Below are 115,024 nucleotides of genomic sequence, written 5' to 3' on the forward strand. Positions count from 1 at the left end.
CGCAAGCCCGCGTTGGCCGGCGGGCACGACCCATTGACGTTCGGCAGAGAAGCGGTGCGCGGGTTGGCGCGCCACGGGTATCCGTTCGCACCGCTGCTCCGCTTGGTCGGGAGCCAGCAGCCGCTCGAGGCACGGGAGGACGACCCTCACTGGGAAGAACTCCGTGCGCTCTCGGTCGAGCAACTGCAGGCCCGCTGGCGGAGCTTACGCCGAGAGGCCGAAGAGCTCGTGCACCGCTTGGCTCCGCCCCAGTGAGCGAGGGGATGCGGGGCGCGTTCTCGCGAGCCGCTCGCGCAGCGTGCCGTCCCGAGCGTGCGCTCGCACGGTCCGGCAACGCGTCGCCGGGCCGAGCCCCACGCTCCGTGCATGCAGCCGAAGCGACCCAGTCGCAGCCTCGGCGCGCGGACGGTGCGCCGCTGGGTCGGGCAGCTCCCGAGTCTTTCAGCGAGCGGACGAAACGAGCCCGCCGTGATTCCTCGGCTTCCGGCGGGCCCGCTCGATGCGTCGCTGGCGCGGACGAGATGACCCGTCCGCGGTACCTGCGCCCCTACATCGCCTCGCGCCACATGGCCCAGAAGTTGTAGCTGTTGATGTAGATCGGGTTGGGCACGTAGCCACGGATGTCCTTCTGCAGCACCGTCGCCTTCTTGATCTGCGCGTAGAAGATCGCTGCCGGGTCGTCCCAGGTCAGGATCTTGACGATCTGTCCGGTGAGACGACGGATCTCGTCTTCAGTCGCGGCATCCTTGAGCTGGTTCATCAACCGGTCGACTTCCGGGTTCCGGTAGAACATCGCGTTCGATCCCTTGGATCCGACCGAATCGGAGTGGTAGTTCGGATAGATCTGGTTCCAGGAGTCGTTGTAGTCCGGCCACCAGCCACCCGACATGAAGTGCGGGCGTTGCTCCGGTGGCGTATCACCGTAGGCGAGCTCGAGCAGCGCTGCCCGCTCGACCTGCTGGAGTTCCAGGCGGATGCCGATCTGGGCCAGGTTGGCCTGGAAGAGTTGCGCCATCGCGGCATCCGTCTGGTCACCGCTCGAGTACATGTAGGTGAAGGTATCGCCTTCCTTGATCCCAGCCTCAGTGAGGAGTTGCTTGGCTTTCTGGAGGTCGGTCGTGTAGGTGGGAATCGACGGGTCATAGCCGATGACCGTGTCGGCGATCGGTCCGTTGATCGGCTTGGCATAGCCGCGCAGGACCTTCTCGATGACTTCCTGGTACGGCCAGGCGTAGCAGAAACCCTGCCGCGCCTTGGCGTTCAGGAGCGCGTAGTTCATCCGGATCCAGTCGACCTCGGTCGTGTCGTACTCGACGACCTGGAGGTTCGGATTCTGCTTCATCGCCAGCAGGTCTTCCGGGTTGATGTAGGCGCAGCCGTGCGCCTCGCCGGATTCCATCAGTTGGCGGCGGGTCGCATCCTCCGGGACGACCCGCATGATGATCCGGTCGAAGAAGGGTGCCTCGCTGTGGTAGTTCTCGAAGCGCTCGAAGACGAACCGTTCCTGCTGCAAGAGTTCGACCGGCTTGTAGGGGCCCGTGCCGACGATGTTCTGGCTGAACCAGTCGTGCGCGAACTCGTCGTCGGCCGTCTTGTGCTCGTCCCACGCCTTCGGCGAGACCACCAGCGGGCCGTACTCGGACGCCATGGCAGCGAGGAACAGGGGCTGCGGCTTGGTCATGACGAACTTGATCGTCGTGGAATCGACGACCTGGATCTGCTGGTCCGGATCTTCCACGAAGCGAGAGATGACGTTGACCGGCCCGCGGCCCATCTTCAGGAAGCGCGTGAAGGAGCGCTTGACGGCATCGGCATCGCAGGGCGATCCGTCGTGGAACACGGCATTTGCTGGGAGCTTGAAGGTGAACTCGGTGAAGTCCTCGTTGTGCGACCACTCGCGGGCCAGCATCGGCTGGTAGTCGAACGTCGATTCGCCCTTGAGCCGGATGAGCATCTCGTAACAGGCGAGGAACAGTGCCGAGGCCTGGTTGTCATAGGCCGACTGTGGGTCGAGGTCGGGAACGCCGCCGAAGAAGAGCGCAACGAACTCCCGGTTCTGCGATTCGCGCCGTTCACCGGTCGGCGTCTGGCCAGGCTGGGGCGTTGCGGCTGGAGCTGCGGTCGGGGTGGCCTCGCCACCACCGCCACCACAAGCGGAGAGGAGCGCCATGATCGTCGACGTGGAGAGTCCCAGGGCGAGTCCCCGGCTGAGGACCTGCCGACGGGTGAGCCGGCCGCTCCGAGCGGCCAGGAGCAGTCCGAGCGCATCTTCCGGTCGTCGTGGGTCCATCGTCCTCCTCCTCTCGGTTCCTACCGTCGTCGCGTGCGCGGATCGAGAAAGTCACGCAGTCCGTCGCCGAGCAGGTTGAAGCCCAGCACCGTCAAGGTGAGCGCGAGCCCAGGGAACGTGATGTACCACCAGGCTTCGCGGAAGAACGTGCGAGCACCAGCGATCATGGTACCCCATTCCGGGGTCGGCGGCTGGGCGCCGAGGCCGAGAAAGGAGAGGCCGGAGGTCGCTAGCACGGCGTAGCCGATGTCGAGCGTCACTTGGACGATGATCACCGCGAGCGTGTTCGGCAAAATGTGCCGCCAGAGAATCCGGAGCGGTGTCGCCCCGATCGCCCTTGCCGCTTCGACGAACTCGCGTTCCTTGAGCCAGAGGACTTGTCCGCGGACCAAACGCGCGTACCACGGCCAGTAGACGGCAGTGAGCGCGATCACCGTGTTCTGCAGGTTTCGTCCGAGCGTCGCAGCGATCGCCATGGCGAGTACCAGAGCCGGAAAGGCCAGGAAGAGATCGGTGAGGCGCATCAGGAGCTCGTCGACGAGGCCACCGACATAGCCCGCGATCAGTCCCACCACGGTGCCGACGACGACCGCGATGGAGAGGATGATGAAGGCGACGCCGAGCGAGTATTTGGCGCCGCTCATCACCCGGCTCAAGACGTCGCGGCCGAGTTCGTCGGTACCGAACCAGTAGGTGGACGAAGGCGGCTGCAGCTTCACCACAATGTTCGGTTGCACCGGGTCATGCGGAGCGAGCGCACTACCGAAGACGACGAGGAAAAGGAAGATGCCGATCAACACGACACCGATGACGTTCAATGGACTCTGAGCCAGGAACTCCCGAACGGCACCGAACGCGGTCCGGCGCCGCGCGGGGCGCTCGCCAGCGATCCTGATCGTTCGGGTCGGTGCGACCGTCGTCCGCTCCATTTCAGGTCACCCGGATCCGTGGATCGAGCAGGACATACACGATATCGACGAGGAGGTTGACGAAGACGTAGGCGGCACCGATGACGAGCGTGACCGAGATGACAGCGTTGTAGTCGAAATTCTGGATCGCCTGGAAGGCGTAGCGACCGATCCCTGGCCAGGAGAAGATGATCTCCACGAGGACCGCTCCACCCATCAAGAGGCCGAACTGCAGTCCGATGACGGTGACGGCCGGCAGCAGGGCGTTCTTGAGGGCGTGGCGGAGGATGACCGTGTGGGACTGGAGCCCCTTGGCCCGCGCGGTGCGGATGTAATCCTGACCGAGCACCTCCAACATGCCGGATCGGACCATGCGGGTGACGATGGCCACCGCGGCGAGCCCCAGGACGACGGAGGGCATCAGCAGGTGCTTGAGGGCGAGGAGAAAGAGGCCGACGTTGCCGTGGAGCAGCGCGTCGACGGTGTAGAGTCCCGTGATGCGCGGGGGCTCGCGGACCCCGACCGGGAGTCGTTGGCCGTCAGGTAGCAGGCCGAGTTGCGCGAAGAGGAAGAACTGCAAGACGAGCGCCAGCCAAAACGAGGGTACCGAAAGACCGAGGATCGAGATGGTGCGGCCGACGAGATCGAGAAGCGAGTTTCGCCGCACGGCCGAGAGCACACCGAGCGGGATGCCGAGGACGACCGCGAAGGCCATCGAATAGAGCGCCAGCTCGATCGTGGCCGGGAGGTAGCGAGCGAGGTCTTCGGAAACAGGCCGCCGCGAGGTCAAGGACTTACCGAAATCGAAGTGGACAAGCCCGCTGAGGTAGCGGACGTACTGTCGCCAGAGCGGCTGGTCCAGCCCGTATTCCTGGCGGATCTTCTCGACCGCTTCGGGACTCGCCCGCGGGCCAGCGATGATCCGTGCTGGATCGCGCGGGACGACATGCGAGAGGGTGAAGGTGATCAGCGAGAGTCCCAGCAGCACGAAGACGAGAAAGAAGAGTCGCCGCAGGATCAGACGAACGACCATCCTCAATTATCCATTCGCCGTTCTCTTCGCTCCCCTGCCTTCGAAGACACGGAGCGAGCACGATGGCAGCGCTGTAATGCCGAAGGGGCTACGCTGGCTTCGCTCCGTTGCCTGATCGTGCCAACCGAGCCCACTCTACCGGTTTTGCCTCGTCCCGTCAAGAGCGTACCGTGTGCAGAGTGACTTCGGTCACAGTGCATCGCGCTCGAACGTTTCGCTCCAGCGGCGTGCTGCGACCAGCTGGCTGTTCCAGGATGCCTCGAGTTCGACGACGAGAGACAGTCGGTCGGCCGAACTCGTGAGCGAGAGTCTGGCAACGGTCTCGGCTGTTCCGGTTCGCCAATCGATCCGGAACCGTTGTTGACCGGATGCAAAACAGCGAGCAGGCTCGTCGATATCGGCCCACAGTTCGAGATCGGTGCGCTCGCTGGCTGTGATCGCTCGGCCGACAGGACGAACGATACTCTCCGTAGATCGCCGAATGCCAGTGCGATGCGCGATATGGTCGGTGAACGTTTCGAGCGTCGGACGGTCCGACTGCGTCTCCGCGGTTGTGGGAAGCACTGTCGGTGGCTCGAAGGAGACCGTTGCAAGCTGGCTGAGATCGGTGAGGACGGGAAGACGCAGCTCCAGTGCTCGACCGCCGACGCGAACCCACTGCGCGGTGCGAAAGGGTGCCGGCCAGAGTGTCGGGAAGTCCGCGCCGCTCAGCGAGAGGCGGAGGCGGTGTCCGGCTGGGATACGGTACGCGCATGCCTTGAGCGGTACCGTGACCGTCATCCACTCGCCAGGTACCAGACGGTCGCAGCGGTCGAGACCATTGCGTCGCGTCAGGTTGAGTGCCCCACGGGTGACGAGGGTGGCAGCTCCGTCCGGCCAGAGATGGCTCAACCGGACACAGAGGAAGGCTACCGGGCTTGCGGCGGTCGTTTCGGCACGCAGGACCGGTATACCGAGGATCGTGAGCGGCTCGGGTAACGGCTCGCTCTCGAAGGTAAGGGCGAAGAGGTCGTCGAGTCGCTGGTCGTCGGCCAGGGAGTCGGGAGGCTCGGTCGGACACCAGGTAGGACCGGCTGCGCCGACTCGGACATCGTTGAAGAATGGCAAGACCGTGCTCCCGAACTGCGGTGACGGACTGAGGGATCGGCGACTCGTCGCATACCACGTGCGTTCCTCGATACCCGGTGGCGGCCAGCGATCACTGGCGAGCCACTGCCCCGGTATGGAACGGGGGAACCGTTCGGGGCGGTAGGCGTCCTGCAGGTAGAAACGTACCAGAGGCACGTCTTCGGGTGTGTCTCCGGCGAACCACTGTTGCCACCAGGTGACGAGTTCGTGCAGGAAGTCGATGCGAGGGCCGATCGGGCTGGCATCAGGGCGCTGGTGCGTCCACGGACCGATGAGCCCGCGTCGTGGCACTGCGAGATGCTCCAACATGCGCCAGGCAGCATCGGTGTACCCGTCGTGCCAGCTACTGATGACGAAAACCGGGCAGGCGATCGCGTCGTAGTCGGCGGCGACCGAGCCGCGTAGCCAGTACCTGTCGCGGCGTTGGTGGCGGAGCCAGTGGAAGAGCCAGGGTTCAGTCGCTTCGAGTCTTCGCCGCCACTGTCCCAGCCAGTCGAGGCCGGGTATCTCGGGATCTGGTGGCAGCCCATTCATCGCGATCATCCACAGCGGATAACTCAGGAGTTCGAGTGCCTGCAGGCAGCCACCCCAGTAGTGGACATCGGTCGCGTAGCGGTCGTCGCTTCCAGCGTGTGCGACGATCGCTGCGAGCGGGGCAGGACGGCGCATCGCGATCTGTAACGCATTGAAGGCACCGTACGACGTGCCCCAGAGTCCGAGCTGACCGTTGCACCACGGTTGCCCGGCGAGCCAGGCGAGCGCCTCGCATCCGTCAGCGATTTCCGCTTCGCTGTACTCGTCGCTCGCGAGTCCTTCCGACGAGCCGGTGCCGCGCACGTCGAGGCGGACTGCCGCGATGCCTCGCTGGGCCAGCGCCACCGGGACGTTCCATCGCGCTGCAGTCAGGTCGTCCTTGCGATAGGGAAGGTATTCGACGACGACGGGCCACGGTCCACGGCCGTCGGCGGGAAGGTAGACGTCGGCACGGAGTGTCGTGCCGTCCCGCACAGGAATCGCAAGGTGGCGGAGCACGTGTACTCCAGGCCAGGGCGAAGAGGCACCGCCTCGGTGCGACATGTCATACCTCGCGGGCGAGCTTGCGCGCAGCGACGACGACCGGATCCCAGACGGGCGAGAAGGGTGGCGCGTAGGCGAGGTCGAGATAGATGAATTCCTCGAGCGTCATGCCGGCCGTCAGTGCCGTCGCGACGGTGTCGATCCGTTTCCCAGCACCCGGGCCACCGACGATCTGGGCACCGAGCAGGCGTCCGGTTCCCTCTTCGGCGACCATTTTGACCGTCATCCAGCTGGCACCGGGGAAGTAGCCCGAGCGGGTCGTCGAGCGTGCGTTGCCGACGACGATCGAAAAACCGCTTTCGCGTGCCTCGCGCTCGCTGAGGCCGGTGCGTGCGATCTCGGTCTCACCGAAGCGCGTGATCGCGGTGCCCACGATACCCGGGAAACGGGCCGGGCGTCCGCCGAGATTCAGTCCGCAGATGCGCCCCTGCTTGTTCGCGGTCGTCCCCAGCGGGAAGTACACGGAGCGACCGAGCAGGCGGTGATACGCATCCGCACAGTCCCCGGCTGCCCACACACCGGGCACGGAAGTGCGGCAGTGCTGGTCGACGTGGATCGCGTTGCGGTCGCCGAGCGCGATACCAGCATCGCGGGCGAGGTCGCTGTTGGGCTCGACACCGATCCCGATGACGACGACGTCGGCTGGAACCTCGCCATGCGGGGTCAGAACGCCCGTCACGCGGCCATTCCTGGTCGCGAAGGCTTCGACCGGTGTTCCGGTGAGGACGGTGACCTGGTCGGCACGAAGGGCCTGCTCGACGAGTTCGGCCATGTCCGGATCGAGCAGCGGCATGACATGTGGAGCGGCCTCGATGAGTGTCGTTTCGAGCCCGCGAGCTCGGAAGGCCTCGGCTGCTTCGATACCGATGTAGCCTCCACCGACCACCACGGCCCGTCGGGGTCGCTCCTGCTGGAGCCAAGTGGCGAGCGCCTCCGCGTCTTCGAGGCTGTGCAGGGTGAAGATGCCAGCAGCGTCCCGTCCCGGCAGCGCCAGCCGGCGGGGGCGGGCACCGGTCGCCAGAACCAGCTGGTCGAACGGCTCGCGATACTCCCGATGTCGTTCGTGATCGTAGGCGACGACTTCGCGACGCTCGAGATCGAGCGCCACGACTTCGGTGCGCAGCCGGACATCGATGCCGTTGCGACGGTGCGCCTCGGGTGTCCGCGCGACGAGCTGCGCCGTGTCGTCCACGTAACCAGCCACGTAGTAGGGGAGACCGCAGAGGGCGTATGACGTGTGATGACCGCGCTCGAACGCGACGATCTCGACCTCCGGGCGCATCCGGCGCAGTTGTGCGGCGGCGCTCATACCGGCCGCATCACCACCGACGATGACGATGCGTTCGGGTCGAATGGCCATCGGTTCGCTCCCTCGTTCTCTCCGTTACTGTAGTGGGCGTTTGGCCGGAATCCCGGGACGTCGGGGGAATCGTGGCGGACACGCCCGGGCGGCTCGCACGACGACGATGGTACTCGCTGTGCCGCCGAGGTCGGCGAGGGGTAACGAGTCGACCGCCAGCAGCTCGCCCCCCAGCTGGTCGAGCGCTGAGCGACTCTCGGCGAGTTCCTGCTCGATCTCGGTACCCTTCGGAAAGAGGGCCAGCCCACCCGGTCGCAGGAATGGGAGCGTGAGTTCGAGCGCCGTCGCGAGGTGCGCGAGTGCCCGGGCTGTCGCGAGATCGTAGCGTCCCCGGTGGTCAGGGCGGTGGGCGAGCGTTTCGGCGCGCTCGTGGATCGGTCGCACGTGCTGGAGCCTGAGTTCCTGAACGACGTGCTCGAGGAACCGCACCTTTTTGGCAGTCGCATCGAGCAGCGTGACCGCGAGCTGCGGACGCACCAGCGCGAGCGGGATGCCAGGAACTCCGGCACCGCTGCCGACGTCGATCATCCGACAGGTCGGAACGCCGTTGCAAGCCCGATCCACCCACGGGAGCAACGCGAGCGATTCGACGATGAGTCGTCGCTCGATCGATGGCCAGTCCTCCAGCCCGGTGAGGTTGACGCGCTGGTTCCACTCGAGGAGGAGCTCCGCGTACCGGCAAAAAGCGCGCTCGCGCTCCGGCGAGAACGGCTCTCCGAGCCGCTCGAGGGCTCGCCGCACCAGATCGAGTTCGATCGTCGTCCCGCTCACTGCTCGTGCGTCGTAGCGGTACCGATGCGACCGTGCGTGGCCAGGAAAGCGAGTGTCCGGCTGGCGATCGATTCCGCGTCGATGCCAGCTTGCCGCCGGAGCGATGCCTGCGATGCGTGGTCGAAGAACCGGTCGGGTAGCCCGATGCGCAGCACTGGTAGGCGCAGATCGGCGTCGTTGAGTGTCTCGAGCACCGCGCTACCGAAGCCACCGGCGAGCTGCGCTTCCTCGACAGTGACCAGGCAACCGCATTCCCGCGCGGCATCGAGGATGAGCGAGCGGTCGAGCGGCTTGACGAAGCGGGCGTTGATCACGGTCGCCCGGATGCCCTGTTCGGCGAGGATGTCGGCTGCACGTTCGGCCGGAAGTACCGTCGCGCCGAGGGCCACGATCGCGACGTCAGGTCCCTCGCGGAGGAGCTCGGCCCGGCCGATCGGCAGGATGCGTGGTTCGCCGAGCAACGGCACACCCACGCCACTTCCCCGCGGGTAGCGGAGGGCGATCGGCCCGTCCTCGTAGGCGATGGCAGTGGCCAACATGTGGCGGAGTTCGTCTTCGTCCTTGGGGGCCATGAGGACCATGTTCGGGACACACCGGAGATAGGCGACGTCGAAGACGCCATGGTGGGTGCGCCCGTCCTCGCCGACGAGACCGGCACGGTCCATCACGAAGACGACCGGGAGCTTCTGGATGCAGACGTCGTGGATGACTTGGTCGTAGGCACGCTGGAGGAACGTCGAATAGATCGCACAGACCGGCCGCAAGCCCTGCGTCGCCAGCCCAGCAGCGAAGGTCACGGCATGTTGCTCGGCGATCCCCACGTCGACGAAGCGGTCAGGGTAGGCGGCGGCGAAGGGGAGGAGGCCGGTGCCGTCCGGCATCGCGGCGGTGATCGCCACGATACGCTCGTCCTTGGCAGCTAGCTGGACGAGCGTCTCGCCGAAGACGTCCTGGTAGCGGGGCGGACTCGGCGGTGCACCCGGGACCTTGACTGCTGCACTATGGTGCTTGAACGGATCGTGTTCCGCAGGCTGGTAGCCCTTGCCTTTTACCGTGAGGACGTGCACGAAGACCGGACCGGGTATCGTCTTGACGAGCTGGAAGGTTTCGATCAGCTCGCGGAGATTGTGCCCATCGATCGGGCCGATGTAGGTGAACCCGAGTTCCTCCCAGATCATCGTCCGGTAGACGACTTCCTTGAGACCGTCGAGGAACCGGTGCGACAGTTCGACCAATCGCTCGCCTTGGGGAAGCCGGCGCAGCAGGCGCTCGACCTCGGCTTTGGCATGGCGGTAGCGCGCGTCGGTCCTGATGCGCGTGAGGTACTTGGCGAGCGCACCGACGTTGGGCGCGATCGACATTTCGTTGTCATTGAGGACGACGATGAGCGGGACCTGGAGCGCCCCAGCATGGTTGAGCGCCTCGTAGGCCATCCCGCCGGTCAGCGCACCGTCGCCGATGACTGCGACCGTGTGATAGCGCTCGCCGCGGAGTTTCCCGGCGACCGCCATGCCGAGTGCTGCGGAGATCGACGTCGAGGCGTGCCCGGCGCCGAACTGGTCGTGCGGGCTTTCCTCGCGTTGCAGAAATCCGCTCAGTCCACCTTCCTGGCGAATGGTATGGAACCGGTCACGACGACCGGTCACCAGCTTGTGCGGGTAGGCCTGGTGGCCGACGTCCCAAACGACCTTGTCGTGCGGAGAATCGAATACGTAGTGGAGAGCCAGCGTCAGTTCGACCGTACCGAGATTCGGAGCGAAGTGGCCGCCGGTCTTGCCGAGGACGACCTCGATGATCGCCTCACGGATCTCCTCAGCGAGCTTCTCGAGTTCCGGGAGCGTCAGGCGCTTGAGATCCTGCGGACTGTCGATCCGCTCCAGGTACATGGTCTTCCCCCTCGCCGTCAGCACCGGCGCAAGTCAGACGCCGGGCGATGCAGGACAGGCTGATCGTAACAAGTCGCCGGATCGGCGTCAAAGTGCCGACCAACTCTCGGCCGGCACCGGTTCCGTGCAGGAGTCGTTGTGCGGCCGATTCCGGTCAGGAATCGGCCGAAGCGAGAGCGGAAGGGCGTATTCCCTTCCCCTCGTTACGGAGTGAGGAGCCTCGATGCCTGCACTACTGGCTGGAGACGTGCAGCCCAGGAGCCAGACGCAGGCCACTCTGGCTGGACTTCTGCTGTCGCTGGTTTTGCTCCTCGTCCCAGCCACGACCGAACCCGTGGTGCCAGCCGCGCCCCCAGCCGAAACCGCGCTTGAAGCCACGGAGGCCGGTCTGGTCGAGTAGGGTGTCGAGATTGCTCTGGACGGCCTGGAGTGCCTGGTTCGCTTCCTCCTGCGTCAGAATGCCCTGCTGGACGAGCGCATTCGCGTTGCTCTGGGCTGCCTGGAGCAACGCATTCTTCAGGTCATCGCGCGAGACGTTGTGCTCGGCGGCGATCTGCGCCAGGCTCTTGCCCTGCCGGAGTTCCAGCGCCAGCTGGCTGGTCGTGATGCCGAGCTTGTTGGCCGCCGTACTCAGGATGTCAGCGGCCGGCAAGACCTGTGCCTGATAGCAGCGCGTCTGTGCCTGGGAGGCGAGATACTGGCGGATACGGTCCGCCTGCTCCTGACTGACGATCCCCTCGTTGACCAGCGCGCTGAGCAGGTCGTCGAGCTTGCCGCCCTGTTTCGTGCCGATCGCACTGCAGGGGTTCGTCGCGTTCCCGGACGAGGGCGTGGGCGTGGCTGTCTGCGCCGCGACCAGCCCTGCTGTGACGAGCAAGCCAGCCATCGCCGCGACCGCCAGTGCCACCGCCAGCGTGCGTCGCAGTGTGACGATCCGTTGCAGCATCGGTACACCCTCCTGTCTACGCTCGATCGGCATATGTCGGGAGCGTCAGCGTGACGGCCGTCCCACGACCCGGCTCGCTCGCGATCTCGACCGTGCCCCCGTGCAGCTGCATGATTTCGCGGACGATAGCCAGGCCGAGGCCGAATCCGTTCCGTCGTTCGCTCGTCCCCCGGTAGAACCGGTCGAACACGTGCGGCAGGACTTCCGGTGGGATTCCTGGCCCGGCATCCCGGACCGTGAGGAGGACGCGGGGCGGCTCGCCACCGACCGGACGCGCTTCGATGGTGACCTGAATCTCCTCGCCACCGTGGACGAGCGCGTTCTGCACGACGTTCTCGATCGCGTGTTCCAGGAGGTCCGGGTCGCCTGCCGCGGTCAGGGACTCCGGCACCTCGATGCGGAGTGCGATACGGCGTTGCTGGAACTCCAGTCGACGTCGTGCGACGACCCGCTCGACGAGCGTGGCGAGCGAGACCGGCTGGAGCTCGAGCGAAGCCTGGCCAGACTCGAGGCGCGTGAGGTGGAGGAGCTGCGTGAGCAACCGCGCTGCGCGTTCGCTCTCCTCGGCGATGAGCCGGAGAACCTCCTCGCGCTGCTCCGGCTCCTCGACGAGTCCCTCGCGCATGGCCTGGGCGTAGCCCTGGATGACCGTCAGCGGTGTCCGGAGTTCGTGGGCCACATTGGTGAGGAGGTTCCGCTGGCTCTCCAAGAGTCGCCGGAGATTCCGCACCATCGTGTTGAAGCTCCGGACGAGCCGCGACACTTCCTCCGGACCCGTCCCTTGCGCTTCCCGGTTCAGGTCACCCGCTGCGATCGCGTCGGCGACGCTCGCCAGTTGGGCGATCGGCCGGGCGATCGAGCGGGCGAGGAACCAGGTGACGACCAGCGACACGCTGAGTCCAGCCAGGACGGCGATGCCGAGGCCGGGCAGCAACGCGCGGACCAGCGCCCGTGTCGGTGCCGGGGCGAGCACGACCAGCGTCGCATCCGGCACGCTCGCCAGCGGTGCCGTGGCCACCGCATACCCAGCGACCGAGCCAGCGAACCGCGCGGCTGCACGGCCCCGGCGACCCGGTTCCAGCTCTCCATCGTCGCCTCGCACGGAGAACCTGAGCATGATCCGCGTCGCTTCCGGCAGCGGCTCTTCGCCCGAGTCGGCGAGGATCGCCCCGCGCGAGTCCATGATCACGAGCCGCGTGCCGGTACGCTCGCCGAGTTCGTGGAGGAACTCGTCACCCAGGAGCGGCCGCAGTCCCGGGCGACGGTAGACAGTGTCCACTCCTGCAGCCAGCTGCGCAGTCAGTTCCTCCAGCTGGCGTCGCTGGAGCGTCTGCTGCGCATGGGCGATCGGCCAGATGGCCGCCATTGCAGCCGTGGTCACCATCACGAGTACCACCAGAACGAAACTCGCGAACAGCCTGGCACGCAAGCTCCTGATCACGGCTCACCCTAACCGGCAACCGGGATGGTCACCACCCCGCCTGCCAAGGCCCAGTCTGCTCGGCGGACGTAAACGCAACGTAACACGGGGCTCAAGATTCGCTGAGTGTGAGACGATAGCCGACGCCACGGACGCTCTCGAGACGTACCTGACTGCTAGCGAGTTTCTGGCGCAGCCGGTTCACGTGGACGTCGAGTGTCCGGGATTCCTCGTCCAGATACTCGTCCGACCACACGAGCTGCAAGAGTCGCCGGCGCGGCACGACCCGGCCTGCGTGCGTCGCGAGCACGACGAGAAGATCGAACTCGCGGGGACGCAACGCGATCGGCTGGTCACCGATGAAGGCTTGTCGTCCGTCGCGGTCGATCCGGAGGTCACCGACGACCAGTTCGCGCACCGGTGGGCCGCTGGCGCGTCGAAGCAACGCACGGACGCGAGCCAGGAGTTCGTTCGGCTTGAACGGTTTGGTCACGTAGTCGTCGGCGCCGAGGTCGAGCCCCTCGACGATGTCGCGCTCGTCGTCCAGCGCGGTCAACATCAAGATCGGCGTCGCATGACGTGTGCGGATGGCCCGGCAGACGTCCCGGCCGTGTGTCCCTGGCAGCAGGAGATCGAGAATGACGAGATCCGGTCGCTCGCGCTCGAAGACGGCGAGCGCTTCCGTTCCATCGGTGACGGTGACGACTGCATGCCCGTCACGCCGGAGATACAGTTCGAGGAGCTTCGCGATCCGGACGTCGTCCTCGACGACGAGAATCCGTGCCATTTCACCCTCAGGGCACCGCTGGATAGCCAGCGAGCGCAGCGACATCCGGTGAGAATCCTACGAGAACGGACTCCGGTTGTGCCGGCACGGCGACCCGACGGTAGAGGAGGAACGAGAGGTACTCCCGCCAGGCTCGCGGATCGATGAGGCCGATGGCGAGCCGTCCCCAATCCGGCTGGGCGAGCGACCCGGGTAGTGCGAGCCGGTACGGTACCGGCTGCCAGATCAGGTCGGGGCGCGTCGCAGCGACTGCTGCCTGCTCGCTGGGCGACACGATGACGACCTGCGCGCTCGCTGCAGCACTCGCCAACATCGTTCCCTCGGTTATGGTGAGGTGCGGAAAGTCGCGCAGGTACCACACGAACGGTTGGGCGACGTTAGTGCCGAGGGTGATGGCTAGGCCATGCCCACCCGTCGGATCGCGCGGATCGAACTGGAACATGGTGAGGTCAGTGCTCGCCCGGCGAATCCGATCGATCGCTTCGACCAGCCCGGGCGACGCATCACCGGCGTGCAGCACCGTGCCGGGCCGGTAGCTGGTAACGGCATTCGCCAGCATCGCGTCGCGCACGGCCAGAGTGAGGAGCGCGAGGAGCACCAAGACGATCGGCGTCGATCGAGCGGCGCTCGCCAGCAGCCAAATGTTCCGCAGAATCCAGAGCGCGACGAGCAGGAGCAAAACGAGACTGATCGTCCCGGCGAGCCAGACGAAGAAGCTCCCCTGCGGGCCAGCCAAAAGGCGTCCGGCGAGACTCGCCCCGATGAAGACGACGATGGCCAGCATGCCGAGTGTGGCCGCGTTCCAGCGGTTGCCGAAGGCCCGCCAGGGAATGCGTGTCGAGATGGCCGCTAGGCCGAACGCTCCGAGCATTCCTGAGGCAGCGGCCACGAGTGCCAGCACTGCCCGCGAACCGTTCCCAAAGAGGACCGCAAAAAGCACCATGGCAGTAGCCAGCCCGACCAGCGAGCGGGGGCGCCCGCTGCGCCACAGCACGACGGTGCCAGTGAGTGCGGCGACGAGGATCGGAAACTCGTCGCTCGCGAGGAGGACGAGCGGTACTGACCAGCGTGCACCAGGCTCGGCCAAGAAGTCGTGCCACAACGCCGACCAGCTGGCCGTGACGAAGGTCGCCAAACCGGACGGTCGAGTGAACAGGAGCGTGCTCGTCGCCGCGAGCATGACGAGCCCACTCGTGACCAGATATGCGGTACCCTGCAGGCGCGCCCGCGTGCGGACGACGGCGAGGCCGAGGAACACGAGGGCGAGGATCCACCCGATCGGATGCGCGAGGGGCAAGGCAGCCAGCACGGCACCGAGCACCGTCGCGCTCGTCCTGCCCGGCCAGCGGACGAGGACGATGCTGGCGAGCAGTCCCAGCGTCACGAGCAGGGCCGCTCCGTCGAGCCGCGTGCTGGCGAGCGTGAGCGTGGGCGAGAGGATCAGGAGAACCGCAGCAGCGAGCGCGACGGTCCGTCCGACTCCCCGGGCGAGCACGGCGAGTGCCGGAACGATGGCGAGCCCGGCCAACATGCTGGGAAGCCGGGCGGCACCATCGCCGGGGCCGAACAGGAAGAACGACAGCGCAGCCAGGATGGTCGGTAACGGCTGGGCCCAACCCTCTGCCGAGAGGTCACTGCCGCTGACGACAGCGAGCGCATCGCTCGCCAGAGTCGCCTCGTGCGGGTCGAGCGGGTAGGAGCGGAAACCGTAGAGGCGTGTCACCGCGGCGACGAGCACCAGTGCCAGCCAGGGTGCCGCGTCGCGGAGCCAGTTTCCGAGCGGCACGTGGCGGTCGAGCAGACTCGTCGTGTCGCGCGTCGGTGAGGTGTCGGCAGCGTTCATCGTATCGTCTCCCCTCCGGTCGGAACCGGTGGCACCGCGAGGACCGCCTCGAGCCGCGGCTGATCGATCCGTGCCTCGCGGAAGGCTGGTACGAGGTCGTTGCGCACGTAGACGCGGAAACGGTAGGAACCGATCGGTGACGGAAGCTCGCGCATCGTGACGAGCCGGAACAGTTTGGCTTGCTGTTCGGGTTCCCGAGCGGTCGCGATGCTGCGCCAGACGCTGCGCAAGACGTCCAGAAGCGAGTACGGAGGCGGTTCGTTGGTCTGCAGGTTTTGCCGCGACGGTGTCTTGAGTTCCGGCGCGATCGCGAAGGCGCGGTACGTCGTCTCCTCCGGATACCACCAGCGCATCGGGTAGTCGAAGGCGGTGTACGTGCCGCGCAGGAGCGTGTCGGTTTCGGGCCGGAGGTATTCCAGCGAGTACAGAATGATCGGCGGCGGATGCTCGGGCAGCGCCGAGATCGTGGTGCCGAAGTAGCGCCGATTCGGAAATTCGCGGAGATACCAGTTCATCGGCCACTGCGTGCCCGAGTCGTACCACACCTCCAGCCCCATGCCACCGGTCAGCTCGAGCGACAGGCGCTCGAGGTCACGCGTGAGCTGGACGACGTGCGGTGAGGTCTGGACGTAGATCAACATGTCCCGCGGGACATCGCCTTCCCGATACGTTACGCGCCAACCAGCGTGGACCTGGAAGAGCATGAGAGCCGCTATCCAGGCCAGGGCGAGCGTGCGCCCGTACGGCCGCCAACCGCGATCGACCGCAGTGGCCAGGAGCAGGATCACGGCGACGAGAAGCGGGATCCATGCCAGACGCAGCCACTCCGCGCTGCCTGCTCGGACGGTGCGCAGAGGAACACCGGTCGTGCTGTCGTATGGGCCAGCGGTGAGCCAGCTCATGGCGAGGTACCACTGGGCGAGCAGGAGCACGGTGAGGAGCGCGAGCGCAAGGGCGACGTGGCGCTGGGAGAGACGCCAGATGCGCCACGCGTCCTCCAGACGCTCGAGGAGCTGGCCAGCCAGGAGTCCGGCCAGCAGGCACATCGGCACGCTGATATGGATGACCAGCCAGGGCATTTTTTCGCCAGCCCAGGAGAGGACGGCGAGCATGAGAGCGCTCCAGTAGACGAGGAAGGCCCCGGTCTGCCAGCGGCGCGGAAACGGTGCGCCACCCAGGACAGTGCGGAGGCCACCCCAAACGGCGGCTGCGACACCGATCGGGAAGGCGAGCACCGCCACCGGCTCGTACTGCGGCATCATGACGAGATAATAGAACCAGGGCTGCTCACCGCGCTGGACGCCATGCTGGCCGAGCCAGTAGCCGAGCGCGCCGAACGTGCCGCTGGCGAGACCACCGAGGTTCGTGAAGAGACTGGTGTAGAGCGTGACGAAGAGGGCGAGGCCGATGCTCGCGCCCCAGGCGAGTCCTGCGCGGTCGCTCCACGCATTCCCGAGTGCTCGTGCGATCGAGCCTGGCGGTGCAGCCTGGCTGAGCCAGTCGTTCCAGGACTGGCCGGCTGGCTTCGAGCGAGCCACGAGACGCCAGCTCCACAGTATCCAGAGGAGGCCGATCCCGATCGCCGCGAGCGTGATGGGATGGGTCAGGAGGCGGATCGTGAAGGTGGCGATCGCTTCGCGCGTCGGATTCTCCCATGGTATGGGTGGTGGACCAGGCACACCGAGCCGGTCGAAGAGGACGAGGAGGAGGCCGAAGGCTGTGAGGGCCATGCCACTGGTGGCGAGGACGATCGGTGCGACACGCGCGGCGAAGGCCAGCGCGACGAACGTGACCAGGATGAATGCCGAAACGAACGTGACCTCGTGCGTCGTGAGCATGAAGGCACCGGTGATCAGGAACAGCACGATCCAGCGTCGTTCTGGACGTTCCACGTAACGCAAGAAGCAGACGAACCAGAGAACTGTGGCGGTCACAGCGAAGATGTCGTGTCGGATGAATCGACTGAAGTAGAGTACCGAGGGAGAAACCAGGAGGAAGACACTGGCCGCGAGTGCGCCCCAGCGTCCGAGGAACCGGTCACCACGCAGCAGGACAGGCAAGAGGACGAGGACGACACCGAACAGGGCAGCCGGCACGCGCGAGGCCCAGTCGCTACTGCCCAAGAGGAGGTAAGCGAGCGCGTCGAGGTGGAAGAGGGCCGGCCCGTGCATCATCGGGTGATGGATATACCCGTTTCCCTGCTCGTAGACCCAGGAAAAGTAGGTGTGCAGTGACTCGTCGTGGTGGAGCGTGCGCGATCCGAGATCCCAGAAGCGGGTCACGAAGGCAAGGGCAGCGATCAGCAGGTAGGCCAGCTGTTCGACTGTTGGCCGAGCGAGCTGTGCGCCGAGCCGGAGTCGGATGGTCGGTCTCGCAGCGGGTGACGGTACTGGTGTGCTCATCCGTCTCGCTTGCCCCTCGGATCGGACAGGCCTCTCGTCGCGGGGATTCTACCAGTCGAGTATGCTCGGGAAGAGGCCAGAGCGGACTGTTGGGAGTCGAACGATGGCGGAATCGTCACGGCCACGCTGTACCGTCTTTCTGGTATCCGACGGAGTCGGTACGACTGCCCAAGCGGTTCTCGACGCGGCGATGGCGCAGTTCCCCCATGTCGATTTCGAAGTGAGACGGTTCCCAGGGGTGCGGACACTCGATCAAGTGAAGGAGGTTGTCGAAGAGGCGGAGCGTGCGAATGGGATCATCGTCCATACCGTCGTCATCGTGGAGATTCGTCGCCTCCTCGTGCGGGAGTGCCATGCCCGCCTTATCGACCATGTCGATCTGTTGGGACCGCTGTTGGGTCAGATCTCGCAAAAAGTGGGTGTGGAACCACTGCTCAGGCCGGGTGCTGCGCGTGGTGTGGGGCCTGAGTACTTCCAGCGGATCGAGGCGATCCAATATACGGTGCGCCACGACGATGGCCAGGGACTCGAGACGCTCGGTGAAGCTGATATCGTCCTCGTTGGGGTCTCCCGCACGTCCAAGACACCGTTGTCAGTGTACCTGTCGATGTCGGGTTGGAAGGTTGCGAACGTCCCGATCATCCTGAACGTTCCGCCACCACCGCAGCTCCGACAGATCGATCAGCGCAAGATCGTTGGCCTTACCATCGATAAGGACGAGCTCGTCCGTATCCGTCAGCACCGCTTGCAAGCACTCGGCGGTTCCTTACCCGGCGAATATGCCGACCCAGAGAAGATTGCTGAGGAGCTGATTTACTTCCGGCGAGTCGCGCGCAGCGGCTATCCCTGGCCGCTCGTGAACATCACCGGGAAATCGATCGAAGAGATCGCTAAAGAAGTGGTGTCGATCATCCAGCGGCAGCGCTTGCGCGGGCTGATCGGCGCCGGCGAGGGAAACGCTGACTGACACGGGAAAGGACGTTCGATCGGTGGGACGACGGACACGACGTGTCTGGTGGATCGTCGGGGTATCGCTGCTCCTCGTGGTGAGCTGCGTGGCCACGACTGCGGGCTTCGCTTGGCTGGTTTCGGGAGGGGTGAACAGCTGGTTCGAGCAGCCGCACGTGGCGGAGATCCGTGTGCGCGGCACGATCGTCTTACGCGGCAGTGGCGGCCTCCTGACCGGTGAGGCGGCGAGTGCCGAGCGGATCGTCGAGCAGCTCGACCGAGCCAGGGAGAATCCGAAGGCCAAAGTCATACTGCTCCGGGTCGATAGCCCGGGCGGTGGCGTGAATGCCGCCCGCGAGATCTGGGCGGCAGTCCGGCGGGTGCAGGATGCGGGGAAACCGGTCGTCGCGTTCTTCGAGGACACCGCAGCGTCCGGAGGCTACTATATCAGTGCCTCGGCTGACCGTATCGTGGCGATGCCCGACACCATAACCGGCAGTATCGGTGTGATTGCAATCGTTCCGGATCTTTCCGGTCTGTACGAGAAGGTGGGGATCCGGTACCAGGTCGTCAAGAGTGGCGAATTCAAGGATATGCTCTCGAGCGATCGGCCGATGACTCCTGAAGAGCGAGCGATTCTCGAACGCCTCATCCAGGAAGCGTACGATGAGTTCGTGCGGGTTGTTGCCGAGGGACGAGGCCTCCCGGAGGAACAGGTGCGCGAGCTTGCCGACGGCCGGATCTATACGGGGCGCCAGGCAGCCGAGCTGGGTTTGGTCGACGAGCTGGGTGGCTACCGCGATGCGCGAGCAGTCGCTGGCCAACTCGCTGGCTTGGGGAGCGAGCCCCCTGTTCGGGTCTACAGTGCCCCGCCCAGTTTCTGGGAAACGTTGAGCGGGACGGCTGCGTCATTGCTCTTCGGCACCGAACAAGGGCCGGCCGTCGTCGTGCCGACCGGCCCCATCGACGTGCGGTACGAACTCGGCTGGTAGGGATACCTGCGGTCAATCGTCGGCACTCGGCTGAGCGACGGGTGCTACGCGTGCGCGCCGATCCTCCAGGAAGGGCGTGATCAGGTCGATCGGGACCGGGAAGATGATCGTGCTGTTCCGCTCGGTCGCGATCTCGGTCAGGGTCTGGAGGAAGCGCAGTTGGAGTGCTCCCGGTACGCTCAAGAGCGTCCGTGCGGCTTCGGCGAGCTGACCTGCCGCGGCGAGTTCGCCCTCGGCGTGAATGATCTTGGCGCGCTTTTCGCGTTCGGCTTCGGCCTGACGAGCCATCGCGCGCTGCATCGACTCGGGGAGTTCGACGTCCTTGATCTCGACGATGCTGACCTTGACGCCCCACGGCTCGGTTTGCTCGTCGATGATTTCCTGCAACTTCTGATTGATCTTCTCGCGCTCGGCCAGCAGCTCGTCGAGCTCGACTTGCCCGAGGACGCTCCGCAGGGTGGTCTGCGCGATTTGGGACGTCGCACGGATGAAGTCGGCGACATTGACGACGGCCGCGTTCGGATCGACGACGCGGAAATAGGCGACGGCATTCACCCGGACGGTGACGTTATCGCGCGTGATGACCTCCTGGACAGGGATGTCCATGGTCACGACGCGGAGGTCGACCTTGACCATGCGCTCGATGATCGGGATGAGCAGGATCAGCCCTGGCCCGCGGGGTCCGACGAGTCGCCCGAGCCGGAAAACGACGCCCCGCTCGTACTCCTGAACCACCTTGATCATCGAGCTCAGGAACATCAGGACGAGGACGACAACGACCGCGCCGGTAATCAGTGACGTGAGACCCATCGGATCGTTCTCCTCTCGGGTTCCTGCACGACGCTACGTCCGCCGGAACAAGGCGGCGAGTGCTCCCCTTCGCCGCGCGGGCGCTGTCTTCGCCTGCGCCGGCTCCGTCGCTGCCTCTTCCGTCAGCGGTTCGACGAGCAGAACCAGCCCTTCGACTCCGACTACTCGAACGGCTTGGCCGGCCGGGATCGGTCCGGATAGGCTGCGGGCTCGCCAGAGTTCTCCCTCGACGAAGACCATGCCTTCCGGCTCGAGCGCACGCCGGGCCACGGCGCGAGCGCCGATCAGCGCTTCCTTGCCGGTCGCTGGCCGCCGGGCATGGGCACGGGCCACGAGGTAGACGAGAACGAGGAACACAGCAGCGACCGTTCCGGTGACCGCAATGACTACTGCACGGGAGAGCTGGAAGGCGGGGTTGGCTGGCGACTGCAAGAGCAAGAGCGACCCGAGCGCGAAGGAGACGATGCCGCCGAGCGTTAGGACACCATGTGTGGGTACATACAGGTCGATGAGGAAGAGAAGAAATGCAAAGGCCATGAGCAACACACCGGTCCAGTTCACGTCGAGGGTACCGAGCGCATAGAGTCCCAGAAGCAGGAGGATTCCTCCCAGAACGCCCGGCAGGATACTGCCGGGATTGGCGAGTTCGAAAAAGATGCCGAGCATACCGAGGCTTAGCAAGATGTAGGCGATGTTCGGGTCGCTGAGTATCTGGAAGAAACGCTCCAGAACGGTCATGTCGACCGTGACGATTTCGGCGTCACGCGTACGGAGCGTCACGCTACCGGCGCTGGTGCTGACCGTACGACCGTCCACCGCGTCGAGCAGGGCATCGAGCGAGGGAGCGACGAGGTCGACGACTCCCAGCGCTGCTGCCTCGTCGGCCGTGATGTTCACGGCCTCGCGGACCGCTTGCTCGGCCCAGTCGGCGTTCCGCCCGTGGCGCTCCGCCAGGCTGCGGATCTTGGCGACCGCGTCGTTCACCAGCTTGCGCTGCATGGTGTCATCGGTTTGGGTGGGCTGGCCGTCCTGACCGATCAGAACCGGGCTCGCCGATCCGATGTTCGTCGCCGGTGCCATGGCAGCGATGTGCGCGGCATAGGTGATGAAGACCCCAGCCGAAGCAGCCCGCGCCCCTTGCGGTGCAACATAGACGATAACGGGGATGGGACTTTGCAGAATATCCTGGACGATATCGTCCATCGCGGAACTCAGACCGCCTGGTGTGTCCAGCCGGATGACCACTGCTTCCGCGCCGTTGGCTACCGCCGCGTCGATGCCGCGTGCGACATAGTCGGCCATCACGGGTGTGATGGCCCCATCGACTTCGAGGAGGTAGACACGTTCTCCTGCAGCCGCTGTCTGCTGCGCCAGCAGGCTGAGCCCGAACAACCATATTGCCAGTGCCACGATGCCCTGGCGCAGGTTCCGCACAGTGCCTACTCCAAAACGTCTCACGGCGCACCGACCGTCAGCGTGACATCGACGCTCGACACGTTCAGTATAGATGAGCGCAGGTCATTCAGACGACCACGGTAACCTGCGATCCGCTCGGTGTCTTCGTGACTTCGATGCGTTGTGGGAACTGGTCTTTCAGCTCCTCGAGATGGGTGACCACGAGGATCAGCGCGAAGCGGTCACGCACAGCCTGTAGAGCCTGGACGAGCCCCTCACGGCCTTTCGTGTCTTGTGTCCCGAACCCTTCGTCGATCACCAGCGTTTCCAGGCGACGGCCGGCCCGTTGCGCGAGGAGCAAGCTCAACGCCACGCGCAGCGCGAAGTTGATACGGAACGCTTCACCGCCGCTGTACAGCTCATATGGACGCTGACCGAACTCGTCGCTGATGAGGATGTCGAGCGTCTCGATCGCCCCATCGCCGCTGACGCGCTCGCGTTGTGTCGCGAAATCGAGCCGGAGCGTGTTCCCGGGAAGGCGATCGAGGATGTCATTGGCGGTCTCGGCGAGTTCGGGGAGCACGTTCTCGAGGATCAGCGTCTGGATCCCGTGTTTCCCGAAAGCATGTTCCAGTTCTTCCAGGACAGCCTGCTCGCGTGCGAGATGGTCGAGCCGCGCGGCTAGGGCCGCTGCCTCCTCAGCGGCACGTTCCGCGTCGCGCAGCTGTTGTCCCACCGCGCCGATCTCGGCTTGCGTCGCGTGGAGTGCCGTCTCAGCATCGGCGAGCGCGGCCCCGGCCTCCTCCAAATCCCGCGTCGCTGCAGCCAGTTCCTCCTCAGGAGGCTTCGTTCCGCTGAGCTCCTGCTCGAGTGCTGTCAGTTCATCGACGACCGCCTGGTAGCGTTGCTCGGACTGCTCGATCTGCTGCCGTACGAAGCGGAGGGCGACGCGGGCCTGATCGAGTGCCCGCATTTCCTCGTCGACCGCGGCGAGGGCTGCAACGCGTTGTTCGAGCTGGCGGTGGTGCGCTTCGTCGTAGGGCAGTGCAGCCAGCTGCTCCTTGAGCTCGCGGATCTGCTGCTCGAGCGCCGCCAGCTGGGGATCGGTGGAGTACGCGTCCCGCAGTTGCTGCAGTTCCTGCTCGACGCGCACCCGTTCACGCTCCAGCTGCGCGAAACGCTCGAGCTCGGCCGCGATCCGACCGAGCTGTGCCTGTAGGGTACTTTCGCCAGAGAGCCGCTCGTTCAGTTCGTCGCGACGTTGCTGCAGGCTGGCGATCTGCTCTTGCACCTCGAGCGCTGCCTGGCGGTAGGCCGCGCAGCGTTCCGCGAGGGTTCCGATCGGTCGAGCCATGAACTCGCCGAGTCGATGCTCGAGGGTAAGGATGTCCCGTTCCAGTGCGAGTAACTGTGCATCGCTGCGCTCGGCTTGGCGGAGTTGTCGGATCTGCTGCTCGAGTACCTCGAGCTGCTGCGTTACCTGGCCGAGTCGATCCAGTTCAGCGTCGATGCGTCCGAGTCGAGCCTGAAGTGCCCCTTCCTCCTGCAAGCGCTGTGCGATCTCCTTCAGCTTGCGATCGAGAGCAGCAGAGTGTTCACGGATCGCCCGCACCTCCTGGTGGCGCGCCTCGAACTCTTCGCGCAGTGCCGTGAGCTTCGTTTGCCGTTCCGCGATCTGGCGCGCCCGTTCCTCCGGTGAGAGGGGCCGCAGGCACACCGGACAGATGGCATCGAGTCGCTCCAGTTGCTGGAGTTGTTCGTTGAGTTCGGCCATCTGTGCCCGCAGTTGCTTGCCGAGAGCCGTGAGTTCCGCGTCCTGGGTGCGCAGAGAGGCCAGCTCGCGTTCGATGGCCTCTCGCTCGACTCGGACGGTCGACAGGCGGGCGAGGTCGGTCTGGAGCTGCTGCCGCTCTTGTTCGAGTCGCCCCCGCTGCGCAACGTCCTTCGCCAGCTGTTGGCGCTGACTGTCCAGCGAGCGGAGTTCAGCGAGGATCTCGCGTTGACGAGCCTCGTAGGCAGCGTACGCCTGGAGAATGGCCTGGAGATCGGCAGTGCGCTCACGGAGAGTCTGAAGCTGCGTTTCGATACCGTCACGTTCAGTCCGTAGCTCTTCCAGGCGCACGAGTTCTGCCCGGAGTCGTCGCTGCTCGAGCTCTCGTTCCGCTCGGTGCGCGAGCTCGTTCGCATAGCGCGCGAGCTGCTCCTCGCGTGCCCGTATCTCCAGAAGGAGGTGCTGCTCGCGCGTTGCCCGTTCTGCTGCGAGTCGTCCGATCCGCTCGGTCAGCTGCTGACGCACGCTGCTGATACGTATGACTTCTTGGAGTTCCTGCTGCAGTCGCTGCCGTTCCGCAGCCCGCTCTCGGATCTCCGCCTCGCGAGCGAGCAGCGCGGCGTGCTGGCGTTCGTCCGCAGCGAGTCGCTCGAGTTCGGCCAGAATCTGCTCTCGCTGGGATCGGAGCGTCTGGGCCCGACGCTGGCGCTCACGGTAGCGGTCGATTTCGATCGTGAGCCGGTGCACGCGCTCCTGCCAGGCGGTAACGTGGTCGCGGAGGCGTCGGAGCTCGTCGTACTGAACCGAGGCGATTCGCTCGAGTGTGGTGAGTCGTTCACGGAGAGACGGGATTTCTGCTGTCCGGGCAGCGAGAATCTCGCGCTCGTGTTCGAGGCGGAGTCGTTCCTCGCGGAGGCGCCGCCCTTCCTCCCGGGCGAGTTCACGGTATCGTTCGTAACGGTCGAGTTCGAGGAGCTCGGCGAGGATGCGCTTGCGTTCGCTCGGTGTCCGGCGCGTGAATTCGTCGGCCTTGCCCTGCAGGAGAAAGACCGAGTTCACGAACGTCGTGTAACTGATCCCGAGCAGTCGATCGATCTCGCGCTGGACGGCGTGCTTGTTACCAGTCGCGACCGGCACCCAACCCTCTTCGGTGCGTACGTGGAGTTCGAGGAGCGAACGGGTGCGCCCGCTCGCGGTGTAACCTCGGGTGACGCGATATTCCCGCCCGTCGAGCAGAAAGGAGAATTCGACGCGTGTGTCGCTTTCACCGAGGCTGACCAGGTGCTGGTTGCCGGCGCGAGCCTGCTCCCAGAGTGCCCAGGTCATCGCATCGAGGAGTGCCGACTTGCCAGCTCCGTTCTCGCCAGAAAGGCACGCGAGGTGCAAGCCACTGAAGTCGACCTCGACCGGATCGCGGTAACAGAGAAAGCGCTCCAGGAAGAGACGAGTCGGTATCATGCGAGACCTTTCACCGTTGCGTCGTGCCGAACCAGAGTATACTCAGACCGTACGATGCGGCCGCTTTGCCCGCGACGTCGGTCTCGCATCGCCGGGTTGCGGATGTGAGGCGTTCGGCGTCGATGCGGAAGAGTCGAAGGTTCCCACGCCCGAGTTCGACGGGTTCGCTCGGTTGCCCAGCAGGGTGGTTTCGGGTACGGGGTGGAGGGGTAGGAATGACTCCGAAACGTTCCGATCGTCAACCGGGAGGGAAGCGGAACGAGAAACCGAGAAAGCAGGCAACGTTCGAGAGCGAGGCCACCGAGGAAGCGACCCCACCGACCGGAGAGGTGGTCGAGCCGGAGCGTGCGCTCGAGCCGGTCGAGGGTGAGGTGATCGAGGCGGAGCCGCTCCTCAGCGACGAGGAATTAGAGGATCTCTTCCGGAACGATCCGGCGCTGGCCAGCGATCCGCTCCGGCTCTACCTGCGCGAGATCGCCGAAGCACCGTTATTGACGCCGGAGGAGGAGGTGGAGCTGGCGAAGCGGATCAAGGAAGGCGATACCGAAGCGTTGCAGCGCTTCGTCCGCTCCAACCTGCGTCTGGTCGTGAGTATCGCCAAGCGGTACGTCGGGCGTGGGCTCTCGCTCCTGGACTTGATCCAGGAGGGGAACATCGGACTCATGCGTGCAGTCGAGAAATTCGACTGGCGGCGAGGTTACCGTTTCAGCACCTATGCGACCTGGTGGATCCGCCAGGCGATTACCCGGGCCATTGCTGACCAGGGGCGAACGATCCGGCTTCCGGTGCACATGACCGATTCGATCACCCGTTACCACCGTGCGATGACCCAACTCGCACAAGAGTTGGGCCGGCAGCCGACGCCGGAGGAAATCGCGGAAGCGATGAGTGTTCAGCCCGAGAAGATCGCCCAGATCGTTCGGGCTGCCCAACGTGCTGTCTCGTTAGATCAACCCCTGAGTGACGAGGACGAAACGAGTCTGGGTGATCTCATCGCTGACGAGCTGACGCAGTCCCCCGAAGAACTCGCCGAAGAGTCCCTGATGCGGCGCGATATCGCCGAAGTCCTCGAGATGCTTTCTCCGCGGGAACGGCTCGTCCTCCAGCTCCGCTACGGTCTCTCCGACGGTGAGCCTCGGACGTTGGCCGAGGTGGGTGACCTGCTCGGAATCAGTCGCGAGCGCGTGCGGCAAATCGAGAACGAAGCCTTGCGCAAGCTGCGTCGCATCGCCCGTGAGCGACTGGCCGAGTACTCCGCTGGTATCTGACCTGAAAAGGGAAATAGTGGGGCCCGCCCGTAGGTGGGCGGGACAGCAGTTGGCCGACGAGGGTGCGGATCAGGCGTGCCGGTGACCGTTCGTCGAGAGCATTCCGACCGGGTGTGGTGCGAGCACCCACTCGATCAGCGCCATGCGGAGCGGTACACCGTTCCGGGCCTGACGGAAGTAGGCAGCACGGGGATCCGAATCGATCGCAGGATCGATCTCCCCGACACGGGGCAGCGGGTGCAGGACGATCGCGTGCCGAGCCAGTGCCTGCATGAGTCGCTCATCGATGACGAAACGGCCACACGCTGCAGCGTATTCTTCGGGATCGCTGAAGCGCTCGCGTTGGATGCGCGTTTGGTAGAGAACGTCGAGCTCTGGAGCGATCGCCTCGAGATCGCCCGTTTCCTCGACCTGGAGGCCAGCTGACCGCAATTCTTCAACTAGAAGCGCGTCCATCCGTGTCACTGGCGGAGCGACCAGATAGAGCTTCGTCCCGACTGTCTGGGTCAGGAGGCGGGCGAGCGAACGAGCAGCACGGCCGAAGCGCAAGTCACCGACGAGCGCGATCGTCAGCCCATCGATCCGGCCGCACTCGCGCCAGATGGTGTACAGGTCGATCAAGGCTTGCGTCGGATGCTCGTTCGCACCGTCACCAGCGTTGATGACGGGTATATCGACCACGGAGGCTGCCCGGGCAACCGATCCCGCGACTGGGTGACGGATCACGACGAGATCGGCATAGCCAGCTACGACACGAGCCGTGTCTTCGATCGATTCACCCTTTGCGGCAGACGAGGTGGAAGCGGCGTATTCCGCTGAGATGACCGAGCCGCCCAGTCGGGTCATCGCCGCCTCGAAGCTGAGGCGCGTTCGGGTACTGGGCTCGTAGAAGAGCGTTGCCATGATCGCCCCGCGGGCGACCGGTGCGATTTCCCTCGGCGGGAGTGCGGCGAATTCATCAGCCCGGTCGAAGAGAGCGAGCAGGAACCGTCGATCGAACTGGGCGACACTGAGGACATGCTTCGTCTCGAGTCTCACGCGCAACCTCCTTCTCGGCACACTGATAGGCGCGCACGCTCGACTGCGGCGCGAACGCCCTTCTTCTCGGGGGGAGGTTGCCTGTTCGGTGGAACCCATAGCCGATGATACTCCACTGTCACTGCCCGTGCAAGGAGTGTCCGGCGGGCACAGCGCATCCGTACGCGGTCCGTGAGAAGCTCAGGACGATGTCGCTCTGGCGCGTGGCGATCGTGACCGTTTCCCGGTACAATCGCGCGAAGAGCGACTGGGCTCCAGAGCAGCACCTATCGTACCGATACAACGAGTAGGACACCGATGAGCGCGGGCGATTCGTACGACAGCTGGGGATCCGGGTTGAGTCGATCGGTACACATCGCGACCGTCCGTGGTGTAGCTGTGCGGGTGCACCCGACATTGTTGTTGATCGTGCCGTGGGTGCTCTGGCACTGGGGCGATCGGAGCAGCGATCCGCTGCGTGGTGCGCTTTTCGGGGTCTTCGTTTTGGTCGCGGTCTTCGTGAGCGTCGCTGGCCACGAGTTGGCTCACGCCCTGGTCGCCCATCGATACGGTCTAGCTGTGTGCGACATTACCCTGTTGCCGATCGGCGGGCTGACCCGCATCGAGCAGGGGCCGCTCCCGCCGCGCCGAGAAGCAGCCATCGCCCTGGCTGGCCCGGTGCTCAATGGCCTCTTGGCACTGGGCTTGTTCCCGTTCGTCGCGAGTATGGTCATGCTGCGCGATCTCACCACTGTGGAGAAGATCGCCGGTCTGCTCTCCGAGACGAGTATGACGAGCCTCCTCGTCTTTACCATGATCAGTAACCTGTTGTTGGCGGTGCTGAATCTTCTGCCGGCTTTCCCGATGGATGGTGGACGAGTGCTGAGGGCATGGCTCTCCACCGTCTCCGAACGTTCACGTGCGACCCGTGTCTCCGTCGCGGCCGGTTATGTCGTCGCACTGGCCTCGCTGACACTCGGTGTGTGGTTCCGCGATCCGACACTGCCGGTGGCCGGGTTGTTTCTCGCGGTGGCGGCCTTCCTGGAGCAACGGACGCTCGACCTGGAGCAGGCGATGCAGCGCCTACCGGTCGGCCAGTTCGCTGTCTGGGACAGCGGTGGTGTCCTGCCAACGGAACCGCTCGCTCATGCGCTGCAAGGGGGCCCGCGCGATGTCGCGGTCGTCGAGGGAGGAGTGGTCGTTGGTATGCTCTGGCGCGAGACGGTCTTGCGCCATGCACATATCGCGCATCTCTTGCGAGTGAGTGACGTGATGGACCGGTCGTTCGTCACTGTGAGCCCGGAAACGTCCGTCTACGAAGCGCACCGGCGTATGCTCGCGAGCGGGCGTCCGGCGGTTCCTGTCGTCGATCCAGGGAACCGGTACCGAGGTATCTTCACGAGTGACCGGCTGGCGCACGTCTATCGCTACCTGCAAGCGCCGCGCCGGGCACTGACACCCTGGGTGCTGGTAGCCCGGGCATTGGGTTTGCTCAGCCGGTAGGAAATGGTGAGGACACGAGGTGCGGGAGTGAGCGGCGGGCGAACGTTCGATCCCTGGTTCGAAGGATCGCCGTGGCGTGAGTTCGTCGAGCAGTTCTTCGGTGTTCCGGCGCATCGGCCAGCACCGACGGTCAGCGGTATCGGCGTACCGGTCGATATCGCTGAACTCGGTGATGCGTACGTCGTGTATGCTGTGATCCCCGGAATCGACCCGACCAGCGTGGATCTCCAGGTCGAAGACGACCGCCTCGTGTTGCGCGGCGAGATCGAGGAGCCCGAGATCGAAGGCCAATGGGTCAGTCGAGAGCGACGGTATGGGCGATTCCAACGGACGGTCGTCCTCCCTGGCCCAGTCGATCCCGAGGGGGCTGAGGCCCGGTACGAACGTGGTGTGCTCATCGTCCGTCTGCCGAAAGCGTCACGAGCGCGGGCCCGTCGGATACCAGTGCGTGGCGGCTAGCCGCTCGGCTCGCTGATCGCTTCTTCCGACCACACCCCAATCGCGCGATAGCGTGCCCATCGCAGGCGCCGCAGGTGCTCCGGACCGCGCTCTTGCCAGAGTCGCAGGAGTTCCGACAGGTGCCGCTCGAGCACCGATCCGACGCGCCGGATGACCCCCATCGCATCGAGGTGAGCTGGTACCGGCTCCGGTATGACCTCGTCGGCGATACCGAAGTGGTAGAGATCTTCCGCAGTGATCCGCATCGTTTCCGCAGCGTCGGGGGCGCGGGCTGCCTCGCGCCACAGGATGGCCGCACACGCCTCCGGAGAGGCGACTGCAAAGATTGCATTTTCCAGCATGAGCAACCGGTCACAGACCGCGAGCGCGAGTGCTCCACCGCTGCCCCCCTCGCCGATGACGATACCGAGCGTGGGAACTCGGAGACGGAGCAGCGTTTGCAAGCAGGAGCTGATCGCCCAGGCCTGACCGCGTTCCTCCGATTCGAGTCCGGGATCCGCTGCAGGAGTGTCGATGAACGTGATCACTGGTAGCTCGAACTTTTCTGCGAGTTGCAGGATACGGATCGCCTTGCGGTAGCCTTCCGGTTTCGGCATCCCGAAGTTCCGGGAAACGTTCTCAGCGGTGCTCGCCCCTTTCTGGTGACCGAGGACGACAACTGGTTCTGACGCAAAGCGTCCGATCGCAGCGACGATCGCTGGATCATCGCGGAAGAGCCGATCGCCATGGAGTTCGCGCGGTTCGTCGAGCAGCTCCGCGATGTAATCGAGCGTGTGCGGGCGGGCGAGGTGGCGGGCGAGCTGCACGCGTTCCCAGGCGGTTCGCTTCGTCATCCAGCCAACTCCTGTCGCTTGACTGGCAGAGGCGAGGACTCACTACGGCGACCGGACAACAGCTCGACGAAGTAGGCAAGATCTTCGCGGAGGCGGTGGCGTGGGACGATCGCGTCGATCATGCCGTGTTCCAGGAGGAACTCCGCACTCTGGAATCCGGTCGGAAGCTTTTGCCTCGTCACCTGCTCGATGACCCGCGGGCCGGCAAAACCGATCATCGCGCCTGGTTCAGCCAGGATGAGATCAGCGATCGTGGCGAAGCTCGCTGTCACCCCGCCATAGCACGGATCGACCAACACCGTGATGAAGGGAAGCTTCGCTTCGCCCAGCGCTTGCACGGCAACGATCGTCTTCGGCATTTGGAAGAGCGAAAAGACCCCCTCGTGCATCCGGGCGCCACCGGAACTGGCGAAGACAATGAAGGCTCGTCCCTGCTCGGCTGCTCGCTCAGCAGCACGCGCGAACTTCTCGCCGAAGACTGAGCCCATGCTGGCGCCCAAAAAGCCGAACTCGGCGACGGCCAGCGCGACCGGAACGCCGCAGATCGTCGCGGCACCGGTCACGAGTGCCTCGCGTTCTCCCGAGCGCTGGCGAGCCTCCCGGACCTTTTCCGGATACGGCTCGTCGAGGGCGACGAAGCCGAGCGGATCGGCTGTCACCAGGCTCGTGTCCCACTCGACGAAACTGCCGGGATCCGCGGTGAGCGCGATCCGTTGACGCGCGGAGAGTCGCGCGTGATAGTTGCAGCGTGGACAGACCGAGCGATTGCGTTCGAATTCGCGGGCATAGATGAGTTCACGGCAACGTGGACACTTGATCCAAAGACCGTCAGGCACAGTCGGTCCGAAGTAGTCGCGCTCTTTGTTGGCCGTGTTCCGTCTGCGGAGGCGGGGCCGCACGCTCGCTCCTCTCGGTAGGCCTGCCTGAGAGGCTATGATACACGGGGAAACGGTCAAGTACGGGCGGGGGAACACGATGAGCGATGTCGCCGTCATGATCCTGGCTGGTGGTCAGGGCGAGCGGCTCTCGATCCTTTCGCGCCAACGTGCCAAGCCCGCGGTACCGTTCGCCGGGAAGTACCGGATCATCGACTTCGCGCTGAGCAACTGTGTCAATTCCGGGCTCTACGATGTCGCGGTGTTGACACAGTACCGACCGCATTCGTTGAACGAGCACATCGGGCACGGTCGGCCTTGGGACCTCGATCGAGAGCGAGGCGGTGTCGTCATTCTGCAACCGTACCTCGGCCGCTCGACCTCGGGCTGGTACCGTGGAACAGCCGACGCGGTCTACCATAACCTCTTTTACATTACCCGCCGCCCATACCGTGACGTGCTGATCCTCGCCGGCGACCACGTGTACGCGATGGACTATCGGCCGATGATCGCGTGGCACCGCGAGCGGGGTGCAGCGGTGACGATCGCCGTGCAGCCGGTTCCGTGGAACGAGGCCTCGCGCTTCGGTGTCCTGGTGACGGACGAAGACGGCTGGGTCATCGACTTCGAGGAAAAACCGGAACGTCCACGGTCGAATCTCGCATCGATGGGAATCTACCTCTTCCGTCGCGATGTATTGCTGGATCTCTTTACGCGCGAGCATCCGGACGCGCCGGAGTTCATCGACTTCGGACGCGACGTCATTCCGTATCTGATCCGGACGGACACAGTCGCGGCGTACCGCTTCGAGGGCTACTGGCAAGATGTCGGTACGATCCAGTCGTACTGGGAAGCGAACATGGCCTTACTCGATGATGAACCCAAGTTGAACCTCTACGACCCGAACTGGCGGATCCACACGCGCAGCGAGGAACGGCCGCCAGCGAAGATCCTCGAGGGCGCACAGATCGTCCGGAGTTTGGTCTCGCACGGCTGCATCATCCGTCAAGCGACAGTGATTCGTTCTGTACTTTCACCAGGGGTGATCGTCGAGGATGGGGCGATCGTACGCGACTCGATCGTCATGACCGATTCCGTGATCGGTCGTGGTGCTATCGTGGATCGATGCATTATCGACAAGCACGTCCGGATCGGCGCGGACGCTTACCTGGGTTGGGGTGACGACAACACCCCGAATTGGTTAGAACCGACGCGACTCAACACGGGGATCACGTTGGTCGGGCGAAACGCGGTCATTCCACCGGGTATTCGAATTGGCCGGAATGTCCTGATCGGACCAGACGTGAAGGAAAGCGACTTCGCGAGTCCCGTGGTCTCCAGTGGCGAAACGGTCAACCCGGTCGCGACCGTGGTATGGTCGTGAGCGGTGAGCCGGGGGCAACCCTGGTCCATGGGGCGTTACTCGTGTGCGTACCGTGCTGGAGAGCGAAAACGTCGTTCGCACCGGTCGTGAGTCGGTTCGCTCGCACGGGCAGCAACCTTTTCGTCCGTTTGAACGGAAGGTCAGCGTCTGGTTGACGCATGTCTCTCGTGTGCTCGCCCTGCATCGCCCGTTCCGGCTTGGACGGAGAGTGGCCGAAGGCGAGTGACGCGTATGGCGGAGCGGTAAGGAGGAGACCAGGATGCCCTGTTCTTACGATGGTGTGCCGAGTAGCATCGAGCAACGGTCGATCGTCTGGCTTCCCGATGCTGTCGGTGCACTGGACCCAGAGACACAGCGTGCGTTCTTCGATCTATACGATCTGGATGTCACGGTGGGTGAACTCGTCTTGCCGAATCACATGCGGACGTGGGTCGAGCGTTACTTCGGTTCGACGGAAGCTGTCGTCCGCCAGCGGATCGTCAAGGTAACGAATCGCTGGACGCTCGATGCGACGCTGTTCAATGAGCTCAGAGCAAGGCGTCCGTTGGAGGCTCGCATACCGGCGGAACTCGCCGACGAGCTGGCACGGACGGCGCCCGATCCGTTCTGCGAGCCGGAGTACAACACGCCGGAGGATGTGTTCGGGCGTATTCGGGGTCATCATGTCATCACGGCGAGTAACATCGCCAAGTACGATGGTCTGCATGGGGTCATCGTCTTTCGCGAACACGATCCGCTCGCATTCGACAGCGAAGTCGTGAGCGAGATGGTGGCGGTCGCGCGGGAGTGGTTCGCGCGTGCGCACGCAGTCGACACGAACGCAGTCTACCCGCTGTTCATGTGGAACTGTCTCTGGAAGAGCGGTGCATCGATTCCCCACGGGCACGCGCAGGTCAGCCTGACCCGGCGGATGCATTATGGGAAGGTCGAGCGCGAGCGTCGAGCCGCGGAGGCGTATCGGCAACAGACGGACCGGGGGTACTTCGACGATATCTTCCGTATCCACGAACGGCTCGGGCTCGGTCGGTGGGTCAACGGGGTGCGTGTCTACGCGAGCCTCACACCGCTCAAAGAGAAGGAAACCGTGCTCCTGGCTCCGGCCTTCGATGAGGAACTGGCTCAGGTGATGGGCCAGGTGGTGCGCTGCCTGGTGGACGAATTGAACGTCACCTCGTTCAACCTGGTGGCTTGGCTGACGCCCCTGGCAGCGACACCGGAAGACTGGTCGGACATGCCAGTGGTCGTGCGGGTGGTCGATCGCGGCGATCCGCTGTCGCGCACCTCGGATTTCGGAGCGATGGAGCTGTATGCAGCGAGCGTCGTCGCGAGCGATCCGTTCCGAGTTGCCGAAGTGCTCTGGCGGTGTCTGGCACGGTGAGGCTGCGGGACGTACGGAACAGAATGTCGTTGTCTGGGCTCCGTGCTGCAGAGGAGGGCTGGAAGGTGCGGCGATACTGCTGGACGACCGGGAGTGTGGTGGGCGGCCACCACGTGTAACCTGGTGGATGCCTGAAAGCGGAGAAGGGATTGACGACGACGGTCGACGCAGTACAATGGTGCCGTTCTCGGAGCGTCGGTCGAGTCGGAACAGCCAGATCGTGTCATCGTTCGGAGGAGGAACTGAGCGAGGGGGTGAGGCAAATGTTAGAGGAAGTGCGGAACAGTGCGGCGGTCGGTGCGACGAGTGAGGAGGGGACGGTCATGGATGAGCTGCGACAGCTGGAACAGGCGGCTCGATCGGGGAAGCTCAATCGGCGCGAGGTGCTCAAACGGGCGGCAGCGCTCGGGCTGAGTGCGCCAGTGATTGCATCGCTTTTGGCAGCATGCGCCCGAGGCGAAGCGACGCCGACAACCGCTCCGGCTGCGCAGACGCCCGCGGCCCAGACACCGGCAGCTGGAGCCAGCCCGACACCTGCTGCCCAGGCATCACCCACGCCTGCACCAGCTGCGCGCCGTGGTGAGGGTGGCCTCGTGAAGCTGCTCTGGTGGCAGGCACCGACGATTCTGAACCCGCACCTCGCGCAGGGTACGAAGGACTTTGATGCGTCACGCGTTGTCCTGGAACCCTTGGCGGACGTGAACGACAAAGGTGAACTGGTGCCGATTCTGGCAGCGGAGATTCCATCGGTCGAGAACGGCGGTGTGAGCAAGGATGCCAAGACCGTTACCTGGAAGCTCAAGCAAGGCGTGAAATGGTCGGACGGTCAACCCTTCACGTCGAAGGACGTGAAGTTCACCTATGAGTACGTCATCAATGAAGCGACGACGGCCACCACGATTTCCAACTACACGGTTATCGAGTCAATCGAGACACCGGATGACTACACGGTCGTGATTCACTTCAAGAACCCGAACCCTGCCTGGATGAACGTCTTCGTCGGACCGTACGGCATGATCTTGCCGGAGCATGTGCTTCGCGACTACGTGGGCGAGAAGGCGCGGAACGCGCCGTTCAACCTGAACCCCGTCGGCACGGGGCCCTACAAGGTCAAGGAGTTCAAGCCGGGTGATGTCGTCGTTTACGAGATGAACGAGAACTACCGTGAGCCGGACAAACCGTACTTCGCCCAGGTGGAGCTGAAGGGTGGCGGTGATGCCACGACTGCTGCCCGGGCCGTCCTGCAGACGGGCGAAGTGGACTACGCCTGGAACCTCCAGGTCGAGGCACAAGTACTGGACCAGCTGGAAAAGGCCGGCGTCGGTGTCGTCGAGGTCATCGAGGGGGTGAACGTCGAGCGGATCCTCATCAACATGACCGATCCGCGGAAGGAGGTCGACGGCGAGCGCTCGAAGCTCGGGGTGCCGCATCCCTGGCAGTCGGATCTCCGCGTGCGCCAGGCCTATGCACTGGCCTGTCAGCGTGACGTGATCGCCAACACGTTGTACGGTCGGGCAGGCAAGGCGACCTCCAACATCCTCGTGGCTCCCGCGCGGTTCGTTTCCAAGAACACCTCGTGGAAGTTCGACCTCGACCAGGCCGCCAAGCTGCTCGACGAGGCTGGTTGGACGAAAGGGCCGGACGGTATTCGGCAGAAGGACGGCGTCCGGATGGAGATTCTGTATCAGACGTCCATCAATCCGGTGCGCCAGAAGACGCAGGAAATCATCAAGAATGCGTTCGAGCAGCTCGGCATCAAGGTCGAACTGAAGTCGATCGAAGCCTCAGTCTTCTTTTCTTCTGATCCGGGTAACCCGGATACCTATGCGCACTTCTATGCAGATATCGAGATGTTCACGAACGGACCGTCTTCGACCTATCCGTTGGACTACATGGTTTCCTGGTATGGGAAGGAAGACAACATCGCGCAGAAGGCGAATAACTGGTCTGGGAACAATATCGAGCGTTGGCAGAACGAGGAGTACGATAAGGCCTACGAGCAAGCGCAGGTCGAGCTCGATCCCAAGAAGCAGGAAGAGTTGTTCATCAAGATGAACGATCTGGTCGTCAACAATGTCGTCGTGATTCCACTGGTGCACCGGAACAGTGTGAGCGGCCGAGCCAAGAACCTGACCGGGCTCGAGCTCTCGCGTTGGACAGACGAAACGTGGAACATTGCCAGCTGGAGACGCTCGAGCTAGTGGTACCGCGGCGGGGGCGGGGCAACTGCTCCGCCCCTGAACCATGTGGTATGGGGTGAGGAGCGCGGGGGATGACACAATATCTGATCCGCCGGATTCTCATCTCGATTCCGACTCTGATCGCGATCAGCATCGTGATCTTCACGATTCTGGCGCTGGCGCCCGGTGATCCGTTGGCCGAGCTCGCGATGAACCCAGCTGTGCCACCGGAGGTACGCCAGCGCATCCGCCAGAGCATGGGCCTGGACGACCCGATACCCGTCCGCTACGTGAAGTGGGCGTCGTCGATGTTGCGGGGTGACTTCGGTTATTCGTTCCGGTCCAAGTCGCCGGTCATCGATCTCATCCGCCAGCGACTGCCAACGACGCTCTACGTGATCGGGACCGCGTATGTTCTTTCGGTTCTGATCGCCATCCCGGTCGGCGTCCTCTCGGCGATCCGACAGTATTCGATCTTCGACAATATCGCGACGACCCTGGCCTTCATTGGGTTCTCGTTGCCGACCTTCGTGACCGGTATTTTGTTCATCCTCGTTTTCAGTGTGAAGCTCGGCTGGCTGCCGATGATCTACCGCACGACGATCGAGACAGAGGGGCTCGCTGGCCTGTGGGAGAAGATCAAGCAAGCGCTCATGCCGATCATGGTCCTCGCCCTGTTCGAGACGGCGGCCCTGGCGCGGTACACGCGGGCCGCGATGTTGGAGACGATCCACCAGGATTACGTGCGGACGGCGCGGGCCAAGGGACTGAGCGAACGGGCGGTGATCTTGCGCCATGCCCTGCGCAACGCGCTCATCCCAGTCGTGACGATCGTCGCGCTGAGCATCCCGGGAATCTTCACAGGGGCAGTGATCACCGAGCAAATCTTCCGGGTGCCGGGCATGGGATCGCTGTTGATCAGCGCGATCCGCGATAACGACACACCGGTGATCATGGCGATCACCATTATCTTTTCAGCACTCGTCGTTCTCTTCAATTTGATCGCGGATATCTTGTACGGTGTCCTCGATCCACGGATTAAGTACGAGTGAGGGCCGACGACGCCTCAACGGGGGTGGATGATGTCGGAGATGACCGAGCAGCGCCGGACCATGGCTCCGGCAGAGGTTGCCGCACCAGGAGCGGTGCTGTTGCCGCAGCGCAAGCCACGCTCACTGTGGAGCGATGCCTGGCGGCAGTTCCGCCACCACCGGCTGGCGGTAGCAGGCAGTTTCGTTCTGCTGTTCTTGGTGCTCGCGACGCTCATCGGGCCGTTCCTCTGGCCGATCCCCTGGAACCACTTCGACATGACCGAGGCGCTGCAGGGGCCCTCGCTCGCGCATCCGTTCGGAACGACCGATCTCGGACATGACATCTTCGCACGCATCCTGTGGGGCGGTCGTATCTCGATCGCGGTCGGTGTGGTCGCGATGCTCGTCGCGGTGGTTCTCGGCACGCTGATCGGTGCGATTGCTGGGTACTTCGGAGGGTTCCTGGACTCGCTTCTGATGCGCATTACCGATATGTTCATCTCGATTCCCAGCTTACCGCTCCTCTTGCTGATTACCTATTTGTTTCAGGATCGGATGAAGGCGATTTTCGGGATCGAGCTCGGCATGTTCTTGCTCATCGTGCTCGTCATCGGTGGTCTCAATTGGATGCCGGTGGCTCGCCTGGTTCGGGCCTCTTTCCTGTCGCTGAAGCAAAAGGAATTCGTCGAAGCTGCACACTGCATCGGGGTCGGGACTGGCGGGATCATTTTTCGCCACATTCTCCCGAACACGCTGAGCCCGGTGATCGTCGCCGCGACCTTGGGGGTCGCCCAAGCGATCATCACGGAATCGGCGCTCTCGTTCCTCGGTCTCGGGTTTCCGCCGGACATCCCGACGTGGGGGCGCATGCTGTACGATGGAATCAACTGGATCGAGTTCGCGCCGTGGATGGTGCTCTTTCCTGGCGGAGCGATCTTCCTGACCGTCTTGAGCATCAACTATGTGGGTGATGGCTTGCGGGACGCACTCGATCCGCGGCGAATGTATGCCGTCTGAGGAGCGTGTCGGTGGCAGGTGAGGGAGACCGCGAGCGATCGTCGGCTCTGGTTGCGGGACTGGCTGGCATTTCGTTGCGTTGTGGTCGCTGCGGGACAGCGATTGCAGCAGACCGTTCACCGGGGCGCTGCGGCTGCGGAGGTCTGTACGAAGTCGTGTACACCCGAGCGCCGGCGATCGATCTGCGCGCGTTCGAGCGACGGCTCGGCAGCTGGGAAGCACTCGATCGGAGCGGAGTCTGGCGGTACCGTGAGCTGTTGCCGCCCCTCCCGTCGGAGCGTATCGTCACGCGTCCTGAGGGGAATACGAATTTGTATTCCCATCCTGCGCTGTCAGCATGGACAGGGTGTACGAACCTGATCGTGAAGCACGAGGGCGAGAATCCGACCGGTTCCTTCAAGGATCGCGGCATGACCGTCGCGATCTCCCACGCCCGAGCAGTCGGCGCCCGGGCTGTCGCGTGTGCCTCGACCGGAAACACTTCGGCGTCGGTCGCAGCCTACGCAGCCCTGGCCGGGCTACCCAGCGTGGTCTTTCTTCCTGCTGGAAAGATCGCTGCAGGCAAGCTCGGCCAGGCGATCGCGTACGGTGCGCGTATCGTCCAGGTCGAGGGCGATTTCGATGCGGCGATGCAGCTCGTGGAGGCGGCCAGCAGCGAGCTCGATCTCTACCTCTTGAACTCGGTGAATCCGTTCCGCCTCGAGGGCCAAAAGACGATCGTGTTCGAGCTCCTGCACCAGCTCGCGTGGGAACCTCCCGATTGGATCGTGTTGCCCGGTGGGAATCTAGGAAATACTGCGGCGTTCGGTGCAGCGCTCGAGCAACTCGTCCGGTGGGGACTTGTCGCTCAGCTGCCGCGTCTCGCCGTGATCCAAGCCGAGGGCGCTGCACCGTTTTACGCGGCGTATCGAAGCGGCTTCGTGGAACTTCGTCCAGTGCGCGCCGAAACGGTCGCCACGGCGATTCGTATCGGCAATCCGGTCAGCTACGAGCGGGCCAGGCGGGCGATCGAGTTCACGCGTGGCGTGGTGGAGATCGTTTCGGATGAGGAGATTCTGGATGCCAAGGCGGTCGTCGATCGAGCCGGCATCGGCTGTGAGCCGGCCTCGGCGGCATCAGTGGCAGGCGTTCGCAAACTCGTCGCCCAGGGTGTGATTCGTCCTGGTGATCGAGTGGTCGCCGTTCTGACTGGTCACGTGCTAAAAGATCCGGATGCGATCATCGCCTATCATTTGGCTGGCGAGCGGCGTCCGCTCGCGAATCGCCCGGTGACGATTCCTCCCTCGCTGGCAGCGCTGCGAGAGGTGCTGGACGATGCAGGTTGAGGTGCGGGTGCCAGCATCGAGTGCGAATCTCGGCCCGGGTTTCGACGTCCTGGCGATCGCGCTCCGTTGGTACCTGCGCGTCCGGTACTCGCCGTCCGGTGGAAACGAGCTCGAGGTCGTAGCGGAGCCGGATCTTCGGGGCGGCCCCAATTTGGTTCTCGAAGCCATGCGGGTCTACGAGCAGGAATGCGGAGTGCGGCTTCCTGGTGGCGTCCTGCGTATCGATTCGGAGATCCCGGTCGCGCGGGGGCTCGGGAGCTCAGCGGCTGCGGTCGTCGCGGGGCTGGTGCTCGCCAACGAGCTTTGTGGACAACCAGTCGCACGTGGTGAACTTTTTCGCCTGGCTTGTGCGATCGAAGGACATGGTGACAACGTAGGCGCGGCGCTCTACGGGGGTGCCGTTTTGGCTGTCGATGGTCCAGACGGGCCGGTCGTAGCCTCGATACCGATCCGAGCACGGTTGGCTGCGGTGCTCCTGGTTCCAGACTCACTCGGTTACACCAGCGATGCGCGTTCGGTGCTTCCGCGCCGGATCCGGCGCGTGACGGCGGTGCGGACTGCTGCCCGGACGGCGCTGCTCGTCCTCGCCCTCACGACCGGACAGCCGGACCTGCTCGCGACCGCGATGGAGGACGAGTTCCACCAGCCGTACCGCGCTGTTCTCTATCCGCATCTCGAGGAAGCGATTGCAGTCGCTCGCGACGCTGGGGCATACGGTGCGGCATTGAGCGGAGCTGGCCCAGCCGTCATCGCGCTCGTCCACCCGGCACGGGTGGAGGACGTCCGCCGTGCGTTTGCCGCGTTGATCGCACGGCGCGGTTATGCCGCCCAGGCCGTCGTATTACCGATCGACGAAGAGGGGGCGCGAGTTATGCAGTCACCAGTCGAATCGATCGGTTCGCGGCCCGAAAGGGCGAGCGCACCGGAGTGACGCTGTTGACCGAGCCAACGCACTCTCCACGCTGCCTCTCCCATTGAGCCCCGCGAAAAGAGAGCTACTCACTGTCTTGCGAGAGAGCGAGAGGAGCACAGCTGTCGTCGACCGGCGGCGCTGTGACTCGATGTCATCGGCCGAGGTTCCTTCCCTGGGGTGACGCAGTAGGGGCGTTGGCTACGCTGGGCGAACCGAGCTGTACAATAATTACCGGGGTTGTTCAAACAGATCGCCACGGGGCCCGTCGAGGGAGGTGGAAACGGAGGTGCGCCATGGAGTTCGGGACGTTCCTCCTGATGCTCGCGTTGAGTTACGGTTTCGGGGTGCTCTGGTACGATCTGCTTCCAGGGCGTCTTCCCGAGAAGGTCTGGCGGGTGGCGGCTTACCCGTTTCTCGGTATCTGGATCGCTGAGCAGCTGCCCGCCTTCGGACCCTCGTTTGGCGGACTCCATCTGGTCCATACCGTCATCGGCTCGTTGGTTGCGGTTATCGTCGACTGGGTCATCAACCAGGCACGGCGACCAGCAGTGGTGCAGCAGTTCGAAGCACGAACCGCCTGATGTCTCGCTGACCGCGACGGGCCTCGTCGGCGAGCGAGCCCCAGAACAGCTTTCTGGGGCTCGTTTGGTATACTGGCCACGCTCGCGGCGATAGGGCCGCGTAGTGTGTCGTTCCTTTCCGCGCTGTCGCCGACCGGGTGAGGCAACGGCCCGGCTTTTGAGTACAGCGCGAACCCATGGGAAGGAGGTTTCCGTTGCCGCGTTACGAGCCAGAGCCGCGGAAATACGAACTCATGGTTTTGTTGCGTCCGGATCTCACGGATGAGCGACTGGAAGCGGCTATCGAGCGGATTCGGACGATGATCGCCGACCAGGGTGGAACGGTGTCGTTCGAGAAGCGCGATACCCCGTGGGGTCGGCGTCGCCTGGCTTACCCGATCATGAAGTTCCAGGAAGCCTTTTACGTGCTCTTCCAACTCGTTTGCCCGCCGTCGAAGGCGCGCGAGATCGAACGCGAACTCCGACTCAACGAACAAGTGCTGCGACATCTCATGGTACGCCTTGACACGTGAGATACGCCGGAAACGAACCGGAGGCCCGGGGGGTACGATGTCACGCGGACTGAATCGCATCGAGCTCATCGGTAACGTGGGCCGCGACCCCGAAATGCGCTATACGCCGTCCGGGGCTCCGGTCACACAGTTTCGCCTCGCGGTGAATTCGTTCCGCCGCAGCGGTGATACTGGGCAAGCTATCGAGGAGACCGATTGGTTTACCGTGGTGTGCTGGAACCGGCTGGCTGAGTTCGCCGACCAGTACATCCGGAAAGGCACGAAGGTCTACGTGGCGGGGCGGTTGCGGATCCGGCGCTTCACGGGAAACGACGGTATGGAGCGCACCGCCGTCGAGGTGGTCGCCCGGGAAGTGCTGTTGCTCAGTCCGCGACCGGCCGATGTGCCGGCTCCGACAGGGTTGCCGACCGAGGAAGAGGTTCCGGCACCGGATCTGCCGCCCGATTTGTCGTTCGACGACGAGGATCCATGGAACGATCAGGTACCATTCTGATCCACGGTGAGGGGTGAGGAAGCGATGACCGAGGAACTGCAGCCGACAGGTGTTGCGGACAATGGCGCAACGGAGGTGCCCGAGGCGCAACAGGAGCAGGCTGCCGAAGCGTCTCGACCCAGTCGAGCGGCGACACGGTATTATCCGCGCAAGAAGGTCTGCGCCTTCTGTATGGATGGCATCAAGCAAATCGACTACAAAGACTTCGGACGGCTCCGTCGGTACCTGTCGCCGCAGGCGAAGATCGAGCCACGCCGTTCGACCGGCACCTGCGCCAAGCACCAGCGGCAGTTGGCACGGGCGATCAAGCGCGCGCGTCACCTCGCTCTGCTGCCGTTCGTACCGGAGCGATGAGCGGTACCTGCTCGGTTTCCCCTGGGCAGGATCGTTCGGCCGCTGAGGAGCGAGGTGGCGCATGCAGGAGCGCATCAGGCGATGGCTGCCTGGTCAGCGCGCAGCAGGGCAACGCGGCGCGCGCTCACGACGGTTGCCCCGGCGTGAGCGCGAGCGTCTTCATGAACGAGCTGCCTTGATCGGCGTGGCGTCGGTGATCGCCGTCGTCGCGCTCTTGTTGGGCGGCGGCGCGGTGTATCAATACTGGTATCTTCCTCGCCAGGTTATCGTCGAAGTCAATGGGGAGCGCGTAACGCGGGGCGACTACTGGAAGATGCGCAAGCTCGAACTGCTCAACCAGATCAGTCAATACCAGCAGCTCGCGAACTTGACCACAGGGCAGCAGAGTACCCAATACCAGCAGCTCGCAGACCAAGCGCGTCAACAACTCGAGACGGTCGAAAAGGATCCGATCAACCAGCCGACGGTGGAACAGATGGTCGACGATCTGATCGTCGTACAGCGCATGGGTCAGCTCGGCGTCTCGATCGATCCGAAGGAGCTCGAGGAATACACGCTCAGCTTGTTCAGCAGCGTTCCACTATTGACCCCGACCCCGACACTCGGTGTCGATCCGACTGCTGCCGCTTGGGCAACGGCGACCGCAGCCGTAACGCCGACTCCGACGCCGACACCGACGCCAGAACCGGGAGTGACGCCGACACCGAGTCCCACCCCGACCCCGACGCCGTCAGTGTCACCAACGGCGACACCCACCGTGCCGCCGGAAGAGGCGCGGGCCACGGCAACTGCCGTGATGGCTGAGTATCGCGACACTGTCCTCGATCAAGCTGGTCTGTCGTTCGACGACTTCAAACGATTCGTCGTGCGACCACTGCTGGCACGCGAGAAGGTCCAACGAGCCTTGGAGGAACAGATTCCGTTGCGTGGCGAGCAGGTGCACGCACGACATATTTTGCTGACCACACGAGAGGCTGCCGAACAGGCGCTCGCGGACATCCAAGGTGGTGCAGACTTCGTGACTGTCGCGAGGGAGCGGTCGATCGATAGCGATACGGCACCGAACGGCGGCGATCTCGGCTGGCTGCCGCGCGGCTACATGCCTCCGGAGTTCGATGATGTGGCGTTCAGCCTTTCGCCTGGCGAGGTCGGGGGTCCGGTGCAGACGATCTACGGGTGGCACGTCATCCAGGTGTTGGAGCGCGATCCGGATCGGCCGATCAGCTTGCGCATGCTGGAAACGTTGCGCTCACGCGCTTTCCAGCGCTGGCTTGATGAGCAACGCCGGACGTCGACGATCGAATGGCATTTGGGGCTGACTCCGGTTCCGACACCGGCGACGCAGCCGTTCGTTGCCCCACCGGACGCACCACCAACGCCGACGCCGACCCCGACTCCGACACCGGCGGCCGGAGAGACACCAGCTGCGACGCCGACACCCTGATGGGGGCCAGGCCAGCAGGCACGGGAGGCAAGCAGGGATGCGCGCACCACCGATGATCCATTTCCGCGCGCGAGCTGCCCCATCAGCCGGTGGGCTTATCGGCCTGGGACTCTTCCTCGCGCTCGGGGCGACAGCGGTGCTCGCTGGTCTCGGGCTGGTCGGGTTAACCCGTTCGAGTTTGCCACCTCTCGCCCTCTGGCTGGTGTTCCTGGTGTGCGGTGGCGCGACAGCGCTCGTCGGCTATCTCCTCTTCGCGTACTTCTCCATCGGTTACGATATCACCGATGATTCGATCCGGATCCGCTGGGCGAACCGCATCGAAGAGATACCCGTGGATCGGCTGAGTTATGCCGGGCCGGCAGCTCCGTTACTCGGGTCGGTGCGGCACGCCTGGCAGCCCTTTTGGCCCGGCTACTACGTTGGCTGGATCCGCGCTCCCTTCGGTCGGGTGCGGGTGGTCGCGACGCAACCGACGAGTCGCCAGCTCCTTCTTTCCACGGATACACGTCACTGGGCGATTTCCCCGGCACAACCCGTTCTCTTTTTGGAACATATCGCGACGGTACGGCGACGACAGGCGCGTGGCACGGCACAGCCGGAAATCGCTGGCAGGGAACAGCTCGCCGCCGCGGGCTGGACAGCCGCGTTCCCGACGGTCGGGGACGTCGCGTCGGCGGGAATGGTGCGCGAACGCCCACGCGTGCTTCGCCCAGCGTTCCTGCGGGATCGGGTTGCGGTCGGTCTGCTCGTCGTCTCCGGAGCGCTGCTCCTCGGACTTGTCGGGTATCTCATCGTACGGTACGAGACACTACCCGAGACGCTCGTTCTCCATTGGAACGCCTCGGGACTTCCGGATCGAATCGGGACACGACGTGATCTCTGGTTGTTGCCGTTCGTTGCCCTCATCGTCACGGTCGCGAATGTCGCGCTCGCCTTGTTGGCCGAGCAGCTCGAAGCGTTCGCGGCACGCCTCATTCTCGGTGGGACGGTCATCGTTCTCATCCTGACGTGGGTCGCACTCCTGACGATCACGCTCTGACTCCATGCGAGGGGGCAGCCGTGGCGAATGCGATTACCGTAGGGCGTGTGGTGCTTCTGTTCATAGGAATCGCGCTTCTGTACACCGACCAACGGTGGTCGCTCGTCTTGGCCTGGGTACTCCTGCTCGTGGTCTTCGCTGGTGATGCGCTGGATGGAATCGTGGCGCGCCGACGCGGCACGACGACCGTGTTCGGGGCAGTCTTCGACATCGCCGGTGACCGAGTGGTCGAGAATGCGCTGTGGATCGTGTTCGCTGATCTCGGCCTGATCGGTGTCTGGGCACCGCTGCTGGTGATGACCCGAGGCTTTCTGGTCGATGGGTTGCGTAGCGTCGCGCTCCAAGCGGGACGAACACCGTTCGGCGAGCGGACGATGGCGCGGACGCGCCTGACGCGGTTCTTGACTGCCTCACGCACGATGCGCGCAGCGTATGGCGTAGCCAAGCTGGTGGCTTTCTTGTTCTTGGCTGGCGTCGTTGTGGAGCGACGCACGGGGTTTCCGCTGCTCGGTGCGCTGTTCCGTTCTCCTGCGCTCGTTGGTATCGGCTGGCTGGCTGTCTATGTCACGCTGCTCCTCACGGTCGCGCGCGGTGTTCCAGTCCTCGTCGATGCCTGGCCGTATCTCCGCTGGAATCCGGAGCGCGTTGGAGACAGCGGCGTTCCCGATCCGTCGGCAGGATGACGAATGGTGATCGGTTCCACGCTGTCGCTCGCACCACACTCGTCCGGTGTGGTCAGGTGCTAGCTGACTTCGCCGGCTCGGTCGCGTTCTGGCTCTGTCCACGCTATCGACATGCTGCGGCATGCAATCTGGCCCAGGTGCTAGGGGAGCCCCCCTACTCACCGGTGGTGCGTCGGGCCGTGCAGGGTGCCTTCCGGGCGAGCGCGCGCAACTTCTTGGCACTCCTCACCTTGCGGCTCGCCAGCGGTTTTTGGTCTCCATCTGTGGAACTCGAGTGGAGCGATGGAGTGCCGCGCGTGGGTGAAGGTCCGATTGTCTTCGTTTCCGCACATCTTGGCCCGTTCGACGTTGTTGCAGCGCTTCTGTCCAAGCGCGGCTACACGTTCCTCGTCCTGGCAGAGCCGATGCGTCCGGTGTGGCTCGATCGCTGCGTCCGCTGGTTGCGCGGACATCGGGGCGTGACCCTGGTGTCGCCGTCGCCTGCTGGCTTCCGAGCGGTGATCCGTGCCCTACGCTCAGGAATTCCGGTTGTCTTTCTGATCGACCGGGCGAGTGAGCGCGCTGGCCGGTCGATTCGCTTTTTCGGAAGGGCAGCGTGGTTCTCGGACGTTCCGATTCGGCTGGCGCGGCGTTTCGGCTGCCCCGTCGTTCCTGTCTTCGCGCAACGAACCGGGTACGGCTATCGCGTCAGTGTGGCGCCTGCGATCGACCTGGCAGCCAGGGATGAGGCGCACGTGACGGAACTCGGGGCGCTCGAACAGGTGGTTGCCCAGCTCGAACAGGCGATCCGCGCGGCTCCCGATCAGTGGCTGGTCTTTCGTCCGGTCTGGTCGGTCGAGTCGGTTCTCTGAGAGTTTCGCCTGGGCGCGGTGCGGAGGGGAGCGACCGGCTCGGCCCAAAGATCGTACGGCTCGGCGTGGGTAATACGGACCGGCACGATCTGGCCGATAGGTAGCCGGCCGGGGACGAAGACGAGGCCGTCGACCTCAGGAGCATGGCGTGGAGCTCGGCCAGCAGCGATCGGTCGGCGACGGCCACGTTCGTCTTCGAGTTCACCCTGGCCTTCGATGAGAACTGGGAGTACTTGCCCGATGAGCGCTCGGTTCTTCTCGAGAGAGATGCGCTGCTGCAAGGCCATGAGTCTGGCACGTCGCTCCTCGGCGATGTCGAGGGATACCGGCGCACCGAGTCTGACGCTCGGTGTCGGCGATTCCGGCGAGTAGACGAAGACACCGACGTGGTCGAATTGCATTTCGGCAACGAATTCGTAGAGGCGATGGAAGTGCTCTTCTGTTTCTCCTGGGAAACCGACGATGAAGGTCGTGCGAAGCGTGACGTTCGGAAGACGCTCACGGGCATACGCGATGAGCCGGCGATAGAACTGTGGATCGCTCGGTCGCGCCATCGCGCGGAGGATGGTCGGGTCGGCGTGCTGGAGCGGGATATCGAGGTAGGGGACGCACTGCGGGAGTTCAGCCATCGTGTCGATGAGTCGGAACAGCAATGGCGTCGGATAGAGGTACAACAGGCGAAGCCATGGTAGTTCAGGCACCTGTTCAGCGATCAGGCGGAGGAGGCCGGGGAGACCATCGCGAATCCCGAGGTCAGCACCGTATCGAATAGTGTCCTGGGCGACCAGGACGACTTCCTTGCTGCCGGTATCGACGAGTTCCCGGATCTCGCGGACGACGTCCGATGGTCGCTTGCTGACCTGGTTGCCCTTGATGAGAGGGATCGCACAAAAGGAGCAACGATGGTCGCAGCCGTCCGCGATCTTCACATAGGCGCTCGGTCGGGCTGTCGGCAATCGATGGAAACTCGGAAAGACGGCCTCGTCGGCGCGCACACTCGCAATGGGGAGACCGAGCAGTTCAGCGACCACAGCATCGATACGTGTCCACTCGCGGGTGGAGAGCAGCGCGTCGACTCCTTCCGGAACCTCCCGCCGGTGTTCGTCGAGACTGACCATACAACCAGCGGCGATGACGATCTGGTCGGGTCTCCGTTTGGCCAGCAGACGCTCGATCGCGGCGCGTGACTCCGCGCGTGCGGCAGCCAGGAACCCGCAGGTGTTGACGATCAGGACTCGTGCCTTCCGTGGGTCGTCGGTCGGCTCGAGTCCCTGGGCGATCAGGCGCTGGGCCATACCCTCAGAGTCGACCTGATTCTTCGAACACCCGAGTGTCACGATATGGAAGCGGATCGGTGGCGTCATCGTTACTCCCCATGCGTCTCCTTCGCTCGTCCGAGCAAGTATGCCCAGACATGGCCGGTACTCCCAGTCGTGAAACGCGAGATGGCAAGGCGTGCTCATCGTGTAGATCACTGACGAGTCATGATCGGGTCGGGAAGCGCATGGTGCCCGGTTGCAGCAGTGCAGTCGTTGTCCGAGTCGTGGGGAGTATGCTAGACTAGTGGTTGCGCCAGGGAGTCGGCGCGGGGCTGTAGCTCAGTGGGAGAGCACAACGCTGGCAGCGTTGGGGTCAGGGGTTCGAGTCCCCTCAGCTCCACCGAGGAGCATCACCGTTCCACCGAAGGGTGCGACCGGTTGTCGTCATGTGACGGGGAAGAGCGGCGAAGGGGAGCAGTAGCGGGCCGCAGCCGTTCAGCGAGCCGGTGGTCGGTGCGAGCCCGGTCGGCTCGAGGCCGTGAACTCGCCCCGGAGCTGCGCGAGCGAAAGCGCGAGTAGCTCGCGCCGGATCGTGCCCGTTACCGCACGGTGGAGGTGGGTGTCGCGCTGTCGACGCCAAGGAGGGTGGTACCGCGGGTCGGCCCGTCCCTTCGTGGGCGGGCCGTCGTGCGTTGGAGCCAGGAGCTGCAGGAGGGCACAGCGATGACGACCACACAGCAGGAGCGCCGAACCGAGCGCTACGAGCCGCAGGTCATCGAGCCCAAGTGGCAAAAGATTTGGGAAGAGACCGGTATCTACCTGAATGTCCAGGAGGATCCGGCGAAGCCGAAGTGGTATCACCTCGTCATGTTCCCGTATCCCTCGGGAAACCTCCATATCGGACACTGGTTCTCGTACGCGCCGGCTGACGCGGCTGCCCGTTACAAGCGGATGCGTGGGTACAACGTGCTCTTCCCGTTCGGGTTCGATGCCTTTGGACTGCCGGCAGAAAATGCGGCTATCAGGCACGGGATCCATCCACGGGTCTGGACCATGCAGAACATCGCTCACATGAAGAAGCAGCTTCGCTCGATGGGAGCGATGTTCGACTGGTCGAAGGAAGTCATCACCTGCCTCCCGGAGTATTACCGCTGGAATCAGTGGTTCTTCCTGCAGTTCTACAAGCGAGGGCTTGCCTACCGGGCGAAAGCACCGGTGTGGTGGTGCCCGACCTGTCAGACCGTTCTCGCGAACGAACAGGTGATCGATGGGCGCTGCGAGCGGTGCGGTACCGAGGTGTACCGGCGCGATCTCGAGCAGTGGTTCCTGCGCATTACGGCCTACGCGGAGGAGTTGCTCCGTTTCGACGGTATCGACTGGCCAGAGCGCGTCATCACGATGCAGCGCAACTGGATCGGCCGGTCGGAGGGTGCCCGCATCGTCTTCCACAGCGAGCAGGGCGATCCGATCGAGGTGTTCACGACACGGCCGGACACCTTGTGGGGCGCGACGTTCATGGTTCTGGCGCCCGAGCACCCGCTGGTCCAAAAGTTGACGACACCGGATCGGAGAGCCGAAGTCGAGGCGTACATTGACCAGGCCCGCCGGCGAAGCGATATCGAGCGCACGTCGACCGAGCGTGAGAAGACGGGTGTCTTCATCGGCGCGTACGCGATCAATCCGGTCAATGGGCAACGTATCCCGATTTGGATCGCGGACTATGTCCTGATGCACTACGGCACAGGCGCGATCATGGCCGTACCAGCGCACGATCAGCGCGACTTCGAGTTCGCGCGCCAGTTCGGCCTTCCGATCGTGGTCGTCATCCAGCCGCCCGACCGTACGCTTGACCCGGCCACGATGGAGGAGGCGTACGACGGTGATGGTGTCATGGTCAACTCCGGGCCGTTCGATGGTACGCCGACGGCGGGTGGCGAGGCGATCCGCAAGGTGATCGACTGGCTCGAGCAACAGGGGATCGGTCGTCGCGAGGTGACCTACCGGTTACGCGACTGGCTGATCTCGCGCCAACGCTATTGGGGCACACCGATCCCGATCGTGTACTGTGATCGCTGCGGGATGGTTCCCGTTCCGGAGGATCAGTTGCCGGTGCTGCTCCCCGAGGATGCCGAGTTCATGCCGACTGGACAATCGCCGCTCGTCACGCACGAGGACTTCGTCAACACGTCCTGCCCGCAGTGCGGCGGAACGGCACGGCGCGAGACCGATACGATGGATACCTTCGTCGACTCGTCTTGGTACTGGTATCGGTACCTGAGTCCACATGACAGCGAGCGTCCGTTCGACCCGGACAAAGTCACGTACTGGACGCCGGTCGATCAGTACACCGGTGGGATCGAACACGCCATCCTGCACCTCCTCTACAGCCGGTTCTGGACGAAGGTGCTGGCTGATCTGGGACTGGTGAACCACCGGGAGCCGTTCCTGCGCCTGTTCAATCACGGGGTGATCCTGGGCGAGGACGGCGAGAAAATGTCGAAGAGCCGCGGGAACGTCGTCGATCCGGACGACCTGGTTGCGCGACTCGGGGCAGATACGGTGCGCTTGTACTTGATGTTCATCGGCCCGTGGAGTCAAGGTGGGCCGTGGAGCTCGCGCGGCGTGGCCGGTGTGCAGCGTTTCCTGCAGCGTGTCTGGGCCCTGGTGAACGAGACGCTCGACATATCGGTCGATACGGAAGACGACGACCAGGCACGCGCGTTGCGTCGTCTCGTGCATCGCACCATCAAGCAGGTCACTGACGATTTCGAGACCTTCAGTTTCAACACCGCGATCGCGCGCCTCATGGAGCTCGTGAACGAACTTTCACGATTGCGCGAGACTCCGGTTGTCCGGATGCCGGTGTGGCGGGAAGCGCTCGAGACGCTGGTGCTCCTGTTGGCGCCAGGCGCACCGCACATCGCGGAAGAACTGTGGGAACGTCTCGGGAAGCCGTACAGCGTGCATCTGCAGGCCTGGCCGAGCTACGATCCCGAACTCGCTGCTGAGGGGACGGTCGAGCTGGTGGTGCAGGTCAATGGGCGAGTTCGCGATCGTCTGGTGGTTCCGGTCGATATCAGCGAGGACGAAGCGGTCGCTCGGGCCCGCGCGACGGAACGCGTCCAGAGCTACCTTGCTGGGAAGCGGATCGAGCGCGTGATCTACGTACCAGGACGGCTCGTCAACTTCGTCGTCAGCGAAGCAGCCGACTGAGTCGAGCTGCGTCGTACGTCAGCGGCGACCGATCAGGTAGGCGAGCGTCGCGAACGCCTCGCGGACGATGTACCAGCGTTCGAGCGGGGAGCCTGGGCGGATCGGGCTGTTCACTGCCGGTGAGCCGAGCGCGACGAAGCCGAGGTCGCGGGCCATGAGCTTGCTGCGGAACAAATGGAACCCGTCGCTGACGAGTAACAGGCGCTGCACGCCACGAGCGTGCAGCGTGGTAGCAGCGGCCTCCAGACTCTGCCAGGTATTGCGCCCGACAGGAACCACCACGAGGGCCTCTGGCGGGATTCCGAGTTGCTGGAGGTAGCGAGCGCCGACCTCTGCTTCGGTGAGGTCATCGGGGGCAACGCTGCCACCCACCAAGACCACGGTCGAGGCATAGCCCTGGCGGTAGAGGGCGGCGGCATGATCGAGTCTGGCGCGGAAGGCACGAGTCGGTCGGCCGTTGTACTGAGCCGCACCGAGTACCACGATGGCGTCGGCGGGTGCCCGTTCGTCGTTCCGGGCCTGTGCTTCGATAGCCAGGGCGAGTACGAAGAGCGTCGTACCGGTGGCGAGTACGCTGAGACCGAGAAGGCCGAAGGCCATCCAGTGCAAGGAGTGTTGTCTGCTCCGAGTCGGGGCTGCCACCTGGGTCATCGTTCCCTCCTAGGTTAACTGTGCCAGATACGCTGACTGGATTCTCCGGAGGTGTTCGGTGGCGGAAGTCGAGCAACGCATAACCCGCCTGGCCCCGCACCCACGACGGGCGGACCGATTCGTGGTGGAGCGGGACGGCGAACCCTGGCTCCTGCTCTCGGCAGCACGCGTTGCTGAGCTGGGGATCGTTGTCGGAGAGCGGTTGACGAGCGAGCGCGTCGCTGCGATCGAACGTGCAGGTGCAGTGGACGCTGCGATGGACATCGCCCTGCGTGCACTGGCAAGTCGACCACGCAGCGAGGCGGAACTCGCGCAACGACTGCGACAGGAGGGAACTGCCGAGGACATCGTCGCAGAGGTTCTCTCGCGGCTTCGGCATCTCGGCTATCTCGACGATCGTGCTTTCGCTGAGGCGTGGGTTACCCAGCGGCGTCGCTTCAGTCCTCGTGGGGCGGCTGCGTTGCGGCGTGAGCTCCGGGTCAGGGGCGTTGCGCCCGAGATCATCGATGCCGTGGTCGGGAATGACTCGGTTGACGATTTGGAAGCGGCACGCGCGGTCGCACAGAAGCACTGGCATCGACTCCAGCGATTGGATCGGGCGGTGGCCGAGCGTCGATTGATCGGGGTTCTCCAGCGTCGGGGATTCTCCTGGTCGGTTATCCATCGCGTCGTCAAGAGCCTTCTCGAAGCCGAAGGCGAGGAGTAATCTCGCCTGCCGCAGTACGTCGCCGCTGTGGCTCCGGCAGCCGCTTCGTTCCCCCATGTCCGAGCGTCGAGAGACAACCGTACGGGTCGCAAGAGAAGCGGACGTGGAGCGAACGGGATGCCGAATCCTGGTTGCTGGGGTGAACGGACACCGGGTATACTGAGGTCCCGATGTGAACCGAAGAACCCTCGTCGTGCGTTCCGTCCTGTATCGGAACGAGAGCGAACGGACGGCTGGTCGATGTCGGAAATCAAATGGCTGGGGCATGCGTGTGTCCGGTTGCGCGGCCGTGACGTCACCGTCGTCATGGATCCGGTCGCACCTGAAACCGGTTACCATCCGCCCAAGCAGCGAGCGGATATCGTGACGGTCAGTCATGCTCATCCAGGGCACCGTTACCTCGATCTGGTTCGACCAGGCTATCGGCTGATCGACGGGCCGGGCGAGTACGAAATCAAGGGCACGTTCATCACCGGAATCCGTACCTACCATGATGAGGAGCGTGGGGCACGGCTCGGCAAGAACACCGTGTACGTTGTTGACCTGGACGGAGTGCAGATTTGTCATCTCGGTGATCTCGGCCACACGCTGAGTGACGAACAGGCGGAGTTGCTGAGCGAGGTCGATGTGCTGCTGGTGCCGGTCGGCGGGGGTACGACACTCGATGCCGACCGCGCGGTGGAAGTCGTCGGGCAGATCGAGCCGCACGTCGTGATTCCGCTGCAATTCCGGACAGAGCACGGAGACTCCGGGCGGGAGCCGGTGGAGCGGTTTTTGCGAGCGATGGGTGTCACGGAATGGACGACACGCGAGTCGTTGACGGTGCGCAAGGGGGAATTCGGGGAAGCGATGGAGGTCGTGGTGCTGGTCCCCGACCCGTAAGGGCCGGAATGGTCGTGCCCGGAGGTGGGGCGATGCCGAAGTACATCTTCGTCACCGGTGGTGTCGTGTCGTCGGTCGGGAAGGGAATCGCGACCGCGGCCATCGGGAGATTGCTGAAAAGCAGGGGGCTGCGGGTCGCGCTGATGAAGCTCGATCCATACCTCAATGTCGATCCGGGAACGATGTCACCCTATCAGCACGGCGAAGTGTTCGTGACCGAGGACGGCGCGGAGACCGACCTCGACCTCGGGCACTACGAACGGTTCACGGACGAGGATCTGAGCCGTGCGTCGAACGTGACGACGGGCCAGGTGTACTCGGCAGTGATCGCCAAAGAGCGGCGGGGCGATTATCTGGGCGGCACCGTTCAAGTCATTCCGCACATCACCAACGAGATCAAGGCACGTATTCGGCAGGTCGCCGAGATCCATCGACCGGACGTCGTGGTCGTCGAGGTCGGCGGGACGGTCGGCGATATCGAGGGCCAGCCTTTCCTCGAGGCCATTCGACAAATGCGACGGGAAGAGGGGCGGCGGAATGTCCTTTACATCCATGTCACCTTACTGCCCTACATTCAAAGCACCGGTGAAGTGAAGACGAAACCGACGCAGCACAGTGTCAAGGAGTTGCGTGCGATCGGTATCCAGCCTGACGTCATCATCTGCCGCACCGATCATCCAGTCGGTGATGACGTTCGGGCCAAGGTCGCGCTGTTCGGCGACGTCGACGAGGAGGCCGTCATCCTCCTGCCGACGGCGGAGACGATTTACGAGGTACCGCTCATACTGGAACGAGCTGGTCTCGGGCGGTACATCGTGGAGCACTTCGGTTGGGCTGACCGGAAACCGGATCTGGCAGAGTGGGAACGGATGGTCGAGCGTCTCAAAGCGCCGCGTCGACGCATCCGGATCGCACTCGTCGGGAAGTATGTCGAACTGCACGATGCCTACTTGAGCGTGGTGGAGGCGCTCAAACACGCTGGACTCGCTCACGATCTTGCTGTGGAGATCGTTTGGGTCAATTCGGCGGCCGAGCGACACGAGATCGAAACAGCGTTGCGGACCGTGAACGGTATCGTCGTGCCGGGTGGTTTCGGCCCACGCGGCGTCGAGGGGAAGATGTTCGCAGCCCGGTACGCGCGCGAGCGCGAGATTCCGTATCTTGGCCTCTGCTACGGTCTCCATATGGCTGTCATCGAGTTCGCGCGCAACGTCTTGGGATTGAGCGGTGCGAATAGCACGGAGATCGACCCGGAAACACCGCATCCCGTCATCGACCTCATGCCGGATCAGCGTGGTGTGGAAATGGGTGGGACGATGCGGCTGGGGCGCTATCCGTGTGCACTCCGGGCGGGGACGAAAGCCGCGCTTGCCTACGGCGAGCCGCTCGTCTACGAACGACATCGACACCGCTGGGAAGTCAACAATGCATACCGGGAACTGTTCGAGGAGGCTGGCTTCCTGGTGAGCGGCGAATCGCCAGACGGGCGGTACGTCGAGATCATGGAGTTGCGCAACCATCCGTGGTTCGTGGGTGTCCAGTTCCATCCGGAATTCAAGTCCCGGCCCAACCGGCCACACCCGTTGTTCGCGGCCTTCATCGGTGTAGCCAAGCAGGTGCTGCGGGAGGGGGATCAGCGGCCGCTTCCATTCGACGCGCCGGTTGCGGCAGAAGTGGCCGACGATTGAGCGAGTTGCGGCGATCGGACAGTTTGTGATAGGATGCGCAAGCGTGAGCGGGCCGGAGGACCGCCCGCCGATGGTGAGGGGCTGGCAGACGATCGGTGTCGCCCTGAGTCTCGGCTTCACGGTCGTGTCGAGTCTCGTTTTGTGTATCGGCGGCGGCGTTCTCCTGGATAGGTGGCTCGGGACGGCGCCTGTCTTGACGCTTGTTGGTGTGGTGCTCGGGCTGGTAACAGCCGGATACTCGTTCTACCAGCTGGCGGTGCTGGCGGGGAGTCGTCGAAATCAGCGCGGCGGGAGGTAGGGAGAGCGTGGAACTCCATATCTCGGTCAAGCCCGAGACCTTGTGGACTGTTTCGATACCCGGTACCAGTTTCGATCTCCGTATCACGAATTCGTTCCTCACGATGCTTCTCGTAATGCTTTTCCTCATCGTCGTCGGTGGGATCATCGCGCGACGGGCTCAGTTGGTGCCGGGTCGTTTCCAGTCGGTGTTCGAAATGGTTGTCGAATTCTTACTGGGACTGGTCGAGGGAACGGCGGGTAAGCAGCTCGGTCGGCGGATCTTTCCCCTCATCGGTGGACTGTTCATTTTCATTATCGTTGCGAACTACACCGGCCTGCTGCCGGGTATCGGGACGATCGGTTTGCTGCACGAGACGACCGGTCATGCGCTCGTTGCGGCCACCGATGCTGCGGCCGAGGCTCAGCACGGGAAGGTGGCGCTCGTGCCGCTGTTCCGGCCACCGAGTGCCGATCTCAATATGACGCTCGCGATGGCGTTTATCAGTTACGTGGCATTCCAGATCGCTGGTCTGTCGGCACACGGGGTGTGGGGGCGGATCAAGCACATGGCGAATCCGCCTTTCCTGTTGCCGATCGAGATCATCAGTGAGCTCTCGCGGATCGTGTCCCTGTCGTTCCGTCTCTTCGGGAACATTTTCGCGGGCGAGACGTTGCTGACCGTCATGTACGGGATCGCGAACGCGATCAAGATCAGTGTCATCGGGCTCGTCATTCCGGTCATTTTCCTCTACCTCGAGGTTCTGTTCGGGTTCATCCAGGCGCTCATCTTCGCGGTGCTGACGTTGATTTACATTGCGCTGGCATCAGCCGACGGGCACGGGCACGAGGAACATGATGAGTCGGCTCATGCACGCAGCGCAACGGAGGAGATGCGCCAGGCGCGTCCGGTTGGTGCCGATTAGGCGTGGGTACGAGGCGAGTCGAGAAGGGTTTTTCGGAGTCGTCGGGTCGGTTGGATGAAGGGAGGAAGGACGCGTGTTCGCCAATGTGACCGAACCGGGTGTCGTCGTACCGATGGCGGCGGCGCTGGCGATCGGGCTCGGTGCGCTGGGCCCGGGAATCGGCATCGGGCTCGCTGTCAAGGGGGCGATGGAAGCGATCGGCCGCAATCCGGAGGCCGAGGGGGCTGTGCGCCTCACGATGATCATCGGTGCGGCGCTCGCAGAGGCGGTCGCGATCTACGCGTTCGTGGTTGCCGTCATCATCGCGTTCGTGCTCTAAGACCCGCAACGGATCGATGGGGGAGCGCCAGCAGTCAGCGTCGTGACTGCTGGCGCCTGATCCCGCCCGAAGAGCGGTAAGACGGAGTCGAGGAGGGGCTGGGCAAGACGATGGATCAGCTGGGAATCTCCGGCGAAAACTTACTCGTCCAGCTCATCGCATTCCTGCTCTTTCTCGCGGTATTCTGGCGCTTCGCGCTCGGGCCGATTACGCGCATGATCGACCAGCGACAGGAGCGGATCCGCGAGGGGTTGGAGGCGGCCGAGCGGATGAAGCGCGAACTCGCCGAGACCCAAGCCCGGAACGAGGAGATTTTGGCCGAAGCCCGGCGCGAAGCACAGCGTATCGTGGCGAGTGCGCGGGAAAGTGCCGAGCAGTTGATCGCCAAGGCGCGTGAAGAAGCTCAGCAACAGGCGCAGCAGTTGATCCAGCAAGCGCACGAAACGATCGAGGCGGAGCGACAGCGAGTCTGGGCCGAACTCCGCCGCGAGGTCGCTGACCTCGCGATTCTCACAGCGACGCGGATTCTCCGCCAGGAGCTGGATCGCGAGCGGCATATGGCGCTGATCGAACAGGCGCTCGCCGAGCTGGACGGGGTGCGCCGGTAGAGCGGGAGGGAGAGCGTGGCGGTCGCGGGAGTCGCCAAGCGATACGCCCAGGCTGCATTCGCGGTCGCGAAGGAGCACAATCAACTGGAGCACTGGGAACAGCGGTTGCCGGCTCTGGAGGCACTCGCTTCCGAGGCGGAGGTGGAGGAGTTCATCCAGAATCCAGCGATTCCGCTCGAGGCGAAGGTGCAGCTGGTCGAGCGGCTCTTCCCCTCCGAGGAAGACCGGTTCGTCCGCAATCTCCTGATCCTGCTGCTGGAACGGGGTCGTTGGCACCAGTTGCGCGATGTCGTGGAAGCGTTTCGTCAGTTGTTGCGGGAAGCCCGTGGCGTTCTCGAAGTCGAACTGGTCACGGCGGTGCCACTGGAAGCGGCAGACGTCGATCGTCTCCGTCAGGAGCTGGAGCGACGGCTCCAGCGCCCGGTGCAGCTCCACGTCCATGTCGATCCAGAGCTGCTCGGCGGCGCTGTGCTGCGAATCGGCGATGAAGTCTTCGATGCGAGCGTGCGGACACAGCTGACAGCGTTGCGGCGGCAGTTGATCGGTGCAGCAGCCTGAGCGCGGCGAGGGAGGCAACATGTCGTCGGTGCGTCCTACCGAAATCACGGAGATCCTGAAACAGCAAATCGAGCAGTACGGCAGCCGGATGGTGGTGACCAACGTCGGCTACGTCGTGCAGGTCGGCGATGGGATCGCCACTGTCCATGGCTTACGCGACGTGATGGCCAGCGAGCTCGTCGAGTTCGAGAACGGCGTGCTCGGGATGGCGTTCAACCTGCAGGAAGACTCGGTCGGCGTGATCATTCTCGGTGACTATACGGGAATCGAGGAGGGTGACGAGGTCCGGGCGACGGGTCGGATCGCCTCGGTACCGGTTGGACCGGAGCTGGTCGGGCGTGTCGTCAATGCGCTCGGTGAGCCGATCGACGGAAAGGGACCGATCAAGACCGAAAAGTTCCGACCGATCGAGCGGATCGCGCCGGGCGTGGTGATGCGTCAGGACGTCGATACCGCCCTGCAGACCGGTATCAAGGCGATCGACGCGATGATCCCGATCGGTCGTGGACAGCGCGAATTGATCATCGGTGACCGCCAGACCGGGAAGACAGCGATCGCGATCGATACCATCATCAACCAGAAGGGGAAGGGCGTCATCTGCATCTATGTCGCGATCGGGCAGAAGCGTGCGCAGGTTGCGCAGACGGTCGCGACGCTGGAGCGCTACGGTGCAATGGAGCACACGATCGTCGTGGCAGCGACCGCGTCCGACCCTGCAGCGCTCCAGTACATCGCGCCCTATGCCGGGTGCGCGATGGGTGAGGAGATCATGGAGAGCGGTGGGCATGCGCTCATCGTGTACGACGACCTCTCGAAGCACGCCTGGGCGTACCGCCAGGTCTCCCTCCTCATGCGCCGCCCGCCCGGACGCGAGGCATACCCAGGTGACATCTTTTACCTGCATTCCCGGTTGCTCGAGCGCGCTGCACGCCTGCGCGACGACCTCGGTGGCGGGACCCTGACGGCCTTGCCGATCGTCGAGACACAGGCGAACGACGTGTCGGCGTACATTCCGACGAACGTGATTTCGATCACGGACGGTCAGATCTACCTGGAGCCGGATCTCTTCTACGCTGGTATCCGACCAGCGATCAACGTCGGTCTCTCGGTGTCGCGAGTCGGCGGTGCGGCACAGATTCGCGCCATGCGGCAAGTTGCTGGTCGGCTGCGGCTCGAACTGGCGCAGTTCCGTGAGCTGGCTGCGTTCGCGCAGTTCGCGGCCGAACTCGATCCGGCGACGAAGCGACAGATCGACCGGGGCTTGCGGTTGACCGAGGTGCTCAAGCAGCCGCAGTACCAGCCGATGCCGGTCGAGGAACAGGTTGCCATCATTTGGGTGGCGACGAACGGGTATCTGGACGACGTGCTGGTCGAGCACGTGCGCGAGTTCGAGAAGCAGTACTTGGAATACCTGCGGACGAGTCACCCCGAGATCTTGCAGCGTATCGCGACCGAGAAGGAACTCAAGGACGATCTCATCCAGCAACTCCATGAGGTGGTTCGTGCCTTCAAGTCGAGCATCTGGGCCCCGCCGCAGGAGCGGGTGATCGTCTAGCGCCTCGAAAGGGGGCTCGCAACTGTGCCGCAGGCAGTAACACCGCGCGAGATACGGCGACGCATTCGGTCGATCAAGAACACAGCGCAGATCACTCGCGCGATGGAGATGGTGGCTGCATCCCGGATGCGGCGGGCACAGCAAGCCGTACTGGCAGCCCGACCGTACGCTGACCGCATCCGGGCGATGCTCGGTGACCTGGCTGCGATGACCAGTCCGCAAGAAGAAGTGACGACGTTCCCACTCCTCCAGAGGCGGCCGATCGAACGGATCCAGCTCATCCTGGTGACGGCCGACCGAGGACTTGCTGGCCCGCTGAACACGAACGTCATTCGGCGGGCAGTCGATTTCATCACGCGCGAGCGGACTGAGCCGATCGAAAACTTCGACATCGTCGCGGTCGGACGGAAGGGACGCGACTTCCTGGTGCGCCACGGCTGGCCGATGGTGGCGGAGTTCACCCGCATTTCCGATCGACCCTCGCTGGAGGCTATCCGACCGATCGCCGAGCTCGCGACACAGGACTTCGTGAGCGGGCGCGTCGACGCGGTCTTCGTGATCTACACGCACTTCATCAACACGCTCCGGCAGGAGCCGCGAGTGCTGCAGCTCCTGCCGATCGAGCCGCCCGAGGGAACGGGTGCGATCAGCGACTATATCTTCGAGCCGGATCCCGTCACCGTTCTGGACGCTCTGCTCCCGCGCTTCATCGAGATGCAGCTCTATCGCGTGATGCTGGAAGCGGCTGCCTCCGAGCACAGCGCGCGGATGGTCGCGATGCGGAACGCGACCCAGAATGCGCTCGATCTCGTCGCCGAATTGACCCTGACCTACAACAAGGCACGGCAGGCACAGATCACGCGCGAGGTGAGCGAGATCGCAGCCGGCGCGAACGCACTCGGAGCGCTGCAATGAAACAGCGGACGGAAGAAGCGAGGTGAGGACGATGGCCACGACGGTAGCGACTGGGCGAATCGTGCAGATCCAAGGTGTCGTCGTCGACGTGGAGTTTCCACCCGGGCAGCTGCCGGACATCTACAATGCGCTCATCGTCGAGCGGCCGGAGGGTGGCCGTTTGGTGCTCGAGGTGCAGCAACACCTCGGCAACGACTGGGCGCGTGCCGTTGCGATGTCGACGACGGACGGACTCAAGCGCGGCATGCCGGTGATCGATACCGGCGAGCCGATCAAGGTTCCGGTCGGGCCGGCGACACTCGGTCGGATCTTCAATGTGGTCGGCGAGCCGATCGACGAGCAGGGGCCAGTACCGGAGGATGCACCGCGCTGGCCGATTCACCGACCGGCGCCCGCATTCGAAGAGCAGTCGACGCAGGTCGAGGTGTTCGAGACAGGGCTGAAGGTCATCGACCTCGTCGCGCCTTTCACGAAGGGCGGTAAGGTCGGCGTCTTCGGAGGAGCTGGCGTCGGCAAGACCGTCATCATCATGGAGCTGATCCGCAACATCGCTGCCGAGCACGGCGGATATTCGGTGTTCTGCGGTGTGGGCGAGCGCACGCGCGAGGGGACGCAGCTCTGGCGCGAGATGCGCGAGTCGGGCGTGATCGACAAGACCGTGCTTGTCTTTGGCCAGATGAACGAACCGCCTGGTGCTCGCCTGCGCGTCGGATTGACAGGACTCACGATGGCCGAGTATTTCCGCGACGAGGGGCGCGACGTTCTGCTCTTCATCGACAACATCTTCCGTTTCGTGCAGGCGGGCGCTGAGGTCTCGGTGTTGCTCGGGCGCATGCCGAGTGCGGTCGGGTATCAGCCGACCCTCGGCACCGACATGGGGCAGCTCCAGGAGCGCATCACCTCGACGAAGCGGGGATCGATCACGTCGGTGCAGGCGATCTACGTGCCGGCTGACGACTATACCGATCCCGCGCCAGCCACGACCTTCGCACACCTCGACGCGACGATCGCGCTGGAGCGGTCGATCGCTGAGCAGGGACTGTATCCGGCGGTCGACCCGCTGGCTTCGACCTCGCGTATCCTCGATCCGAACATTGTGGGCCTGGAGCACTATACAGTGGCACGCGAAGTCCAGCGGGTACTCCAGCGGTATCGCGATTTGCAGGACATCATCGCGATCCTCGGCGTCGAAGAGCTCAGCGAGGAGGACAAGCTCATCGTCGCGCGGGCACGGAAGATCCAGCGCTTCCTTTCCCAGCCGATGTTCGTGGCCGAGGCGTTTACCGGTCGACCGGGACGCTACGTACCGCGGCACGAGACGGTGCGCGGGTTCAAGGAGATCCTCGAAGGGAAGCACGACCACCTGCCCGAGCAGGCCTTCTACATGGTCGGAACGATCGACGAGGCGGTCGAGAAGGCCGAGCAGATGGCTCGCGAGGCGTGAGCGAGGGGTAGAGGATGGCGGGGAAGCTCCACGTGGAAGTCGTGACCGCCGAACGGCTCGTGTACGCCGTTGACGATGCCGACATGGTGATCGCACCGGGAGCCGAAGGGGTGTTGGGAATCCTGCCACGGCATGCCCCGCTCATTTCGCTCCTCGGGATGGGCGAGATGCGGGTGAAGCGAGGGCGCGAGGAGGACGTGTTGACGATCTTCGGCGGCTTCATCGAGGTCGCTAACAACGTCGTCCGTGTCCTCGCTGACGTATCGGAGCGTGCCGAGGAGATCGACCTCGCACGGGCGGAGGAGGCGAGACAGCGTGCGCTCGCGCGACTGCGCGAGCGGCGGGCGGATATCGACCGGCAACGTGCGGAAATGGCGCTCCGGCGCTCGACGGTACGGATCGCCGTCGCACGGAAGCGACGGGCACGGCCGGCGCCAGGTGGGCCGCCGCTTGCGGAAGCTGAGGTGTAACGGGGGGACTATGGCGGTCATCGCCGCGACTGAGCGCATCGTCACACGAGGGGGGCGATCGCTCTACGGACGCGTCGCTATCGGCGGTGCCAAGAACGCAGCCTTGCCGGCGATGGCCGCTGCGCTCCTCACCGAAGAGGAATGTGTCCTGGAGAACGTCCCGCTCCTCGAGGACGTCTTCGTGATGGCCGAACTCCTTCGGGCGCTCGGCGCCGAGGTCGATCTCGACGCCGAGCGCCATCGCGTTCGAATCCGAGCTGCCGAGATCCACTCCTACGAGCCGCCGCCGGAACTCGTCGCGCGGATGCGTGCGTCCTTTCTCGTCACGGGACCGTTGCTGGCTCGCTTCGGTCAGGCGCGTTCCGTGCCACCTGGTGGCTGCCAACTCGGAACGCGGCCGGTCGACGTCGACCTGCGGGGATTCCGGAAACTGGGCGCCCAGGTGGCGGTCGTCGACGATGCGTTCGTGCTGACGGCAGGGCGTCTGCGTGGGTGCGATATCTACATGGACTATCCGAGCCACACCGGTACGGAAAACCTGCTGATGGCCGCGACGCTCGCCCAAGGGAGAACGACGATCATCAATGCCTCAGCTGAACCGGAAATCGTCAATCTCGGCGAGATCCTGATGGATATGGGAGCCCGTATCAGTGGGCTCGGTACCTCGCGCATCGTCATCCAGGGGGTCGACCGCTTGCGTGGGTACCGGGCATCGGTGCTCCCTGACCGGCTGGAAGCAGGTACGCTGGCCATCGCGGCAGCGATCACACATGGTGAAGTGATTCTCGATCATGTCCGGGAGCCTGATATGGCTCCGCTGACGCACAAATTGCGCGAAGCTGGGGCCGAGGTGTGGTGGAGCGAGACGTCGATGCTCGTGCGTGCGCCTGGCCCGCTGCAGGCAACGGAGATCCAGGCACTTCCCTTCCCGGGGTTCCCCACCGATCTCCAGGCTGCGTTCGCGGTGTTGATGACGCAGGCGCACGGGCGCAGCCGTATCTTCGAGCGTGTTTTCAATGACCGCCTGCGCTATACGAGCGAGTTGCAGAAGATGGGTGCAGCGATCGAGTTGGTCGACCGTCAGCAGGCGCTGATCGATGGCCCGACGCCGCTACGAGGAGCACAGGTTCGCGCGCTCGACATTCGCAGCGGTGCGTGTCTCGTTCTGGCCGGACTCGTCGCGGAAGGTGAGACGGTCATCATCGATGCGCACCACTTACGGCGCGGCTACGAAGACCTCGTCGGTAAGCTGGCTCACCTCGGTGCTGACATCCAGTACGCCTGAGACGGCGCTGTTACCGAGCGCGATCGAGGAGTAGCCACGATGACGACCCCATCGTCCTCAGTTTGGCGTGCCCGCCTTCCGGCCTTGATCGTCGCGATTCTCGTCTTCGGCTTTCTCGGACTGGTCGCTTATGCGACCCAAAGCTCGCGCGGCTCGAGCGAGCTTGGGATCGGTGGACGCATCAACACGAGCGGTGCGTTGGTCCGCTTCTCCGACCGTATGGCTCCGGATTTCTCCTTACCATCGCTACGCGATGACACCACGGTTCGTCTTGCTGCCTTTCGTGGTAAGGTCGTCATCCTGAATTTCTGGGGCTCCTGGTGTCCTCCCTGCCGAGACGAAGCACCGATTCTCCGTGCGTTCGCGCAGGAATACGCGGCAAGCGATGTGGTTCTCCTCGGGGTCGACGTATGGGAACAAGACTGGAATGACGGGCGGGCCTTCTTAGATCAGTTCGGCATCGACTATCCGAACGTCTATGATGCGCGAGGAACGGTGACCATCGACTACGGCGTATCGGGCGTGCCGGAGACCTTCGTGATCGATCGCCAAGGTCGGCTCTTGGGGAAGTACACCGGGCCGGTCAAGTCGGTAGAACACCTGGCGCAGCTCGTCACCGAACTCGGGGCTGCGTCGTTGACCACGCCATAGGGAATTCGGGTGGAAGCGATCGACGTCGGTGCAGTCATTCGCATTCTCTTGCGCCTCATCCACGCCGTCTCAGCTGCTGTCTGGCTCGGTGCGGGGGCGTATCTCGTTTTTGCACTGCTGCCGCTCCGCCGGAACTCCTCGGCACTCGGAGATATCCTGCGCGCGAGCCAACGACAGTTCCGTCGCTGGTGGGTCGCCTCGAGTGCGCTTCTCCTCGGATCGGGAGTCGCATTGATGTTCGACCGGCTGGCTGACGGCCGGGGTACGGCTGTGTATGTCGGCTTGCTCATCGTCAAAGTGGGAGCCGGCCTCGTGGCGCTCGCGGCGAGCGGAGGGCTCCTCCCGCGGCCTGCAGTTGGTCGGAGCGACCTACCGTCTGGATTTCGACTTTCTGGCCGCGTAGTTCTGGTCCTCGGGGCCGTGGCTTACCTTCTCGGTGTACTCTTATCGGTGATCTACCCGCCGGACCCGACGGCGGGCTGGCGGTAACGTGCGGGACACAGGGATTGGAGGCGCTCATGTCCAGCACAGTCGCGGCGACGCAGGCGGTGCGCCGAGTACGAATGGATGTGCGTGTACTCGGTATCGCGCTCGTGATTGCGGCAGCGGTCGGTTACCTCGTGTACACGGGCCTCCAGGGAACCGCAGCATCGTATTTCGTCACCGTGAGCGAGCTCCAGGCGCGGGCAGCCGATGTGAACGGTCAGCGCGTCCGAGTCGGTGGCGAGGTGGTACCAGGAAGCATCACGCAGGGTGGGCCTGGTGAGCCGATCCATTTCCGTATTTCGGACGGGACGACCGAGCTGGAAGTGACCTACGCGGGAGTGCTGCCCGACATCTTCACCGACGGCCGCTACGTGATCGTCGAGGGTCTCTTCCGGGCTGGCCAGCCCATGCAAGCTGACAGCGTCATGACGCAATGTCCGTCGCGCTTCGAGGCGACCCCCCAGGCAGCCGCGGGTTGAGCCGGGTAGGTGAGCGATGGCGCAGCTCGGTTCCGGAGCGCTGATTCTCGCTTTGATCCTTTCGCTCTACGGCATCGTGGCCAGCCTGCTGGGTGCACGGCGGCGTTTTTCGGAATTGCTCGAGAGCGGGTTCCGGGCGACCTACGGGGTCGCTGCTCTCGTCACGCTGGCCGTCTTCGCGCTCGTCATGTCGTTCGTGCGCCATGATTTCCGTCTCGCCTACGTGGCTGCACGCTCGAGCCGCGACATGCCGCTCCATTACGTGATCGCCGCCTTCTACGGTGGACAAGAGGGAAGTCTCCTCTACTGGACGATGATCGCGAGCGTCCTGGGAGCACTCGCCCTATACCTGCATCGTCATTCAGATCGGCAGCTGGTGCCGTACATGAATGCCACCTTGCTCTCGATTCTCACGTTCCTTCTGCTTGTGCTGACCGTGGTAGCGAGTCCGTTTCGGTTGCTACCGGTTACTCCTCCTGATGGAGCAGGACTCAACCCGCTCCTGCGCGATCCGGGCATGGTGGCGCACCCGCCGTTTCTGCTCGCTGGATACGCCAGTTTCAGCGTGCCGTTCGCGTTCGGCATGGCGGCTCTGCTGACCGGGCGGCTGGGGTCTGACTGGCTTCGTGCGATCCGGCGCTGGACGCTGCTCTCCTGGGCCATTTTGGGTATGGGGCTCCTGATCGGAGCGTGGTGGGCCTACCATGTGCTCGGATGGGGTGGCTACTGGGGTTGGGATCCGGTCGAGAATCTCGCATTGCTGCCCTGGCTGACCGGTACAGCGTTCCTCCACTCGATCATCGTGCAGGAACGGCGCGGCATGCTGAAAGTTTGGAACCTGGCCTTGCTCCTGGCAACATTCGCGCTGAGCGTGTACGGCACGTTCATCGTCCGGAGCGGTATCTTGTCCTCCGTCCACTCGTTCGCGACCTCGGATATCGGTCATTGGTTTCTCGTGTATCTCGCGCTGGTGCTCGTCTTCGGGGTCGGTCTCCTCCTCTACCGGCTGCCCGGGCTGCAGAGCGAGCGGCGAATCGAGTCGATCTCGTCTCGGGAGGCCGGGTTCCTGTTCAACAACCTGCTCCTCACCGCGATCGCGTTCGCCGTCTTCTGGGGGACGAACTTCGTGCTCTTCAGTGAACTCTTCTGGGAAACGCGCATTTCGGTCGGGCCTCCGTTCTACAACCGAGTCGTCGGCCCACTGTTGCTCGTTCTGCTCGTGCTTATGGCAGTCGGCCCGGTGCTTTCCTGGCGACGCACGGAGCTTCCGCTCTTCATTCGCAACGTCCGCTGGCCGCTCGCTGGTGCGATCGTCGTGACGATCGTCGGGCTCATCGTCTGGGAGCGGGCATGGGCTGCGTTCGCGTTCGGTGTCGTCACTGCAGCGACGCTGGTCACGCTCCAGGAGTTCTGGCGAGGGATCGCAGCGCGTCGCAGAATGACGCGAGAACATGCCGTGCTCGCTGCCTGGCGCTTGATCCAACGGAACAACCGTCGCTACGGCGGCTATGTCGTGCATCTCGCGGTACTCTTGATCGCCGTCGGTGTGATCGCATCCAACGCATTCCAGGTCGAGCGACAGTTCGTTCTCCGCCCCGGCGAGCAGGGACAGATCGGCCCGTATACGGTCGTCTACCGTGGGCTGGATGACCGTCGTACGGCTGATGCGGAGATCGTTTCTGCGATCGTCGATGTCTATCGTGGCGATCGCTTCGCCGGAACAGTGGAATCGCACCGGTACTTCTACCGCAACTACGAGAATCAGCCGACCGCCCGCATGGGGATCATGCTCGTGGGTAAGGACGACATCTATGTGGTGCTCGATCGGTGGGAGGACGACGGCACCGCGAGCCTGCGGGTCTATATCAATCCGCTCGTGATCTGGATCTGGATCGGGGCCGCGATTTTCCTGCTCGGCACGTTGACACTCTTCTGGCCGCAACCGGTTCCGGCGACGGTGCGCGTGCCGCAGACCGTACCGGGAGTCGTGAGCGAGGCGTGAGCGATGGCTCGTCGGAGTTCGAGACTGGACATGCCTCAGAGCTCGTTGATCCGGACGATACGGGTCGTCTTGACCGTATTGGTGCTCGGCGCGCTGCTCGTCCTACCGATTCGACACGTGACAGCCGAAGAGGCACTTTCACCCGAAGCGTTGGAGATCGCGAATCAACTCAATTGTCCGGTGTGTCAGGGGCAGAGCGTGCGGGACTCCAACTCCGAGCTGGCTCGTCAGATGCGTCAGCTCATCCAACAGAAGCTCGATCAGGGTGAGTCGCGCGAGCAAATCCTGCAGTACTTCGTCGATCGATACGGCGTCGGGATCTTGCGGGAACCACCGCACGAAGGTTTCTTGTGGCTCCTCTGGTGGGGACCAGTTGTCGGGCTCGCTGTCGGCATCATCATCGTCGTCCTCTATCTTCGCCATCGTGGTGCGAGTGCCGACACACTGGTCGACGAGGTATCGCCTGAGACGCTCGCCCAGATCGAGCACTGGCTCGGTGCAGAAGGGGAGGCACGTTGATGCTCTGGGGCACGCTCGTCCTGCTCGTGGTCGCGGTCGCCATCGTCGCGTTCGTCCTGCAACCGTTGTGGATCGCGCACCGAAGACCCTCCGCGATCGCTCCTTGGCCTGCTGTCCTGTTGGATCTCTTTGCCGAACGCGACGTGATTCTCGCGGCGCTCCGGGATCTCCAACTGGACTACGAGACTGGTAAGGTGTCCGGTGACGAGTACCGGAAGATGCGCGCCTCGCTGCTGGCTGAAGCTGCACGAGTCTTGCGCGCCATCGAGGACGTGAATCGTGAGGTCGAGGCCAGTATCGAGGTTGAGATCGCGCATCTTCGCGAACTCGCCAGGCAGGTCGATTCGACGACATCGACATCAGCTGCTGGTGCACTCTCATGACGCATCCGACTGCGCTCATCGGGCGTGACGAACCGGTTCTCGCCGTGGAAGGACTGACGAAGCGGTACGGCTGGAAAACGGCACTGACTGGAGTAGGTTTTTCGGTCTTTCCCGGCGAGTGCCTGTTGATCGTCGGCCCGAATGGCGCTGGGAAGACGACGCTCCTCCGGATTCTGGCTGGACTCACGCGCCCCACCAGTGGTGCGATCTCGTGGTTCGGTCAGCAGCACTCCAGCGTACCGCTCGCAGTCCGAGCGCGCCTCGGTGTGGTCATGCACCGGACGATGCTCGATCCCGATCTGACGGTCGCGGAGAATCTCCGGTACTACGCTCGGCTGTATCGGGTGGCGGATGTCGATACTCGGATCCGCGAGGTCGCTGAGCTGGTGGGCGTCGCGGAACGACTGCAGGAGCGGGTGCGTCAGCTCTCGCGCGGGTTCCAGCAGCGAGTCGCGCTGGCGCGGGCGGTGTTGCACAAGCCTGCCGTCCTGCTGCTCGATGAACCGGATACTGGACTCGATCGTGCGAGTCGTGCACGTCTCCGGACACTGCTCAGCCAGCATCGGCAGACGGGTGGAGCGGTGCTGCTGACGACGCACGCGCACGAGTTCGGCATGGAGGTCGCAACGCGAGCGCTTTATTTGGATCGTGGTCAGGTTGTCTGGGAGGCGACGGGGGTCGAGCAGGTACGCGAGAAGCTGGCAGGGACGGTCGTTCCTCTGATGTCGGTTTAGCGATGTGGGGACAGCTCCTGGCCATACTCTACCGCGATCTCCTGTCCGAATGGCGGGAGCGCGAGGTCGTGGTCGGCATGCTCGTCATGGCGTTGCTGACACTCCTGATCTTCAATTTCGCTTTCGACCTTACCGGGGCGCAGCGAGCCGCCAGTGGGTCCGGAGCCTTCTGGGTCGCGGTCGTCTTCGCGACACTGCTGGGGCTCGGGCGGGCGGCAGCGCTGGAGCGTCAGGATGGCGCATGGGAAGGGCTTGTGCTCGCGCCGGTGGAGCGTCCGGTCATCTATGTCGCCAAGTTGTCGAGCATGTTGCTTTTCGTCGCTCTCGTGGAGGTGGTTGCGCTGGTCGTCATGGCTGCATTGTTCGGCTTGCCAGTTTTCCGTCCGGGTGTGCTTGTGGTTCTCGTGCTCGGGACGGTCGGTCTCTGCGCGCTCGGAACGCTGTTCAGCGTCATGACCGCTCAGGCCAAGGCACGAGAGGTACTGCTTCCGGCACTCCTCTTTCCCCTGGCGATCCCAGTAGTGATCGGTGGCGTGCGCGCGATGATGCTGGAACTGAGCGGGCTCGGTAGCGAGGCAGCGCCCTGGAAGAGCCTGCTCGCCGGGTTCGCCGGACTGTTCCTGTCGCTGAGCATGCTGACCTTCGGAGTCGTGACCGAGGAGTGACGTCACCGCTGTCGTAGTCGAGAGGAGGACTTTCGATGAGTGAGCAACCCCGCGCCTCGCTATGGCTCACGATACTGGGTACGGCTTCGTTTGCCCTGATTGCGCTTTCGGTCGCAATGATCTTCCTGTATGCACCGGCAGATGCGACCCAGGGTGGCGTGCAACGACTGTTCTACCTCCACCTTCCTGCAGCATGGCTCGCATATGTCTCCTTCTTCATCATTTTCGTCAGTAGTATCGCGTTCCTGCTCCGCGGAACCGTCGGGTGGGACCGCCTGGCACGGTCCGCTGCCGAACTCGGCTTCATCTTCACCACGCTGGTACTCCTGACCGGATCGATCTGGGGCCGACCGATTTGGGGAACGTGGTGGACGTGGGATGCGCGTCTGACGACGACACTGATTCTCTGGTTCATCTACCTGGGCTATTTCTTGCTGCGAGCCTACATCGCTGATCCGGAGCGCGGCGCACGTTACGCTGCAGTTCTCGGTATCGTCGGGTTCGTCGATATCCCGATCATCCATATGTCGGTGCGCTGGTGGCGGACGCTCCACCCGCAACCGATCGTGGTGCGGAGCGAGGGACCAGCGATGCCCACCGAGATGCTGCTGACGATGCTCGTCACACTGGTCGCGTTCTGTGTCCTGTATGCGTTTTTGCTGATCGTGAAGTACCGGATCGAGACAGTGCGTGACGAACTCTTGGCCCTGCGAGCAGCAACCATGAACTAGAGTGCGGAAGGCAGGTGGCGACCGATGGACGCCTTGTGGTATCTCTTCGCCGGCTTCTTCGTGACCTGGCTCATCCTGGGTCTCTACCTCTTCTCGCTGCGGCGTCAGATCGAAGTGCTGCGGAACGAACTCACTGCGTTGCGCGGTGAGCGGGCGGCAGATACTCAGGCCGGAGAAACGCAGGCCGTACGAGATTCCCAGGTCCCCTAAGCCAGGAGTGGGAACGTCCACTGCTCAACGACCGCAGCGGCCAGCGAATGAGCCATGGCTCATTCGCTGGCCGCTTTGAGCGTCGTGCGTTTCTCACGAATTCCGTGCTGAGCGAATAGCCTGCCAGATCCGCTCGGGAGTCAGCGGCATGTCGAGGTGCTCGATCCCGAGCGGTCGAAGGGCATCCAGCACGGCATTGACGAGTGCCGGTGGTGCGGCGGTCGTCCCCGCTTCGCCGATTCCCTTGGCGCCCAGAGGATTGATCGGACTTGGTGTCTCGCAGTGCGCCGTCTCGATCGACGGGACCTGCGTGGCCCGGGGAACGACATAATCGAGAAAGCTCTGTGTGAGCGGTTGGCCGCTTTCGGAATAGAGAATCGCCTCGAAGAGCGCCTGGCCGAGTCCTTGAGCGACACTGCCGTGAATCTGCCCCTCGGCCAAGAGCGGATTCACGATCCGCCCGCTGTCGTCGACCGCAAGATAGCGGAGCACTCGAACTTCACCGGTTTCCGGATCGATTTCGACCATGGCGATATGCACACCGAACGGAATGTTCCGTCGACCAGGGTTGAAGAAGCGTGTCGCCTCGAGGCCGGGCTCGACACCGCCCGGTGGGCCTTCCATCACGTAGGCGAGCCGCGTGACCCGGTCCCATGCGATCGAGCGGTCGGGAACGCCGCGCACGGTGAAGACTCCATCGCGGTAGTCGAGATCCGCGGGATCGACTTCGAGCGCATGGGCAGCGATGAAGCGCGCCTTCTCCAGGACCTCCTGCGCAGCCAAGTAGGCCGCGGACCCACCCAGCGCCGTGCTCCGACTGCCGAACGTGCCGATACCTTGCTGAATAGCAGCAGTATCACCGGTTACGGCACGGATACGCTCGAGCGGCAGCTCGAGGATCTCGCCGACGACTTGCGCGAGCATGGTGGCGTGCCCTTGCCCACTGGGAGCGATCCCGCAGAGCACGGTCACCGATCCGTCCGGATGAGCACGGACCGTCGCTGATTCCCACCCCGGCCCGGAGAGTTCGCAAAAACTCGCGATCCCGATGCCGACCAGGCGTCCCTGGGCGCGCAGTGTCGCTTGCTGACGGCGTGCTGCCGCGTAGTCGAAGCACCGGAGCGCTTCGGCCAGAACGGCGGGGTAATTGCCGCTGTCGTACGGCACACCGGTGGGTGACGTGTAGGGGAAGTCCTCCGGTCGCAAGAGGTTCTTCTGACGGATGGTGACGGGATCAAGGCCCAGGCGGCTCGCAGCCGCGTCCATGAGACGCTCGAGCAGGTAACTTGCCTCCGGTCGACCAGCGCCACGATAGGCGGACTGCGGTGTCGTGTTCGTCACGACGCATCGGATGCGCAAGCGGATCGTGGGTACGCGATAGGGTCCAGCGAGCGCGAAGCCGGTCAGGACGGCAGTCGGACGCGTCGGTGAAGCGTTCCAGGCACCGAGATTGCTCACGATGTCCGCATCGAGCCCCAGGAGCGTCCCATCTCGCCGAAATGCCGCTCGGACGCGTTGTCGCTGATCACGCCCGTGGTTCGTGGCGACGAAGCTCTCCGAGCGCGTCTCGACCCACTTGATCGGCTGCTGGAGTTTCCAGGCCAAGGCCGCAACCAGCACGTATTCCGGGTACAGACCTCCCTTCGCACCGAACGCTCCCCCGACGTCGGGTGCGATGACTCGAATCTGATGCTCGGGAAGACCGAGTACAGTGGCAATGCCGGCGCGCAACGTATGCGGGGTTTGCGTCGAGGCCCACACGGTCAGTTGACGGCTTTGCGCATCATAGGTCGCTGCTGCAGCGCGTGGCTCCATGAACGCGGCATGGACACGCTGATTGACGAGTTCGAGCTCGACGACCACGTCAGCGTCGCGGAAGACTGCCTCGATGTCACCGTGCTGGTGGTCCCACGCGAACGCGATGTTGTCCGGCCATTCGGGATGGACGCGTGGTGCCTCCGAGAGGAGCGCTGTTTCAGGATCCACGACCGCGGGAAGCTCGTCGTACTCGACCATGATCTCCGCAGCTGCGTCGATCGCGGCCGCACGCGTTTCAGCTAGGACAGCAACGACACCTTCGCCGACGTACCGGACCCGATCGATCGCCAGGGGATACCGCTGTTGCGGCCGCGCAGCGGCTGACTGCGGTGGTGTGGGGAACGGTGCGATCCAACTCGCGAGGTCGGTGCCACGGAACGCGGCGACGAATCCCCGGACGCGTGCTGCCCCGCTCCAATCGATACGGGCAATCGTCGCGTGCGGATACGGGCTGCGGACGATCACGAGGGAGAGTGCTCGCTCGAGCCGTATGTCATCGGTGAAGTTCGACAGGCCGCGGAGGAAGCGCTCGTCCTCCAGGCGCCGGATACTTCGACCGAGATAACGACCTTCCGTCACGCTTTTCCCCCTCTCTGCGAACCGACCCAAGAAGTAGTCTAGTGAGCGAGTAGGGCGTTCGGAAGCGGGCTGTCCAGGATAAAGGAAAGGAACCGCGCCTTTTTCACGTTCTGGAACGACCGGTGCGCCAATCGGCGAGGATCCGCTCGTCATGGAGAAAGGCGAGAGGCGGCAATGCATCGAGGATGAACCACTGGACAGCGTGGCTCTCCTCGCTCGGACGGATGTCACCGCCGACCGGATGTCCTTCGTAGACGACGAGCACGACCGGATGGCCGCGGTGCGAGTACACCCCGACGAGCCGGTCGAGCTCGACCGCAACGCCGGTTTCCTCGAAGACTTCTCTCTTCGCGGCATCCTCGAGTCGCTCACCGCGCTCGACGAATCCCGACGGGAAACTCCAGAGTCCGAGGCCCGGTTCGATCGCACGCTGTTGCAAGAGGATGCGGTCATCGCACACCACGATAACCGCCACGGCCACCTTCGGGTCACTGAAAAACGGCCGATCGCACCGTGGGCAGTAGGGTCGGAGGCGACCGGCGACCAGCCGAGGCTCGAGATCAGCTCGACAATAGGGACAGTGGCGGATATCCTCGTCGAAGTTCGGTGTCATCGCTCGCGTCGCCCTTCCGTGCAGAGATGCTGTGCCCGCTCGATGTCCTCGGGGGTGTCCAGGTCGAGCGGCATCGGTCGATGGCGAGCATCGTACTCGACGATCGCCTCAGCATACCTCGCCAGGACAGGGCGGGCACCAGTGTCGCCCACAAGTTCGGCCAGTTCGTCGAAAAGACGACGACTGATGAGCACAGGATTCCCCGGCCCGTCGGCGTAGCGCGGGCGAACGACGAGTGCGCCAGTTGTCGAAAAGAGCTCGATCAGACCATCGATCGTTGCTGGCTCGATGAAGGGCTGATCGCCGAGAATGAACACGGCCGCATCGCACTCCGGTGGAACAGCGGCGAGACCGACCCGGACCGACGAGCTCTGTCCCTCCTCCGGGTGTTCGTTGAGCACGGTCGTACAGCCGTGCGTGTCGAGTAACGCCAGGTGCTCGGCGACGGTCGGATTGATGACCAGGATAACCGGTGAGAGACGCGTTCGCCGAACTGCATCGATGACATGTTGGAGCGCAGGCTTCCCGCAGAGTTCGACCAGCTGTTTCGGCCGGCCTAAGCGCGTCGACAGTCCTGCTGCCAGTATGACGCCGGCGACGCGTGGCACGCTCCGATCTCTTTCCGCTGGCCGCAGACTCACTCGCCCGGGACTGGTGCTGGTTCTGACTTCGCCGGACGGAGCGGTTGGCCATAGCGACCGCGGCGAACCGCGATGATCTCGGCGAGTATACTCACCGCGATTTCGGCCGGTGTTTTCGCACCGATATCGATCCCGATCGGTGCGTGGATACGGGCGAGGTCTTGGTCGCTGAAACCGGCGCGGCGGAGGCGTTCCAGGCGCTGCTGACTGGTCTTCCGGCTGCCGATGGCGCCGATGTAGCCCGCCCGCGAGCGCAGCGCGACCTGGAGAGCCGGGTCTTCGAACTTCTCGTCGTGTGCCAGAACGACGATATCGGTCTGTGGCGTGATCTTGATCTGCGCGAGAGCCTCGTCGGGCCAGGCGACGATCAGCTGATCGGCATGCGGGAACCGCTCACGTGTGGCGAAGAACTCCCGTGCGTCGATCACGGTCGTTCGATAGCCGAGTTCCTTCGCCATCGCGACGAGCGGGATAGCGATATGGACAGCGCCGATCACGACGAGATGCCGTGGTGGTAAATGCGCCTCCAGGAACACCTCGACTTGACGGCCATCGGAGAGCGAATACGTCCGGATTCCAGCCTCACCGCTCTCGAACAATGCCTCGGCATCCGCTCGCACTGCTGCTTCGAGCTCTGCCGAGCCGAGCGTGCCGACCGTGCGACCGTCCTCGTAGATCAGAAGCTTTGCGCCGAGTGGCTCACCGCTGACGACCGTTGCGGTGACGACCGCCTCCTCCTCAGCGAGTGCATACCGGAGTGCTTCGAAGACCTCACCAGTCATGGCTTTCTCACCAACGGTTCCACGAAGACATCGATCGTCCCACCACAGCTGAGACCGACATCCCAGGCCTGTTCATCGGAGATGCCGTAGCGCACGAGACGCGGCTGCCCCGTCTCGAGCACTTCGAGAGCGACCTCGAAGACCGCGCCTTCGACGCAGCCGCCGCTGACCGATCCAGCCAGACGCCCGGAACGGGTGACTGCCATCTTGGCACCGACTGGGCGTGGCGACGAGCCGATCGCCCGGACGACCGTCGCCAGAGCGATCTCCTCACCTTCGTTCATCCACCGTTCGATTTCGGGCAGAATATCGCGCATCGTCGACCTCCATTCAGGCGGCTGAAGCCTCCGGAAGCACCGCGTGCTGGCGGCGGACAGGCCGCTTCTGGTCGATCCGACTCAAGTGTTTGGCGAGTGCTTCCAGGCTCGCAAAGTTGTGGATGGGCATGAAGTCATCGATGTACGGCAAGGCTGCCTGCATACCGCGCGTCAACGGCTCGTAGCGCGGCGAGCCGAGCAGCGGGTTGAGCCAGATCAAGCGGTAGCACGACCGTTGCAGGCGCGCCATTTCCCGCGCGAGGACATCCGGGTCGCCGCGGTCCCAGCCGTCGCTGATGATGAGGACGACAGCTCCGTTGCGGAGCACGCGTCGTGCCCACTCCTGGTTGAAGGTCTGGAGGGACTGACCGATACGCGTCCCACCGGACCAGTCTTGGACCTCCCGCGCCACGCGCCGCATCGCCTCGTCGATATCCTGATGCTTGAGCAGGCGAGTGACACGGGTGAGGCGCGTTCCGAAGACGAACGCTTCCACCTTGGCCATGCCGTTCTCGATGGCGTAGATGAACTGCAAGAGGATGCGGCTATACCGGTCCATCGAGCCGCTGACGTCGCAAATCACGACCAACTGGCGCGGCTTCGTCTTCGTCTCGCGCCGCGCGATCGTCAAGGGGACGCCGCCAGTCTGGAGCGAGCGCCGCATGGTTCGTCGCGGATCGATGAAGCGACCCTTAGGAGACGCGACCTTGCGGCGCGAGCGACGCCGGCCAATCTCCCACGTCAGCTGCTGCATGAAGCGGCGGATCTGCGCGAGCTCCTCCTCGGTGAAGTCCGCAAAATCCTTCTCGCGCAAGACTTCAGCCGGGCTGTAGCTGAAGGCATCGGTCAGCGACTCTTCGTCGCTCGCTTCACCTTCCTCTGCTTCCTCGATCGCTTCGACCGCTTCGAGCCGCCGGCCGCGTGCACCTTCGATCGTCTTCCCTTCAGTCTCCTCCGCCTCCTCGCCCTCTTCGGGAGCCAGCTCGATCAGATCATCGGGCTCGGCCTGCTGGAGAAGCCCGTCGTGCAACTCGGGCTTGGCTCGCCAGTACAGGTCGAACAGTCGGTCGAAGACTGGCATGTCGTCCTTGTGCGTGACGAGACACGCCCGCGCCGCTTCGCGGAACTCCTCGCGCCGGCTGATATCGATGTGCTCGATCGCGCGCACGAAGTCCATCGCCTGACCGGTCGTCGTCTTCACTCCGGCACGGCGCAGTAACCGCGCGAAGGCGAGTGCGCGCTGGGCGAAATTCATCGTCGCCGTCATCGTTCCCAACCTCTGTGAAGCCCGAATGGGCCGAGTGGTTCACTCCTGAGTCGCCGTAGCGACGAGTTCCTCGAGCCGCTTCTTGCGGATATGCTGGAGATCCTCCTGATGCTTGAGAATGGCGCCGAGTGTCGCTGACGCGATCTCGACGCTGAGCTGGCTCTGGTTGAGCGCCAGCAAGGCCGCGGCCCAGTCGAGCGTCTCGGCGACTCCAGGGAGCTTGTACAGGTCCTCGCGCCGCAGCGCCTGGATGAAACGGGCGACCTGCAGTGCCAGGCGTTCCGGAATCCCCGGAAGCTTGACGCGCAGGATCTCGAACTCCTTCTCCAAGGTCGGATAGTCGATCCAATGGTAGAGACAGCGTCGCTTCAGCGCGTCGTGGAGCTCTCGCGTCCGATTCGAGGTGATGATGACGTACGGTGGGTGCTCGGCACGGATCGTTCCGATCTCCGGGATCGTGATCTGGAAGTCCGAGAGGAGCTCCAGCAGGAAGGCCTCGAACTCCTCGTCGGCGCGGTCGATCTCGTCGATCAAGAGCACTGGTGGCTTGCCGCGATGCCGGATGGCCTTGAGGAGCGGCCGCTCGATCAGGAACTCCTCGCTGAAGATTTCGTGCATCGCGGTATCCCAGCCGACCTGCTGGTCCTCCAGCAACCGGATCGCCAGCATCTGGCGTGGATAGTTCCACTCGTAGACCGCATGGTTCACATCGAGGCCCTCGTAGCACTGGAGACGAATGAGGTCGGTGTCGAGCACCTGCGCTAGTACTTTGGCGACCTCCGTCTTGCCGACGCCTGCCTCCCCTTCCAGGAGCAACGGCTTCGGCAACCTCAGCGCCAGATAGATCGCGGTCGCCAGGCTGGTATCACACACGTATCGATGGGCAGCAAGAGCTCGCTGGACCGCCTCGACTGATGTCAGTTCGGTAATCGTCACGGTTCACCTCGACCCTTCTGACGTGCCGTTCAAGTAGTATACCAAAGTACTTCGTAACCGAAGTGGGGCGCGCCCGGGGATTTCCCGGGCGCGCCAGTGTTCCGGTAGTCGTGCACGATTCAGCCGTGGGCGCGCTGGACCGCCTGGGTGAGGGCCCGCTTGACGAAGACGCGTGTCAGGTGCGCCCGGTACTCCTCGCTGGCGAAGATGTCGCTGTTGAAAGACATACCGTCGCTTGCCAGCTGGCTGGCAGCCTCGATCGCTTCTGCCGTCGGTTCCTTCCCGACCAGCGCCTCTTCGACGTTCTGCCGTCGCACGGCGTACGGCCCGGCACCGGTCACGCCGACGCGTACTGCGCTCACCTTACCGTCTTCACCCAGTGTCACCACGGCGGCTACGCCGACGACCGCATAACCCGAGGCCGGGTTGGCGAATTTCTGGTACGACATCCCGGTGCGGGCCGGCGGCTTCGGAATCGCGATTTCAGTCAGGATCTCGTTCGGCTGCAGTGCGGTCGTAAAGAGATCGACGAAGAACTGATCGGCCGGGATCGTCCGCTCACCATTCGGGCCGACGGCCTTGATCTCGGCACCGAGTGCGAGTACCACCGCCGGGAGATCCGCAGCCGGGTCGGCGTGTGCCAGCGAACCACCGATCGTGCCCATGTTGCGGACCTGAAGGTCACCGATCACGTCGATCGCCTCCGGGAGGATCGGTAGCACGCGCTGCACGAGGTCCGATCGCTGGATATCGTCGTACCGGGTCATCGCACCGATCACGACTCGGTCACCGGCGTCCCGGATGCCAGTAAGTTCCGGAATGCGCGAAATGTCGATCAGAGCCGACGGCGTGGCCAGCCGGAGCTTCATGGCTGGAATCAAGCTGTGTCCGCCGGCCAGAAGCTTCGCATCAGGATTCTCGACCAGGAGCTTCAGTGCTTCCTGGACGGAGCCAGCTCGGTAATAGGTAAAGGTGCTCGGGTACATCGTCCGCTCCCCTTCCGTTCTCCTCAACGAGACTGGAGCGTTCCAGCCTCCGATCACTCTCGTCAACGCGACCGCTCGCGGATCGCTCGCCAGATCCGCTCCGGCGTCAAGGGCATGTCGATGTGGTCGATGCCGAAGGGCGCGAGCGCATCGATGACTGCATTGACGACGGCAGGCGTCGAGGCGATCGTGCCGGTTTCGCCAGCGCCCTTGATGCCCATCGGGTTGACCGGTGTCGGTGTGACCGTGCGATCGACCGTGAACGATGGCAGCATGCTCGCCTTAGGAATCGCGTAGTCCATCAAGGAGGCGCTCAATAGCTGCCCGTTCTCGTCGTAGGCAGCGAACTCGTACACGGCCTGTGCAAGTCCCTGCGCGATACCACCGTGCACCTGCCCATCGACGATCATGGGGTTGATCACATTCCCCACATCGTCGACGGCCACGTACTTCAGGAATTGGACTTTCCCGGTCTCGGGGTCGACCTCGACCACACAGATGTGACAACCGAACGGGAAGGTGTTGTTGATCGGATCGAAGAAATGCGTGGCTTCGAGTCCCGGCTCGATCTCGCGCGGTAGCTTCCAGGCGAGATACGCCTGCAGGGCGACCTCCTGGAACGTCATACCCCGATCCGGCGCACCCTTGACGAAGAACCGGCCGTTCTCGAAGGCCAGATCCTCGGGCGATACCTCAAGGAGATGGGCTGCGATCCGCTGCGCCTTCTCTTTGACCTTCCGGCACGCGTGAACGAGAGCAGCGCCACCGACTGCTGTGCTGCGGCTTCCGTAGGTGCCCATCCCGAACGGCACCATTTCAGTGTCGCCGTGCACGATCTCGACGTCCTCGAACGGGACACCCAGTTCGTCGGCGACCAGCTGCGCGAAAGTCGTTTCCTCGCCTTGCCCGTGCGGGTTGGAGCCGGTGAAGACGGTCACCTTGCCGGTCGGATGCACGCGCACCGTCGCGCTCTCCCAGAGCCCGCCCTGGAAGCCCATCGCACCTGCAGCCTGGGAGGGAGCCAGGCCGCACACTTCCACGTATGTCGAGAAGCCGATCCCGATGTACCGCCCTTGCTGGCGCAGCTCGGCTTGCTGCCGCCGGAGGTTCTGATAATCGACCAGCTCGAGCGCCTTGTCGAGCGTCGCTTCGTAATCGCCGCTGTCGTACTGGAGCCCGGTCGGGGTCGTATAGGGGAACTTGTCCTTCGGAATGAAGTTCTTGCGGCGAATCTCCGCCGGATCCATGCCGAGTTCACGGGCGAGGAGATCGATCATCCGCTCGAGCAGGTAGGTCGCTTCTGGTCGCCCAGCACCTCGATAGGCATCGGTCGGCGTGGTGTTCGTCAGCACGCCGTAGACGTCGCAGTGGACGACCGGGATGGCATACGCTCCTTGCAGCATCAAGCCGAACAGCCAGGTCGGAACACCGGGTGCTGCAGTGGAGAGGTACGCCCCCATGTTGGCGTAGGCACGGACTCGTACACCGGTGATCGTTCCATCGCGCTTGGCGGCGATATCGACGTACTGGATATGGTCACGCCCGTGAATCGTCGCGACGTAGTTCTCCTGACGGGTTTCGATCCACTTGATAGGTCGGCCGAGGTCCTTGCTGATCGCTGCCGCGATCATCTCACCGGCGTACATCGGGATCTTGCTGCCGAAGCCGCCACCCACATCGGTCGCGATGACGCGGATCTGCGTCTCCGGTAGGCCCGTAACCGCAGAGAGCAGCAACCGGTGCACGTGCGGGTTCTGGCTCGTGCACCAGATCGTCAGTTCACCGGTGCCGGGGTTGTAGGCTGCCAGGGCGCCTCGCGGCTCCATCGCGGTCGGGATCAGCCGGTGGTTGATCAAGCGGCGCGACACACGCACTTCGGCCGCGTTCCAGGCCGCCTCGAAGTCGCCAGCGTGCAACTTCCAGTGGAAGGCGAGGTTGTTGGGAACGTCATCGTAGAGTTGCGGAGCACCCGGCTCCAGGGCCTTCTCTTGGTCGACGACAGCTGGGAGCGGCTCGTACTCGACCTCGATCGCCTCGACTGCGTCCTGGGCGATGTACCGGTTTTCGGCGACAACGACTGCCACGGCATCGCCGACGTAGCGCACCTTGTCGACGGCGACAGCGCGATACGGCGGCACCTTGAGGTCGCTATCCGGAATCAGCCAGGCACACGGTACCGGGGCCAGCTTATCGACGAGATCCTGCCCGGTGTACACCGCGACCACTCCAGGCATCGCCCGTGCCTTGCTCGTATCGATCCGGACGATGCGAGCGTGGGCATGCGGACTTCGCTTGATCGCCATGACGAGCGTGCCAGGGAGCCGGATGTGATCCGTGAAATTCCCGCGACCGGTGATGAGTCGCGGATCCTCGCGTCGCTTGACTGCTGCGCCGAACAGTTTGGTGACAGCCATGGCTCCCTCCTTCGCTGCGAGGTGCCCGGAAGCCAGCCGCTCGACCCTTCGGTTCAGCTCCCGCTGCGCATCTTCTCAGCCGCGTATTGGATCGCTCGCACGATGTTCTGGTAACCGGTGCAGCGGCACAGGTTCCCCTCGATCGCGTGGCGGATTTCCTCTTCCGTCGGATTCGGGTTGCGCTGGAGGAAGTCGACTGCGGTCATGATCATGCCGGGCGTGCAGTACCCGCACTGCAGGCCGTGCTTTTCCCAGAACCCTTCCTGAACCGGGTGCAGCTGCCCGTCGCGGGCCAGCCCCTCGATCGTGGTGATTTCGGCCCCGTCGGCCTGCACCGCGAAGATCGTGCAGGACTTGACTGCCTTGCCGTTCATCAGGATGGTGCAAGCACCGCACTGGCTGGTGTCGCACCCGATATGCGTCCCAGTGAGGTTGAGTACGTCGCGGAGATAATGGACGAGCAAGAGTCGCGGTTCGACGTCGTGCGTGTAGGTCACGCCGTTGACGGTAACGGTGATCTGCATGCCCTCACTCCTTTCCGCTCACCTCGTGCGCATCCCACTCGCGAACGATCGCTACTGGCTCGCTCCCATATTGCGCTCGATACAGGAGAAAAACTGCTCGATCATCCGTTTGGCGACACCTCCCAGCATCCGCTGCGCAACACCGGCGAAGGGGCCACCCAGCTCGACATCACCTTCGTAGACGATTTCGGTCGTCTGCTCGTCGACAGCTCTCAGCTGGACCGAACCGTTCCCGCGGGCAAAGCCGGGCTTCCCCTGTCCCTCGATCGCCATCCGGTATGACTCGGGTGGATTGATATCGGAGAGCTGAACTTTCCCGGTGAAGGTACCCTTGACTGGACCGATCGCCACCGTCATCGCCATTTCGTACTGGTCCGGCGCGACCCGGTTGAGTTGCTCGACACCGGGTAGACAATTGGCGATAGCCTGTGGATCGGTCAGCTGGGAAAAGACCGCTTCGCGCGGCGCTCGAATCGTGTACGAACCTGAGATTTTCACCCTCGCTCCCTTCCCCTGTTCGGCCTCGCACGCACTACCCGCCACCTGTTCCGTCTTCGGTCCTATCAACCTCACGGACGAGTCATCGCTCCGGCATTGGCTTGATCGCAACGACTCGGCGGGTTCGTGGCATCCAACCTCATCATACGGCCGATCTTGAGCATGGTCAAGAGGTGTGTGGAGCGAGAGGAGGCGTGTTCCTGAAACCACCGGCAGTGGTGGGGGCATGCACAGAGTGGCTCACCAACCGAATGGGATATTGCGTCGCGGGCTGAGTGGCGGGTAGACCGGGTGTGTGAGGAAGTAGGAACAACGGTGCCAGAAGGCCTGCACCTCTTCGGGAACGAGGAAGCGGGTGAGGATAGCCCCGATGCGGGCACGATGGCGCAGCAGCCGCTCCAGGTCCCAAAGCAGATGGTGGGGAATCGGCTCGCCGCAGAAATCCCAGATCACTGTTCGGAGCTTGGGGTCGACATGGAACGTCAATCCGTGATCGATGCCCCAGATACGGCAATCGTAGCGGCCCTGGAACAGGTGACTGCCCTTGCGGTCGGCGTTATTGGTCACGAGATCGAACAGGGCGATGCGCTGAAGCTGATCGCGGAGCGCCCGGCCGCGCAGCGGCCGATCGTCCGGCTCGACATAGAGCTGCATGGTTCCGATGCCGTACGGTCCGTCGCGGATGACCGTGGGAGGGATGAATGCCCAGCCCAGTAGCCGGCTCAAGAGATAACTCGCGTATTCGCGCCGGTAGAGAGTGCCCGCGGGGAAGTCCCACAGTGGCGTTTCTCCCCGGGCTGGTTTGTAGATGCCGATGAGGTTCGGAACGAGGTCCTGCTCGAGCACGACCGCGAACGTGCCGTTGGTGCCCCACGGGACGAGGTCCATCTGCGCGATGGTCCCATGCCGCAAGGCACGGAGCAGTCTGCGAACGTGCTGTGGGCCGTGAGCTGTCGTGAGCCAGTAGCGGGTCGTTCGGCGATCGGTTCGTGGAGTCGTCATCGTTCGAGTGTCCGTGCGGTCTGGGATAACGACATCGCGCTGCACAACGATACCATATGCAGGTTTCTGGTTGCCGGACGCCGCGAACGAGTACGATTAGGCTTGCACGTCGGCCCTCGGCAACGCTGGTGGCCGCAGAGCGCGGTCGCGACGGCTACCCCGAGGTAGCGCGAAACAGATCGAACCGGAGCGGCAACGGTGCAGTCGATCGGCACGCAGGCGCTGATGAACATGGACAGGGAGGGGCGGTGGTGAAGGTCACGGTCGAGCGTCTGCCGCACAGTACGGTGCGACTCGACATCGCGGCGGACCAGGAAGAATTCGAAGAAGCAGTCGAGCGGGCGTTCCGGCGCATCAGTCAGCGGGTTCAGGTTCCGGGTTTCCGTCCTGGCCGCGCGCCACGACGGTTGGTCGAGCGCCGTGTTGGACGGGAATACATCATCGCCGAGGCGCAGCGCGAGCTGATGGATCGGCTGTACCGTGAAGCCTTGCAGCAGCACGACTTGGTCCCGGTTTCCGATCCGGAAGTGGAGGTCTACCAGGAAGAACCGCTCGCCTTCCGGGTCGAGGTACAGATCTATCCGCGCGCTGAACTCGATGGCTACCGGGACATCCGTGTGGAACCGCGCGAGGTCACGGTCGCCGAAGAGGAAATCGACGAGGTGATCGAGCAGCTGCGTCGCGGGCAAGCGATCTGGCGGGTGCCAGCTGAGCCGCGCCGGCCGCAAGATGGCGATCAGGTCGTGGTCGACATCGAAGCGTTCGAGGGTGACCAACCATTCCAGGAACCGCTGCGCAACGGGACGTTCGTGCTGGGCGAGAGCAATCTCTTCGCTGAGATCGATCAGGCCATTCGAAGCCTGCTGCCTGGCGAAGAGGCCGAGTTCGATATCACCTTTGCCGAGGATGACGAACGCATCAGTCCGGAGCTGCGCGGGAAAACGTTGCATTACAAGGTCAAGCTGCACGAAGTGAAAGAGCGCGAGCTTCCGGAACGCGACGACACGTTCGCGCAGTCGCTAGGCGCTGCGACGCTCGCCGAGCTGCGCGAACGGATCCGTCGCGACCTGTTGCGGCAGAAGGCCCAGGCGGCTCGGGCCGAGGTGCTCCAGACGGCGGTGGAGCGGTTGGTCGAAGTCGCCAAGCTGGAGCTTCCTCCAGCGCTGATCGATCGTCAGGTGGCGGCCGATATCGAGCGGCTGCGCGAGCGCCTGCGCCAGCAGGGGACGAGTTTGGAGGAGTACTTGCGCTTCCAAGGGAAGACGCTCGAGGAGTTCGCGCAGGAACTCCGACCGGAAGCGGAGGCCCGCTTGCGCCGGTACTTCGTCCTGGAGGCGTTCGCCGAGGCGGAGGGGATCCAGGTCAGCGAGGAGGAGCTGGAAGCGGAAATCGAGCGTTTGGCGACAGCGAGCGGTCGGCCTGACGAATACCGGGCCTTCTACAATGTCCCGTCGATCCGCAGCTATCTGGCAGACGAGCTGCACGAGCGCAAGGTCAGCGAACGACTGCTCGAGCTGGTGACGGAAGGCCGTGGTCCGGTCACCGGTGAAGCGGCGGCACTGCTCGCGGGTGGTGAAGGAGAGGAGTCCGGTGAAGCGCCGTCGAGCGAGCCGGGGGAGGAGCAACCGGTTGCCGATGCGCCGTTGGCCGAAGCGGAAGCCAGCGGGACCTCGTCGGAATCGACCGAACACGTTCTAGTCGAAGACAGCGAACGAGGGTGATCGTAGGAGGGACCATGGACCGAGACATCCGACCCGAACTCGTTATTCCGATGGTGATCGAAACGACCAGTCGCGGGGAGCGAGCATACGACATCTACTCGCGGCTGCTGCGCGATCGGATCGTCTTCCTCGGTACACCGATCGATGATCAGGTAGCCAACGCGGTGATCGCGCAGATGCTGTTCCTCGCTCACGAGAATCCGGAAGCGGATATCAAGCTCTACATCAACAGCCCGGGAGGGTTGGTCTACGCTGGGCTGGCGATCTACGATACGATGCAGATGATCGAGCCGGATGTCGCGACCTACTGCATCGGTCTCGGCGCGAGCATGGCTGCAGTGTTGCTCGCGGCCGGTGCGAAGGGGAAGCGCTTCGCGCTGCCGCACTCGCGCGTGCTCATTCACCAGGGTACGTCCGGCTTCCGCGGATCGGTACCCGATATCGAGATCCAAGCTCGGGAGACACTCAACCTTACCACCATGTTGACCGAGCTTTTGGCGTTCCACACCGGGCAGCCGTTCGAGCGTGTCAAGCGTGACACCGAGCGTGACTACTTCATGAGCGCGTACGAGGCGAAGGAATACGGTATCGTTGACCACGTGCTCGAGCCGGTGAAGCTACAGCGGACTTGATGGATCGAGGGTGGAGAAGGGGTACATGGGGATGACCACACGAGGGGGACGGGTCTTTTATCGGTGTTCGTTCTGCGGCAAGAGTCAGGAAGAGGTTCGCCGGCTCATCGCTGGCCCCAACGGGGTCTTCATTTGCGACGAGTGCGTCCAGCTGTGCCAAGAAATTATCCAGGAGGAGGCACCGCAGAAGCGCTCCGTCCCCGCACTCACCCAAATACCCACACCAAAGCAGCTCTACGAGCAGCTCAGCCAGTATGTGATCGGGCAGGATCGTGCCAAGAAGGTTCTTTCCGTTGCTGTCTACAACCACTACAAGCGCATCTTGCTCGGTGAGGAGAGTGACGTCGAACTGCAGAAGAGCAATATCCTGCTCATCGGACCGACCGGCAGTGGGAAAACTCTCCTGGCACAGACGCTGGCGAGGCTGCTCGACGTACCGTTTTCTATCTCGGACGCGACCACGTTGACCGAGGCTGGGTACGTCGGCGAGGATGTCGAGAACATTCTCTTGCGCCTGATCCAGGCAGCCGGCGGTGACATCCAGCGTGCGCAGATCGGCATCATCTACATCGATGAAATCGACAAGATCGCACGCAAGAGCGACAGCCCCTCGATCACGCGCGACGTCTCTGGTGAGGGCGTCCAGCAGGCGCTCCTGAAGATTCTCGAAGGGACGATCGCCAACGTGCCGCCACATGGCGGACGGAAACATCCGCATCAGGAATACATCCAGATCGACACGAAAAATATCTTGTTCATTTGCGGTGGCGCCTTCGAGGGACTCGACGAGATCGTGCGCCGTCGGATCGGTAAGGACTCGACGATCGGTTTCGGGAAGGCTGCTCGACAAGACGGGCGCGAGGAGAACGTGCTTCACCAGGTGATACCGGACGATCTCTTGAAGTTCGGCTTGATTCCAGAGTTCATCGGGCGGCTACCGGTCGTCGCGGCACTCGACCCCCTGACCCACGATGACCTCGTCCGGATTCTGGTCGAACCAAAGAATGCTTTGGTTAGGCAATATCAGAAGATGTTCGCACTGGACAACGTCGAGCTGATCTTCACCCCGGACGCCCTGCACGCAACAGCCGATCTCGCAGAACGTCGTGGCACTGGTGCGCGCGGCTTGCGCACGACGCTCGAGGAGGTGTTGTTAGACGTCATGTACGAGCTTCCGTCGATGCAGGGTGTTCGCAAGTGCGTGGTGACGGCCGATGTCATCTACCGGCGGCGACCTCCGCTCCTCTTGACGGCCAACGACGAGCCGGTGGCGTTTCAGTACGAGCAGAGTGCGTGAATCCCTACCGGATCGAGCGAGCGATGGACGACGGGCCGGGAGTTCCCGGCCCTCGCTCGTTTCTCGTTGTGCACTATTCCTTTTCAGACGACGATGTGGCGAGCGACGCTTCTCGTATTCCAGGATGTCCTGGAGATGTTCCCGATAGTGTTCGTACGTATCAGCCGCGACGAGCTCGCGAGTCAGTACCGGAGTGCGTTCGAGCAGTTCGAGCAATTTCTCGTGCGTCTTGAGGAAGCGATCCCAGACCTCGCGCAGAGACACGTGCTGGTTTCGACGGATGTCATCCTCGTTGAAGGCATCGATATCTTCGACCGTCGGTGGCTCGCGACCTTCCTCGAGTGCCTGGATACGTTGCATCAGGATGCGTTCCCATGTCGCGATATGAGCCATCATGTCCTTGAAGGAGTACGGGCCCCACGAACCGGTTTCGACGATCTCATGCTCGGTGAGGCTGCGCAGCGCATTGCGTAACTCCACCCAGGCGCTCTGGATCTCCTGCAGAATAGCCCGCCGTTCGTTGATATCGATCGCCACCGCTCACCCTCCCTGTACCTCTCGTCTCGACAGCGATGGTTCGTCCTCCCTTCGAGCCTACCATGACCGGCGAACGTGCGCTGGCTGTTTCGCACCTCGGTTTCGTGAGGAGCGCAGGTGTTTCGACGGCGATCGAGGGGGAAGACAAAAAATCCCGGGCCAGCTGGCCCGGGCGTCGATAGGTGGGTTCACTCACTCCGGCGCTGCATGCCACTGACCACGCTGATCCAGTACAAGAGGTTCAATACTGCAGCGACGAGACCGGCGACGTACGTCAATGCTGCGGCGTTGAGCACTTCTCGGTTCTGGTCGAGCTCAGTCCGGTCGACGATGCCCATGGTGGTGAGCGCGGCCAGCGCTCGCCGGCTGGCATCGAACTCGACCGGGAGCGTCAACAACGCGAAGAGTGTGCCGCTGGCAAAGAGTGCCACGCCGACCCACGCCAGCCCGGTGATCCCGACCAGGATCCCAGCGAGGATCATGATCCAGCCGAGATTGGTGCCGAGATTCACCACCGGTACGATGGCCGTTCGGAGTTGCAGAGGCACGTACCCCTGCTGGTGCTGGATGGCGTGTCCGGTTTCCTGGGCAGCGATCCCGAGCGCGGCGACCGACCGCGCATAGTAGACCGGCTCAGAAAGACGAACGACCCGGCGAAGCGGATCGTAGTGATCGGTGAGTTGCCCGGGCGTCACTTCCACTGGGATGTCGAAGAGCCCGTTGCGATCCAGGATCGCTCGCGCCACTTGTGCCCCGGACAATCCCAGCCGGTTCGGTATCTGACCATACTTGCCGACCGTCGATCGGACCCGCCACTGCGCGTAGAGCATCAGCAGCAGCGCCGGTGCGAGGAAGACGACATACATCGGATCGAAGTAGAACATCGCTTCACCCTCCGTTTCTCGATCGTTCCACACCCGAGCAGCCGTCTGGTCGCCGCGACCACTCGGGTGTGCAACGATCGATAGAAGTATGGCTTGCGTCTCTCGGTATCGTCGAGAGTTCTGAAGAGTGGAGGAGATCCGGTGTTTGACGAACTCGCGCCAGTCGAGACCATCATGCGCGGCCTCGTCGCGCAGCACGATGAGCGGTTTCCGAAAGTGGCGGGCGCGTTGCCCCTCTATCAGGTCATCGCCTACCACTTCGGTTGGGTGGACGAGACGTTTCGACCGACGAATGCCGCGAGCGGCAAGCGTTTTCGCCCACTTCTCTGCCTCCGTTGTTGTGTCGCTGCAGGTGGTGATCCGGCGCAGGCCGCATGGGTCGCGGCAGCGATCGAGCTGCTCCATAACTTCACGCTCATCCATGACGATATCCAAGACCGGAGCGAGACGAGACGGCACCGGCCGACCGTCTGGTGGTTGTGGGGAGACGCACAAGCGATCAACGCTGGTGACGCACTCTTCACTCTCAGCCAACTCGCCGCACTGGAGGCTGCTCGCCGTCTCGAGACTGATCGTGGTACCGAGCTCCTTCGACGCTTCAACGACACGACGCTCCGCATCGTCGAGGGACAGGTGCTCGATCTGAGTTTCGAAGGTCGAGAGGCGGTCGAGGCTGACGCATATCTCACCATGATCGAGCGAAAGACGGCTGCCCTGGTGGCGTTCGCTGCTTGGGCTGGGGCGACAATGGCTGGAGCCTCGCCGGAACAGGCGGAAGGGTTCCACGAGTTCGGGCGTCTGCTCGGGCTCGGCTTCCAGTTGCAGGACGATTATCTCGGTATCTGGGGTGATCCAGCGCTTACCGGTAAGCCGCACGGCGACGATCTCCGGCGACGCAAAAAGAGCCTCCCGATCGTCAATTTGCTCCAGCGAGCGAGTCCAGTTGACCGCCGGAGGGTGCAGGAACTCTGGGCAGGTCTTCGTGACCTGCCACCGGAGGCTGTCGATGAGATCCTGGCTTTGCTCGATCGATACGACGTGCAGGCAAGCGTACGAGCAGAAGTCCGGGACTACCACGAGGCAGCGAGCAGGCTCCTCGAGAAGCTCGTGCCGGACCCGGTCAGGGCGCGACCGCTTCAGGAATTGGTCGAGCGCCTGGTGATTCGGGAAGGTTAGGCGGGTGCCCCAGGCAAGAGCGACGGCTGGACAGTACCGGACTCTCGTTCCAGCAGTCGTAACGTCGCCTCGATGAGGCCGTACGAGCCGGTAACCATCATGTCACCGAACGGCGCTGCTTCGTACCAGCCGAGTGGCCGAGCGAGCGATCGGTTGGGGCCAGTAATCACGACGAAGGGGAACGGCGCAGCGTTACGGTAACCCTTCGTGAAGACTGCCCCGTGGCCACCGAGCGCGATGACCTGCTCATGCTGCAGCGTCCCTTCCTGCAGGGCATGAACGAGTTCGGCGAGCACGGCTGGAGTCACCCCACCGGTGTGGTGTTCGAACAGGCCATAGATCCGTGTCCCGCGGAGGGCAACAGCGAAGGTGTGCATGTTCCCGATGTTCACCACGACGGCGCCGTGCGTCTGCGCGGCAGTCCAGACGGTCGGATCGCAGAGTGCGCCGAGTACGGCAGCTGGTCCGGTGTCCATCAGCACGCACCCGGGAACCTGCTGTTGGACGCTCCGCATGCGGAGCAAGTATGGCGGAGGAGTTCGGTAGGCGAGCGCCCGCACATCGTTCGTCTGGGCCAGAAGGTCCTGCAAGAAGCGGTATCGGTACTCGTGTGCGTCCGTCCGCTCGTCGTACCCGTGGTCTTGCACGGCGATCGCCCAGATCGGTGGCAGCTCGATTTCGAACGCACGGAGCGCAGTTGCCAGTGCTGGGACATCGACATCACCGAGCCGGACGACCTCGGCACCGAGCGGCGGAAGCTCGGTAAGCACGATTCCGAGTGCCCGAACACGCTCCAGGTCGTTATGGAGCGTGCACGCGGCCTCGGGATGGGCCGTGACCGGAAGACCGGCTCTGAGATGCTCGCGGATAGCGTCGCTGCTGGCGCCACCACCCATCAGAAAGCCAGCCAGATGGAGCGGGGTGCCACGGGTCGTCACGGCGCGGATACGGGCGGCGACGACTTGTGTCGGCGCGGGAAGCACCAGCTTGACGAAGTTCTCCGGATTACACGCGGAGTCATACAGGACGATGTCCTGTGTTCCAGCCCCCACATCGATAGCGAGGATACGAATGGTCCGGTTCATCGTTTCGTCCCCCGGGGCGATACGGAGCGCGCTTCTTGGACGTACCGTCGCGGATGATCACACGGCCAGCGCGGATCATCGCCGCTGGCATCGAACTCCAGGAGGACGACCTCCGGCTGAGCGAAGAGGCGAAACGGGAGTTGTGTCTGTCCGATGCCCGAACTCACGTAGGCGAGCATGCCGCGTACCCAAAACCAGCCGCGCTGGAAACGCGCATGCGGCTTCCTCCTGATTTTATCGAGATACCACGCAGCGTCGAGCGGGTTGAGCCAGCGCGACCAGTTCAAGCGAACTTGCCCCCAGTGCGTGTGGCCGAAGAGACCGAGGTCGGCGCTTCCCACCGGGACTGCTTCGAGGACGGAAGGAGAATGGGCAAGCAGGAGGCGTGGACGCGTGTTCGACGGCCGGGTCAAGAGGGTGGTGTCGTGCAGGCCGCTATACGGGTCGTCCAGTGCGACGACTTCCAGTTGTCCACCATCAGGTAGGTGGACCTGAACGCATTCGTTCCGCAGCACCCGCACGCCGCGCTCCGCGAGCAAGCCAACGATCCTCTGAGCATTGTGCAATCCCTGTCGGTAATCGTGATTGCCCAGAACTGCGAAGACGGGCTGCAGGTCCCGCAGACCGTCGAAGACCGCCGTCTCGCTGATGTTGCCCTGGTCGAAGTAGTCGCCACCGAGGAGAACGAGGTGGGGGTGCCACGATCGGATGCGCGCGATCGCTTCGACCGTGTTTCGGGCGGAGGGGCCTGGACCTCCAACGTGGAAATCGGTGGCAAAGGCGATTCTCGTACCCTCTATGGACTCGAACGTTCTCGGAAGAGATACCCGGGCGTACCGCGTGCGGAGTGCATACGGCTCGAGCGTCGCTGTACCGGCGATGGTGAGGCTGGCAGCCGCCAGGCAACCGGCTACAATTCGCACTACACGGTAGCGTCGCGATACCATGCTGATCCTTCGAACATCCGTTCCAGGTATACTTTCCCCGAAATCGGGAGCGCGCCCACGAGTGGGCACGGTTCTCTGGGAGTGTACCAGTGCGGCAACAACGGCGAGCCGGCGGACGGCCGGCGATCACCCAGGCGATGGAGGACTATCTCAAGGTGATCTATGCCCTCGAGCGCGAGGAGGGGCGGGTCACGACACAAGCGATCGCCGCGCGCCTTGGGGTCCAGAGTCCATCGGTGACCAATATGCTGAAGCGTCTCGCCGCGCTGCATTTAGTCGAACACCAACCCTACCGCGGCGTTCGTCTGACGGAACGAGGCCGGGGTATCGCGCTCGAGGTGATCCGTCACCATCGCTTGTTGGAACTCTTCCTCGCCGAAGTGCTCGACTACCCCTGGGAAGCGGTACACGAAGAAGCTGACCGGCTCGAGCATGGACTGTCCGAGGAGCTCGAGTCCTGGATCGATGCGCGGCTCGGCTATCCGACAGCTGATCCGCACGGTCATCCGATTCCACGGGTCGATGGTTCCCTTCCCGAACGGCCTTGCGTCCGTCTCGATGGCGTTCGGCCCGGACGTGCTGTCGAGGTCCTCCACGTGGCTGACCACGATCGAGAGCAGCTGCGTTACCTCGCTGAACTCGGTATTCGCCCCGGTACGCGTGTCGAAGTTGTCGAGCGACTCCCGTTCGAGGGCCCACTCCGCATTCGCGTCGGTGACCGGGAGCACTACGTCGGACCGTCCCTCTCACGGGCAGTGTACGTCGCAGCGGAAGGTGTGGGTGCGCCTGCGCCGGAGTCCGAGTAACCGCGAGATCGGGAACGGAGCGTGATCTTGCAGCAGTTCCAGGTCGTGGGTATCGTCCGTACGCAGGAGATGACGTGAAGACGAGGGATCGAGCGATGCCGCGTTACCGGTGGCGCGAGCCAGCTGCGGTACCGGACTGGGCATATTCACTGGCTGACCATCCACTCGTTGCGGCGCTCCTCTACCGGCGCGGCATTCGCGACCCGCAGGCTGCTCAGCGCTTTCTTGTCCCTTCGTTGGACGATCTGGCTGATCCGCACGAATTGCCGGAAATCGACCGTGCAGTCGACCTCATCGCGCGGACGAGTCGAAACGGTGGACGAGTCGTCATTTTCGGTGATTACGACGTCGATGGCCTGACGGCGACGACGCTCCTCGTCCACCTCTTTCGATCCCTCGGAGTCGAACCGGTACCGATGGTGCCGCACCGACTCCGGGACGGCTATGGATTCCGGTCCCACCATGTGCCGCGCGTGCTCGAGCACCGTCCTGTTCTGCTGGTCACGGTCGACTGTGGCACTGGGGATTGGGAGGCCCTAGAAGCGGTTCGGCAAGCGGGTGTGCCGGTGATCGTGCTGGATCATCACGATGTTCATGAGGCCGCGTGGCCCGCGGAACTCGTCTTCGTTTCGGCAAAACGCAGCGATACACCGGCCCCCTTCCGGACGCTGGCAGCGGTCGGCGTGGCCTATCAGGTCGCTCGGGTCGTCTTCGGTGATCGTCGCGCTGTACGCTGGTTGCCGCTCGTCGCACTGGGTACGGTCGCGGACGTGGTCCCGCTCGTCGGAATGAACCGGGTGTTCGTGGCGCTGGGGTTGGACTCCTTTTGGGATGATGCCCCGATCGGCTTGCGTGCGTTGGCCGATCACGCTGGCTTACGAGCTGGTAGCCATCTCACTGCCTGGCACTGCGGATACATTCTCGGCCCGCGGCTGAATGCAGCTGGACGCATGGATGATCCAGTTCTCGCACTCGAGCTGCTCTTGACCGATGACGCGAGTAGGGCACGCGAGTTGGCACGCACGCTCTCGGAGCTGAACGCGGAGCGGCAGCGCGCGATCGAACGGATGTTGCGCGATGCCGAGGGGCGACTGCGCGCCCGACAGGCGCTACCGCCGGTACTGGTGCTGGCGGACGAGACGTGGCACGTCGGTCTGGTCGGTCTGGCAGCCAGCAAGTTGGTCAGCCGGTACGCTCGGCCAGTCGTCTTGTTGTCGCAAGAAGCCGAGGTGAGCCGTGGTTCCGCCCGGAGCGTCGACGGCTTCGATATCTCGCTCGCGCTGGAGCGTTGTCGCGATCTCTTGCTCGATCACGGTGGGCACAGTGCTGCAGCCGGACTCACGATCCCGACGGAGCGGATCGCCGAACTCGAAGCGCGTCTCCTCGAACTGGCCTGGACAGCGTTCGGGAGTGATGGACCAGCGCTTCCGCTCGACCTGGATCTGGAACTTCGACCATTCCAGATCACCCTCGACACGCTGGACGTGCTGGCACGACTCGAACCGTTTGGGCACGGGAACCCTGTACCGCGATGTCTCGTGCGCGATGTGCTGGCCATGAATCCGTCGGTGACGCAGGATGGACGACACGTTCGTTTCACGGTGGTGGCTCGGGACGGAACAGTGCGCCAGGCGGTCTGGTTCGACGGGGGGACCGAAGTCGATCGCCTCCGTGCGGGTGAACGCATCGACATAGCCTTTACACTTCGCCGGAACAGTTGGAACGGTGGCGAGCGAGTCGAGCTCGACGTGATCGACGTGCGGCCGACACAGGGTCGATCAGCAAGGAGCGAGCGAGCAGAGTGCGTCGTCGATTAGGGCGATACTCACGATCTCCCGATCGCCTGCACGAGTTGCCGGACCCGTTGCTCGTCGACCGGGTTCTCGGTTCTTCCCCCCACCTTCGTCCACGTACCGACGATCGCTCCATCGGCGCAGGCGAGATAGGAGCCGACGTTGTCTGCCGTCACGCCACTCCCGAGAAAGAGCCGAACGCTCGGAAATGCCGCGCGGAGCCTGGCGACGTCCGCTGTATTCGGAGGCTGACCGGTTATCTGGCCGGTGACGATCAGGGCATCGGCGAGCCCACGCTGGACGGTGTCGCGTGCCGCGTCTTCCAGGGATAGCGAGGCAAGGGGAGCAGCGTGCTTGACGAGGACGTCGGCCCAGATTTCCACCGGTGTCTCGAGTAACTTGCGGTAACGAAGCGTTTCATCGGCACGGCCCTCGATGATGCCCTGATCGGTGAGCATGGCACCCACGTGGACGTTAACGCGGATGAACTGTGCACCGGCCATCGCAGCGATACCGAGTGCAGCCTGCGCGTCGTTGCGGAGTACGTTGACGCCCACTGGGAGGCCGGTCGCTCGTTTGACCGCGTCGACGATGAGTGCCATGCCTGCGATGACATGTGGCGCAACACGTTCCTTCGGGAAGGGAGCGTCGCCGTAGTTCTCGACGAGGAGCATGTCCATCCCGCCTCGCGCGTACGCCTCGGCGTCACGCAGGGCGCGCTCGCGAACCTCTGCGAAGGCGCGGGCGCGCGGGCTACCGGGCAGGGGCAGGAGATGGATGACGCCAGCCAGTAAGAACCTGTGCGTTCGTTCCGTTCGCATCACCGTCGCACCGTTACGAAGGGACGCCGAATTCTGCTTTCCCGGAAGGAGCATACTTGAAACCGGCGAGGGGTAGTATGGCAGTAGAGACCCACGAGGAAACCTTGTCGATACACGAACTCGCCGAGCGGAGCGGCGTCCCGCCCCGTCGTATCCGGTACTATGTGGCGAAGGGGCTCCTCCCACCTCCGTTGGGGCGTGGACCGAGCGCGAGGTACGGTCGGCAACACCTCGAGCGCCTCCGCGCGATCAAGGAACTGCGTGAACGTCGCCTGGGTCTGGAAGCGATTCGAGAACGCTTCGCGCAGTCCTGGCCGGAGACTCCAGCAGGGCCCTCGCTCTGGCACCAATGGGAGCTCGCACCGGGAGTGCTGCTCTGGGTCCGAGTCGATTTGCCGGAGGACGAGCGCGAGCGGGTCGCTGCTCTCGTCGATGTGGGACGACGGTTGTTGCGGCGGGACGATAGCACATGACGGAACGCTATGAGTCCAGAACTGCTCTCGAACCGATCGTACACATTCTCCGTGCGGCCGGTTACTGGGCCTATTCGTTGTACGGCGAAGACGGGCGCTGGCTGGTCGCCTGTGACACTGAGGCAGGTCGTGTCGACGTGAGGGTCGGGAGGGATGGCTATCTCGTCGAGGTCTGGGATGTCTCTCCTGGCCTGTTCTATAACGAGGAGGACGAGCGCCGGCGAGTCGTACACGAGCGACTCGCTCGCCTGACGTTGGCCCGTCTCGCAGAGACGATACGACGCGCGCCGCTCGAACCGGGCGAGGAACTCCTGGCCGATCTCTGGTGGGACGACAACGAGCATGGAGTAGGGGCGCGTCTGAGCCTCGAGATTCCCTTCAGTGCCAGCGGTCAATTACCGTCGCTCGTCGAGATACTGCTGGAACAGTTGAATGCATTGATCGCTCGGGTCGAGGAGCGTCTCCTGGACTGAATGGAAGGAGAATACTTCGATGGTAAACGTCGGTATTGCAGACTTGACGCTCGAGCAGTGGCGACGGCTCCTGCGGGTGGCACTCGGTGCAGAACCGGCCGATCTCGTCCTGCGTCGTGCCCGAATCGTCAATGTCGCGAGCGGGGAAGTCGAAGAAGGCGATATCGCGATCGCGTACGGGCGGATCGTCGGGATCGGTGACTATCCGGAAGGGCATGAGGAACTCGACGTCGCTGGCTCCTATGTCGCCCCGTCGTTCATCGACGGGCATGTGCACGTCGAAAGTTCGCTCTTGTGGATCGACCAGTTCGCCCGTGCGGTCGTTCCGCATGGCACGGGTGCAGTGGTGACCGATCCGCACGAAATCGCGAACGTTGCCGGCCTGCCTGGCATCCAGGCGCTGGCGGAGGCCGCCGGAAAGCTTCCGATAGGCATCTTCTTCACGATCCCCTCGTGCGTGCCGGCGAGCCCGTTCGAAAGTGCTGGCGCGGTTCTGGGCGCGCGAGCGATCGCTGAGGGACTGGCATTGCCGAATGCCGTGGCGCTCGGCGAGATGATGAATTTCCCCGGAGTCCTCGCCGGCGATGCCGAGATCTACGAGAAATTGCGGCTACCGGCCCGTCGACGTGATGGCCATGCGCCTGGACTGCGTGGGCGTCGCCTCAACGCGTATGTCGCTTCCGGTATAGGGTCGGACCACGAATCGACCCAGCTCGAGGAGGCGCGCGAGAAGCTGCGCCGGGGTCTGCGCATCATGATCCGCGAGGGATCGACGGAACACAATCTTCTCGAATTGCTCCCGCTCGTGACCGATACAACCTATCCACGCTGTTGCTTCGCGAGTGACGACCGGGACTGCGCGACGTTGCTGCACGACGGTCACATGGACGCGGTGGTGCGGAAGGCGGTCGCTGCTGGTCTCGATCCGATCCGGGCGATTCGGCTCGCGACCTTGAACACCGCGGAGTACTGGGGGCTCGACGGGTACGGTCTGGTCGCACCTGGATACTGGGCCAATCTCGTCGTGTTCGACCGGCTGGACGATATCCGACCATCGCTCGTGCTGTACAAGGGCGCGATCGTCGCACGTGACGGGCAGGCGCTGTTCACCGTCGAGCAAGCGATTCCGGAGTGGTTACTCGATACCGTCCATGTGGCACCGGTTGATCGTGGGCAACTCCGGATTCCCGCCACCGGTCGTCTGACTGCAGTGGAGGCGATTCCGGGCCAGATCGTGACGCGGGCGATCGAGGTGGAACCGACGCTCCGTGACGGTGAGGTCATCGCTGATCCTGATCGGGACTTGCTGAAGCTCGTGGTGGTGGAGCGGCATCGAGCCACAGGACGGGTCGGTGTCGGTCTCGTCCGTGGGTTCGGGCTGAAGCGGGGAGCGATCGGGTCGTCGATCGCCCACGATGCGCACAACATCGTCGTCGTCGGTGTGGATGACGACGATATCCTCTGCGCCATCGATGCGATCGTGTCGATGAAGGGCGGGCTGGTCGCGGTCGTCGGCGCTGAAGTGAGAGCGAAGCTTCCGCTCCCGGTGGCAGGGATTCTCTCGCCGGAACCGCTCGAGCGGGTGGCGGAGGCATACGAGCGCGTGGAGCAGGCGGCACGTGAGCTGGGCAGTACGGTTCCGGCGCCGTTCGCGCTCCTCTCCTTCATGGCGCTCTCGGTGATTCCGGAGGCACGCGTGACCGATCAGGGGTTGGTCGTGTTACGCTGAGTTCGGCGCCGTACCGGGCCAAGAGCGGAGCCGGTTCCGAGCCACCGGAGCGGCGTGGATCCGCAGAAGCGAGCTCTCGTGTGGTATACTGTTTTCGAAAACTGGGGCGCCGTAGCCAAGTGGCCTAAGGCAGCGGTCTGCAAAACCGCGATTCGGCGGTTCGAATCCGCCCGGCGCCTCTGTTTCTTTGGACTGCTCGCGAGCGAGCGCCCTGGACTCACGTTCCCCGTGTGTCGTGTTTCGCTACTAGCCAATTAGAGAAGTTCGGTGCGTTCCTCTGCGCGGCTCGCACTGGAGAACGCATCAGTTTTCGAGGAGGATGATCCGATCGACCCACTTGACGCTCGTCGTGCAGGCGGCTTCCGGTACGAACGAGCGCCAGGGACCTCCGTGTTCGGGAGGCAATGGCTCCCCGTTCAAACGGTCGCAAAGAAGAGCGCGTGCTGCTTCCTGAGCGTCGAGTATGACGACAGAGTCTCCCGCGCCAACGACGACGCTGCTGAGCGCGCCGCTGTACTTGGCGAACCAGAGCAGGTCACGGAGTGAGAGACCCGACCATCGTTGTGGGGGCGTCTGCCACCCGTGAGAACAGACGAAGGGCATGGTGACTTCGAATCGTTCGAGAGGAGCGAGGTCGTCCGGTCGATAGCAGGCGAGCAGGCGCGCCCCGACGTACACGTGGAGTCGCGGGTTCGCCGGGTACCGCTTTGTACTCTCGGGAACGGGGAACTCCGGGAGAGTCGGCAGAGTACGCATCGCGCTCGCTCCGGGTGTCTCAGTCTCTTCGGGCAACAGTGTGCCACAGAGTTCATCGAGGGCGAGCAGCTCGAAGAGTGGAGAGCCGGTCGCATGCGGCTCGGGATGGCCGGGGGCGTGCTTCGGTCGAGCGTCGCGGTCCGTGACGATCAACGCTCGGGTGCGAAATCGTTCCAATGGTGTTTCGGAGGAAGGAGTAGAACGATGACAGTGGAACGCGTCGAACGAAGCGAGACGATCTTCCAGGGGCGGTTGCTTCTCGTCCGCCGGGACGAAGTCGTCTTACCAGACGGTTCGCATTCGATCCGGGAAGTGGTGCACCATCCCGGCGCGGTCGCGATCTTACCTGTGCGGCGTGACGGAAGCGTTGTCCTGGTTCGGCAGTATCGGCATGCGGTGGGGCGCATGTTGCTCGAGGTTCCGGCAGGCACCCGTGAACCGCACGAAACGCCGGAAGCGTGTGCCGCGCGGGAACTCGAGGAAGAGACTGGTTATCGGGCGACCGAGATACGTCTGTTGACGCGCTTCTTCGTGAGCCCCGGTTGGACCGATGAGGAACTCAGTGTCTATGTGGCAGAGGGGTTGGAGCGCAGCACGCCCCGTCCGGCACACGATGAGCGATTGCAAGTCGTGATCCTTTCGCCAGATGAAGCTTACGATGCGGTCCGTCGCGGGGATATCTGCGATGCCAAGAGTGTCGTTGCGTTGCTCGCCTTCTTCGGCTGGAAGCTGGCCTGATGTACCGAAACGGCATAGTACGTACATCCACAGTGTGTACTCACCGTCCTAGGACCGATGATTCTTCCGGTGTGACTAATTCCGCATCGCGCAATCATCTCGCTCGGTGGAAACTTGTAGCGAACATTCCGACCAAGGGGTGGAGGGATGGCGATGCGGAAGAGGGCGAACGGGCGGCGGGAGCAAATGCGAGTGCTCGTCGTGGACGATCATCCGCTGTTCCGGGTAGCACTGCGGCGATTGTTGCACAGCGAAGGGTACTTCCTGGTCGTCGCCGAGGCATCTTCGGCTCATGAGGCCGTGCAGCAGACCGACATTCACCGGCCGGACGTCGCGCTGATCGATGTACGTTTGCCGGGGATCAACGGGCTCCACGTGGCACGGCTGCTGAAGCGGCAGCACCCGAGACTCGCTGTCGTGCTCCTGTCAGCTGACCAGGACGAGCAGTGGCTGCTCGGTGCCTTGCAGGTCGGTGCGGCAGCGTTCTTGCCTAAAGATGCCGAGCCTCGCGAGATTCTGGCGGTCTTAGAAGCAGTGGCAGCTGGTGAGGATCGGCTCGCGCAGCAGATCCTCGAAAAACCCGACCTCGCTCGACGCGTGCTCGGTGAGCTGCAACGCTACGTCAGTGGAGAGAGAACTCCGGAGGTGGTGGACGCAGCGTTGACGGTGCGCGAGTTGCAGGTGCTCGACTGCGTAGCCCAGGGGATGTCGAACAAGGAGATTGCGGAAGCGTTGTTCATCACCGAGCAGACGGTCAAGAACCACATGACATCCATACTCCGAAAACTCGGAGCGCAGGATCGGGTCGACGTGATCCTCGCGGCGGTCCGCAACGGCTGGGTCGCGATCACTCCCGCTCGGCAAATGGGGTTGCCTGCATAGCGACCTCGGCCAGGGCGATATCGCGGCGGTAGGTCATGCCGGGGAAGCGAATCGATTCGATCGCGGTGTACACCCGCTTGCGTGCGGCAGCGAAGGTCGGAGCGACTGCAGTGACGTTCAGGACGCGTCCCCCCGCGGTGACGATCTGCCCATCGTCGCGCCTGGTTCCTGCGTGGAAAACGAGCACGTCATTTGGCACGTCGTCGAGACCCGCGATCGGGAGTCCGGTGCGGTAGGTTCCCGGATAGCCGCCCGATGCCAGGACGACGGTGACCGCGACGCCTGGGTACCAGTGCAGCGTACCGATCTCGTGGAGCGTGCCACGAGTGGCTACCAGGAGAAGCGCTGCCAGGTCGCTTCCGAGGAGCGGCAGGATGACTTGTGTTTCCGGATCACCCAACCGGCAGTTGAACTCGAGGACTTTGGGCCCCTCGGCCGTGAGCATGAGCCCAGCATAGAGGACGCCGCGATAGACGATGCCGCGGCGGCGCATTTCTTCCAGGGTCGGTACGACGATCCGTTCGAGGATCTGCTGCTGGAGTTCTGGTGACACGTCCGGTACCGGTGCGTACGCTCCCATGCCACCCGTGTTGGGGCCAGTGTCACCATCACCGAGTCGCTTGTAATCGCGTGCCGGCTGGAGCGGTACGACCGTCTCGCCGTCGGTCACGACGAGAAAGGAAGCCTCCCGCCCGACAAGGAATTCTTCGATCAGTACCTGATCGGCAGCCGAACCCAGGCCGCGTTCGACGAGCATCCAGTGCAGGACTCGTTCGGCTTCATGGCGGTCGTTGGCGATCACCGCGCCCTTGCCGGCCGCGAGCCCGGATGCCTTGACGACGAGCGGATAGGAGAAAGCGGTGAGAGCGGTGCGCGCCTGATCGAGGTCGCTCACGATCGTCGCGCGCGCCGTCGGGACACCGGCTGCTCGCATCACGTCTTTCGCCCAGGCTTTGCTGGCTTCGATACGGGCTGCCGCCGCAGTGGGGCCGAAGGCGAGGAGCCCCTCCTCCTGAAAGGCATCGACGAGTCCCCGAGCGAGTGGTTCTTCCGGGCCCACGACCGTGAGATCGACGCGATGCTCACGGGCAGTCGCAACGAGTGCGGGGATGTCTGTTGCAGCGATGGGAAGATTTTCGGCAATCGTCGTCGTACCACCATTGCCTGGTGCCACGAGAACCCGCGAGACGGATGGGGAACGCGACAGTGCCCAGGCGAGCGCGTGTTCTCGCCCGCCGCTTCCGACGACCAGGACAGTGAGCCCGCGTGGTGCCATCGTGTTCACTCCCACTCGATGGTGGCCGGCGGCTTGGACGTGATGTCGTAGACGACGCGATTCACACCAGGTACTTCGTTCACGATCCGGTTGGCGAGCCGGGCAAGGAGGTCGTCCGGCAGTCGCGCCCAGTCCGCGGTCATGGCATCGGAACTCGTGACGGCCCTGACAGCGATAACGCGAGCATACGTCCGTTGGTCACCCATCACGCCGGTCGAATAGACCGGCAGGAGGACAGCGAAGAACTGCCAGAGTGCATGCCCGAGTCCGGCTGCTTCGATCTCCTCGCGCACGATCGCATCGGCTCGGCGCACGATCGCCAGCGCTTCCTCTGTCACTTCCCCGAGTATCCGTACGGCGAGACCGGGCCCTGGGAAGGGCTGGCGTTGCACGATTTCTTCGGGGAGGCCGAGTAGGCGACCGATTGCCCGTACCTCGTCTTTGAATAGGTATCGGAGTGGTTCGAGGAGTTCGAACTGGAGGTCTTCCGGTAGTCCGCCGACGTTGTGGTGCGTCTTGATCTTGGCGGCGGTCTTCGAGGCATGTCGCGCGGCGCTCTCGATGACGTCCGGATAGAGCGTCCCCTGTGCCAGGAAGCGGAATGGCCCTCGCTCGCGCGCGACCTGCTCGAAGACACGCACGAATTCTTCACCGATTCGCCGACGCTTCTCCTCCGGGTCGACGACACCACGCAAACGTGCGAGGAAACGCTGGCGGGCATCGACCGCGACTAGCGGCATGCGGAAGTGCCGTCCGAAGACCTCGCGAATCGTTTCGGCTTCCCCTTCCCGCAGGAGACCAGTATCGACGAAGACGGGAGTGAGCTGGTCGCCGATGGCCCGGTGGATGAGGGCCGCGACGACGCTCGAGTCGACCCCACCGGACAGGGCCAAGAGCACGCGATCGCGACCGACTCGTTCGCGGATCTCGCGTATGGCTCGCTCGACGAACGATTCCGGCGTCCAGGTCGGTCGACAACCGCAGACATCGTACAGGAAGTTCCGCAGAATCATGCTCCCGAGTGGCGTATGAGCGACCTCGGGATGGAACTGCAGGCCGATAAGGCTTCCCTTCGCCATCGCAGCGAACGGGGCGTTCGCTGACCGGGCTAACGGCAGGAAGCCGGGCGGGAGTTCGTCGATGCGATCTCCGTGACTCATCCAGACGTCGAAACGGTGGGGGAGGTTCGAGAAGACCGGATGCTCCGTGACGACCTCGACGACAGCAGGGCCATATTCTCGTTCGCTCGCCGGGGCAACCTTGCCACCCAGCGCGTGGGCGAGCAACTGCATACCATAGCAGATGCCTAGTACGGGGAGTCCGCTCTCGAGCACCCAGCGTGGAAGCTGTGGCGCACCTGGCTCGTAGACGCTCGCGGGCCCACCGGAGAGGATAATTCCCTTCGGTTCGAGATGCTGAATCGCCTCCCACGTGACATCGTGCGGTACGAGTTCGCAGTACACGTTGGCTTCGCGGACACGGCGGGCGATCAACTGAGCATACTGCGAGCCGTAGTCGAGAATGACCACCGCATCGGTGACGAGAGAAGCGATTCGTTCGGCACGTTCCGGGACATCGGTCGGTCGGGACACGTCGTGCCGCCTCCGTTCAACGGCGCTCATGAGCGTCCACGTCGAGCGAACGGACGTGGACAACAGCTCGATTGTACCGAACACTGGAAGATGATCAGGGCGTGGTGGCTGAGTGAGCAGCGGGGAATGGAGCAGGTATGCCTGAGCTACGGATCGCGATGCTCATTTCTGGAGGTGGGCGTACGCTCGCCAACCTGCTGCGGGTGCAGGAGCAGGGTGACTTACCAGGGCGGATCGTTCTCGTCGTGAGCAATCGGGAGCGTATTCCCGGCAATGAGATCGCACGCCAGGCTGGCGTCCCACTCGTGATCGTGCCGTCGCGTGGGTTGTCGGAGGAGACGTTTGCCGAGCGGGTCTATGCGGAGCTCGATGCTTATCGGATCAATCTGGTGTTGCTCGGAGGGTTTCTCCGGCGCTTGCCCGTGCGGCCCGATTACCGGTGGCGGATCATGAACATCCATCCATCGCTGTTGCCACTTTTCGGCGGTCGCGGTATGTACGGTGAGCGTGTGCACCGTGCCGTCCTGGAGAGCGGGATGAAAGTTTCCGGCTGCACGGTTCACTTTGTGACCGACGAGCTGGATCGGGGGCCGATTATTCTGCAGGCATGTGTCCCGGTCGAAGAAGACGATACACCCGAAACGCTCGCTGCGCGCGTCTTCGCCGAAGAATGTCGGATCTATCCAGAAGCAGTACGGCTCTTCGCTGCAGGCCGCCTCGTCGTCGAGGGGCAACGTGTCCGCATACTGCCTGTCCCTGCACATGGAAGGGTGGAGGAACCATCATGAATGCGTTGTCGTATCGTGACCAGCTCGACACGCCGTGTCTTGTGGTCGACCTCGATCTCCTCAGGCGGAATATCGAGGAGATGAGCACCTATGCACGATCGCGTGGCCTCGCGCTGCGACCGCATCTGAAGACGCACAAAACGGCGGAAATCGCGGCGCTGCAACAGCAAGCCGGGGCAGTCGGCTTTACCTGTGCGAAGCTGGGGGAAGTCGAAGCACTGGCCGATACCGGTGTGCTGGACGACGTGCTTGTAGCCTATCAGATCGTCGGCGCGCCGAAGATCGGTCGCCTGCTGAGCCTGCTCGACCGCGTCCGGCTCACGGTCGCTGTGGACAGTATCGCTGTCGCAGAGCCGTTGAGCCAGGCGGTCGCCACTGCTGGAAGGCAGCTCGACGTCGTGATCGAGATCGATACCGGCTTAGGACGGGCCGGTGTCGCTCCGGGCGAGCCAGCGTTGCGTTTGGCTCGCGAAGTCGTCCAGATGCCGGGTCTGCGTCTCCGCGGGCTCATGACGCACGAGGGGCACGCTGGTCGGGCAGCGACTCGTGAAGAGATGGAGGAAATCGCACGAAGAGCAGGAGAAGCGATGGTGACGACCGCGAACTTGTTGCGACGATCCGGGATCCCTATCGAGGTCGTCAGCGTTGGCTCGACACCAGCAGCGTTCGCAACGACGCAAGTCGAGGGCATAACGGAGATGCGACCGGGTACCTACGTCTTCTACGACGCTGCCGCGTTCCGTTTTGGCCGCATCGGCCCGGATCGCGTGGCCTTACGCGTCCTGACGACGGTCATCAGCCGGCCAGCACCGAACCGTGCGATCATCGACGCTGGAAGCAAGACTCTGACGACCGATCCCCCGCCGCCAGGACGGAATGGCTTCGGGTATCTCATCGACTATCCGGATGCCACGATCGTGCGGCTCAACGAGGAACACGGGATCGTCGAGTTCCCACCAGGATCACCGGTTCCGGCGGTCGGTGATCGTCTCGAAATCATCCCGAACCACGTCTGCCCGGTCGTCAATCTCCAGGACGAGCTCTTCGTCGTCCAGCATGGCCAGTTCCTCACCACGTGGCGTGTCGTGGCACGAGGCAAGGTTCGGTGACTTCCCGATCAACCCGGCGGTGGCAGAATCTGGTCGCGGGCCCGGAGTTCCTGGAGACATTCGTGGCAAACGAGAACGAACTCCGCGTCGGTCATCCCGATCTCGTCTCCACGTATCGCTCGTGCTTCGCGCCTGGGAAAGGTGTGTTGACACAACGCACACGTGAAAAACTCCTGGTCACCGAGGAGTTCGCGCCGGAGGATCAGCTGTTCTTCTTCTTGCATCCTCAGGAGGGCCTTTCGCTGGTCACTCGATTCCGAACGTATCCCATGGTTTCCTGCACCGACTCAACCGGCCCGGTGAGTGCCTGCATCGTGGCGAGGAGCACCTCATCCAGCATCATCGTGAGCTCGCTCAGGAGACGCACGACGCGACGAGTTGGAATTTCCTCCCGTTCGGCGAATTGGGCGATCGCGATATATGTCGGTGCGCGGAACGCGAGGAATGCTTCGACCGCCTCGGCCGGACTCAGCCCAGCCGCAGCGCTCAGTTCGCCGTAGCGACGCCCGATCGCTCGGCCGGCTTCGATCAAGGAGGTACGGTCGACAGCACGATTGACGATTCGGAAGGCGAGGTCGACGAGCTGCTTCCCGAGAGCCCGAAGTTCGGCGAGATGCTCTGGGCGATATCGCCGATACCAGGGTCGGGTCGTGACCTGGTGAATGAGCTGCGACTGATAGAGCGAGTACGAGAGATCAGTCAGCGCCTTTCGGGACAACCGGCGTCGCGGACGCGTCTCGCTCCGCAAGACGGCCAGGAGGTCGGCTTCGCGATAGCGCCGGTGGCCCCCCGCTGTCCGGTAAACGGGAACGAGCCCGGCGTCACTCCAGCGGCGAAGCGTGGATTGCCCGACACCGAGGAGACGTGCTGCCTCGTCGATCGTGAGCCAACGATCGTTTTGGGTTGCCTGAGGTGTCTGTGTCCGTTGCACGCGCGCTCCCTCGCTACGCCGTCTCGTTCGTGCCCGTTCATTGTACCGCTTCGGCAAGGTTTTCGGGAAGCGGGAGAGGAGGGTGCTGATCGAATGGGTAGCTGCGCGAGCGGAGCGCGGCGAGCAAACGGTCGCGTGCGGCCAGGATACACGCGTACGCATCAGGGTCGCGCTCGCGGAGGCCGCTCGTCTCCAGCTCCTCTTCGTCCAGGACGGCGAGGTGCCCCTCCGCGTTCACCACGACATCGATGTACAGATCGCGCCAGTAGAGCTCGTTCTCGACGAGGAAGGCCGGGCAAGCGACGTTCGTATACCAACCCTTGAAACGTCCTGCTGCATCGTACAGCGCGAAGGCATTGATGGGTTCGATCAGCGAGAAATATTCGACCAGTTCGTCACCGCATTCGAAGCGGATCGGTCCGGAGACGACCGTCCCGAGGCTCCAGCGTGCCCGAAGGACGACCCAGCCGGGAAGCCCGGCTTGGGTCGTCCCACGATACCGTGCGACGGGCTTGCCCAACGGATCGAGTTTCACGACAGTCAGTTCGCGGTACGGTGCCATGTTCATGCGCGTGACTGGTCTCCGGTCACCCGTTGCACGATGTCGAGCACTTCTCGCGCCTTCTGCTGCAGCAGTTCAGGTGTCGTCGCTTCGACGTTGATCCGGAGGAGCGGTTGGGTGTTGGACGGTCGAGCGTTGAACCACCAGTCTGGGTACTCGACCGTGAGGCCGTCCAGATGATCGATCTGCCCGTCGCGGAAGTGCTCCTCCAGTGCCTGCAGCACGGCTGTGACGTCACGCGCTTCCACGTTGATTTCACCCGAGCGGTAGTAACGGTCGATCGGCGCGATCGCCTGCGAGACGGTGACTCCCTCGCGCGAGAGAAGCTCGAGCACGGTCACGGCTGCGATGATGCCCGAGTCGGCATACCAGTTGTCTCGGAAATAGAAGTGTCCTGAGTGCTCCCCACCGAAGATCGCGTCGTGCTGCCGCATCAGGGCTTTGATGAAGGAGTGACCGACTCGCGATCGGATGGGAATACCGCCGTACTGACGGATCGTCTCGGGAACGGCGCGCGAGCAGATCAGGTTGTAGACGATCTTCGCGCCAGGATGCTTCTGGAGCAGCGCTTTCGCGACGAGGGCAGTGACCATATCACCGCCGACCAAACGTGCCTGTTCGTCCAGGATGAACATGCGGTCAGCGTCACCATCGAAAGCGATACCCATGTCTGCCCCGTGCTCGCGTATCGCGCGCTGCACGTCTCGGACGTTTTCCGGTTCGATCGGATTGGGCACATGATTGGGAAAGCGGCCGTCGAGTTCGAAGTACAGCGGTATGATGCGCACCGGTAACCGGCCGAGGACCTTGGGTGCGATGAGCCCGCCCATACCGTTTCCTGCATCGACCGCAATCGTGAACGGCTTGATGACGTTAGGGTCGATGAACGACAGGACATGTTGGGCGAAATCATCGAGGATGTCGCGCTCCGTCAGTGTCCCCCGCCGTTCTGGCTCCGGAAAGTCCCCCTGGACGACGAGGTCACGGATCTCAGCGATACCGGTATCGAGGCTCAGCGCCTGCGCTTCCTCGCGGCAGAGCTTGAAGCCGTTGTATTCGGGCGGGTTGTGGGACGCGGTCACCATCACGCCGCCGTCGAAACGATAGTTTCCGACGGCGAAGTACAGTGCATCGGTGCTCACCAGCCCGACGTTCGTGACATCGACGCCTTGATCGAGGAGCCCGCGAATGATCGCGTCAGCCAAGGCGGGGGACGAGACACGCATGTCTCGTCCAACAACGACCTGGCGGGGGCGGAGAAACAGTGCAAACGCTCTCCCGATGCGGTAGGCGAGTTCCTCATCGAGTTCGTCCGGATAAATCCCGCGGATATCATAGGCCTTGAAGACGTTCGTGATCGCCCGTGCCATCGTCCGTCCTCCTTTCGCTCGGGCCAGGCTCAGAGCGGATTCGGGTCATGGAGGAAGGTGATTTCCAGTCCGAAAGCCGACGACAGGTGGCGTGCCAGTGCTTGCACTCCCAAACGCTCGGTCGCCTCGTGCCCCCCGACGATCACCGTCACACCGAGTTCCCGCGCGAGCGCCATCGTCGTCTCGCGGGCCTCACCGGTCAGGAACGCTTCGCACCCGAGAGCCGCTGCCTCCTCGAGTGCGCTCGCACCCGACCCGCTGAGAATCGCGACCTGCCGGACAACGGGAGGGCCACCGGACAAGACGATCGGCGGCCGCCCGGTACACTGCTGGACCGCCGCCACGAGTTCATCGAGCGAGCGGGGCTCGTTGGCGCGCGCCACCCAACCGATCGGCTGCCCAGCTACCTGGGCGAAAGGCTCCGCCGGTTCGAGACCCAGCGCGAAGGCGAGCTGCGCATTGTTCCCCAGTTCTGGATGTGCGTCGAGCGGGAGGTGGTAGGCAATGAGACTGACCTCGTGCACGAGAAGCGGGCGCAGGCGTTCGCGCACGATACCGGTCAGGCTGCGCAGGCCGTCTCCCCAGAACAGACCGTGGTGCACGAGGAGCACATCGGCGTCCCAGGCCACGGCGCGTTCGATCGTTGCACGGTTCGCACTGACGGCGACCGCGAGCCGTCGTACCGCCGTCCGGCCCTCGACTTGCACGCCGTTGGTCGCTGCATCGCGGAACCGGCTCGACTCGAGTAGCTGGTCGCAATAGCGAACGAGGTCTCGAAGGGCAATCATGTTGCGACTCCTTCCCTTCGATTCTGCCATGCCGACTCCTTGGTGAGTCGTATACTGGCATTGAAAGGACTGGAAGCGATGCCGACGATTCAGCCGGAGTACGCAGTCGATTTCCACCTCCACACGCTGGCGAGCGACGGCGGATGGACGGTGGAGGCGCTCATCGAACATCTCGCAGAGCGTTCCTTTCGCATCGCGGCAGTCTGCGACCACGATACGATGGCTTCTGTTCCACATGCTGTCGAGTTCGCCCAGCGGCTCGGGCTGACGATCGTCCCCGGTGTGGAAGTGACCACGCGTTGGGACGGTCGACAGTGGCATGTCCTGGTGTACGGGATCGATCCCGTCTCATCGAGTGCGCGAGCGTTCCGAGCCATACTGGACGAACTCGCTGATCGACTCTGGGCCGCGTCCGTGGACGCGGTGATCACGCTGGAGCGGAAAGGCTACCGCTTACGCTCCCTCCGCGAGGTGGCCGCGGGGCGGCCGCTGCGACCGTATCACGTGCTCGTCACACTCATCCGGGAGGGCTATGCGACGAACCTGGCCACGGCGCACGAGTTGACGAAGCGGCTCGGTGAGCCGATGCAGGTCGATGTTCCGCTGGAACGAGTCGTGGCCGCTGCCCATGCTACTGGCGGCGTGTGTATCCTGGCGCACCCGGGGCGTGACGACGGCGTCGGCGTGCTCGATGAGGAGACCTTGGGACGCCTCCTCGCGGCCGTACCGATCGATGGGCTCGAGGTGTACTATCGCTCGCATAGCGCCGAGCAGAGCGCGCGCTTCCGGAGCTGGTGCGAGCGGTTCGGGCTCCTCGCCAGCGCTGGTTCCGACTCTCATGCTCCCGGTGTGCCGGTCGATCCGATTCCCTACCGTGCCGCATGGGTCGCAGGCTTGCTCGAGCGGCTGGGTTTCGATGTGCCAATACCGCTCGAACAGACCCGCGCATCGAACGGGAAGTATGACTGAGTCCACTCTTACCGGACCAGCCCGTAGAGTCCAGCACCGAACGTGATGAGGCCGGTACCGGCGAGGACGACGATCCAGACGAGGTCGACATTGAACCAGGCACGGTTCAGGATCTGAACACCGAGTTCGCGATAGACGACCAAGGCTGTCAGCGTCATCGCGCTGAACATCGCGAGCGTATGCACGGCGACGGCGAGGATCCCGAGTGTCAGAGACTGACTCGGCAGGTGCAGGCTGTGCTCGCTCATCGGCGGAGTCTGGGGGGTGAGGGCCGCGATGACTGGTGCGAGCATGAGGCCGGCACCATGAGCGGTAGCCATGAGAAACGACCAGAGAGCGAGCTGCAGCGCATTCGCTCGGAAACGGGTCCGTGGATGGCGTGTGCGTCGCCAGATGCGCCAACCAGTGAAGAGCAGGAGCACCGCACCGGCACCGGTCAGCACGACCGGGCGTGGGAGTGTCGCACCGAGAAGAGCTGCGGCGATCGCGACGACGCCAACCGCACCAGCATGACCGAGCGCGATGGGTACCAGCGCGCGGAACACCGCTGACAGTCGACGCTCCTGGAGGCCCAGCGCGACGGCGAAGAGCCAGCCCATAGCCGGGTTCAGCCCGTGGAAGAAGCCGAGGGCGACGAGCGAGCCCCAGGCCCAGACCTCCTGTCCCATCGATCGAGAAAGCCTTCCGAATCCGAGACAGGAGAACGCCCCTGGTCGGCCAGGGGCGTTCTCCTGTGCAGGCCAATCCACTCACGGGTAGCAGTACGAGTCGCTCGATGCGTCGCCACCCTGGAGGCGAATCTGGTGGGCGCGCTGGTCACCGAAGTCGACGAAGAAGTTGGGGTCAAAGGACATGCCGCCTTCGGGATCGACGTCGACCTTCACCATCCAGCCGCGGATCCCGTCTGGATAGAACTGAGCGTCCCACGGGAGATAGAGCGAGTTCGTGAAGTAGATGCGTCGGCCGTCTCGGCTGACCTCGACCATCTGCGGGCCACCGTTGAGCGGACCGGAGACGGCCGGATGACCGGCCCGGCGCACGATCCCACCGATCTGGAGCACGCCGGTGAGCTTCGGCTCGAAGGGGTTGGACACATCGTATTGACGGAGTTCACCGGTCCCCCAGCAGGAGACGTACAGGAAGCGATCATCGACACTGAGATCGATGTCGGCAACGAGGGGTGGTACGGCTTTGAACGGCTTCAGAATGTCCGGAAGCTGGTCTTCCTCCGCTGGCTCTGCTGGAATCTCGATAACCTTCTGGATCTTCCACTCACCGTTGTGGCGGTACCACAGCCAGATAGAGGACGAGAGATCCTTCAGGCTGACAACACTGTTCACGAAGCCGTAGGCCTTCGTGGGATCGTGGGCCGGACGGAGTTCGAGAATCATCTGCTGTTCGGGCCCGAGGTCGAGTGCCTGGAGCCGGCGGCGGCGGTGCAGATCCCAGATGTGAATGCGGTGACCGTATTTCCCGGCCAAGAGTTCCTCGCCGAGCACACCGTTCTCGACCATCCGCGGCGTGCCCCATTCGCTGGTGATCATCGTGTCGTAGCCGAGGTGCCACCAGAAGTCATAGTGCAAGTACTGGTCGCCGCGGTCGATTTCCCATCGCCCGAGCACCTCGAACGTGTCGTGGTCGAGGATAAAGATGCCGCCTGGGCCATCCCCTTCAGGCGTGCCGAACGCGGAGATGTAGATGCCGTCCGGCCCGCAGTGCACGGTATGCGGCCGGGCGTAGTATGCGCGCTCGTAAAGCTCTTCCGGCTCGATCACCTTGACAACGCGCGGTGCCGTCGGATCGTCCTTCGTATCGAGAAGAGTGATGTGCGAACTCCGGATGTCCGGTACGACGAGGTAGCGGCGTTCGACGTGTGGGTGCGGCGCGTTCGGGCAGAGCATCGAGCTGCAGGCGTTCCAGCCGAAATGGTGCAGCTCGCCGCCGGTGTACGGCATCTCGGTCACGCCGACGACTTCGCCGTACGTGCTGGAGGAAGGATCGACATCGACGACGCACATCGCGTCGGGGCGGCCGTCGCCGTTGGGATTGATGCGAACGACGTAAGCCAGTTTTTCGGGCGGTGCCTTCATGGCGAGACGGGGTGACGGGTAGAAGGTCGGATCCGGGCGCCAGGTTGCCATCGCTACACCTCCTGAATCCTTCGTCCTTTCCCGCTTCCCTCTTCCGTTCGTCACCGAGCGAGTACCGGTTCACGACTCGTCTTCGCTCTCGGTCAGGAGCGAGCGGCGACGCTCGCGTTCGTACTTCTGGATCGCTGCTTTCAGGACGCTGAGAGCGAGCGAGGCACATTTCGGTCGCGATCGGGCCGCTTCGAGGCCGACGAGCTCTTGCACCAGGGTAAAGTCCGCGGCAGCCACGCGGCCAGTCGTCCAATGTCCCTCGTGGAGCCGTTCCATCAAGAGCGACGCCGCGGCCTGACTCACGCCGCAACCGACTCCTGTGAAGTGCGCATCTTCGATCGTCTCGCCGTCAGCACCGATTTTCAGGTATATGGTCACCACGTCACCGCACTCCGGATTCCCTCCTTCGACGACGACCGTAGCATCCTCGAGTGCACCCTGATAGCGCGGGTTGCGGACATGGTCACGGAGTCGATCGAACGCGCTTTGGGTCATCCCCCACCCCCGTTGCCTCGCAGCGACCTGCCCGGGAGCGATCGCGATACCCAGCAACAGACTGTTCGGTACCTCCGCTACTGCGGGACGATCGGTTGGCGAAGGAAATGCTGGCACCTGCAGCCCACGGTCCCTCGCGATCCCGATCGGTCAGCGCTGTCCACTCCCGGTCAGGGAAGGTAGTCGAAATGTGCTTGAACGTGGCTGACATTGTGGCGTCTCCCCAACGAGGGAGCAGCGAGTACGCTCGCTGCTCCCTCGTCGATCAACGCTCGATCGGTAACCCGACCACGTTCCCCCACTCCGTCCAGGAGCCGTCGTAGTTCCGTACCTTCGGGTAGCCGAGCAGTTCGTGAAGGACGAACCAGGTGTGCGACGAGCGCTCGCCGATGCGGCAGTAGACGATGACTTCCTTATCGGGTGTCACGCCCTGGTTCTCATAGAGCTGACGCAACTCCTCGGGCGACTTGAAGGTCCCGTCTTCATTGACGGCCTGGGCCCATGGGATGTTGGCAGCACCCGGGATGTGACCACCACGGAGCGCACCTTCCTGTGGGTAATCGGGCATATGCAAAAGCTCACCCCGGTATTCGCCCGGGCTGCGGACGTCGACCAGGGCACCACGCGGCTCGGCCACCTTCTGCCGATCGCGATAGCCGATGAAGGCGAGAACCTCGTCGCGGAGGGCGCGCAGTTCCGGATTCGGCTTCGGAACCGGATAGTTCGTACGCGGGTAGGTCGGTACTTCGCGGGTCAGTGGGCGCCCCTCAGCTTCCCACTTCTTGCGGCCACCGTCCATGATGGAGAGCGGGCCATGTCCCATGTATCGGAAGAACCAGAAGGCATACGCGGCCCACCAGTTGTTCTTGTCACCGTAGAAGACAACTCGTGTCTCCGGGGTGATACCGAGCCGCGAGCAGAGTTCTGCGAACTGCTCAGGACCGATGAAGTCCCGGACGACTGGATCCTGGAGGTCCGTGTGCCAGTCGATCTTTACCGCTCCCGGGATGTGCCCGAGTTCGTACAGCAAGACATCCTCGTCCGACTCGACGATGCGGATATTCGGGTCGTTCAGGTGCTCGGCGACCCACTCGGTCGTCACCAGCGATTCCGGATGCGCATAACCGCGTGCAGCGATACGGGGATCGATCTCGATCGTCGCCATGCTCCACCTCCGCGCGTGGTCTCAACTTCTTCCACCGCGAGACAATTTCACGTTACTACGCCAAAATCCGGTTGTCAAGTCTCATGAGCGGGTGCCTTCTGGTGGACTCACCTCGAGAGTCATGTCGATCGGCACCGGGCTGCGGAGGACATCGGACACCGGGCAGAAGCGCTCGGCGCGCGCCAGGAGATCCCGGAGCCGCTCCTCGGGTTCTGGGCTCGTGATGTGCACAGCGATCTCGATGCGCTGGAAACCTGGACGGATTCCTGAATCGATCCCGAGAAAGCCACGCAAATCGAGGTCTGCAAACACCTCGACCTCCATATCGTCGATCCGGAGCCCGAGTTGCTCCGCCAGGATCGCGAGGGTGAGTGCCTGGCAGGAGCCAAGTGCGACGAGCAGGAGTTCAGCCGGGTTCGGCCCACGGTCGGTCCCACCGAAGGCCGGTGGTTCGTCGATGATCAGCGGCTCGAACGAACGGACGTGCCCGATCGCCTGCGTTCCGCCGGACCAGCGCACACGGACACCGGTGGTTCCGGTCGCGAGGCTGGGGTTCGCGCGGATCGCAGCTGCGAGGTTGCTGAGCGCTTCCTTGACGGCTGTTGCCTGGATATGCACTGCCATACGGCTCGTCCTCCCAATATCAAGCACCAGCAAACGCGCACAGGACATCTCCAACGCGCAGGCCGGTAGCCGGTTGGAATCTCAGAGGATCGTTCGTTACCGCTCGCTCAGCGGAACGAGGAGGTCAGCGAGGGCTACAGTCGCAGATCCGAGGCCAGAAGGAGTACACCCCGATCATCGAGGGGCACGGGGGAACACGCAACGGTTGGAGTCGTTGACGAGCGAGTCGTTGAGCTGAACGTGTCATCACGATCCGAGCCACGCGGCAGCTCCCCGAGCGAACCGACTCACGGATCCACAGTTTACTCCTGCCTCGTCTGACGAGTCAAGACTGGACAAGTGCGCGAGCGTTATCGGGCAGGCGACTCGGACAGGACGAGCTATCGATTGGGCAGCCGAAGCGTTTTCGGGCCGATCGTGCAGGAGGTCGTTTCGGCAGCACAGCGCTCCCCCGGTCAGTTCGCACGCAGAGCAACGAGAGGGGAGCGAACCCGTTCCGATCGGTTCGCTCCCCGATCGAAGTTCCTTTCGATGCCTCAATGGCTGAGCGCTGCTGGTGGCCGAGCATTCGAACGACGGAGTGGTACCTCTGGAATCAACATCGTACAAAGCAGAGCGAACGCCAAAATGATCGTGCCGGTTAAGAAGACATGGTCGAGAGCCGTCGCCAGCGCCATTCGGACGGCGCTGAGCACGAGATCGAGCAGTTGCTGACCCTGCGGGCCGAAAGCCGCAGCTTGCTGGCGCATCTGTTGCATTGCCTCCGGACTCATGAAGACTTGTGGATTTTCGAGGGCAGCCAGACGTTCAGGAGGGACGAGTGCGCGGATCTCGTTCGGAATACGTCCACCGAGTTCGCTCTGAAAGCGGTTCGTCATCACCGTGCCGAGAATGGCAGCGCCGACGGTGCCACCGATCGAGCGAAAGAAGGTCAGGGCAGAGGTCACTTCACCGAGTCGCTCGGGGGGGAACGCGTTCTGCATCACGATCGTGAACAGGCTCATCGTGGTCCCGATCCCGAGGCCCAGGACGATCATATTGCGAACGACGGTGGCGTTGGTCGTCCTCACATCCATGCGAGACAAGAGAAACATACCGAGTGTGGCGACTGCGACGGTGGCGATCGCGAGGACCTTGTAGCGTCCTGTGCGGGAAAGGATCTGTCCGCCGACGACGCTCGAGAAAACAAAGGCAAGCATCATCGGGGTCAGCACGGCGCCGGAATTGGTCGCAGTACGACCGAGCACTGCCTGGACGAACAGTGGCAAGTAGAGGATGGTTCCGAACATCCCGATCGCGATGAGGAATGCAGCCAACAGCGTCGGCGTGAAAATACGATTTTTGAAGAGGCGCAAGTCCAGGATCGGTTCCGTCGCTCGGAGTTCCGCGACGGTGAAGAGGACGAGGAACAGAACGCTCACGACAAACAACCCGATGATGCGCACTGATCTCCAGGGATACTCGGTGCCGGCCCACGAGAAGGCGAGCAGCATCGGCGTCACGCCAGCGACAAGCAACGCCGCACCGAGGTAGTCGATACGATGCTGGCGTCCACTCGCCAGCTTGGGCATCGTGAGACCGGTCGTGAGCAACGCGAGCAGGCCGATCGGCATGTTCACGTAGAAGACCCAACGCCAGCCCCAGTGGTCCGTGATCCAGCCGCCGAGGCTCGGCCCGATGATGGCACTGAACCCGAAGACGGCTGCGAAGAGCCCCTGCCACTTCCCGCGCTCCGCCGGTGGGAACAGATCACCGACGATTGCGATTGCGATGGGGAAGAGAGCGCCGCCACCCAGGCCCTGGAGGGCTCGGAACAGGATCAACTGCGTCATGCTCTGCGACATCCCGGAAAGAGCAGAGCCGAGGAGAAACACGACCATACCGAACAGGAAGAAGGTTCTCCGTCCGTAGATGTCGGAAAGCTTGCCGTAGAGTGGGACGGTGACGGTCGATGTCAGCATGTAGGCAGTGAAGACCCACGCATAGTGCTCGAGGCCTCGTAGTTCGGCGATGACGCGCGGCATGGCTGTGCCGACGATCGTCTGGTCGAGCGCAGCCAGGAGCATGCCCAGGAGTAGGCCGGGGAGGATGAGCACGAGGCGGTGTC

At 63.7% G+C, this 115,024-nt stretch carries 109 protein-coding genes, 2 tRNA genes, 1 pseudogene and 1 other annotated feature (2 of these 113 only partly in view); of the genes and pseudogenes, 61 read left to right on the forward strand and 51 right to left on the reverse strand.

The window, feature by feature from the left end; all coding sequences use genetic code 11:
- Positions 1-255, forward strand: the end of a protein-coding gene (locus OO015_RS08080) for a helicase-related protein (protein ID WP_265940720.1). 3,399 nt of this gene lie to the left of the window's left edge; 255 of the gene's 3,654 nt are visible here — the last part of the coding sequence; its start codon lies beyond the left edge, outside the window; it ends in the stop codon at positions 253-255.
- A gap of 292 nt (positions 256-547) precedes the next feature.
- On the opposite strand, the gene OO015_RS08085 is transcribed toward OO015_RS08080, so the two are convergent.
- The 12 genes from OO015_RS08085 to OO015_RS08140 all read right to left on the reverse strand — a co-directional run bounded on the left by OO015_RS08085 (position 548) and on the right by OO015_RS08140 (position 17,851).
- On the reverse strand, positions 548-2,290 hold the full coding sequence (locus tag OO015_RS08085) for an ABC transporter substrate-binding protein (protein ID WP_265940721.1): 1,743 nt from the start codon (positions 2,288-2,290) through the stop codon (positions 548-550).
- Between the two features lie 20 nt (positions 2,291-2,310).
- Positions 2,311-3,219, reverse strand: coding sequence for a nickel transporter permease (gene nikC / locus OO015_RS08090; protein ID WP_265940722.1), 909 nt, complete (start codon positions 3,217-3,219; stop codon positions 2,311-2,313).
- A 1-nt stretch (position 3,220) separates the two neighbouring features.
- Positions 3,221-4,231: an ABC transporter permease gene (locus OO015_RS08095; protein ID WP_265940723.1), complete on the reverse strand. Its 1,011-nt coding sequence runs from the start codon at positions 4,229-4,231 to the stop codon at positions 3,221-3,223.
- A 189-nt stretch (positions 4,232-4,420) separates the two neighbouring features.
- A complete protein-coding gene (locus OO015_RS08100; RefSeq protein WP_265940724.1) occupies positions 4,421-6,391 on the reverse strand; it encodes a CocE/NonD family hydrolase in 1,971 nt (656 codons plus the stop codon).
- A 46-nt stretch (positions 6,392-6,437) separates the two neighbouring features.
- Positions 6,438-7,796: an FAD-dependent oxidoreductase gene (locus OO015_RS08105; RefSeq protein ID WP_265940725.1), complete on the reverse strand. Its 1,359-nt coding sequence runs from the start codon at positions 7,794-7,796 to the stop codon at positions 6,438-6,440.
- Positions 7,797-7,820: 24 nt separating this feature from the next.
- Complete coding sequence (gene rsmG / locus OO015_RS08110) at positions 7,821-8,567, reverse strand: 16S rRNA (guanine(527)-N(7))-methyltransferase RsmG (RefSeq protein WP_265940726.1); 747 nt, start codon at positions 8,565-8,567, stop codon at positions 7,821-7,823.
- Positions 8,564-10,453, reverse strand: coding sequence for a 1-deoxy-D-xylulose-5-phosphate synthase (gene dxs, locus OO015_RS08115; RefSeq protein WP_265940727.1), 1,890 nt, complete (start codon positions 10,451-10,453; stop codon positions 8,564-8,566). The genes rsmG and dxs overlap by 4 nt, the downstream gene beginning before the upstream one ends.
- A gap of 232 nt (positions 10,454-10,685) precedes the next feature.
- The gene (locus tag OO015_RS08120) at positions 10,686-11,399 is read right to left on the reverse strand and encodes a hypothetical protein (protein ID WP_265940728.1); all 714 of its coding nucleotides are present in this window, start codon (positions 11,397-11,399) and stop codon (positions 10,686-10,688) included.
- A 16-nt stretch (positions 11,400-11,415) separates the two neighbouring features.
- Entirely contained in the window at positions 11,416-12,840 is a 1,425-nt protein-coding gene (locus tag OO015_RS08125) for a sensor histidine kinase (RefSeq protein ID WP_265940729.1), read from the reverse strand.
- A gap of 91 nt (positions 12,841-12,931) precedes the next feature.
- Positions 12,932-13,651 carry a response regulator transcription factor gene (locus tag OO015_RS08130; RefSeq protein ID WP_265940730.1) on the reverse strand — a complete coding sequence of 240 codons (720 nt, stop codon included), beginning with the start codon at positions 13,649-13,651 and terminating at the stop codon, positions 12,932-12,934.
- The gene (locus tag OO015_RS08135) at positions 13,614-15,449 is read right to left on the reverse strand and encodes a hypothetical protein (protein WP_265940731.1); all 1,836 of its coding nucleotides are present in this window, start codon (positions 15,447-15,449) and stop codon (positions 13,614-13,616) included. Before OO015_RS08135 ends, OO015_RS08130 begins: the two co-directional genes overlap by 38 nt.
- Positions 15,446-17,851 carry a flippase activity-associated protein Agl23 gene (locus OO015_RS08140; protein ID WP_265940732.1) on the reverse strand — a complete coding sequence of 802 codons (2,406 nt, stop codon included), beginning with the start codon at positions 17,849-17,851 and terminating at the stop codon, positions 15,446-15,448. The genes OO015_RS08135 and OO015_RS08140 overlap by 4 nt, the downstream gene beginning before the upstream one ends.
- A gap of 103 nt (positions 17,852-17,954) precedes the next feature.
- Here OO015_RS08140 and OO015_RS08145 point away from each other — a divergent pair, with 103 nt between their 5' ends.
- Both OO015_RS08145 and sppA read left to right on the forward strand, forming a co-directional pair.
- Positions 17,955-18,818 (forward strand): pyruvate, water dikinase regulatory protein, encoded by an 864-nt coding sequence (locus tag OO015_RS08145; RefSeq protein WP_265940733.1) that lies wholly within the window; start codon positions 17,955-17,957, stop codon positions 18,816-18,818.
- A gap of 22 nt (positions 18,819-18,840) precedes the next feature.
- On the forward strand, positions 18,841-19,791 hold the full coding sequence (sppA, locus tag OO015_RS08150; protein ID WP_265940734.1) for a signal peptide peptidase SppA: 951 nt from the start codon (positions 18,841-18,843) through the stop codon (positions 19,789-19,791).
- Positions 19,792-19,803: 12 nt separating this feature from the next.
- Here sppA and OO015_RS08155 read toward each other — a convergent pair whose 3' ends face one another.
- From OO015_RS08155 to OO015_RS08165, 3 genes are all read right to left on the reverse strand, one after another.
- Entirely contained in the window at positions 19,804-20,601 is a 798-nt protein-coding gene (locus tag OO015_RS08155; protein ID WP_265940735.1) for a slipin family protein, read from the reverse strand.
- A gap of 33 nt (positions 20,602-20,634) precedes the next feature.
- Positions 20,635-22,035 (reverse strand): NfeD family protein, encoded by a 1,401-nt coding sequence (locus tag OO015_RS08160; protein WP_265940736.1) that lies wholly within the window; start codon positions 22,033-22,035, stop codon positions 20,635-20,637.
- A gap of 88 nt (positions 22,036-22,123) precedes the next feature.
- On the reverse strand, positions 22,124-25,225 hold the full coding sequence (locus tag OO015_RS08165) for an AAA family ATPase (protein ID WP_265940737.1): 3,102 nt from the start codon (positions 25,223-25,225) through the stop codon (positions 22,124-22,126).
- 215 nt (positions 25,226-25,440) lie between these two features.
- On the opposite strand from OO015_RS08165, the gene OO015_RS08170 reads away from it, so the two are divergent.
- Entirely contained in the window at positions 25,441-26,493 is a 1,053-nt protein-coding gene (locus tag OO015_RS08170; protein WP_265940738.1) for a sigma-70 family RNA polymerase sigma factor, read from the forward strand.
- Between the two features lie 69 nt (positions 26,494-26,562).
- On the opposite strand, the gene pyrB is transcribed toward OO015_RS08170, so the two are convergent.
- Complete coding sequence (pyrB, locus tag OO015_RS08175) at positions 26,563-27,531, reverse strand: aspartate carbamoyltransferase (protein ID WP_265940739.1); 969 nt, start codon at positions 27,529-27,531, stop codon at positions 26,563-26,565.
- Between the two features lie 297 nt (positions 27,532-27,828).
- On the opposite strand from pyrB, the gene OO015_RS08180 reads away from it, so the two are divergent.
- Both OO015_RS08180 and OO015_RS08185 read left to right on the forward strand, forming a co-directional pair.
- A complete protein-coding gene (locus tag OO015_RS08180; protein WP_265940740.1) occupies positions 27,829-29,013 on the forward strand; it encodes a site-2 protease family protein in 1,185 nt (394 codons plus the stop codon).
- Between the two features lie 27 nt (positions 29,014-29,040).
- The gene (locus OO015_RS08185) at positions 29,041-29,472 is read left to right on the forward strand and encodes an Hsp20/alpha crystallin family protein (RefSeq protein WP_265940741.1); all 432 of its coding nucleotides are present in this window, start codon (positions 29,041-29,043) and stop codon (positions 29,470-29,472) included.
- Here the strand turns inward: OO015_RS08185 and OO015_RS08190 are convergent.
- Positions 29,469-30,305 (reverse strand): acetyl-CoA carboxylase carboxyltransferase subunit alpha, encoded by an 837-nt coding sequence (locus tag OO015_RS08190; RefSeq protein ID WP_265940742.1) that lies wholly within the window; start codon positions 30,303-30,305, stop codon positions 29,469-29,471. The two genes, OO015_RS08185 and OO015_RS08190, sit on opposite strands and share 4 nt — an antisense overlap.
- Entirely contained in the window at positions 30,302-31,204 is a 903-nt protein-coding gene (gene accD, locus OO015_RS08195) for an acetyl-CoA carboxylase, carboxyltransferase subunit beta (protein ID WP_265940743.1), read from the reverse strand. Before accD ends, OO015_RS08190 begins: the two co-directional genes overlap by 4 nt.
- 76 nt (positions 31,205-31,280) lie before the next feature.
- Here accD and OO015_RS08200 point away from each other — a divergent pair, with 76 nt between their 5' ends.
- The 15 genes from OO015_RS08200 (at position 31,281) to OO015_RS08270 (ending at position 46,365) form a co-directional block, all read left to right on the forward strand.
- Positions 31,281-32,564: a glucose-1-phosphate adenylyltransferase gene (locus OO015_RS08200; protein ID WP_265940744.1), complete on the forward strand. Its 1,284-nt coding sequence runs from the start codon at positions 31,281-31,283 to the stop codon at positions 32,562-32,564.
- Between the two features lie 259 nt (positions 32,565-32,823).
- Positions 32,824-33,942 (forward strand): hypothetical protein, encoded by a 1,119-nt coding sequence (locus tag OO015_RS08205; RefSeq protein WP_265940745.1) that lies wholly within the window; start codon positions 32,824-32,826, stop codon positions 33,940-33,942.
- A 263-nt stretch (positions 33,943-34,205) separates the two neighbouring features.
- Complete coding sequence (locus OO015_RS08210) at positions 34,206-36,143, forward strand: peptide ABC transporter substrate-binding protein (protein WP_265940746.1); 1,938 nt, start codon at positions 34,206-34,208, stop codon at positions 36,141-36,143.
- 71 nt (positions 36,144-36,214) lie between these two features.
- Complete coding sequence (locus OO015_RS08215; RefSeq protein ID WP_265940747.1) at positions 36,215-37,174, forward strand: ABC transporter permease; 960 nt, start codon at positions 36,215-36,217, stop codon at positions 37,172-37,174.
- 60 nt (positions 37,175-37,234) lie between these two features.
- Positions 37,235-38,170 carry an ABC transporter permease gene (locus OO015_RS08220; protein WP_416236596.1) on the forward strand — a complete coding sequence of 312 codons (936 nt, stop codon included), beginning with the start codon at positions 37,235-37,237 and terminating at the stop codon, positions 38,168-38,170.
- Between the two features lie 11 nt (positions 38,171-38,181).
- A complete protein-coding gene (gene thrC / locus OO015_RS08225; RefSeq protein ID WP_265940749.1) occupies positions 38,182-39,495 on the forward strand; it encodes a threonine synthase in 1,314 nt (437 codons plus the stop codon).
- Positions 39,485-40,426, forward strand: coding sequence for a homoserine kinase (gene thrB, locus OO015_RS08230; protein ID WP_265940750.1), 942 nt, complete (start codon positions 39,485-39,487; stop codon positions 40,424-40,426). Before thrC ends, thrB begins: the two co-directional genes overlap by 11 nt.
- Positions 40,427-40,701: 275 nt before the next feature.
- Positions 40,702-40,989 (forward strand): hypothetical protein, encoded by a 288-nt coding sequence (locus tag OO015_RS08235; protein ID WP_265940751.1) that lies wholly within the window; start codon positions 40,702-40,704, stop codon positions 40,987-40,989.
- Positions 40,990-41,183: 194 nt separating this feature from the next.
- Positions 41,184-41,501, forward strand: coding sequence for a 30S ribosomal protein S6 (gene rpsF / locus OO015_RS08240; RefSeq protein WP_265940752.1), 318 nt, complete (start codon positions 41,184-41,186; stop codon positions 41,499-41,501).
- Positions 41,502-41,538: 37 nt separating this feature from the next.
- Positions 41,539-41,994, forward strand: a complete 456-nt coding sequence (locus tag OO015_RS08245) for a single-stranded DNA-binding protein (protein WP_265940753.1) — start codon at positions 41,539-41,541, stop codon at positions 41,992-41,994.
- A 24-nt stretch (positions 41,995-42,018) separates the two neighbouring features.
- Complete coding sequence (gene rpsR, locus OO015_RS08250) at positions 42,019-42,348, forward strand: 30S ribosomal protein S18 (protein WP_416236573.1); 330 nt, start codon at positions 42,019-42,021, stop codon at positions 42,346-42,348.
- Between the two features lie 61 nt (positions 42,349-42,409).
- Positions 42,410-43,792, forward strand: a complete 1,383-nt coding sequence (locus OO015_RS08255; protein WP_265940754.1) for a peptidylprolyl isomerase — start codon at positions 42,410-42,412, stop codon at positions 43,790-43,792.
- Between the two features lie 37 nt (positions 43,793-43,829).
- Positions 43,830-44,831: a DUF1648 domain-containing protein gene (locus OO015_RS08260; protein WP_265940755.1), complete on the forward strand. Its 1,002-nt coding sequence runs from the start codon at positions 43,830-43,832 to the stop codon at positions 44,829-44,831.
- A 20-nt stretch (positions 44,832-44,851) separates the two neighbouring features.
- Positions 44,852-45,514, forward strand: coding sequence for a CDP-alcohol phosphatidyltransferase family protein (locus OO015_RS08265; protein ID WP_265940756.1), 663 nt, complete (start codon positions 44,852-44,854; stop codon positions 45,512-45,514).
- On the forward strand, positions 45,511-46,365 hold the full coding sequence (locus OO015_RS08270; RefSeq protein ID WP_265940757.1) for a lysophospholipid acyltransferase family protein: 855 nt from the start codon (positions 45,511-45,513) through the stop codon (positions 46,363-46,365). The genes OO015_RS08265 and OO015_RS08270 overlap by 4 nt, the downstream gene beginning before the upstream one ends.
- Here OO015_RS08270 and rimO read toward each other — a convergent pair.
- Positions 46,317-47,729 (reverse strand): 30S ribosomal protein S12 methylthiotransferase RimO, encoded by a 1,413-nt coding sequence (rimO, locus tag OO015_RS08275; protein WP_265940758.1) that lies wholly within the window; start codon positions 47,727-47,729, stop codon positions 46,317-46,319. The genes OO015_RS08270 and rimO overlap by 49 nt on opposite strands.
- A 223-nt stretch (positions 47,730-47,952) precedes the next feature.
- Here rimO and OO015_RS08280 point away from each other — a divergent pair.
- Both OO015_RS08280 and leuS read left to right on the forward strand, forming a co-directional pair.
- A tRNA-Ala gene (locus OO015_RS08280) sits at positions 47,953-48,024 on the forward strand.
- 55 nt (positions 48,025-48,079) lie between these two features.
- Positions 48,080-48,298 (forward strand) — a binding site (T-box leader).
- A gap of 49 nt (positions 48,299-48,347) precedes the next feature.
- A complete protein-coding gene (gene leuS / locus OO015_RS08285) occupies positions 48,348-50,837 on the forward strand; it encodes a leucine--tRNA ligase (protein WP_265940759.1) in 2,490 nt (829 codons plus the stop codon).
- An 18-nt stretch (positions 50,838-50,855) separates the two neighbouring features.
- Here the strand turns inward: leuS and OO015_RS08290 are convergent, their stop codons facing one another.
- Entirely contained in the window at positions 50,856-51,488 is a 633-nt protein-coding gene (locus OO015_RS08290; RefSeq protein WP_265940760.1) for a YdcF family protein, read from the reverse strand.
- Between the two features lie 58 nt (positions 51,489-51,546).
- On the opposite strand from OO015_RS08290, the gene OO015_RS08295 reads away from it, so the two are divergent.
- The 23 genes from OO015_RS08295 (at position 51,547) to OO015_RS08405 (ending at position 69,980) form a co-directional block, all read left to right on the forward strand.
- Positions 51,547-52,194, forward strand: a complete 648-nt coding sequence (locus OO015_RS08295; RefSeq protein ID WP_265940761.1) for a regulatory protein RecX — start codon at positions 51,547-51,549, stop codon at positions 52,192-52,194.
- A gap of 240 nt (positions 52,195-52,434) precedes the next feature.
- Positions 52,435-53,076: an MBL fold metallo-hydrolase gene (locus tag OO015_RS08300; protein ID WP_265940762.1), complete on the forward strand. Its 642-nt coding sequence runs from the start codon at positions 52,435-52,437 to the stop codon at positions 53,074-53,076.
- Between the two features lie 32 nt (positions 53,077-53,108).
- Positions 53,109-54,764, forward strand: a complete 1,656-nt coding sequence (locus OO015_RS08305; RefSeq protein WP_265940763.1) for a CTP synthase — start codon at positions 53,109-53,111, stop codon at positions 54,762-54,764.
- Between the two features lie 70 nt (positions 54,765-54,834).
- Complete coding sequence (locus OO015_RS08310) at positions 54,835-55,062, forward strand: AtpZ/AtpI family protein (RefSeq protein WP_265940764.1); 228 nt, start codon at positions 54,835-54,837, stop codon at positions 55,060-55,062.
- 7 nt (positions 55,063-55,069) lie between these two features.
- The gene (atpB, locus tag OO015_RS08315; protein WP_265940765.1) at positions 55,070-55,966 is read left to right on the forward strand and encodes a F0F1 ATP synthase subunit A; all 897 of its coding nucleotides are present in this window, start codon (positions 55,070-55,072) and stop codon (positions 55,964-55,966) included.
- Positions 55,967-56,078: 112 nt separating this feature from the next.
- Complete coding sequence (atpE, locus tag OO015_RS08320; RefSeq protein ID WP_041436708.1) at positions 56,079-56,285, forward strand: ATP synthase F0 subunit C; 207 nt, start codon at positions 56,079-56,081, stop codon at positions 56,283-56,285.
- Between the two features lie 110 nt (positions 56,286-56,395).
- Positions 56,396-56,893 carry a F0F1 ATP synthase subunit B gene (atpF, locus tag OO015_RS08325; RefSeq protein ID WP_265940766.1) on the forward strand — a complete coding sequence of 166 codons (498 nt, stop codon included), beginning with the start codon at positions 56,396-56,398 and terminating at the stop codon, positions 56,891-56,893.
- Between the two features lie 15 nt (positions 56,894-56,908).
- Positions 56,909-57,451, forward strand: a complete 543-nt coding sequence (atpH, locus tag OO015_RS08330) for an ATP synthase F1 subunit delta (protein ID WP_265940767.1) — start codon at positions 56,909-56,911, stop codon at positions 57,449-57,451.
- 19 nt (positions 57,452-57,470) lie between these two features.
- Positions 57,471-59,006 carry a F0F1 ATP synthase subunit alpha gene (gene atpA / locus OO015_RS08335; protein WP_265940768.1) on the forward strand — a complete coding sequence of 512 codons (1,536 nt, stop codon included), beginning with the start codon at positions 57,471-57,473 and terminating at the stop codon, positions 59,004-59,006.
- A 24-nt stretch (positions 59,007-59,030) separates the two neighbouring features.
- On the forward strand, positions 59,031-59,921 hold the full coding sequence (locus OO015_RS08340) for a F0F1 ATP synthase subunit gamma (protein ID WP_265940769.1): 891 nt from the start codon (positions 59,031-59,033) through the stop codon (positions 59,919-59,921).
- Between the two features lie 31 nt (positions 59,922-59,952).
- Entirely contained in the window at positions 59,953-61,365 is a 1,413-nt protein-coding gene (atpD, locus tag OO015_RS08345; RefSeq protein ID WP_265940770.1) for a F0F1 ATP synthase subunit beta, read from the forward strand.
- A gap of 14 nt (positions 61,366-61,379) precedes the next feature.
- Positions 61,380-61,835 (forward strand): F0F1 ATP synthase subunit epsilon, encoded by a 456-nt coding sequence (locus tag OO015_RS08350; RefSeq protein ID WP_265940771.1) that lies wholly within the window; start codon positions 61,380-61,382, stop codon positions 61,833-61,835.
- A gap of 10 nt (positions 61,836-61,845) precedes the next feature.
- Complete coding sequence (gene murA / locus OO015_RS08355; protein ID WP_265940772.1) at positions 61,846-63,120, forward strand: UDP-N-acetylglucosamine 1-carboxyvinyltransferase; 1,275 nt, start codon at positions 61,846-61,848, stop codon at positions 63,118-63,120.
- Positions 63,121-63,159: 39 nt separating this feature from the next.
- On the forward strand, positions 63,160-63,771 hold the full coding sequence (locus OO015_RS08360; RefSeq protein ID WP_265940773.1) for a TlpA disulfide reductase family protein: 612 nt from the start codon (positions 63,160-63,162) through the stop codon (positions 63,769-63,771).
- Positions 63,772-63,780: 9 nt separating this feature from the next.
- Positions 63,781-64,260 carry a hypothetical protein gene (locus OO015_RS08365; RefSeq protein ID WP_265940774.1) on the forward strand — a complete coding sequence of 160 codons (480 nt, stop codon included), beginning with the start codon at positions 63,781-63,783 and terminating at the stop codon, positions 64,258-64,260.
- Positions 64,261-64,289: 29 nt separating this feature from the next.
- Entirely contained in the window at positions 64,290-64,736 is a 447-nt protein-coding gene (locus OO015_RS08370; protein WP_265940775.1) for a cytochrome c maturation protein CcmE, read from the forward strand.
- A gap of 16 nt (positions 64,737-64,752) precedes the next feature.
- Entirely contained in the window at positions 64,753-66,738 is a 1,986-nt protein-coding gene (locus OO015_RS08375) for a heme lyase CcmF/NrfE family subunit (protein ID WP_265940776.1), read from the forward strand.
- A 30-nt stretch (positions 66,739-66,768) separates the two neighbouring features.
- Positions 66,769-67,257 (forward strand): cytochrome c-type biogenesis protein CcmH, encoded by a 489-nt coding sequence (locus tag OO015_RS08380; protein ID WP_265940777.1) that lies wholly within the window; start codon positions 66,769-66,771, stop codon positions 67,255-67,257.
- Positions 67,257-67,640 carry a hypothetical protein gene (locus OO015_RS08385; RefSeq protein WP_265940778.1) on the forward strand — a complete coding sequence of 128 codons (384 nt, stop codon included), beginning with the start codon at positions 67,257-67,259 and terminating at the stop codon, positions 67,638-67,640. The genes OO015_RS08380 and OO015_RS08385 overlap by 1 nt, the downstream gene beginning before the upstream one ends.
- The gene (ccmA, locus tag OO015_RS08390) at positions 67,637-68,374 is read left to right on the forward strand and encodes a heme ABC exporter ATP-binding protein CcmA (protein WP_265940779.1); all 738 of its coding nucleotides are present in this window, start codon (positions 67,637-67,639) and stop codon (positions 68,372-68,374) included. The genes OO015_RS08385 and ccmA overlap by 4 nt, the downstream gene beginning before the upstream one ends.
- Positions 68,375-68,376: 2 nt before the next feature.
- Positions 68,377-69,039 carry a heme exporter protein CcmB gene (locus tag OO015_RS08395; protein ID WP_265940780.1) on the forward strand — a complete coding sequence of 221 codons (663 nt, stop codon included), beginning with the start codon at positions 68,377-68,379 and terminating at the stop codon, positions 69,037-69,039.
- A gap of 35 nt (positions 69,040-69,074) precedes the next feature.
- Positions 69,075-69,770: a cytochrome c biogenesis protein CcsA gene (gene ccsA, locus OO015_RS08400; RefSeq protein WP_265940781.1), complete on the forward strand. Its 696-nt coding sequence runs from the start codon at positions 69,075-69,077 to the stop codon at positions 69,768-69,770.
- 24 nt (positions 69,771-69,794) lie between these two features.
- Positions 69,795-69,980, forward strand: coding sequence for a CcmD family protein (locus OO015_RS08405; RefSeq protein ID WP_265940782.1), 186 nt, complete (start codon positions 69,795-69,797; stop codon positions 69,978-69,980).
- 93 nt (positions 69,981-70,073) lie between these two features.
- Here the strand turns inward: OO015_RS08405 and OO015_RS08410 are convergent, their stop codons facing one another.
- The 12 genes from OO015_RS08410 to OO015_RS08465 all read right to left on the reverse strand — a co-directional run bounded on the left by OO015_RS08410 (position 70,074) and on the right by OO015_RS08465 (position 82,357).
- Positions 70,074-72,377 carry a xanthine dehydrogenase family protein molybdopterin-binding subunit gene (locus tag OO015_RS08410; RefSeq protein WP_265940783.1) on the reverse strand — a complete coding sequence of 768 codons (2,304 nt, stop codon included), beginning with the start codon at positions 72,375-72,377 and terminating at the stop codon, positions 70,074-70,076.
- A gap of 103 nt (positions 72,378-72,480) precedes the next feature.
- The gene (locus OO015_RS08415; protein ID WP_265940784.1) at positions 72,481-72,990 is read right to left on the reverse strand and encodes an NUDIX hydrolase; all 510 of its coding nucleotides are present in this window, start codon (positions 72,988-72,990) and stop codon (positions 72,481-72,483) included.
- Positions 72,987-73,598 carry a nucleotidyltransferase family protein gene (locus OO015_RS08420; protein WP_265940785.1) on the reverse strand — a complete coding sequence of 204 codons (612 nt, stop codon included), beginning with the start codon at positions 73,596-73,598 and terminating at the stop codon, positions 72,987-72,989. The genes OO015_RS08415 and OO015_RS08420 overlap by 4 nt, the downstream gene beginning before the upstream one ends.
- Before the next feature lie 29 nt (positions 73,599-73,627).
- Positions 73,628-74,413: an XdhC family protein gene (locus tag OO015_RS08425; protein WP_265940786.1), complete on the reverse strand. Its 786-nt coding sequence runs from the start codon at positions 74,411-74,413 to the stop codon at positions 73,628-73,630.
- Entirely contained in the window at positions 74,410-74,730 is a 321-nt protein-coding gene (locus OO015_RS08430) for an XdhC family protein (protein WP_265940787.1), read from the reverse strand. The genes OO015_RS08425 and OO015_RS08430 overlap by 4 nt, the downstream gene beginning before the upstream one ends.
- 13 nt (positions 74,731-74,743) lie before the next feature.
- Positions 74,744-75,997: a vWA domain-containing protein gene (locus tag OO015_RS08435; RefSeq protein ID WP_265940788.1), complete on the reverse strand. Its 1,254-nt coding sequence runs from the start codon at positions 75,995-75,997 to the stop codon at positions 74,744-74,746.
- A 39-nt stretch (positions 75,998-76,036) separates the two neighbouring features.
- Complete coding sequence (locus OO015_RS08440; protein WP_265940789.1) at positions 76,037-76,933, reverse strand: AAA family ATPase; 897 nt, start codon at positions 76,931-76,933, stop codon at positions 76,037-76,039.
- Positions 76,934-77,052: 119 nt separating this feature from the next.
- Positions 77,053-77,919, reverse strand: a complete 867-nt coding sequence (locus OO015_RS08445; protein ID WP_265940790.1) for an FAD binding domain-containing protein — start codon at positions 77,917-77,919, stop codon at positions 77,053-77,055.
- 62 nt (positions 77,920-77,981) lie between these two features.
- Positions 77,982-80,333: a xanthine dehydrogenase family protein molybdopterin-binding subunit gene (locus OO015_RS08450; RefSeq protein ID WP_265940791.1), complete on the reverse strand. Its 2,352-nt coding sequence runs from the start codon at positions 80,331-80,333 to the stop codon at positions 77,982-77,984.
- A gap of 53 nt (positions 80,334-80,386) precedes the next feature.
- Positions 80,387-80,857 (reverse strand): (2Fe-2S)-binding protein, encoded by a 471-nt coding sequence (locus OO015_RS08455; protein WP_265940792.1) that lies wholly within the window; start codon positions 80,855-80,857, stop codon positions 80,387-80,389.
- Positions 80,858-80,908: 51 nt separating this feature from the next.
- The gene (locus OO015_RS08460) at positions 80,909-81,355 is read right to left on the reverse strand and encodes an SRPBCC family protein (RefSeq protein WP_265940793.1); all 447 of its coding nucleotides are present in this window, start codon (positions 81,353-81,355) and stop codon (positions 80,909-80,911) included.
- 240 nt (positions 81,356-81,595) lie between these two features.
- Positions 81,596-82,357, reverse strand: a complete 762-nt coding sequence (locus OO015_RS08465; RefSeq protein WP_265940794.1) for an SCO1664 family protein — start codon at positions 82,355-82,357, stop codon at positions 81,596-81,598.
- Positions 82,358-82,605: 248 nt separating this feature from the next.
- Here OO015_RS08465 and tig point away from each other — a divergent pair, with 248 nt between their 5' ends.
- Genes tig through clpX form a run of 3 tightly spaced genes read left to right on the forward strand, consistent with a single transcriptional unit; the run spans position 82,606 to position 86,007 of the window.
- Positions 82,606-84,078, forward strand: coding sequence for a trigger factor (gene tig, locus OO015_RS08470; protein WP_265940795.1), 1,473 nt, complete (start codon positions 82,606-82,608; stop codon positions 84,076-84,078).
- A gap of 14 nt (positions 84,079-84,092) precedes the next feature.
- Complete coding sequence (locus tag OO015_RS08475) at positions 84,093-84,710, forward strand: ATP-dependent Clp protease proteolytic subunit (protein WP_323053850.1); 618 nt, start codon at positions 84,093-84,095, stop codon at positions 84,708-84,710.
- Positions 84,711-84,741: 31 nt separating this feature from the next.
- The gene (gene clpX, locus OO015_RS08480) at positions 84,742-86,007 is read left to right on the forward strand and encodes an ATP-dependent Clp protease ATP-binding subunit ClpX (RefSeq protein WP_323053851.1); all 1,266 of its coding nucleotides are present in this window, start codon (positions 84,742-84,744) and stop codon (positions 86,005-86,007) included.
- Positions 86,008-86,229: 222 nt separating this feature from the next.
- Here the strand turns inward: clpX and OO015_RS14225 are convergent.
- A pseudogene (locus tag OO015_RS14225) lies at positions 86,230-86,544 on the reverse strand (hypothetical protein); the annotation flags it as partial.
- A 188-nt stretch (positions 86,545-86,732) separates the two neighbouring features.
- Positions 86,733-87,428 carry a zinc metallopeptidase gene (locus tag OO015_RS08490; RefSeq protein WP_265940798.1) on the reverse strand — a complete coding sequence of 232 codons (696 nt, stop codon included), beginning with the start codon at positions 87,426-87,428 and terminating at the stop codon, positions 86,733-86,735.
- 141 nt (positions 87,429-87,569) lie between these two features.
- On the opposite strand from OO015_RS08490, the gene OO015_RS08495 reads away from it, so the two are divergent.
- The gene (locus OO015_RS08495) at positions 87,570-88,604 is read left to right on the forward strand and encodes a polyprenyl synthetase family protein (RefSeq protein WP_265940799.1); all 1,035 of its coding nucleotides are present in this window, start codon (positions 87,570-87,572) and stop codon (positions 88,602-88,604) included.
- On the opposite strand, the gene OO015_RS08500 is transcribed toward OO015_RS08495, so the two are convergent.
- Together OO015_RS08500 and OO015_RS08505 are read right to left on the reverse strand one after the other, a co-directional pair.
- Positions 88,601-89,689: a DUF1786 domain-containing protein gene (locus OO015_RS08500; protein WP_265940800.1), complete on the reverse strand. Its 1,089-nt coding sequence runs from the start codon at positions 89,687-89,689 to the stop codon at positions 88,601-88,603. The two genes, OO015_RS08495 and OO015_RS08500, sit on opposite strands and share 4 nt — an antisense overlap.
- Entirely contained in the window at positions 89,686-90,636 is a 951-nt protein-coding gene (locus OO015_RS08505) for a metallophosphoesterase (RefSeq protein ID WP_265940801.1), read from the reverse strand. The genes OO015_RS08500 and OO015_RS08505 overlap by 4 nt, the downstream gene beginning before the upstream one ends.
- An 89-nt stretch (positions 90,637-90,725) precedes the next feature.
- Between OO015_RS08505 and OO015_RS08510 the strand changes: the two genes are divergently transcribed.
- Positions 90,726-91,442 carry a metal-dependent transcriptional regulator gene (locus OO015_RS08510; protein ID WP_265940802.1) on the forward strand — a complete coding sequence of 239 codons (717 nt, stop codon included), beginning with the start codon at positions 90,726-90,728 and terminating at the stop codon, positions 91,440-91,442.
- Positions 91,443-91,537: 95 nt separating this feature from the next.
- On the forward strand, positions 91,538-93,259 hold the full coding sequence (recJ, locus tag OO015_RS08515; protein WP_265940803.1) for a single-stranded-DNA-specific exonuclease RecJ: 1,722 nt from the start codon (positions 91,538-91,540) through the stop codon (positions 93,257-93,259).
- An 8-nt stretch (positions 93,260-93,267) separates the two neighbouring features.
- Here recJ and OO015_RS08520 read toward each other — a convergent pair whose 3' ends face one another.
- Entirely contained in the window at positions 93,268-94,056 is a 789-nt protein-coding gene (locus tag OO015_RS08520) for a BtpA/SgcQ family protein (protein WP_265940804.1), read from the reverse strand.
- Between the two features lie 77 nt (positions 94,057-94,133).
- Between OO015_RS08520 and OO015_RS08525 the strand changes: the two genes are divergently transcribed.
- The 4 genes from OO015_RS08525 to OO015_RS08540 all read left to right on the forward strand — a co-directional run bounded on the left by OO015_RS08525 (position 94,134) and on the right by OO015_RS08540 (position 96,910).
- The gene (locus OO015_RS08525) at positions 94,134-94,529 is read left to right on the forward strand and encodes a helix-turn-helix domain-containing protein (RefSeq protein ID WP_265940805.1); all 396 of its coding nucleotides are present in this window, start codon (positions 94,134-94,136) and stop codon (positions 94,527-94,529) included.
- Positions 94,526-95,002 (forward strand): hypothetical protein, encoded by a 477-nt coding sequence (locus OO015_RS08530; protein WP_265940806.1) that lies wholly within the window; start codon positions 94,526-94,528, stop codon positions 95,000-95,002. The genes OO015_RS08525 and OO015_RS08530 overlap by 4 nt, the downstream gene beginning before the upstream one ends.
- A 19-nt stretch (positions 95,003-95,021) precedes the next feature.
- Complete coding sequence (gene ade / locus OO015_RS08535) at positions 95,022-96,731, forward strand: adenine deaminase (RefSeq protein ID WP_265940807.1); 1,710 nt, start codon at positions 95,022-95,024, stop codon at positions 96,729-96,731.
- Positions 96,732-96,836: 105 nt separating this feature from the next.
- Positions 96,837-96,910: transfer RNA gene (locus tag OO015_RS08540), tRNA-Cys, on the forward strand.
- Between the two features lie 124 nt (positions 96,911-97,034).
- Here OO015_RS08540 and OO015_RS08545 read toward each other — a convergent pair.
- The gene (locus tag OO015_RS08545; RefSeq protein WP_265940808.1) at positions 97,035-97,487 is read right to left on the reverse strand and encodes a molybdopterin-dependent oxidoreductase; all 453 of its coding nucleotides are present in this window, start codon (positions 97,485-97,487) and stop codon (positions 97,035-97,037) included.
- A gap of 204 nt (positions 97,488-97,691) precedes the next feature.
- On the opposite strand from OO015_RS08545, the gene OO015_RS08550 reads away from it, so the two are divergent.
- Both OO015_RS08550 and OO015_RS08555 read left to right on the forward strand, forming a co-directional pair.
- Positions 97,692-98,225 (forward strand): NUDIX hydrolase, encoded by a 534-nt coding sequence (locus OO015_RS08550; RefSeq protein WP_265940809.1) that lies wholly within the window; start codon positions 97,692-97,694, stop codon positions 98,223-98,225.
- A 153-nt stretch (positions 98,226-98,378) separates the two neighbouring features.
- On the forward strand, positions 98,379-99,107 hold the full coding sequence (locus OO015_RS08555; RefSeq protein WP_265940810.1) for a response regulator: 729 nt from the start codon (positions 98,379-98,381) through the stop codon (positions 99,105-99,107).
- Here OO015_RS08555 and purD read toward each other — a convergent pair.
- Together purD and guaA are read right to left on the reverse strand one after the other, a co-directional pair.
- Positions 99,073-100,383, reverse strand: coding sequence for a phosphoribosylamine--glycine ligase (purD, locus tag OO015_RS08560; protein WP_265940811.1), 1,311 nt, complete (start codon positions 100,381-100,383; stop codon positions 99,073-99,075). The two genes, OO015_RS08555 and purD, sit on opposite strands and share 35 nt — an antisense overlap.
- 5 nt (positions 100,384-100,388) lie before the next feature.
- Positions 100,389-102,005: a glutamine-hydrolyzing GMP synthase gene (guaA, locus tag OO015_RS08565; protein WP_416236574.1), complete on the reverse strand. Its 1,617-nt coding sequence runs from the start codon at positions 102,003-102,005 to the stop codon at positions 100,389-100,391.
- Positions 102,006-102,112: 107 nt separating this feature from the next.
- Here guaA and purN point away from each other — a divergent pair, with 107 nt between their 5' ends.
- Both purN and OO015_RS08575 read left to right on the forward strand, forming a co-directional pair.
- The gene (gene purN / locus OO015_RS08570) at positions 102,113-102,763 is read left to right on the forward strand and encodes a phosphoribosylglycinamide formyltransferase (protein ID WP_265940813.1); all 651 of its coding nucleotides are present in this window, start codon (positions 102,113-102,115) and stop codon (positions 102,761-102,763) included.
- On the forward strand, positions 102,760-103,872 hold the full coding sequence (locus OO015_RS08575; RefSeq protein WP_265940814.1) for an alanine racemase: 1,113 nt from the start codon (positions 102,760-102,762) through the stop codon (positions 103,870-103,872). Before purN ends, OO015_RS08575 begins: the two co-directional genes overlap by 4 nt.
- Before the next feature lie 8 nt (positions 103,873-103,880).
- Here the strand turns inward: OO015_RS08575 and OO015_RS08580 are convergent, their stop codons facing one another.
- Genes OO015_RS08580 through OO015_RS08600 form a run of 5 tightly spaced genes read right to left on the reverse strand, consistent with a single transcriptional unit; the run spans position 103,881 to position 107,523 of the window.
- Positions 103,881-104,096, reverse strand: coding sequence for a hypothetical protein (locus OO015_RS08580; protein WP_265940815.1), 216 nt, complete (start codon positions 104,094-104,096; stop codon positions 103,881-103,883).
- 2 nt (positions 104,097-104,098) lie between these two features.
- Positions 104,099-104,803 (reverse strand): helix-turn-helix domain-containing protein, encoded by a 705-nt coding sequence (locus OO015_RS08585; protein WP_265940816.1) that lies wholly within the window; start codon positions 104,801-104,803, stop codon positions 104,099-104,101.
- Positions 104,804-104,840: 37 nt separating this feature from the next.
- Entirely contained in the window at positions 104,841-105,371 is a 531-nt protein-coding gene (locus tag OO015_RS08590) for a DUF402 domain-containing protein (protein WP_265940817.1), read from the reverse strand.
- Positions 105,368-106,735: a phosphoglucosamine mutase gene (glmM, locus tag OO015_RS08595; protein ID WP_265940818.1), complete on the reverse strand. Its 1,368-nt coding sequence runs from the start codon at positions 106,733-106,735 to the stop codon at positions 105,368-105,370. Before glmM ends, OO015_RS08590 begins: the two co-directional genes overlap by 4 nt.
- A 29-nt stretch (positions 106,736-106,764) precedes the next feature.
- A complete protein-coding gene (locus tag OO015_RS08600) occupies positions 106,765-107,523 on the reverse strand; it encodes a Nif3-like dinuclear metal center hexameric protein (protein WP_265940819.1) in 759 nt (252 codons plus the stop codon).
- 78 nt (positions 107,524-107,601) lie between these two features.
- Here OO015_RS08600 and OO015_RS08605 point away from each other — a divergent pair, with 78 nt between their 5' ends.
- Positions 107,602-108,492, forward strand: coding sequence for a PHP domain-containing protein (locus OO015_RS08605; RefSeq protein ID WP_265940820.1), 891 nt, complete (start codon positions 107,602-107,604; stop codon positions 108,490-108,492).
- Positions 108,493-108,500: 8 nt separating this feature from the next.
- On the opposite strand, the gene OO015_RS08610 is transcribed toward OO015_RS08605, so the two are convergent.
- The 6 genes from OO015_RS08610 to OO015_RS08635 form a co-directional block, all read right to left on the reverse strand.
- The gene (locus tag OO015_RS08610; protein WP_265940821.1) at positions 108,501-109,160 is read right to left on the reverse strand and encodes a hypothetical protein; all 660 of its coding nucleotides are present in this window, start codon (positions 109,158-109,160) and stop codon (positions 108,501-108,503) included.
- A gap of 81 nt (positions 109,161-109,241) precedes the next feature.
- Entirely contained in the window at positions 109,242-110,633 is a 1,392-nt protein-coding gene (locus tag OO015_RS08615) for a selenium-binding family protein (protein WP_265940822.1), read from the reverse strand.
- Positions 110,634-110,702: 69 nt separating this feature from the next.
- Positions 110,703-111,128 (reverse strand): iron-sulfur cluster assembly scaffold protein, encoded by a 426-nt coding sequence (locus tag OO015_RS08620; protein WP_265940823.1) that lies wholly within the window; start codon positions 111,126-111,128, stop codon positions 110,703-110,705.
- Between the two features lie 265 nt (positions 111,129-111,393).
- Positions 111,394-112,293 (reverse strand): sulfurtransferase, encoded by a 900-nt coding sequence (locus tag OO015_RS08625; RefSeq protein WP_265940824.1) that lies wholly within the window; start codon positions 112,291-112,293, stop codon positions 111,394-111,396.
- An 81-nt stretch (positions 112,294-112,374) separates the two neighbouring features.
- Positions 112,375-112,917, reverse strand: a complete 543-nt coding sequence (locus OO015_RS08630; protein ID WP_265940825.1) for an OsmC family protein — start codon at positions 112,915-112,917, stop codon at positions 112,375-112,377.
- 536 nt (positions 112,918-113,453) lie between these two features.
- On the reverse strand, positions 113,454-115,024 hold the 3' portion of the coding sequence (locus tag OO015_RS08635; RefSeq protein ID WP_265940826.1) for an MDR family MFS transporter. The gene runs 52 nt beyond the window's last position; only the last 1,571 of its 1,623 coding nucleotides appear in the window; the start codon falls outside the window, past its right edge; its stop codon occupies positions 113,454-113,456.

It is taken from the genome of Thermomicrobium sp. 4228-Ro (assembly GCF_026241205.1).
In the GTDB taxonomy this organism is placed as follows: domain Bacteria; phylum Chloroflexota; class Chloroflexia; order Thermomicrobiales; family Thermomicrobiaceae; genus Thermomicrobium.

Bases quoted from the DNA above. Each gene is read 5' to 3' on its own strand.
- OO015_RS08370 (WP_265940775.1), top strand. From the start codon at position 64,290: ATGTCCAGCACAGTCGCGGCGACGCAGGCGGTGCGCCGAGTACGAATG.
- OO015_RS08590 (WP_265940817.1), bottom strand. From the start codon at position 105,371: ATGAACATGGCACCGTACCGCGAACTGACTGTCGTGAAACTCGATCCG.
- OO015_RS08350 (WP_265940771.1), top strand. From the start codon at position 61,380: ATGGCGGGGAAGCTCCACGTGGAAGTCGTGACCGCCGAACGGCTCGTG.
- OO015_RS08385 (WP_265940778.1), top strand. From the start codon at position 67,257: ATGCTCTGGGGCACGCTCGTCCTGCTCGTGGTCGCGGTCGCCATCGTC.
- dxs (WP_265940727.1), bottom strand. From the start codon at position 10,453: ATGTACCTGGAGCGGATCGACAGTCCGCAGGATCTCAAGCGCCTGACG.
- OO015_RS08435 (WP_265940788.1), bottom strand. From the start codon at position 75,997: ATGACGGCGACGATGAATTTCGCCCAGCGCGCACTCGCCTTCGCGCGG.
- OO015_RS08190 (WP_265940742.1), bottom strand. From the start codon at position 30,305: ATGACGAAGCGAACCGCCTGGGAACGCGTGCAGCTCGCCCGCCACCTC.
- recJ (WP_265940803.1), top strand. From the start codon at position 91,538: ATGCCGCGTTACCGGTGGCGCGAGCCAGCTGCGGTACCGGACTGGGCA.
- OO015_RS08215 (WP_265940747.1), top strand. From the start codon at position 36,215: ATGACACAATATCTGATCCGCCGGATTCTCATCTCGATTCCGACTCTG.
- OO015_RS08430 (WP_265940787.1), bottom strand. From the start codon at position 74,730: ATGCGCGATATTCTGCCCGAAATCGAACGGTGGATGAACGAAGGTGAG.
- ccmA (WP_265940779.1), top strand. From the start codon at position 67,637: ATGACGCATCCGACTGCGCTCATCGGGCGTGACGAACCGGTTCTCGCC.
- OO015_RS08625 (WP_265940824.1), bottom strand. From the start codon at position 112,293: ATGGCGACGATCGAGATCGATCCCCGTATCGCTGCACGCGGTTATGCG.
- OO015_RS08300 (WP_265940762.1), top strand. From the start codon at position 52,435: ATGTCGGAAATCAAATGGCTGGGGCATGCGTGTGTCCGGTTGCGCGGC.
- OO015_RS08165 (WP_265940737.1), bottom strand. From the start codon at position 25,225: ATGATACCGACTCGTCTCTTCCTGGAGCGCTTTCTCTGTTACCGCGAT.
- OO015_RS08600 (WP_265940819.1), bottom strand. From the start codon at position 107,523: ATGATTGCCCTTCGAGACCTCGTTCGCTATTGCGACCAGCTACTCGAG.
- OO015_RS08210 (WP_265940746.1), top strand. From the start codon at position 34,206: ATGTTAGAGGAAGTGCGGAACAGTGCGGCGGTCGGTGCGACGAGTGAG.
- OO015_RS08450 (WP_265940791.1), bottom strand. From the start codon at position 80,333: ATGGCTGTCACCAAACTGTTCGGCGCAGCAGTCAAGCGACGCGAGGAT.
- OO015_RS08630 (WP_265940825.1), bottom strand. From the start codon at position 112,917: ATGGCAGTGCATATCCAGGCAACAGCCGTCAAGGAAGCGCTCAGCAAC.
- OO015_RS08140 (WP_265940732.1), bottom strand. From the start codon at position 17,851: ATGAGCACACCAGTACCGTCACCCGCTGCGAGACCGACCATCCGACTC.
- atpE (WP_041436708.1), top strand. From the start codon at position 56,079: ATGGCGGCGGCGCTGGCGATCGGGCTCGGTGCGCTGGGCCCGGGAATC.
- rpsR (WP_416236573.1), top strand. From the start codon at position 42,019: ATGACCGAGGAACTGCAGCCGACAGGTGTTGCGGACAATGGCGCAACG.
- OO015_RS08255 (WP_265940754.1), top strand. From the start codon at position 42,410: ATGCAGGAGCGCATCAGGCGATGGCTGCCTGGTCAGCGCGCAGCAGGG.
- OO015_RS08290 (WP_265940760.1), bottom strand. From the start codon at position 51,488: ATGACCCAGGTGGCAGCCCCGACTCGGAGCAGACAACACTCCTTGCAC.
- OO015_RS08105 (WP_265940725.1), bottom strand. From the start codon at position 7,796: ATGGCCATTCGACCCGAACGCATCGTCATCGTCGGTGGTGATGCGGCC.
- OO015_RS08085 (WP_265940721.1), bottom strand. From the start codon at position 2,290: ATGGACCCACGACGACCGGAAGATGCGCTCGGACTGCTCCTGGCCGCT.
- purN (WP_265940813.1), top strand. From the start codon at position 102,113: ATGCCTGAGCTACGGATCGCGATGCTCATTTCTGGAGGTGGGCGTACG.
- OO015_RS08605 (WP_265940820.1), top strand. From the start codon at position 107,602: ATGCCGACGATTCAGCCGGAGTACGCAGTCGATTTCCACCTCCACACG.
- OO015_RS08615 (WP_265940822.1), bottom strand. From the start codon at position 110,633: ATGGCAACCTGGCGCCCGGATCCGACCTTCTACCCGTCACCCCGTCTC.
- OO015_RS08620 (WP_265940823.1), bottom strand. From the start codon at position 111,128: ATGACCCAAAGCGCGTTCGATCGACTCCGTGACCATGTCCGCAACCCG.
- OO015_RS08135 (WP_265940731.1), bottom strand. From the start codon at position 15,449: ATGAACGCTGCCGACACCTCACCGACGCGCGACACGACGAGTCTGCTC.
- OO015_RS08245 (WP_265940753.1), top strand. From the start codon at position 41,539: ATGTCACGCGGACTGAATCGCATCGAGCTCATCGGTAACGTGGGCCGC.
- OO015_RS08220 (WP_416236596.1), top strand. From the start codon at position 37,235: ATGGCTCCGGCAGAGGTTGCCGCACCAGGAGCGGTGCTGTTGCCGCAG.
- atpD (WP_265940770.1), top strand. From the start codon at position 59,953: ATGGCCACGACGGTAGCGACTGGGCGAATCGTGCAGATCCAAGGTGTC.
- OO015_RS08505 (WP_265940801.1), bottom strand. From the start codon at position 90,636: ATGGTATCGCGACGCTACCGTGTAGTGCGAATTGTAGCCGGTTGCCTG.
- thrB (WP_265940750.1), top strand. From the start codon at position 39,485: ATGCAGGTTGAGGTGCGGGTGCCAGCATCGAGTGCGAATCTCGGCCCG.
- clpX (WP_323053851.1), top strand. From the start codon at position 84,742: ATGACCACACGAGGGGGACGGGTCTTTTATCGGTGTTCGTTCTGCGGC.
- OO015_RS08425 (WP_265940786.1), bottom strand. From the start codon at position 74,413: ATGACTGGTGAGGTCTTCGAAGCACTCCGGTATGCACTCGCTGAGGAG.
- OO015_RS08530 (WP_265940806.1), top strand. From the start codon at position 94,526: ATGACGGAACGCTATGAGTCCAGAACTGCTCTCGAACCGATCGTACAC.
- OO015_RS08500 (WP_265940800.1), bottom strand. From the start codon at position 89,689: ATGAACCGGACCATTCGTATCCTCGCTATCGATGTGGGGGCTGGAACA.
- atpF (WP_265940766.1), top strand. From the start codon at position 56,396: ATGGATCAGCTGGGAATCTCCGGCGAAAACTTACTCGTCCAGCTCATC.
- OO015_RS08575 (WP_265940814.1), top strand. From the start codon at position 102,760: ATGAATGCGTTGTCGTATCGTGACCAGCTCGACACGCCGTGTCTTGTG.
- ccsA (WP_265940781.1), top strand. From the start codon at position 69,075: ATGAGTGAGCAACCCCGCGCCTCGCTATGGCTCACGATACTGGGTACG.
- OO015_RS08550 (WP_265940809.1), top strand. From the start codon at position 97,692: ATGACAGTGGAACGCGTCGAACGAAGCGAGACGATCTTCCAGGGGCGG.
- OO015_RS08380 (WP_265940777.1), top strand. From the start codon at position 66,769: ATGCCTCAGAGCTCGTTGATCCGGACGATACGGGTCGTCTTGACCGTA.
- OO015_RS08360 (WP_265940773.1), top strand. From the start codon at position 63,160: ATGACGACCCCATCGTCCTCAGTTTGGCGTGCCCGCCTTCCGGCCTTG.
- OO015_RS08610 (WP_265940821.1), bottom strand. From the start codon at position 109,160: ATGGGACAGGAGGTCTGGGCCTGGGGCTCGCTCGTCGCCCTCGGCTTC.
- OO015_RS08465 (WP_265940794.1), bottom strand. From the start codon at position 82,357: ATGACGACTCCACGAACCGATCGCCGAACGACCCGCTACTGGCTCACG.
- OO015_RS08095 (WP_265940723.1), bottom strand. From the start codon at position 4,231: ATGGTCGTTCGTCTGATCCTGCGGCGACTCTTCTTTCTCGTCTTCGTG.
- guaA (WP_416236574.1), bottom strand. From the start codon at position 102,005: ATGAGCGCCGTTGAACGGAGGCGGCACGACGTGTCCCGACCGACCGAT.
- OO015_RS08490 (WP_265940798.1), bottom strand. From the start codon at position 87,428: ATGTTCTACTTCGATCCGATGTATGTCGTCTTCCTCGCACCGGCGCTG.
- OO015_RS08525 (WP_265940805.1), top strand. From the start codon at position 94,134: ATGGCAGTAGAGACCCACGAGGAAACCTTGTCGATACACGAACTCGCC.
- OO015_RS08580 (WP_265940815.1), bottom strand. From the start codon at position 104,096: ATGCAAGAAGAAGAACAGCTGATCCTCCGGCGCGAACTCCTCGGTGAC.
- OO015_RS08270 (WP_265940757.1), top strand. From the start codon at position 45,511: ATGACGAATGGTGATCGGTTCCACGCTGTCGCTCGCACCACACTCGTC.
- OO015_RS08120 (WP_265940728.1), bottom strand. From the start codon at position 11,399: ATGCTGCAACGGATCGTCACACTGCGACGCACGCTGGCGGTGGCACTG.
- OO015_RS08555 (WP_265940810.1), top strand. From the start codon at position 98,379: ATGCGGAAGAGGGCGAACGGGCGGCGGGAGCAAATGCGAGTGCTCGTC.
- OO015_RS08475 (WP_323053850.1), top strand. From the start codon at position 84,093: ATGGACCGAGACATCCGACCCGAACTCGTTATTCCGATGGTGATCGAA.
- OO015_RS08260 (WP_265940755.1), top strand. From the start codon at position 43,830: ATGCGCGCACCACCGATGATCCATTTCCGCGCGCGAGCTGCCCCATCA.
- OO015_RS08235 (WP_265940751.1), top strand. From the start codon at position 40,702: ATGGAGTTCGGGACGTTCCTCCTGATGCTCGCGTTGAGTTACGGTTTC.
- leuS (WP_265940759.1), top strand. From the start codon at position 48,348: ATGACGACCACACAGCAGGAGCGCCGAACCGAGCGCTACGAGCCGCAG.
- OO015_RS08305 (WP_265940763.1), top strand. From the start codon at position 53,109: ATGCCGAAGTACATCTTCGTCACCGGTGGTGTCGTGTCGTCGGTCGGG.
- glmM (WP_265940818.1), bottom strand. From the start codon at position 106,735: ATGGCACGGGCGATCACGAACGTCTTCAAGGCCTATGATATCCGCGGG.
- OO015_RS08415 (WP_265940784.1), bottom strand. From the start codon at position 72,990: ATGACACCGAACTTCGACGAGGATATCCGCCACTGTCCCTATTGTCGA.
- OO015_RS08145 (WP_265940733.1), top strand. From the start codon at position 17,955: ATGGCGGAATCGTCACGGCCACGCTGTACCGTCTTTCTGGTATCCGAC.
- OO015_RS08200 (WP_265940744.1), top strand. From the start codon at position 31,281: ATGAGCGATGTCGCCGTCATGATCCTGGCTGGTGGTCAGGGCGAGCGG.
- OO015_RS08310 (WP_265940764.1), top strand. From the start codon at position 54,835: ATGGTGAGGGGCTGGCAGACGATCGGTGTCGCCCTGAGTCTCGGCTTC.
- OO015_RS08375 (WP_265940776.1), top strand. From the start codon at position 64,753: ATGGCGCAGCTCGGTTCCGGAGCGCTGATTCTCGCTTTGATCCTTTCG.
- murA (WP_265940772.1), top strand. From the start codon at position 61,846: ATGGCGGTCATCGCCGCGACTGAGCGCATCGTCACACGAGGGGGGCGA.
- OO015_RS08395 (WP_265940780.1), top strand. From the start codon at position 68,377: ATGTGGGGACAGCTCCTGGCCATACTCTACCGCGATCTCCTGTCCGAA.
- OO015_RS08455 (WP_265940792.1), bottom strand. From the start codon at position 80,857: ATGCAGATCACCGTTACCGTCAACGGCGTGACCTACACGCACGACGTC.
- OO015_RS08205 (WP_265940745.1), top strand. From the start codon at position 32,824: ATGCCCTGTTCTTACGATGGTGTGCCGAGTAGCATCGAGCAACGGTCG.
- OO015_RS08130 (WP_265940730.1), bottom strand. From the start codon at position 13,651: ATGTCGCTGCGCTCGCTGGCTATCCAGCGGTGCCCTGAGGGTGAAATG.
- OO015_RS08445 (WP_265940790.1), bottom strand. From the start codon at position 77,919: ATGTACCCGAGCACCTTTACCTATTACCGAGCTGGCTCCGTCCAGGAA.
- OO015_RS08155 (WP_265940735.1), bottom strand. From the start codon at position 20,601: ATGGGTCTCACGTCACTGATTACCGGCGCGGTCGTTGTCGTCCTCGTC.
- OO015_RS08405 (WP_265940782.1), top strand. From the start codon at position 69,795: ATGGACGCCTTGTGGTATCTCTTCGCCGGCTTCTTCGTGACCTGGCTC.
- OO015_RS08520 (WP_265940804.1), bottom strand. From the start codon at position 94,056: ATGCGAACGGAACGAACGCACAGGTTCTTACTGGCTGGCGTCATCCAT.
- OO015_RS08180 (WP_265940740.1), top strand. From the start codon at position 27,829: ATGAGCGCGGGCGATTCGTACGACAGCTGGGGATCCGGGTTGAGTCGA.
- OO015_RS08545 (WP_265940808.1), bottom strand. From the start codon at position 97,487: ATGCGTACTCTGCCGACTCTCCCGGAGTTCCCCGTTCCCGAGAGTACA.
- nikC (WP_265940722.1), bottom strand. From the start codon at position 3,219: ATGGAGCGGACGACGGTCGCACCGACCCGAACGATCAGGATCGCTGGC.
- atpA (WP_265940768.1), top strand. From the start codon at position 57,471: ATGTCGTCGGTGCGTCCTACCGAAATCACGGAGATCCTGAAACAGCAA.
- OO015_RS08170 (WP_265940738.1), top strand. From the start codon at position 25,441: ATGACTCCGAAACGTTCCGATCGTCAACCGGGAGGGAAGCGGAACGAG.
- purD (WP_265940811.1), bottom strand. From the start codon at position 100,383: ATGGCACCACGCGGGCTCACTGTCCTGGTCGTCGGAAGCGGCGGGCGA.
- ade (WP_265940807.1), top strand. From the start codon at position 95,022: ATGGTAAACGTCGGTATTGCAGACTTGACGCTCGAGCAGTGGCGACGG.
- rimO (WP_265940758.1), bottom strand. From the start codon at position 47,729: ATGACGCCACCGATCCGCTTCCATATCGTGACACTCGGGTGTTCGAAG.